The organism is Idiomarina sp. 017G, assembly GCF_004362265.1.
Taxonomy (GTDB): domain Bacteria; phylum Pseudomonadota; class Gammaproteobacteria; order Enterobacterales; family Alteromonadaceae; genus Idiomarina; species Idiomarina loihiensis.
Genome location: NZ_SNWT01000006.1, coordinates 1 through 115,343, shown reverse-complemented (window position 1 = coordinate 115,343; position 115,343 = coordinate 1). Strand labels below are relative to the sequence as shown.

The following is a 115,343-nucleotide window of genomic DNA, read 5'->3' as shown; positions in this document are numbered from 1 at the left end:
TTTCTCTTCTTCTGTTAAAGAATCCTGGAACGTTTTGCGTTCAAACAGGCGTACCATATATTGCTTTATTTCTTTTGCGCCCTGACCTTCTAAATCGATACCGTAAGCTGGCAAACGCCAAAGCAGAGGAGCCAAATAACAATCAACCAGACTAAATTCTTCGCTCATAAAATACGGTGTATCGGCAAAAATAGGAGCCAGGGAAAGAATACCTTCTTTCAGTTCCTGCCTTGCCTGAGCATCGTTCTTTTGGATCTTTTCAGCCAGGCTATACCAGTCGCGCTCAATTCGGTACATCATTAAACGACTGGTACCACGGGCAACCGGGTAAACAGGCATTAAAGGAGGATGCGGGAAACGCTCGTCCAAGTATTCCATAATGATTTGAGCGTTATAAAGCACAAGCTCACGGTCAACCAGAGTGGGTTTAGCCTCTGGGTACGGATTAAGCTGTAACAAATCCTCCGGCGTACTTTCGTCGGTCACATAGGTAATTTCGACCCCAACACCTTTCTCAGCTAACACCAGACGTACCTGATGACTCTTTAAGTCATCCTTTCCTGAATATAACGTCATTACTGAGCGTTTATTTGCTGCAACAGCCATTCCTTTCTCCAGATAATATCAACGGCAAAAGGGTGGCAAGCCACCCTTTCTTAAGCCGTTGTCTAACAGACTGATAAGCCCCGATTATTTCAGGTCTTTCCAAAACTCTTTTTTCAGTAACCATGCCAAAATGGTGAATACCAGCAGGAAACCAAAAACAAACCAACCAATGCGACGTTGTTCTAATAACATAGGTTCTCCGGTATAAACCAGAAAAGCGGTTAAATCCAACATGGCTTGATCATATTCACTTTCAGATAAGCGCCCGCCGCCATCGGTTTCAATACCGACGTACACGTCTTCCATTTCACCGTCTATTAGGCGTTCTTCATAAGTCTTCTCCGGAAGCCCTTGAAGTTCTTGCAATACATGGGGCATTCCGACATTTGGGAACACCGCATTATTGACGCCGAAAGGACGGCTGTCATCTTTATAGAATGAACGTAAATAAGTATAAATCCAGTCGGCTCCGCGTACACGGGCTACGTTCGTTAGATCGGGTACCGCGGTACCAAACCAGTTCGCTGCTGATTCAGGATTCATATTATTGGTAATTCTGTCACCGGCTTTGTCGCCGGTAAACTGCAAGTTCTTTTCGCCTAACTCTTGCGGAATACCAAGATCCTCAAAAGTACGGTTATAACGATGGTACTGCAGTTGGTGGCAACCCAGACAGTAGTTCATGTATAACTGCGCGCCGCGCTGCAGTGAGGCTTTATCGTGTAAGTCGACTTCGGCCTTGTCCAAGGGAACTTCAGGGCCCGCCGCAAATACAAGCGACGGAACCAAAGTTATAAGAGCGATTAACAATTTTTTCATTTCGACGTCACCCTTTCTGGTACCGGTTTAGTCTTCTCGCGCTTACTGTAGAACCAAAGCAGCCCGAAGAATGCAAAGTACAGGAACGTAAATATCTGTGCGAATATTGTTGCAACAGGAGTTGCCGGTTGCGTTCCCAGATAACCCAGCACAACGAAACTGATGGCAAATACGCCGAGGTTTAGCTTATGCAACAGGCTACGATAGCGAATAGAACGTACTCGCCCACGGTCTAGCCAAGGCAACAGGGCCAGGAAGACAATAGCAGCGAACATCAAAATAACACCAAACAGCTTGTCAGGCACCGCACGTAAAATTGCATAGAACGGCGTGAAATACCATACAGGAGCAATGTGTTCCGGTGTTTTCAAGGGGTTCGCCGGCTCAAAGTTAGGCGGCTCAAGGAAAAAGCCTCCCATTTCCGGGTTGAAGAAAATAACGTAACAGAACAAGAACAAGAACACGCCGAACCCGAACAAATCCTTAATAATGTAGTAAGGGAAAAACGGAATAGAATCGACAATGTCTTTCTTGTTAGTAAAGCGCTCGTGGAACTTAAACTTCGGCTTTTCTTCGTCTGGCACAGAGCCTTTCGGCTTCTTAGTATCGATACCGTCAGGGTTGTTCGAACCAACCTCATGCAGAGCGACAATGTGCAGGAACACCAAAATAACCAGTACTAGCGGCAAAGCAATAACGTGCAATGCGAAGAAGCGGTTTAGCGTCGCTCCGGAAATAACGTAATCACCACGTATCCATAAGGTTAAATCATCACCAATAACCGGTATGGCACCGAATAGTGAAATAATAACCTGTGCGCCCCAGTAAGACATTTGTCCCCAAGGCAGTAAATAGCCCATAAAGGCTTCGGCCATCAGTACCAGGAAGATGAACATACCAAACAGCCAAATAAGCTCACGAGGCTTCTGGTAAGAACCGTACATCATACCGCGGAACATATGCAGATAAACGACAACGAAGAACGCAGAGGCACCGGTGGAGTGCATATAACGCAACAACCAGCCGTATTCGACATCACGCATGATGTATTCAACCGAGGCAAAGGCACCGTCGGCGCTTGGCACATAGTTCATGGTTAACCAGACACCAGTCAGTATTTGGTTAATTAATACGATGGTTGCCAAAAAGCCAAAAACATACCACATGTTAAAGTTTTTTGGAGCTGGATACTGCGCCAGGTGGATGTTCCAGGTTTTGGTCATGGGGATGCGGGCATCCATCCACTCTACAAATCGCTTAAACATTATGCTTGCCCCTTATCTTCACCCACCAAAATGGTGTTATCGTCGATAAAATAATGTGGCGGCACGACCAGGTTCAGTGGTGCAGGAACACCTTGGAATACGCGCCCTGCGACATCAAATTTAGAACCGTGGCATGGGCAGAAAAAGCCAGACTCAACGCCCTCAACGTGCTCCCCCATTCCGCTCGCAAGATAAGATGGAGAGCAACCAAGGTGGGTACAAATACCAACCGCAACGAAGAATTCTTCTTTAATTGAGCGATATTGATTTGCCGCATAAGGTGGCTGCTGCGGCTCTTGAGAATTCGGATCGCGAAGCCTACCTTCTATTTCACCCAACTCTTCAAGCATGTCCGGTGTACGGCGAACCACCCACACAGGCTTGCCACGCCATTTAACACGGACTAGCTGGCCAGGCTCAGCTTTGCGTATATTTACTTCTACGGGCGCTCCCGCGTTTTTTGCTTTCGCACTTGGGTTCCACGATGCTATGAAAGGAACGGCTACTGCTACCGCTCCTGCACCACCTACCACTGAGGTTGCGACAGTCAAAAAACGACGGCGGCCTTTATCTACAGGCGCATTGCTCATCCATCTATTCTCCAGTTTTGGACGCTCCACGATGCGTTGTCGCGAAGTCGGGAATTAGCTGCTGCTTTGTCCGCTGATGCGGATTACAGAAAATGCTTTGAGATGATAATGAAAAGACACACTTTTTACAAGCTTAATAGCCGCCCTTATTGGTCTATTTCCATTTATTTTTGACATAAAAAAACCCAGCCGAAGCTGGGTTTTGCCACAAAAAACAAAGACGAATTAACGCTTTGAGAACTGTGGACGTTTACGTGCTTTATGCAAGCCGATTTTCTTACGTTCAACTTGACGAGCGTCACGGGTAACGTAACCTTCTTTACGTAATGGACCACGTAAAGCTTCGTCGTATTGCATTAATGCACGAGTAATACCGTGACGAATTGCACCCGCCTGACCGGTAGTACCACCACCACTTACAGTGATGTACATGTCAAACTTTTCAGTCATTTCAACTAATTCTAATGGTTGACGAACAACCATTTGAGCCGTTTCACGACCGAAGTATTCGTTCAGTTCACGGTTGTTAATTTTGATGTTGCCGCTACCAGGACGCAAAAATACGCGAGCCGTGGAGTTTTTGCGACGACCAGTACCGTAGTATTGATTATCTGCCATAGTGTTCTTGCTCCGTATTATATATCCAGTTGTTTAGGTTGTTGAGCAATATGGTTATGCTCAGTACCTGCGTACACTTTCAGTTTACGGAACATGGCACGACCCAATGGACCACGGGGTAACATACCTTTCACCGCTTTCTGAATGACCATCTCTGGTTTCTTAGCAATCAGTTTTTCAAAACTGATTGATTTGATACCACCCGGAAATCCAGTGTGCGAGTAGTACATCTTGCCCTGAGCTTTATTACCGGTAACAGTAATTTTCTCAGCGTTAATGACGACGATATAGTCGCCGGTATCAACGTGAGGAGTGTACTCAGGCTTATGCTTGCCGCGTAAACGACGAGCGATTTCAGTAGCTAAACGACCTAAAGTTTTGCCTTCAGCGTCTACTACGTACCAGTCGCGTTTTACCGTTTCTGGCTTGGCTACAAATGTTTTCATTGTATAAAACCTACATTTTAAAAGTTCACGGACAGTAATTCCGGGCTTCCCCGCGAATCACAACAATAAAAAAATGATAGAAATCATTTAGTTATCTGCTGCGACCGCTGCATTACGTTATGTAACACAACGGACTGTAACGTGGGCTGCGCGGATTATAGGAAAAATGCGGTTAAAGATCACGCATTTTCTGAAATTTATGCTTTATGAGCCATTGCCAGATATTCCTGACTTTGCATTTCCTGCAGTCGGCTGACACAACGGCGAAACTCGAAAGTTAACTGGCCTTCCGTATAGAGAGCTTCAATACTCACATCTGCTGACAAAATCAGTTTCACCCGACGCTCATAAAATTCATCAACTAACGCTATAAAGCGGCGAGCCGTATCATCTTTCCCAGCGCCCATTTGCTCAACATTACTAATCAATACCGCATGGTAAAGTCTGGCTATTTCCATGTAGTCATTTTGGCTACGGGCTGTCTTGCAAATAGAGGTAAAATCAAAAAATACCACATCGTCACACTCTGCCCGAACGTCAATATCCCGCCCTTCAATTTCAATACAGTCTGATTCGTACCGCTCTTTACATTCAGGCGCTAGCTCTTTGAAGTATTTCCATAAATTCTTATCGGCTTTTTCATCCAGTGGCGAATGAAAAATTTCCGCCCGGGTAAGCGTTCGAAGACGATAATCAATGCCGCTATCCACATTAACCACTTCGCAGTGCTGATTGATGAGTTTAATAGCAGGAATGAAACGTGCGCGTTGCAGTCCGTTTTTATAGAGTTCGTCAGGAACGATGTTTGAAGTCGCTACCAGCACCACCCCTTTCTCAAATAAGTACTCAAACAGCCTACCCAGTAACATGGCATCGGTAATATCCTGCACAAAAAACTCGTCAAAGCAGACAATTCGTGCTTCGGCGGCAATGTTATCAGCTACAATGCGTAACGGATCGCTCTGCTTATCCAGTTGTTTAAGTTCATTATGAACCCGGTGCATGAATCGGTGAAAGTGGATTCGCCATTTACGCTCAATTGGCAGACTTTCAAAGAAGGTATCAACCAGATAGGTTTTCCCACGGCCGACACCACCCCAAAAGTAGATGCCCTGAGGCTGACCCGGCTCTTTGTTAAACCACTTTTGCCAGCCTGGCAGAGTCTGATATTGATGCCACTCAATAAGCTCATCATGCAGTCTTTGCAAATGTTTAACAGCGTTTAGCTGCGCAGCATCTTTCGAGAAATCATTGTGTTCTATATCATACTGATAACGTTCTAGTGGAGACATTTGCTGTTTGGACACTACCACTTCACCTCAGTTGGGATTATCCTATAAGTTAATATGTTACCATGAAGGTGAAGCGCAGCAATCATTCGCCGCTGCGACAGCTTGTTCAGGAGTTAATTATGAGTTGGATTATTGGGGTTCTGTTGGTCGTTGCTGGTGCTATCATTGGCTTTTTTGCGGCTCGTTACAGCCAGTCGAAAGGCCAGTCAGGCGATCTCGAAGAGCAAGTACAGCAAAGTCAGCAGCGTTTAACCGACTACCAAAGAGAAGTTGCCGAACACTTCGCCACCGCAAACGCTATGGTCGAACAACTGGCAGATACCCAGCAACGTTTACAAAGCTACTTAAACCAAAGTGCTGAGCTGCTTGAGAAAAGCGATGTACAAAGTGACCTGCCTTTTTTCGCAGAAGACACAATTAAGCAACTGCGAGTGGCCAATTCATTAAATAAAGATCACCGTTCAGGCCGTGACAGCTATAGCGCCAACGATATTCCCCGCGATTACACAGAGGGCTCCAGCGGGCTCTTTTCAAGTAGTTACGAGCAAGATCAAGAAAAAGAGTCCTCAAAAACATCTTGAAACATTTTTAGAGTGAACTCATATAGCTGACAAGCGGTCTTAACTGGCGACCGTTTGTTAGTGCTTTATTAAGGAGTCACTCGAATCATGAAAAGAGTCTTAGCATTATTCAGTTTAATCTGTGTTGTTAGCTTCACCTCTATACCTTCTGCCCATGCTGGCATTCCTTTTTTTGGCAATGACGACGAACAGCCGACCTTAGCGCCGATGCTTGAGGAGGTAACACCCGCCGTCGTCAATATCTCAGTAAAAGGTAAGCGAGAAGTACGACAACGCCTGCCGGAAGCGCTTCGTTTCTTTTTTGGCCCGGATTCGCCACGTGAACAAGTCCGTGAGCGCCCGTTTAGAGGCTTAGGTTCCGGCGTGATTATTGATGCTGAAAAAGGCTATGTAGTAACCAATAACCATGTTGTAGACGACGCTACAGAAATTCTCGTCACCCTAAAAAATGGCCGTGAGTTTGATGCTAAAGTTATAGGCACTGATGAACGCAGCGACGTGGCTTTGCTAAAAATAGAGAACGGCGAAAACCTCACCGCCATAGAGCTTGGCAAGTCATCCGAGCTGCGAGTCGGTGATTTCGTGGTCGCTATTGGTAACCCTTTCGGGCTTGGCCAGACAGTAACCTCCGGTATCGTTAGCGCTCTAGGTCGAGCAGGTCTTGGCATTGAGGAACTGGAAAACTTCATCCAGACCGATGCCGCTATTAACAGCGGTAATTCGGGCGGTGCTCTGGTCACTTTAGACGGCAAACTCATTGGAATTAACACCGCGATACTAGGCCCTAACGGTGGCAATATCGGTATCGGTTTCGCTATTCCATCGGACATGATGAATAACTTAGTACAACAATTGATTGAATTTGGCGAAGTTCGCCGCGGTGTACTGGGAGTCCGGGGTAACGATTTAACTCACGACGTTGCTCAGGCATTGAATATTCCGGTCAACCGGGGGGCTTTTGTTTCACAGGTCGTACCGGGTAGTTCAGCAGATGAAGCTGGTATTGAATCGGGCGATGTCATTATCTCAGTCGATGGGCAGACAATCCGCTCATTTTCGGAGCTTGGTGCAATGGTCGGCTCTATAGGCTCAGGGAACTCATTAAAGCTTGGGGTGATTCGCGACGGTGAAGAGCAATCGATTAACGTCACCCTTGGTGCACAGGACATGTCTGTTACAGCTGAGTCAATTCACCCGGCTTTACAGGGCGCTACTCTTGCTGCAACGGATGGAAATGGAATTGAAGTAGAAGAGCTTGAAGAACGTTCTCCTGCTGCGCGAATTGGCCTAGAGGAAGGCGATATTATTCAGGGCGTTAACAGAAAGGCAGTGAGCTCAATATCGGAGTTGCGGGCAGCAATTGAAGATAAGAGCGGTGTTATAGCCCTTAATATAAAACGAGGCGACAGTTCACTCTTTATTGTGTTGCGTAACGCAAACTGACATTGTGACAGGCAGGTGGTATCAGTGCTATGCTGATACCACCTGATTTAACCGGAAGCTGGTATGCAACAACTTTCTTCAACTTTACGATTTTTACTTCAGTCAGTTGGCTTAGGCCTAGTTGTTGCGGCTATTGTTATTATCGCTAAACCTTTCTGGGCACAGTCCGAATCATTAAGACAAAACGGCAACGAAATTACCTCCTTTAATCAGGCCGTCCGAAAAGCCGCCCCCGCCGTTGTGAATATTTATAGTATGGGGGAAATTCAGGGGTCTTATTATCAACCTCAATCATCACGTGTCTGGCGTTTAGGTTCAGGCGTTATTATGGACTCTCAGGGATATATTCTGACCGCCCATCACGTTGTCGATAATGTTGATAAAATTGAAGTCGCGCTGCAGGACGGCAGACGCTATGCCGCTCAGTTAATTGGTAGTGACCGTTATACCGATTTAGCTGTGCTGAAAATTGATGCAGAGAACCTACCGGTAATTCCTGTACAGTCAACACGCCGCGTACGGGTTGGTGACATTGTCCTCGCCATAGGTAATCCATACAATATTGGCCAGACAATTACGCAAGGTATTGTCAGTGCCAGCGGCGGTCGGGTTGGTGTCAGCAATTCCTATTCCGATTTGATTCAAATGGACGCAGTGATCAACCAGGGTGCCTCAGGCGGAGCTTTGGTTAATACCGCCGGAGAACTTATCGGCATCAATAACGCCCGCTATAATTCGGCTTTTGGAGATGGCGGCGAAGGCATTTATTTTGCCGTACCCTATGAAAATGCACGCAAAGTAATGAAAACCCTTATTCAGGAAGGGAAAGTGGTACGCGGATACATTGGTATTAGCGTTAATCCAAACTTTAGTGAAGAACAATCATTGTCAGGCATATTAATAACCGGAGTTGAACGGGATAGTCCGGCAGCAAAAGCAGGATTACAACCGAACGATTTTCTGGTGGCTATTGGTGGTGACCCTGTTCGCTCTGCGCCGGAAGGGCTTGACCGGGTTGCAGGTAGTGAGCCCGGCACTAAATTAGAAGTGGAATTTTATCGTAATGAAAAACGAATGACGACCACCGTAACAGTGGCCGAATTACCCAGATAACGGCTGCTAAGCCGTTACTCGTTCAATATCAGCACCTAAGCCCTGAAGTTTTTTCTCAATCCCTTCATAGCCCCGGTCAATATGATAGATGCGCTCGACAACAGTTTCTCCGGTCGCAACCAGACCCGCTATAACAAGAGAGGCTGAAGCTCGTAAGTCGGTACACATAACCTCTGCGCCGGTCAGTTCATCAACTCCGTGACATAGTGCAGTATTGCCTTCCGACTCGACATTTGCGCCCATGCGTCGTAACTCAGGAATGTGCATAAAGCGGTTTTCAAATATCGTTTCACGAATACCGGCGGTACCTTCTGCAATGGCATTTAGCGCACAAAATTGAGCCTGCATATCGGTTGGAAAAGCCGGATGAGGAGCCGTAATAATATTGACTGCTTTAGGCCGGCCATGGCTCTGTATCGCTATCCAGTTATCACCTTTATCAATTGTCGCGCCAGCTTCTTCCAGCTTTTTCAACACCGCATCAAGGCTTGCCGGGTCAGTTTTTTCGCAACGCACCGAACCTCCAGTTGCCAAAGCTGCGACTAAAAACGTCCCCGTTTCGATACGGTCGGGCATGACACTATATTCACCACCATGCAGCTTATTAACACCTGTAATATGAATGGTGTCGCTGCCTGCGTCGCGGACATTCGCGCCCAGGCTGTTAAGAAAGTTTGCTAAATCAATGACTTCGGGTTCGCGAGCGGCATTTTCTATGACCGTTTCACCCTCAGCCAGTACCGCTGCCATCATTAAGTTTTCAGTGCCGGTCACGCTGACCGTGTCGAGCAAAATCTCTGCGCCCTGCAGACGCCCCTCTACTGACGCTTTAATGTAACCATTTTCAACGTCAATATGCGCGCCCATTTTACGCAGGCCTTCAATATGAAGGTTTACCGGCCGTGCGCCTATAGCGCAACCACCCGGCAGAGACACTTCCGCTTTACCGGTTTTAGCTAATAACGGGCCTAAAACCAAAATAGAAGCACGCATAGTTTTAACCAGATCATAAGGCGCTTTGAAGTGATTAAGCGTGGTCGGGTCAATGCAAACGCTATTATTATTCAGGTTGCTATGACTAATGCCCAGGCAATCGAGTAACTCCAGAGTTGTGTCGACATCGTGAAGGTCGGGAACATTAGACAGGGTTATTTTTTCAGACGGCAACAGCGAAGCCATTAAAATAGGCAGCGCGGCATTTTTTGCCCCTGAAATAGTGACCGAACCTGACAAAGGTTGGCCTCCACGTATTTTAAATTTATCCATCAACTAACCAACAACCTTATGGCATCATTAATTTTTTATCACGCGCCCAGTCTTCCGGCGTGTAAGCTTTTATCGATACGGCATGGATTGAACCGTCGGCAATCAACGGGTTTAGAGGACCATACACGGCTTGCTGACGCTTTACCCGACTCATATCTTTAAAGTCTTCGCTGACAGCAATAATTTCTACATTCGCGCCTTCAGCTTTAACCAGAAGCTCTTCCAGAGAAAGCGCATCGTTCAGCAAAGTTTTCAGTTCTTCAGTATTCATTGTTATCTGCCGTTGGCTTAAAAGTTAATAAGACCGCCTAGCTTAACGAAAGCAGCGACTCAACGCCACTAACGCGGGCAATTTGTTTCAGCTGTTCAGATGCTCCGATACAGGTTAACGGACCTTTCCCATCGCCAACCAATTTCAATATTTCAAGCAAAAAAGCCACCCCGGCAGTATCGATAACCTCTACATCGGTTAAATCAACCCGGGTTTCGCTTCCCACCGACCAGCTTTTGCGCTGTGACCACAGTTTAGCAACACTGTGACGAGTCAATGAACCGCTAAAAACCAGTGTCTTATCATCGCTAACCTTCACCGATGCTAACATTAGAGTCCCTCTGCCGGGCTTTCTACTTCGTCATCTGCCTTAATCGGCTCGGAAGCTTTCTTTTCAATCAGCTCGATTGTTTTATCAATGCCATTAGCCCGGATAACCGAAGAAATTTCACTTTGCTTACTGTTCAGCAGGCTAACGCCTTCAACAACTAAATCGTAAGCCTTCCAAATTTCTTCATCAGAATCGTAACGGATACGGAAATCCAGGCGAATTTCAGGACGCCCTTCTTCTTTTATTCGCGCCTTCACGACGGCCGAACGTGCATCATCAGAAATTTCCTGACTAGGTTCAAAAGTGACCTTATGCTTGTCCTCGTCATACTGAGTAAAAGCACGGGCATACGTCGCCACTAAGTAATCGTAGAAAGCCTGGTAAAAACGTTCACGCTGTTCTTTTGTCGTGTCGCGCAAGTAACGGCCTAATACTTTCTTCGACGCATACATATTGTCAACATAAGGCATCATCTCATCTTCAACGACTTCCTTTAGATAATTAGGATCTGCGTCAATTTTGTTTCTGTCCGATGCAATGCGATCAAAGGTTTTTTCAGCAACTGCTTTCAATAACTCTTGCGGATCATCGTTACGAATTAAATCGGCTGACGCGGATGCAACCAATACTAAGGTCGCCGCAACTGCCATTATCCATTGTTTTACTGCCATGGTGCTCTCCTTACCACTTAATCATTGCCCTGACTGAACAGGAATTGGCCTATCAGGTTCTCTAAAACCAATGCTGATTTAGTATCAGTAATGGTATCGCCGTCTTCTAACGTACCTACGCTGTCATCGATAAAGCCGGGTTCAAGCCCAAGATATTGCTCACCCAACAGGCCCGAAGTCAGCACCGATAATGTGCTGGTCTCAGAAAACTTGTCGTAATCTTTGCTAATACTCATTGCCACCCGTGGCTCATAGTAGTCGCCCGACAATGAAATATCGGTAACACGACCTACAACGACGCCACCGACTTTCACCGGCGAGCGGACTTTCAGACTACCAACATTATCGAACTTAGCGTACAGGGTGTAGCTATCTCCCGATGTTATCATAGTGCCGCTGGCTGCCCTTAATGCGATAAAGAACAAAGCCAAAATACCGACGACAACAAAAACGCCTACCCATAACTGTGTTTTTCTTGATTCCATGGTTATCCACCAAACATGATAGCTGTAAGAATAAAATCGAGTCCTAGAATTGCCAACGACGCAGTCACAACTGTTGACGTTGTCGCAGCACTGATTCCCGCAGAGGTTGGAACCGAACGATAACCTTTATACAAAGCTATCCAGGTAACAACAAAGGCAAATACAATAGACTTAATAATGCCGTTCAGAAGATCATCCTGCCAATCGACTGCCGATTGCATGACTGACCAAAAAGCCCCTTCATCAACACCCAGCCAGCCCGAGCCAACCAGGTAACCGCCGTAAATTCCAACGGCTGAGAACATTAATGCCAGCAGCGGCATACTAACCACACCAGCCCAGAACCTGGGAGCAATCACACGGCGTAAAGGATCAACCGCCATCATCTCCAGACTGGAGAGTTGCTCGGTGGCTTTCATAAGACCGATTTCAGCAGTTAATGCAGAACCGGCTCGCCCCGCAAATAACAGACCGGTAACGACAGGCCCCAACTCACGTAATAACGACAGCGCAACCATAGGTCCCAGACTTTGCTCAGCACCATAGTCAACTAAAATAGTGTAGCCCTGTAAGCCAAGCACCATACCAATGAATAAGCCACTGACGATAACGATGAGCATCGACAATACGCCCACTACGTACATTTGCTTGATAAAGAGCGGCCATGACTTAGCGGGTTGCGGCTTACCGATAATAGCTCCCATCAGCATAGCTAAGGCGTATCCGATACCCGCCAGGCTATCCAGCACTCGGCGACCGACAGACTGTATAAACTGGATCATCCTTCGCCCCTTAATAAGTCCGTTGTAAAATCGTCATCTGAGTAGTGAAATGCTACCGGACCATCTGGCGCACCATTCAAAAACTGTTGAATAATTGCGGTATCGTTATTGCGGAGTTCATCCGGGGTGCCCTGACCAACAACTTTTTTGTCGGCGATGACATATGCATAATCCGCAATCGATAACACTTCTTTTACGTCGTGCGATACAACAATAGAGGTCAAACCTAGTGACTCATTCAAAGATTTAATAAGCTTTACAATGACCGCCATAGAAATAGGATCCTGACCCGCAAACGGCTCATCGTATAAAATCAATTCAGGATCCAGAGCTATAGCCCTTGCCAGAGCAGCTCTACGAGCCATGCCACCCGACAGTTCTGACGGCATAAGGTGACGCGCACCACGCAGACCCACGGCCTCAAGCTTCATTAAAACCACGCTGCGAATAATTTCTTCGGGTAAATCGGTATGCTCGCGCAGTGGAAAGGCGACGTTCTCGTATACCGACATGTCGGTGAACAACGCACCACTTTGAAACAGCATGCTCATGCGCTTGCGTAATTGATACAAAGCGTCGCGTTTTAACTGAGGGACTTCCTCTCCGGCTACTTTGATACTGCCGCTGTCAGGCTTAAGCTGTCCACCGATAAGGCGCAACAGCGTCGTTTTACCAATGCCACTAGGCCCCATGACAGCAACCATTTTGCCTTTCGGAACATCTAACGACAGGCCGTCATAGACCCGATGGCTTCCATGCGCAAAAGTCAGATCTTTAAGTTCTACCAAGTTTGTCACGACAGTTTCCTGTTACGAGTTTATCAGCCTTTATTTTAACGACTGTCGGTATAGTCTGATACCGAAAAAGTGTTGCAAATTTTATCAGCGAATTGATTCTATTTCTGTCAATTCATCGACAAGCTTCAGTAAATATTGTGCAAAATCTTCACGTTCATGCACGCAGGCGTCACACAAGTTGAGTTGCTCAAACAAGCGAGCACCATGAACCGCGTAAAACAGAGTTTTCCCAACTTTGCTTCCGGCAATACGTTCCAACCGCTGTAAAGTCAGTGCTATATGTTCTTTTAAAGGGCCTAACAACTCCGGGTTAGTCGCAGAGGCAGCCAGCATTCCACTGCCTAGCCGAGAACATTCAGCGTCCGTATCAAGCGCTGCTAGTAAAATACTTTTTAATTCGCCTTTTGGGTCATCGGCAAACTGGTGATGATATTGCTCACGAAGTTTTTCATAACGTTCGACACGGCGTTTTAACATAGCCTGCAGCAAACAATCTTTGTTCTTGAAATGATAAAGCAAACCACCTTTGCTGATGCCCGTTGTCTGGCTCAAGGCGTCAAATGTAAGGTGCCCTGCACCCTCGGCAGCGACCAATTGATCTGCGGCATCCAGAATGACGTCTCTGTTGCTGGGTCGCCCTGCGCCTTTTTTCTCTACCATGGTGTATTCACTTTACCTACACTTACTTTATCAACCGTCTGGTTGGTATAGTAATTATTTTTGTAATAAAATACAAGATTTACCTGTGTACGGTAGGCAGAGTTGTACCGAATGACGTATTATACAGGGCAAAAGTACAACGCCAGAGGCATGACCATGAAACAAGTCACCCAGAACTTTCGGCTACTGGGCGAACAAGTACTGGATATCGAAAAGAAGGCGATTGAAGGCCTGTATCAATATTTGGATGATAATTTCGATGCCGCCTGCCAAACTCTGTTTAATTGCAAAGGCCGCGTTATTGTCACCGGCATGGGTAAATCCGGTCATATTGGCGGGAAAATAGCTGCCACACTTGCCTCAACCGGCACACCAGCGTTTTTTGTACATCCGGGCGAAGCCAGCCACGGAGATTTAGGCATGGTTGCGGCTCAGGATGTGGTCATTGCGATATCTAACAGTGGCGAAACGGCCGAAGTGCTGAATATTATTCCGGTCATTAAACGTCTGGGCGTGCCCTTAATTTCGATGACTGGCAAACCAGGCTCCACTCTTGCCCGACTGGCTGATACTCATGTTTGTATCGCAGTTGAACAAGAGGCCTGTCCGCTCGGGTTAGCCCCCACGGCTTCTACAACAGCAACTCTTGTCATGGGCGATGCGATGGCGGTTGCCCTGCTCAATGCCCGCGGCTTCACCGCCGACGACTTTGCACTATCACACCCCGGCGGTTCGCTGGGTAAACGCCTGCTATTACGGTTACATGATGTGATGCACACTGGCGAGCGTGTCCCGGTTATTCCAGCTGACGCTATTATTAGTGATGCGTTACTGGAAATGTCGCGTAAAGGCTTGGGTATGACCGCGATAGTTGATGAAAACCAACGTCTCGCCGGCATTTTTACAGACGGTGACTTACGTCGCATTCTGGATAACCGAATCGATGTCCATAAAACTCCGATAGCTGAAGTTATGACCCGCTCCTGTATTACTGCGAACGAGGACATGCTGGCCGCTGAGGCATTAAAACTCATGCAGGACCGAAAAATAAATGGGCTGATAATTACCAACGACGATGGACAGCCTTGTGGCGCAATGAACATGCATGACTTACTGCAGGCGGGAGTGCTTTGATGGAATGTATTAATACCTGGTACGGCGACATTGAAAAAAGCCTGTTTAAACGTTTTTCCGAAATAAAGCTACTGGTTCTGGATGTCGACGGGGTGTTTTCCGACGGTCGCATATACTTAGGCAATGATGGTGAGGAACTGAAAGCGTTTCACACCCGGGATGGCTTTGGCATGAAAGCACTGAAAAAATCAGGTGTTGAAACGGCAGTCATTACCGGACGAACGTCACGCATTGTTGAACACCGTATGGAACATTTAGATGTCGGCTTTATTTATCAGGGACAGAACGATAAAACAGCCGCTTTCGATGAGCTACTAACAAAGTTAGGCCTTAGCGCGGAGCAAGTTGCTTATGTTGGAGACGACACCCCCGATTTAGCTTTAATTAAAGCGGCGGGTCTGGGGATTGCAGTCCAGGACGCTCACGCATCGGTACAACAACAGGCCGATTATATTTCACGCTGCCATGGTGGACATGGTGCCGTGCGCGAAGTCTGTGATTTAATCATGCTCAGTCAAGGGCAACTGCACCTGGCTACAGGAGCCAGTGTGTGAGCCGACGCGTTACTGTCATTCTAATTTTATTATTCGGTGCCGGGCTATTGCTTGTCTGGCGCCCTTTTAGTGATGATGCTGATGGTAACAACGCGGCGACAACACGCACTATGCAGCCCGATTTTACCGCTTTTGGGCTGGAGACGCGTATTTTCGAAAGTGACGGTTTACTGGCTCACAAGATAAAATCTGAGAAAATGTCTCACTATAACCAAATTGGTCTGACCGAACTTAAGCGTCCGGTTTACACGGTCTTTTCTGAACAAGGCGAAGAGCTTTGGGAAGTCAGTGCCGCGCAAGGCACTTTCTACGACGATCAAACCCTGATTTTAGAGCATGATGTTGAAATACTTGCTTTAGAGCCGGATACTCACATCGAGCAAGTGTTAACCGAGTACCTGATTGTTGATTTAAAAAATGAGTCAATGAGCACAGAACATCCTGTAAGCATTCACGGACCACGACTATTAATTCGGGGTAACGGTATGACTGCGGATCTGAAAGCTGAACGAATGGAGCTAAAAAGACATGTTAAAACGATTTTCCAGCCTGCTGAGTAAACTGATCCTGGTTGCCTTAATACCCTCAGCGGTTATGGCTCAGGGCAAGTCTGACTTTAGTAAACCCATGGAAGTTGAGTCGAGTAAGGAAGAGCTTGATATTAAAAATAACCGCCTGGTTTTAACGGACAACGTTATTATTCGTCAGGGCACCTTATTAATCCGCGCCGATCGACTAGAAGCATCCGCCAGCGAAAGCGCCGAGCAAGCAGATATTTTTATTGCAGAAGGCACTCCTGCTACTTACAGCCAGACGCTGGACGACGGCAATGAAATTAACGCTGAAGCAAAAAAAATCACCTATTTTCAGTCGGAACAGCGACTGGAGCTTAGTGGCGACGCTCGCATCTCTCAAGGTAGCAGTAGCTCAAGCGGCAGTTTGATTACTTATGATTTGAATAAACAAACGGTAACGGCAAGCAGTTCAGGTGAAGAAGACAGCCGTGTTATCACTATTTTTACACCTAAACCAAAAACCGATACCGACGAAAAAAATAACGAGAACCCTTAATATGGCAACTTTACGAGTCAAACATTTAGCCAAAAGCTACAAAAGCCGACAAGTCGTTAAAGACGTTAGCTTGGAAGTAAGTCAGGGGCAGGTTATTGGTTTACTGGGCCCCAACGGTGCAGGTAAAACCACAACCTTCTATATGATAGTCGGTTTGGTTAATAGCGATAAAGGTCAAATTCTGCTGGATGACAATGACCTTACCTTACTGCCAATGCATGAACGGGCACGCCGGGGTATTGGGTATTTGCCACAAGAGGCGTCCATTTTTCGCAAATTGACCGTGCGCGATAATCTGATGGCTATTCTGGAAACTCGTAAAGAACTGTCAACCAACGAGCGTGAAGAACAGCTTGATGCTTTGCTCGAAGAGTTTCATATAGGCCACATAGCAAACAGTCAGGGCATGAGTCTGTCCGGCGGTGAACGTCGTCGGGTTGAAATTGCCCGAGCCTTAGCCGCAGAACCTACGTTTATTTTGCTGGACGAGCCTTTTGCCGGAGTTGACCCTATTTCGGTTATTGATATTAAAAAGATTGTTGAACATTTAAAGCAACGTGGTATTGGTGTACTTATTACTGATCACAACGTTCGCGAGACATTGTCTGTTTGTGAACACGCTTATATTGTCAGTCATGGTGAGCTTATTGCCAGTGGGGATGCAGAAAGTATATTATCGAATCAACAGGTTAGAGACGTTTACCTCGGTGAGCAGTTCACCCTATAACGTGATACCGGGACAGTCATTATGAAGCAAAGTCTGCAGCTAAAAATTGGTCAGCACCTGACCATGACGCCACAACTCCAACAGGCTATCCGCCTGCTGCAGCTTTCCTCGCTCGATCTTCAGTCAGAAATTCAGGATGCATTAGACAGCAACCCGCTGCTGGAGGTTGAAGGTGAAACGAGTAACGACGCGGACCAACCCGAAACTCGCAATATTGAAGAAAGAGACGACAGCCAACGGGAAACATCCGACGTTATAAAAACCCAGGAAATGCCTGACGAACTGCCGGTCGACAGCAGTTGGGACGACACCTACTCCAGTCATACCCCGGCCAACGGTGCAGCCTCTTCAGGTAAATCCTTTGACGGCGATTTTGAAGTCTATCAAGGCTCTACCAGCGAGTCTTTGCAGGATCACCTGCTTTGGCAAATGCAACTTTCTCATTTTTCGGAAGAAGACACCGCCATAGCTGAAGCCATTATTGAAGCCATAGACGACAATGGCTATCTAATGGTTGATGTTAATGAAATTATCGAAGCTGTGCGCCTACCCGAAGTTGAGGCAGAAGAAGTCTGCATGGTGCTTAAGCGTATTCAGCATTTCGACCCAATAGGTGTCGGCGCACGCAGCGTCAGTGAATGCCTTGCCATTCAATTACGTCAACTAAGCGACGACACTGAATACAAGCAGGTTGCTCTATGCTTAGTGACTGAACATATGGACTTACTTGGCAGTCGCGATTTTCGCACCATTCAGCGTAAACTGAAGCTATCGGAAGACGATTTACGTCAGACTATGCGATTAATTCAACAGTTGCACCCGCACCCGGGGGAGCAAGTTGCGCAGCAACCCGTTGAATATGTTATTCCCGATGTGGCCGTTACTAAAAAAAATGGTCGTTGGATGGTCGAATTAAACCCGGATAGCGTACCTAAACTAAAAGTGAACGAAGAATACGCGGCCTTGAGTAAAGCAACAAAGTCAGTAGCCGACAGCCAGTACATAAAAAACCATACGCAAGAAGCGCGCTGGTTCATAAAAAGCCTGGAGAGCAGAAACGATACGCTGCTGAAAGTGGCCAATTGCATAGTACAACGCCAACAGGGCTTTTTTGAGCATGGTGAAGAAGCTATGAAGCCAATGGTTCTGAACGATGTTGCAGAAGCCGTGGATATGCATGAAAGTACGATTTCACGCGTAACGACACAAAAATACTTACACTGCCCAAGTGGCGTATTTGAGTTGAAATATTTTTTCTCAAGTCATGTCAGTACAGAGGGCGGTGGCGAGTGTTCAAGCACGGCAATACGTGCTTTAATTAAGAAGATGGTCGCTGCTGAAAATCGCAGTAAACCGTTAAGTGACAGTAAGATTGCTGAACTGATAGCCGAACAAGGTATCCAAGTAGCAAGAAGGACAATTGCGAAGTATCGGGAATCGTTAAACATTCCATCATCGAGCCAACGCAAAAGTCTTTTGTAACTTTGTTAACTGCAGAAGGAAGACGTTATGCAAATTAATTTGACCGGTCATCACATCGATATTACCGAAGCTCTGCGTGACTACGTGGACACAAAATTTGCCAAGCTGGAAAGACATTTTGACCATATAACTAATGTTCACGTCATCCTAAATGTTGAAAAAACGATTCAAAAAGCGGAAGCTACGCTGCACGTGAATGGCGGTGAGCTTTTCGCCGACGCAAAACACGAAGATATGTACGCGGCCATCGACGGTTTAATTAATAAACTGGACCGTCAGGTGATTAAACACAAAGAGAAAATGAAACAACATTAATCCATGCAACTGAGTGAATTGTTAAGCCCCGACTGCACCAAGTGTGCAGTCGAGGGCGCAAGTAAAAAGCGACTACTTGAAACCATTAGTCAAATCGTAGCCCCTAAGCTGTCTGGCATTACCCGTCATGACATTTTTGAGAGCCTGTTAAACCGTGAGCGTTTAGGCAGTACGGGAATTGGCTTAGGTATCGCAATTCCTCATGGCCGCTTACCTAATGCGAATCATCCGGTAGCGGTATTACTGACCTTAGACGAACCTATCGAATTCGATTCTATTGACAACCAGCCTGTCGATATTATCTTCGCGCTTCTGGTGCCGGAGTCAGAGCACGAGAACCATCTACAAACATTGGCCACAGTGGCCAGAAGAATGAACGACAAAGACTGTACTCGCGCACTGCGCCACGCAGATTCTGATAAAGCGTTATATCAATTATTTGTGGGCGAAGGTGAGCAGTCGCCATGCAACTGATCATTGTTAGTGGTCGCTCCGGCTCAGGTAAGACAATTGCTCTGCGCGTACTGGAGGACTTAGGCTTTTATTGCGTTGATAATTTACCCATAAGCCTGCTACCAACTCTGGTGCATGCAGTCATAGAGCAGTATCAAAAAATAGCCATTAGCATTGATGTTCGCAACTTACCGGAGCACTCCGAAGAGCTACTGGACTCTCTGAGCTTTTTGCCAAAAGGCGTTGAACCGGAAATTCTGTTTATTGACTCTGACGACAACACCTTACTAAAGCGTTTTGGCGAGACTCGTCGCCTGCATCCGTTATCGCAAAAAGAACTGCCTCTGCTAGAAGCGCTTCAGGCCGAACATAAAATGCTTGAACCCATTATGGAACGCGCAACCTGGCGCCTGGACAGCAGTGATTTATCGCTGCACCAATTAAGCGAACAGGTCACTGAGCGGGTGCTGGGACGAGCGGATAAAAAGCTGATTATTGTGTTTCAGTCTTTTGGCTTTAAATATGGTTTACCCAAAGACGCTGACTTTGTCTTTGATGCGCGCATTTTACCTAATCCGCACTGGCAACCCGAGCTTAAGCTGCTTACCGGTCTGGATACCGACGTGCAGATTTTCTTTCGTCAGGAACCTTTGGTGACTAAATTTATTTATCAGCTAGAAAACTTTCTTGATACCTGGTTGCCACACTTCCAGCGCAGCAATCGAAGCTACCTGACCATAGCTACCGGTTGTACCGGTGGTCAGCACCGCTCGGTTTATATTTCTCAGCAGTTAGCCGAGCGTTTTGAACAGAAAGCTGTAAAAGTTCAGGTAAGACACCGGGAACTGAAAACCCATGGATAAAGTTTGCAGAAAGCTAATTATTCGCAATAAACTAGGCTTGCACGCACGTGCGGCAACAAAGTTAGCGCAATTAACGCAGGAATTTGAGTCAGACATTACTGTCACTCAGGGTGAGCAATGCGTTAACGCTGCCAGCGTTATGTGCCTGATGCTACTGGCCAGTCAACAGGGAAAAACTGTTGAAGTCTGTGCCGAAGGAAAAGACGCACAAGCAGCACTGGATGCCGTTAGTGCTTTGTTTGAAGATCGCTTCGAGGAAGACGAGTAAGCATGATTGCAGAGCTTTCCGACAAAGAATATGCCATGCAGCGCATTCAGGAGGTTAACTCCGCGCTATCCGATGGCATGTTCGTTGCTGCACGCCGTATGCTGCATAATATGCCGGCATGCGACGTGGCGTTGCTGTTGGAATCCTCACCCCCCAAAAGCCGTTCCATTGTTTGGAAACTGGTTGACGTAGATGAACACGGCGAGATTCTTGAAGAACTGAACGAAGAGGTTCAGAAAGACATTATTCGTCAAATGGCGCCGGAGAATCTTGCGGCGGCCACCGAAGGCATGGACACCGATGACCTTGCCTACGTTTTGCGGGGCTTACCTGAGCCAGTCTATCAGCAAGTTCTGAAGTCCATGGACGAAAGCGACCGGGAACGTGCGGAAACCGCGCTCTCATATGCCGAAGACAGCGCCGGTGGTATCATGAACACCGATACCATCACCTTGCGCTCGGACGTCACTATTGATGTTGTGTTGCGTTATTTACGCCTTAAAGGTGAGCTGCCCGAAGCCACCGATAAACTCTACGTCGTGGATCGCCATGAAAAACTCATTGGCGAAATTACTTTAACCCAGTTGTTAACTATTGATCCCAGCCGTCGCATTGACGAAATTATGTCGGCCGACATTACCACCATCCCCGTGACTATGGATGAAACGGAAGTCGCAAAACTGTTCGAGCGTCATGACTGGGTATCTGCGCCGGTCGTCGACAATGAGCAGCAGCTGGTAGGTCGTATTACCATCGATGACGTGGTCGATATTATCCGCGAAGAAGCCCAACACTCCATGTTGAGTATGGCGGGTCTGGAAGATGACGAAGATACCTTCGCTCCGGTATTAAAAAGTACCCGCCGCCGTACCGTATGGTTGGCGGTAAACCTGGTTACTGCCTTACTGGCCGCCATGGTCAGCTCATTATTTGAAGACATACTGGCACAAATGGCTGTACTGGCTATTTTAAACACCATTGTACCCAGTATGGGCGGCATAGCCGGTAGCCAGACATTAACTCTGGTCATACGAGGTATGGCTCTGGGACACATAGGCACCAGTAACTCCCGATGGCTTATCGGTAAAGAGCTGGCTATTGGTTTCTTAAACGGCATTATCTGGTCGGTACTGATTGCGGCAGTCGTCGCACTGTGGAAGCAAGACTGGCTGGTTGGCGGTATTATTGCCTTTGCCATGATGATGAACCTAGTCGCAGCCGCTTTAGCCGGTGCGACCATTCCGCTGGTTCTTAAGCGCTTTAATATTGACCCCGCGCTGGCTGGCGGGGTCATTCTGACGACTGTCACTGACGTGGTCGGTATCTTTGCCTTCCTTGGCTCAGCAACCTTGTTACTGTCTTAGAGACCTGGCTTTTTAATTGCCGGCAATACTCATTTGCTCTAATAACACTGAGCCGGTATGCAGCGCATGGCGTTCGTCGGTGTCATTCCCTATGGCAACAATGTTCGCCAGCATGTCTTTTAAGTTACCGGCAATGGTCACTTCTTCTACCGGATACTGAATTTCACCGTTCTCAACCCAGAAGCCGGCAGCGCCACGTGAGTAATCACCGTTGACCATATTTACGCCCTGCCCCATCAATTCGGTTACCAGCAAGCCCGTACCCATTTTTTTGCATAACTGCGCTAACGAGTTGTCCTGCTGTGTCACTCGCCAGTTGTGGATACCACCTGCGTGACCCGTAGGCTGCATATCCAGTTTGCGTGCAGCATAGCTGGTTAACAGATAGGTTTGCAGCACCCCGTCGGTAATAATTTCCCTATCCTTTGTCGCCAAACCTTCTGCATCGAACGGCGAGCTCGCCAGGCCACCGATAATATGTGGTTTTTCCTGAATGCTCAGCCATTCTGGCAGCACCGGCTTGCCTAAATGGTCGAGCAGAAAACTGGATTTGCGGTACAAATTGCCACCGCTTATAGCACTGACCATATGACCAAACAAACTCCCTGCCACATCAGCCCGGAAAATAACCGGTACTTTAGCTGTTGGTACTTTGCGTGCACCCAAGCGCGACAAGGTTTCTGCGGCGGCCTCTTCGGCAACACTCTCGGCAGATTTTAATTCGTGCATTTTGCGGGCAACAGAATAACTCATGTCGCGCTGCATTTTGTCGCCCTCTTTGGCTATCAGAACGCAACTAAGGTTATGTCGCGACTGTAAGTAACCGCCAATAAAACCGTGACTATTCCCATAAACACGAAAACCCGTGTGGCTGCCGTAATGCGCGCCGTCTGAGTTAACAATGCGCTCATCCAGGTTCAGGGCGTGTTTCTCACAAGCCAGTGCCTGCTTTATGGCATACTCTGCGCTCTGGTCACCGGGATGACACAAGTCTAAATCCGGTACATCGGTCGCCATTAATTCGGCCGGAGCCAAACCATTGTATGGATCCGGAGAGGTAAAACGGGCAATATCACAAGCCTTGTCGACGGCAGCGCTAATGGCCTGTTCCGACAGGTCTGTAGTCGATGCCGAACCTTTCTGGTTGCCTCTATACACGCTAATGCCCAGCGCCCCATCCTGATTAAACTCGACGGTTTCGACTTCGCCCAGGCGGGTCCCGACCGAAATACCGGCGCTGTGACTGATTGAGCATTCAGCAGAACTGACGCCTTTTGCTTCAGCCAGTCGCAGTGCTTCTTTAACAGCACTTTCTACCTGCTTCATTTGAACCTGTAAGTCACTCAGTTGTACTATCAAAAAACTCTCCTCACTGCTAAACTGACGGCTTTGTAGCGCTAATGAATCGAACTTATGCCGAAACGCCCAGCCGAAAATCCTGAACAATCTGACGACTTCGTCAGCAAGTCCCAAAAAAAACGCGAAATGGCTGAACGCCAGGAGCTAGGGACTCAACTTGTCAATTTAACTGACAGCCAGTTAGCAAAAATGCCACTGGATGATGAGCTGCGCGATGCCGTTTTACTTGCCCGTAAAATTCGTAACAAGCACGAAGGCTACCGACGCCAGCTTCAATTTATTGGCAAGCTCATGCGCTTACGTGATATCGCGCCTATTGAGCAAGCCTTAAATAACTTAAAAAATGCGCATCAGCAGCAAACATCCATTTTTCACGAGATTGAAACAACTCGCGATAAACTGCTGCATGAAGGCGACGATGCTCTACAAGAATTCATTGAAGAGCACCCTCATGCTGACCGCCAAAAATTGCGTCAGCTTATTCGTCTTGCCGAAAAACAGCGGGCTGAACAAAAACCGCCTGTCGCTGCCCGTCAGCTGTTTGTTTATTTACGTGAACTGCTCGGTTAATACCGGGCAACTCACTTATTCGGTACCGCCAACCGTCATTGAATCCAGTTTCAGCGTCGGTTGCCCAACACCTACGGGTAGACTCTGCCCGTCTTTGCCGCAAACACCAACACCTTCGTCCAGCGACAGGTCGTTACCCACCATAGACACCTGAGCCATAGCTTCTGGTCCGTTACCAATAAGTGTTGCACCCTTTATCGGTGTGGTAATTTTACCGTCTTCAATTAAATAAGCTTCAGATGCTGAGAACACAAACTGTCCGGAAGTAATATCGACCTGACCACCGGCAAATTGCGGTGCGTAAATACCCTTTTTCACGCTGCCAATGATGTCTTCCGGACTACTTTCTCCGGCGAGCATATACGTATTGGTCATTCGCGGCATAGGTAAGTGAGCGAAACTTTCACGGCGACCGTTTCCGGTGGTTGCCTGACCCATTAGACGCGCATTCATTTTGTCCTGCATGTAACCACGCAATACGCCATTTTCTATCAATACGTTATAGCCACTGGGTGTGCCTTCGTCATCAATACTCATTGAGCCACGGCGATCATTCAGAGTTCCGTCATCGACGATAGTACAAAGCGGTGAAGCCACCTGTTGGCCAATTTTGCCGGAATAGGCAGACGAGCCTTTACGGTTAAAGTCGCCCTCCAGCCCATGTCCAACCGCCTCATGCAGCAGCACGCCCGGCCAACCAGAGCCCAGTACCACAGGCATATTGCCTGCAGGTGCAGGTTTCGCTTCTAAGTTCACGAGTCCTTGACGTACGGCTTCTTCCGCAAAACGCTGCCAGCGGGCATTGCCGGACGCTTCATCAAGGAAAAACTCGTATCCTACACGCGCTCCACCACCGGCACTGCCGCGCTCGCGGCGACCGTTTTGCTCGGTAATAACAGAACAGTTCAGACGAATTAGAGGTCGCTTATCAGTAGCCAACGTGCCGTCTGTCGCAGCAACTAAAACTTCGTCGTAACTGCCGCTCAAACTAACCACCACCTGGCTTACACGTGAGTCCTGTGCCCGCGCGTGCGCATCAACTTTTTTCAGCAATTCAATTTTTTCGTCTTCAGACAAAGTATCCAGCGGATTCAGCGCTTCATAGCGCGACTTAGCCTGCACCGACTTCAGGGCTTCAACCTTTTTGCTTTGCCCCTGACGCGCTATGCCGCGGGCCGCTTCGCTAGTGCGCTGTAACGCTTTTAATGTAATCTCATCGGCATAAGCAAAGCCAGTTTTCTCGCCCTGTACAGCGCGCACACCCATACCCGTTTCAATATGAAACGCGCCGTCTTTAATAATGCCATCTTCCAGCACCCACGACTCGTTGACACTGTGTTGTAAATAGATATCGGCAAAGTCAATATCACCGCTGTATAGCGTGGATAAGGCCTTGCTTATGTCGTCTTGTGACAATTCGTAGTCAGTTAGTGTCATGTCTTTTGTACAACCTCAAATTGATTTTGTTGCGCCACCGGCATTTGTTTTCGTATGGATTCAATATCCGCTACGTCAACGCTGACAGAAACAACACCTTCATCCAGTTCCTGTTCTGCCAGTATTTCACCCCAGGGGCTGACAATAATTGAATGGCCAAACGTTTCACGACCATTTGCGTGCTCCCCCACCTGACCCGGTGCCACGATAAAAACCTGTTGCTCAATGGCGCGGGCGCGAACCAACGCATGCCAGTGAGCTTTTCCGGTAACCTGAGTAAATGCAGAGGGTAAAACAATGATTTGGGAGCCAGCCTGACGCAATGCTCTGAATAACTCTGGAAAGCGCAGATCATAACATACTGCCATGCCAACCACACCAAAGTCCGTTTCTGTGGTTACCACATTACTGCCCGGCTGAGTCCACTTTGACTCGCGGTATTCCTTAGTATTATCAGCCACATCAACATCAAACAAATGAATTTTGTCGTAGCGATTGAGAATAGCGCCATCGGGGCCAAAAAGAATAGATGCCGCGGAGAATCGCTCACCGGCATCTACCGGCAGTGTACCGCCGACCAGATAAACCTCGTGCTTTTTCGCTAAGGCAGCCAGCTGTTTCTGCACCTCACCATCCTTGTAAGGTTCAGCCATCGCTAACTGCGCACGGTCACCGGCACCGAAGCAACTAAAGGCTTCAGGCAGCACCACCAGTTGCGGACGTGCGGCAGGAAGTTGTTCCAGCAGTTTAGCAACAATGGCTAAATTATCTTGCGGATCCGGGCGACTGCTCATTTGCAGCGCCGTCAGTTGCACTTGTGTCATCGTCTGCCTCTGAATCGGTTGAGTTCTCTTCCAATTCTGGCAAATCAACCGGGCGGCTGTCACGTTCTATTTCTTCAACCACCGGTTCATCAATAGTACCGGTGACCTGATAACGCAGACGCGAAATCACTTTCGCATCGTGCAGTACTTTGTCGATGAACAACGCAGCCAGGCCGCTGGGCGGGTTTACCATCCAGGCAAGAATAATCGGTAGGCTGGAAGTGACCTTCGGCGCATAGGTCAGGTTATAATTTAGCTCACCAGTTTTCATATTGGTCCAGCCACGAATATCCATATCTCCTGCGGATCCCAGTAATCTTGCATCTTCGGTGGTCGCAACACCGTTTTCGATCTGAACACTGCCAGTTAGGTCAGTAAAAAACATTCCCTGCGAAAAAATATCACGAAAATCTAAAGTCAGCTTTCGGAGAATACTGTCCAGGCTCAATAACGAAAAAATACGCGCGCCGCCGTCACTCACTTCGGCCAGATAGCCTTTTTCTAAATCCCAGACCACTTCCCCGCTCAGCGAACTCCAGTCTGGTTGATACAAGTGGTCACGCCAGTTTAAGTTAAAGTCAATAACGGCAGCACTGTCTCTTACTGCCGTTTCCAGACCATAGTCACGTAATAAATCACCAAGGTCTCCAGCCTCCAAACGTCCCGAAAGCGCACTTAAAGCCTGCTCGTCTGTGTAGCGCCAATAACCTGTTACAGCCAACTCATCACTACCCTTTTTAAGAGCCATTTTTTCTATACTGAAGCCGTCTTCAAGCGGAGCAAGTACTAACTCAACTTCGCCTAACTCATGCTCGTCAATACGACAACTGCGACAGAAAAAGTTAAGTGCGGGTACTTTCTCGAGCCAATTCCAGTCTGTCTTCTCGGTGGCTTCCGGAAGCTCAACATTGCTGCTTAACGCCAAATAATCCGCTCTTACGGTTATCCCTTGCTGTACAAAGCTTTCCGGAATGGTCGCGCTTAGCACCGCATTCTTAGCATCCACCCGGGCCTGCCAGACTGAGTTTTCTGGCCACACCTGGATATCCGCCTGAGCAAATTTCTGCTGTCCCCACTGTAACTGAGGCGTCTCAATACGAATGGAATCGGGCAACCACCCTTCCCCACTACCACTTTCAGTATCAACGTTTGAATCCCCGGCCAACGCATAAAGTACTGAGTACCACCGTCCGATATCTGCATGCGGAAGCTGTGCGTTTATCGCAAAGCCGTTAACCAGTTCATTCGCAGAGTTCACTTCACCAATATCCAGTCTGGCCATTTGCCAGCCTCCACTGCCCGGCTGCCAGCGACTATCCCAGTTAAGGCGCTGGTCAATACTTGCTCGTAAACGCAGTTCTTCTCCAGTCCCATTGAGCTGAACCGACAGTTGCCAGTTATCTCCAAAATCTTTTTGCAACGGCGCTGGAAGCGATGTCTCAAGACCGGTCAAATCAAACTGAGACTCCAACGCAACGCCGACATCGTCTGCGTTAAAAGTTAACTGGAGATTAGCTTCACCATTTACCGCTCCGTAGAAAAACGGTTTCCACTGTGGATAAGGCAATTGCTTAAATAAGGGTTCGCTTTGCCAGTCCAGAGTTGTATTCACATTCAGTAAGTAATCCGCCCCGTTTAGCTCTCCCGATACTTTCGTTGGTATAGGCATACCGTACCAGTTAAGGCGCAACCCTTCGGTACTAACCTTGCTGTTGTCGATCTTCAGAATACCTTCAGAAACCGTAAAATCTTGTTGTATGGCGTCAATATTAAAAGACAACCCGGCCAACGGAGCATCAACAGCGACATCGACATCTCGCGAGCTATTTAAGGGGATATCCAACTGAAAAGAACCAGAAACCTCTCCGCTCGGGTCAATTTGAATGAGCGTTTCGGTTACGCTGTCCAGCGGCGACTGCTCAAAAACAGGTAACAACGATTCACCCTTTCCACTAACACTAGCCTGAACCTGCAGGCCCTGCGAAGCATCTGCTAAGTCCTTAATTTGCGCGTCAACCCGGGTTACCTGCACATCTTCTATATGCCCTGCATCGGTCGACATGAACAAGCTTCTGTTATAAAAGTCGAGCTTTACCGGAGCATCGGCTAGCGGAAGCCAGTCTGGCTGAAACCGGTAGGTTAAATCATCGAACTCCACCCGCGCATTGAAGACACCTTGATTGGTCGCCGCCGGAAACTGAGTGACAGGGCCTCGCCAAAGTAATTCCATGCCACGAGCCCGACCGGATACTAAGGCTGCGGAAAGATAGTCTTTGACTCCCTGACCCATAATTGATGGCAGCAACTTGCGGGCCGTGTCGACAGAAAAGCCCTGTGCGGTAGAAAGCAATAAGTCAATTTGTGGTGTTGTTTCACTGTCGCCGGACAAACCGCCACTGCCGGTAAGCTGAAAGTCGTCTCGCCGAAGTTGGAGCTGCTCTAAATTTACCCGCCAGTTATCAGCTTGTAACAACCAGGAGCCGGACAAATTAAAAGTATCAATATCCCACGCTTGCTTACCGGAAAGACTGTTTCCCGTAAGGCTAACGTTGTCACCTTCTACTTGCCACAAACCGTGATTCGACAAGCTGCTTATACTGACATCAAGGCCATTAAAACCAGGCCAGCGCTCATTTCCGTCGGCCGACAGGTTGTGGCTTTTTACAGACCATTGCTGGCCGGAGACAGGATGCAGGCGATAGCGCACACTGGCCTTACCCTTTAACCCCAGGCTCATGACCGATTCCGCTGATATATTAAAAGGCAGCAGAGGTAGTAACCCGGTAACCTCATCAATTGCGATATTATCTACACTGATATCGTGGATCTCATCCAGTTGCTGCCAGGCTATACGCGGTAATTCAAGATGACCTACCGAGGTATTTACTGTCATTGGCATACTGTTGAGTAGCCAGCCATTTTCTTCCGGCCGCAGCACAATTTCTCCCTCGGGTAACTGCAACCAGTTAAGTTCTTCGGAATTATTGTCTAACCAGGTAATACGGTTGTCTCTTAACTTAACTAATCCTTCAAATAATTGACCATTACGAACATCGAGCCAACCGGTAAAGTTTACGTTTGAAGCTTGTACGTCAATGTCGCCCAGTTGCTCTTCAAGCCAGGGACTGATATCAACGTTCTGTGAATTAACATAGAACTGACCATTAAACTCCGACCAGCGATCACCGCGCAAATCAATAATGAAATCCAGGCTATTAGTCGCAAAGTCTTCCATCCGGAATTGGCCAATCCCCTGGTGCTTTTTGCCTTCATTGGTCCAGGACAGTCGGTCAATATCAATTTCTCGCGTTACGCCCCGCAAGTTTGTCAGTAGCAACTCACCATTATTCAGTGAAAACTTCTCTAATTGCTGCAGGAATAAGCGGTTAACGTAGTCTAAATCTAATTTCTCAGCTTCGTTAGCTGCCGAGAATTTGCGTATATCTACCGCTATGCGGGCGTCATTAAGAATAAACTGCTGCGCAATGAGCTGTTGATCCAGTAAAGTTTTCCAGAAATCGAGTACCACATGAACCTTACCAACACGAACTTGCACAGGCGACTGCTCGCGTTCCAGCAAAACTAAATTATCCAGCACAATGGAAGGGCCTTCCCGGGTCCAGGCCATAGATAAGTCACTAATGCTCACGGGTTGCTGGAAACGGGCTTCCAGTTGCTCTTCAAGGGGTTCGGTCAAATCGGGCAGGTATGGCAGGCTGTAACGCAATAAACTCAGGCCGACAGCAACCAGCACCAGCACAATAGCCAGCGTTAGCCAGAGTTTGTTCAAAATCCACGACAGTGTCCGCATGCGCCTTACATCATTACTACGTCGAATTGTTCCTGATTATACAGAGGTTCGGTTTGTATTTTTATTTGACGCGAAACAAACAGCTCAAGTTCAGCCAGCGCATGAGATTCTTCGTTAAGTAAGGCTTCACTTACCTGTGCAGAGGCATAAACAACGAACTTATCGGCTTCATAAGCTTTATGAACCCGGACAATTTCACGCATAATTTCATAACAGACGGTTTCAACCGTCTTCATGCTGCCGCGCCCCAGACAAACCGGACACTCCGAGCACAAAACGTGCTCCAGGCTTTCTCTGGTGCGTTTCCGGGTCATTTCCACTAACCCAAGCGAGGTAAAACCATTAATGGTTGTTTTTGCACGATCTTTGCCTAACGCCTGTTCAAGGCTGTGCAATACCCGTCGCTTATGCTCCTCGTCCTGCATATCGATAAAATCAATAATGATAATGCCGCCAAGGTTCCGTAGCCGCAATTGACGAGCTATCGACTGCGTGGCTTCGATATTGGTATTAAATATGGTTTCTTCCAAATTACGGTGACCAACAAACGCACCTGTATTGATATCGACCGTGGTCATTGCTTCAGTCTGATCAATGATCAGAGAGCCCCCCGATTTCAAATCAACCCGACGATCGAGCGCTCGCTGCATTTCATTTTCGACGTCAAATAAGTCGAAAATAGGCCGGTCACCGGTGTAATACTCAAGTACTTTCGTTAGTTCGGGAATAAAATCCTGAGTAAACACTTTGAGCGTATCGAAGGTGACTTTGGAGTCGACCCGAATGCGCTCTATTTCTTCGCCGACAAAGTCACGCAATACACGACAGGAAAGATTCAGATCTTCGTACAGCATGCCCACTTTGCGTTGAGACTTTTTCCGCGCCTTTATTTTCTCCCACAACCGGAACAGAAAGTCAGCATCGCCCCGCAGCGACTGATCTGAGGCACCTTCTGCCGCTGTACGAACAATGAATTTTCCGTCGCTTTTACTGACCTCTTCTGCCAACTGCCGCAAACGTTCCCGCTCCTCGCCTTCTTCAATGCGCTGAGAGACGCCTACATGGTCACTCTTAGGCATAAAGACCAGGTACCGTGACGGTAGGGTGATGTCGGTGGTTAAACGCGCTCCTTTGGTTCCCAAAGGGTCTTTAACCACCTGCACCATAATATGTTGCCCCTGATGCACTAGTTCAGTGATGCTTTGTTGCGGCTTTTCGTCAGGTCGGGGTAAATCATCACCATCCACCTGAACGACAATGTCCGAGGCATGTAAAAAGGCCGCTTTGTCGAGGCCAATATCAATAAACGCCGCCTGCATTCCCGGCAACACCCGTGATACCTTCCCCATGTAGATGTTACCAACTAAGCCACGCTTTGCCTGACGTTCAATATGGACTTCCTGTAGGATGCCATTTTCAACAAGCACTACACGAGTCTCTGTGGGGGTCACATTCATTAGGACTTCAACGCTCATCGACTTCACCTGTCATTTCAAACATCCGCAATAACTGTTCAGTTTCATATAAAGGTAAGCCAACAACAGCAAAGTAGCTACCTTCAATACGTTTTACAAATTTTCCGCCATAGCCCTGAATACCATAGCCAGCCGCTTTATCATGAGGTTCACCGGTTTCCCAGTAGGCATCTATTTCTTCCTGGCTCAGCGCAGCGAACTCCACCTGAGTTGTAACTAGCGCTGTTTCGCTGGCAACCACGCTGTGACCATTCCAGCGACAAACACTCACTGATGTCAGAACTTGATGTGTCTGACCAGAAAGTTGTTTCATCATTTGACTGAAATGTTCATAACTCTCTGGTTTTTCCATCACCTGCCCCTGAAAGCTTATCAGGGTATCAGAGCCTATCACCAGACAGGGAGTTTGCTGTCGTTGTGCCACAGCCTGAGCTTTTTCTTCAGCCAGACGGACCACATAATCAACGGCATTCTCACTAGCCCCTCTTAGCTCCTCAATTTCGGGAACTTCACAATCGAAGGGCCGGTGCAATAGTGTCAGCAACTCTCGCCGACGGGGAGAAGAAGAAGCTAGCAGCAGGCGCATTAAACCACTCCGAATTGACGACGAACTTTTCGCAGTAAGGGAAACACCCACAACCAGAAAACAGCGGAGGTGAGCACTGGCCAGAAGTAAGAGAAAGTAAACTCAGCGTCGTGTAGAAAAACATTGGCTTCAAACACAACAAAGCGCTTAATAAAAATCAGCACGGCAATAACCAGTGCTTGCTGTATTAGCGCAAAATTGCGAATGCGCTGAAAATGACGTGCCGCAAAATAAGTGACAACGACCATACCTAAAGCATGAACACCGACAATAGAACCCAGCAATATATCGCTCAGCACGCCGAGCACCAAAGCGGTTCCCATATTTACCCGGTGCGGCAAGGCTATTATCCAGTACAGCATAACCAAAGTTGGCCAGTCAGGCCGAAAGGTATCGAACGCGGCAGGCATTGGCATAACCATAAGAGTCAGCGCAATGATGTAGGTGATCAACAACGTAATGAAGCCGGGTTTTATCACGATCATTCCTCGTCCTCATCAAAAATAGGTTGCTGCTCGCCGTCGCTTGGCCACAACAATAGAACATTACGAACGCGGTCAAGCGCACTGACGGGATCCGCTATCACTTTAGCAAAAGGGAGAGATTCATCTCTGACAATCTGTCGAATTGTTGCCACCGGATACCCCTCAGGAAATATGCCCCCTAACCCCGAAGACATTAGGAGATCCCCTTCTTTTAGCTCAGTACTGTGAGGAATAAACATCAACTCCAGCCGTCCGATATCGCCGGTTCCCTGCGCCAGTACACGAATATCATTGCGCTCTGAACGCAAAGATATCGCATGACTCTGGTCTGAGAGTAGCAATACACGAGCGGTATTACCGCCTACATCCTGCACTTGTCCAATAATGCCATTGCTGTCTAGTACGGGCTGGCCTTCATACACTCCGCTCAGCGTGCCTTTATTAATAACCAGTTGCTGTGAAAACGGCTCTGAGGCAACGGCGATGACCTCGGCAACCATACGCCGGACTGAGTCGCGGGCGTCTGAACCAAGAAGTTCCCGTAGCCGTTTATTCTCATTCTGAAGAAAGCGAAGTTGCTGTTGCTCACCCTGTAATTCAAGAATAGCCCGCTTTAGCCGCCTATTTTCATCGCTTAACTGCGACGTGGTTTTTAATGATTCGGAGACACCATCCAGCAGTTGTTCCGGCAAAATAGCCAAATACTGAACCGGAGCCACCAGGGAATTCAGAAATAACCGAACCGGCTTCATGGCCTGAAGACGGTGGTCAATAAAGATCAGCAGAAACGAACAGGCTAGTGCGAGCACTAGCCTGGAGAGTAAGGATGGACCGCGGGCAAACAGCGCCTTCATGAATTACTCATAACTGAATAAATCACCACCATGCATATCAATCATTTCCAGAGCTTTACCGCCGCCTCGTGCAACACAAGTTAACGGATCATCAGCAATAATAACCGGAATACCGGTTTCTTCCAGGAGCAAACGATCGATGTCTTTCAGTAACGCACCACCACCAGTTAATACCATACCGCGCTCGGAGATGTCTGATGCGAGCTCAGGTGGAGACTGCTCAAGCGCAACCATAACGGCACTGACAATACCCATTAAAGGTTCCTGCAAAGCTTCCAGAATTTCATTACTGTTAAGAGTAAATGAACGCGGAACACCTTCAGCAAGATTACGGCCACGAACTTCAATTTCTTTCAGTTCTTCGCCGGGGAATGCAGAACCAATTTCGTGCTTAATACGTTCAGCAGTTGCATCACCAATAAGTGCACCGAAGTTACGGCGAACATAGTTAATAATGGCTTCGTCAAATTTATCACCACCAATACGAACCGATGATGAATAAACCACACCGTTTAATGAAATAATGGCGACTTCGGTTGTACCACCACCAATATCGACCACCATAGAGCCTGTAGCTTCAGACACAGGTAAACCTGAACCGATAGCAGCAGCCATTGGCTCATCAATTAAATAAACCTCACGAGCGCCAGCGCCCAATGCAGACTCACGAATAGCACGACGCTCTACCTGGGTTGAACCGCATGGAACACAAACCAAAACACGAGGGCTAGGACGAAAATAATGGCTGTCGTGCACTTGTTTGATGAAAAACTGGAGCATTTTTTCGCACACATAGAAGTCTGCGATAACACCGTCTTTCATAGGTCGAATGGCACGAATGTTTCCTGGTGTACGACCCAGCATTTGTTTTGCTGCTGCACCAACGGCGGCGATAGATTTTGGCCCGCCTGAGCGTTCCTGACGAATGGCAACAACAGACGGCTCGTTCAGAACGATACCCTCATCTTTGACGTAGATAAGCGTATTCGCTGTTCCCAGGTCAATAGAAAGGTCGTTTGAAAAAAGGCCGCGAATTTTTTTAAACATGAAGCGGTATATCCCTACTTATAAGCTAACAGAGTGACAGCAAAGAGCGCAGTAAGTACTTACTGAGCTCTTACAACACGGAATCCAATGTAGTTGGAGTTAAAATCTGACGGAAGTTCCATTTTTGTCGAAACTCTTGCCAAACTTGGTGTAAAGTTCCAGGCTCCGCCTTTAACTACAACACCCTCATCGGTTTCAGCCCACTCCCAGACGTTACCGACAGTATCGTATAATCCCCAAGGGTTACGATGAAAGCTAGCTACCGGAGCTGGACGTGTATTTGACCAATCTGTTCCACAGTTACGGCAGTTTGCTTTGCCATAACCAACATCATTTCCCCACCAGAAATCGGTTTCCGACCCGGCGCGTGCAGCGTATTCCCATTCCGCTTCAGTGGGAATGCTGTATTTAAAACCACTTTTTTGAGTTAACCATTCAGCATAAGCCTGTGCGTCGTTATAACTGACGCAAACCACCGGAGAGCTTTCAGACTGTTTGAATCCAGGATTTTTCCAGCTCAGCTTTTCATTAAACTGAGGGCGACCATTACTTAGGCTTGCGCAAGTACCGTTTTTTTCAGCCTCGGTGACATAAGCGGTATCTTCTACAAAGTTGCCAAACTGCTCAACCGTAATTTCAGTATCAGAAATACCCAATGCGGTTGGAATTTCACGCGTCTCTGCCGGACGTTCGTTTGGTAAACCATTGCCGACCAGGTCACCCATTTTAAATTTACCCGCAGGAACGACAACCAATTCAGGACCACGAACATCGCGATACAGAATATCCTGAATTTTTTCGCCGCGAGTAAAAGAGTAATCCGACTTCTCTAATTCAGCCCGAATAGCGGTAGCGTCTTTTAGTAAGATTTTCTCCGCATAGGCAGAGTAACCATACTTAAGAATTTCAATCTGATGTTCACCACCCGGGAGCATAACCTCCAGCGGGGTAGAACCATAGCTAACACCATCGATAACAACTTCATCGTCATACACGTTAGAGCGTATGGTTAACGGGTGCATGACGGAGCTATCAACCGTTTCCTCATCACCCGCTTGCAGCTCCCCCGGCCGTTGCTCCGACGCACAATAGCGCATGTCAACGTTCAATAACGTACAAGCCTGGCTTTGAGGTAACTGTCCACGCAGTTCAACCGCCAATTTAACCCCATAGTTACCCGCGCCACTAAAACCGTTACTAATTGTTTTAGAGCCCAGAATTTGTACATTCGGGCTGGCTTTTTCAATGTTTTCACGAGCGAGTGAAGCCTCACTTAAACCATCCAAAATGGTATTAAGGTACTGCTTAGACGCTTTTTGTTTAGCCATGAGTTTGCCGCGATTTTCACACTGTCCCAGTGTTTCCTGGCGGTCACAGCTAATTGACTGACTCACTTCGAGTTCGCCAGTACGATTAAATTCATTTTCTAAGCGATCGACACGAGCTAAATTACGTTGCTCTTTTAGCGTCTCAATTTCATTAATCAGGCTGTGTTTGCTCACACGCGCTTCTTCTACTTCGCGCGCTTTCTCATTAACCAGGCTCACTTGCTGCTTAATGTCTGCTTTATTCTGTTGGTGAGCCATAACGGCTTGCTTGTACGCTTCTTGAGCGCCAGCAATATCAATCGTTGGGTCTTCCACCAAACGTTGGTAGCGGTCATTCATTTCCGCCAATGCTGATTCGCGTTTCGTTTCCAGTTCGCTGTTGCGCTCACGCAAGTTTTGTAGCTTTTCCCGCAGGTCCCGCTCTTCTTGCTGAAGCGTGTTTACGGTGCCAGAAAAGTTTTCAAAATCGCTCTCTAGAGTCGAAATTTGGTTAGCAATTTCTTCGACAGTCATCTCCTGCTGAGCAAGAGCCGTCGAGGCGAATGTCAATGTAGAGGCCATTACCAGGGCCAGTCGAGCCAATCGCATCATGTTTCCATTCCAAGCTTGAAAAAATAACAAAGCGGCGTAAAAGCCAAAGCTGTAGTCGCACTATCGTTATTGTAATAATTATGAACGTTCGTCAACGTCCGCATTTTTCGTTTAAACTCTGCTTTATGCTATTTGCTTGTTAACAAAAGAGCAAGAGGCATTGTCATCGAATTGTCGATTAATCGTTATAATTCGTTCTACCAACCCACTTCCTGCCAGTAAATTTGACGATCGCTCCCCCGGTAAATGCCGAATGTGCCTTCGGCTGTGGGGTTGTCTTGGTATTTATTCTCATCATTTTTATCGTTATCCCACTCGTACTGTAAATAAGGAGGGACGACGAGTTCGAAAGTAAAGCTTCCGGTTGAATCAGAATCCTTTAGCGACTCCGGCGCTAACCAAGCGAACTGCTCAGTTATAATTGTACTCGAATCTAGCAGCTCCCCTTTAACTAAAGTTGTCCCTGCACCTGATTCAAGCTGTGGAGTAACATCAAGATCATCATTTTCAATATCGTCATTAAAATCATCGCCTGTAAACACCGTGCAACTATCATCTGTGTTGATTACAAATTTACTACCATTCCAATATTCAGCCTTACCTTCTATCGCTAGTGGGTCGACAGAAGCACCAAAAATATTATTAAGTACGAAGCGACCCCAAATCAATTTGGCGTTTCCATAATCATAATAAGGCCTCGGTGCGCCACTGCTCAAGTCGGAATCGGCCAATATTGATAGATAACGGCCATTTTCGCCGTCATTAATTTGTATTCCCAAATGATAATCTTTATAAGGCCCCTCCTCTGACAAACAGGACGCCTCATCTTGAGGGCACGTTTTGCGCTCATATCGTACAAAGGGTTCAGATGATTCAAACGAGCCTACACCGTCATTCCAAACTAAGCTTGTAGAATCTTTTGTGTCCTCTGGATCTCTCATTTTTAATTGACTGTTATCGGGCGTTGGAGCATCACCCGCAGAATCTTGGTTGAATGCATAAAATTCCAGCGCAAAATCATCTTGTACATAAGGTAAGGAGCTATCGTAATGTTTTGTCACTTCGCCCATTGCATTAACTGCTTCAAAGCGAGTAATAGTTTTTAATTTCTGCGCCTGATCTATGTAGAAAAAGTTATTCGTTCCTTCGTCGCACCTATTAGTGAAGCCGGTGGAACTGATCTTGAATCGGTCAGGAATGTACCGGCCTGGAGAAAAAGAATTAACAACAGGCTCTGGAGCATGCACGCCGGATAAATAGTCGCTATCGCCGTCGCCGCTAGTAATTTCTGCTTTTAAAATCGGTATTCCAACCTCTTTGTAAGTAACATTATAATCACGCTCAGCAGATGGTGGCACTCCAGGCTCCGAAGAATCAAAAACAATTAGCTCTCCAGCTTCTTCATCTACTAGACCTATGGTTGCATTCGGGGCTAATCTCAGGCTTTCAGGGTCTTGTTCTTTTCCAAAGTTAGGTGTTATTGAACCATACGCATTTAAGGGAGTTAATGTCACCGATATTGGGGTTCCTGCTCTTGCTATAATTTCACTGTCTGAAAAACTTTCCTGTACATTGGAATACTGAACACCAATTTGAGGCTGCCAGACAAAAGATTCAGATACTCCCGTCAGCTCTTTACCATTTGGTAAAGTAGCCTTAGCTTCTAACTGCACTTCTCCTACGTCACCGTATTCAACCTTTATTATTTTTTCCTGACTATTACTGAAACTGGTCGCTAACGGCGCAAAGTCTGGGTTTACCGGAACATCGACATTACCCAGGTCTGTCGCTAAGTTCATAACCGCCTGAGGATACTCCGTTGTATCACTACAAGAATTTGGGTTCAGACAGCGTCGACTGATCTGAACTTGTGAAAGATCAGACGTCGCTGACTGACAGGCTAATGTATTCGGATTAAGCTCTACGACTTGCAAATAAAGGTCATTATACGGAACACCTGCGGTTTGCTTAGGTATATTTCTGTTACTCCATTCCGGACCATCTGTAAAAATAAAGCCCGTATCATTAAATTGAATGGAGCAGGCAGCTTCTGTACCGTTAATAAAACACTGTGGTGGATTAATCGCGGCCGGGGTTGAGCTGCTTATCGATACTGGATATGGATCGTTACCGGCCTGATACTTTTGTAGCCTAGTAGAACCCTCTCCGGTAAAGGTTAAAGGGTTGCTGCTCCAACTGTTGGCGGCAGGGGTAAGTGATAAGCCAACTGAGGTAGTATCACTAAACAAGGAATTACAACTCACATCAGCGCATGCTTTTACTGTGATCTCTGCTCCAGTGCAGGTTAAAGCCTGCTTATTAAACTCAAGTCTGTAGTGATCAACACTCTCTTCGACCGTACACTGCTCCCTCTGGTCCTCCAGATCCCGTATTTGAGAGTCTGTCAGCGCCTTGTCAAAAATAGAGAGTTCGTCTAAAAAGCCGTTAAAATAACGCCCACCTAGAAACTGATCCGCACCTAGCTGGAGATTTTTCTGGTTTGTCATTAATGTGCCGCTATACGTCGCAGTTCCAGCAACGTCACCGCCAATGAACATGGTTTGCTGACCATTTCTGTAACGGATAGCTACATAACTCCACTTATTTAAGGGAACAGTCTGAGTACTATTAAATTGATGTATAGTACCGTTTGAATCGACCCACCACCAATTAATAGTCCCGTCTGACCTTAAATGAAACTCATAGTTGTCATCTTTTGACAAAATACTCATCAAGTCATTGTTTGGGTACGAAGAAGGTTTAACCCAGAGGCCGATCGTAAACTCATTAGAGAAATCCAGTTTAGTGTTATCAGCCACTTCAATGTAACTTTGCTGACTATTTTCGAAGAAACCGTATCCGCAAGTCCCCATATTGGCGCTGTTCGTGGTTAATGCAGAACCTGAATCTGCACTAAACCAAGTCGCATTTCTATAAGCTCTGCCATTTAAATCATTACCTGAAGCATCAATGACTTCGCCGGAAGTTCCATCCCAGGGGCCATTATTCATCCGCCATTTTAAGATAGGAGCCTCTGGCTGAGCAGGCTCGGCAGAACAAAACTGGCCCCCTTCAATTGGCGTGGAGGGAGGTACATAAGTCACTTCCGGGCCCCTTCCTGAACCTCCGAGATTAATAGTTCCCCCACCAACACTCAAGCCCCCCGTAACTTCTGTCACACGCCAAGGGAAAAAGCTAGGTTCGAAATAAAGGTTACCGGCAACGTAAATATAGCCATTAATTTCTACATCCTGCTCTAACGTAAGATCTCCCGTTACAATGAGAATGAACTCATCAGCACTGCCACCGGAATTAATCCTACGACCATCTTGTATGGTCAAGTCACCATCAATATAAACGCGTGAAGTTTGTCCATTAGTGTTGTAATTAAACCCCACATCATCAAAATTACCAGTACGTAAGTAATCATCCGGCTGCAACTGCGCGGGAAGCTGCGTATTGTAGGAGCGATCAGGTAAATCAAAAGGTTTGGAAACGTTATTAGGCACTTCAAAAGCAACAGGCCAGACATCTTCACAAAGTGGCCGTTGATCATTGCAAGGTCGCGTAATGCTTTTTAATGTTGTCACGTCACTTTGGGTGAGAACCTTGTCATCAATAAAAACCTCATCAATTTCGCCGTAGAAACTGTTTTCCCCGGTTCCTTGTCCGCCAATATACAAACGGGGGGCAACAGCGTTCAAATTAGATGACCCATTAAATGAGGTTTGATCTGCCTGTTGCCCGTCAATATACAGAGTTAAACGACGTGCATTACGGTCATAGGAAGCCGCCAGATGATGCCAGTTATCGTCCAGCAAATTTGTTTGCCCTTGTCGCGTGTTACCTGCCTCGACATTAACAATTTCGCCGTTATTTCGGCGTATTTCAAAATACAGTCCGCCACCATCGCGGGTGTCCTGCCGGTAAACTTCGAAACGTCCGGAAGCCCCCTCAGTAGGTCCGTTACCTATCACTAAAAGACTCTGGTAACGATCCGACTGATTTTGCCCAGTAGCACTGCCTTTAAACCAAAACGCAACACTTACAGATTCAGCATTAGCAATTGACTGAGCGTTATCTACGCGCACTGCGTTATCACCATTAAATTTGCCATAACGGCAGGTGCCTGGGCTGCCTGCAATTGCCGGATTAAACCCTGAAGTATTTGCACCTCTTAATGCTTGCCCGTGCAGCCCGTTGCCGGAAATATCCAGAACTTCACCAAACTGCCCTCTCCACTCGACTTGATCAAAAGCCCAGTAACCAAGCCCGTCTAACGGCTGGTCGGGCGGTTCACTCCCGCAAGGCCCTTCGTTGTTGTTGATGTCACAGGTTTCTCCCTGAACATTACTTTCGTCAATAATCTGCGGGGCATTGACATAGCCTGTTACCGTGCTCGAGTTAGGAATGGTGACCCTGTCAGTAGCGTTAATATTTCCATCAACAATATTCGCTCCATCCAGCGTTACGCTACCATCTGCATCAATATCACCATTTACATCGGAGCCGTATCTAAGTGTTACGTCGTCGCCGGCAATAATATTGCCATTAACGGTGTTTTCGCCCTCTAACACAACGCGACCGTTACTGGTGATCGCCCCCTCTACGTCTGAACGAAAACGTAAAATGGTATCACCGCCACTGAAAATAGCACCGGAGACATCGTTTTGTCCTTCGAGTACGACATTCCCGTTTGTAGCGTTAAGGTTGCCATTTACCTCAGTTAAGAAGCGCACAATGACATTATCTCTGGCATCAACATTACCCGTAATACTGTTTTCACCCTGTAAAATAACGCTGCCGCTGGTCGAGCGAATGGAGCCATCAATATTTGTTCGAAACCCCACTGATACGTCGTTTGCCGCAACTAAAGAACCTGAAAAAATGTTTTCATTGGCCAGGGTAATGTTTTGCTGGCTGCTAATATTCGCGTTAATAACGCTTTGAAAGCCGCCGTTATATGAGCCCGTAGTAGTGATTGTTAACTGCTGAGCGCCGCCATTCTCGTTAATGCGCATTTCAGAACCAAGATTAAAATTACCATTCACATTAATCACAACCAAATTGTTGCCGGAAATTTGGATTCGGTCGCGGAAATTCAGATTTAACCCGTTAGGACAGGTATAGGTATTACCAGATTTAGAACACCCGGGCAGATCGTTATTTGGTAAGTTGTAAGTCGCAGCCACAGCAGAGAACGAAGTAAATACCACTAAAGCGACGACGAAAACCTTAAGCACTTTCGACATAACCGTCACTCCTTAACAATTCGGTTTCTGTGGCTTGCGAACCTGAGGGCGGAGGAACTATAACTTTCATTGCATCGACCTTGCCTCTGCAGCCAGCACACGGCTCGCACTCTGATTTCCAACGTCGCACCGACCTGTTGACTCGATGCGGTAATGAGTTTCGCCAGCAGCAGGATAAAAATAATCAGTGCACTCGACAGTGTACTCGCAGCGCTTGAGTCCACCGCGACTGAGTGTAATGGTGGTTCGAGTCACCTCCTCACAAGATTGTATCGTGGAATTTAGCGGAAACAGCTCAGTCATCGCATTTTGCAGGCCTGTCTCGGCGGCAAAAAAAGCCCGATTTCCAAGCACTTCAACCACAACACTTTCGGAACTCGTACGCACTAGACGGCCAAGAACACTGACTAAAAGACCCAACACAACGATCACAAAAATAGCCACAACCAGGGCACTGCCGCGCTGACTTCCAGAGAATTTTATTGGATTAAAGGTTTCACGGTGCATTGGGTATCCGAATATCGTGATTGTAATATAAACGTTCTTGTTGACGACTACGGTATTCTAAAAATACATGAATAACATTACTGCGTCTTAAAACTGAGCGCTCCACCTGAAAAGCTGACGTTTTGTTACTATCAGGCGCATTTATTAAGTTAACGAGGTTCGAACTTATTTGCGACTTTTTATGATTGAGAGGCAAAAAATCATTGGGTTCAGGTTGTTCCGCAAGCCAGCCATACTTTTCATATCGAAACAGTTTATCCCCTTCAATACAGAAACTGACCGGAGTGTTGCCGACATAGAGTCGTTGACGCGGCGACCGCTGCGCGAATAAGCTATCATCGTTTAGTGTTATGGGGGTATGTTCGTCTACCCTAACTGTGTTTTGCTCTACAGTGGCGAATCGATTTTCGTTTCTGTATATCCATGTGGGTAAAGTCGCGTAGATAAATAGCCTATCTTCGGTAGTAATGTCATCCCAATCATCTGCTGTACTGACAAAGTCTAAGCTTTTTTCATCCGTTTTCCGGAAAGGCGCATTATAATAAGTACCCGCAACTTTTATAGGAACAAACTCCAGGCACTGAAAAGTGGTATTTACTGGTTGAGAAGGTGTGACCCGTACGCTGTTAGGTACTGCATTACGAATCTCCCTGGTCATTCTTTCTATAGCAAAACGACTTTGCTCAAGCTGTTTCAGTCTTTCTGCACCGATTGCATACATCTCAGCGCCTATGCCTACAAACCTAAAGGTAAAGGTCGAAACAATTGCCAATAACACGATGACAATAATGAGCTCAATTAAGGTAAAGCCTTTTACCCTCATCACCAATTGCCCCGCTGCGCTGAAAACTCAATACGCTCATTCTGCGGAGTCACAATAACAACATCAATCTGCTTGATAACATTAACATTAACATTATCGTTATCGTTATCGTTATCGTTATTAGGGATACTATAAACCCGAATTTCGGCACTAAAACCTCGATAAAAATCCGGTTCGATATTATTGCCAAAAATATTAGTTAAACCTGTTTCAGTTATACCGAGACAATTAAAATCGTCGACATCATCAAATTCGCTACGCGTTTCTCCGCTATCAATATTAGGAAGAGTGTTACCGGTAGCAGGACAGGATTCATTTTCTGAAGGGTTGGTACAATCAGCTGTACTCTCGAAGCAGCGCAAAGTGCCTGTGTTATTTTCATCAAACTTTCGCGACATAATCTCATTCATCAAACTTTGACCTAACTCAGCCGCGCGAACTTGTTGCCATGGATCCACTGTTTGACGAAACAACGTACCCATACCCGTCGTAACCACTAAGGTTACGATGGCAATAACGACTAAGCCAACAACAATTTCAATAAGCGTAAAGCCTTTTGACTGCTTAACACTCATAGATATAACCTTCTCGATTTATACAGATATTTCGATTGGCTCCTGAAATCTCTGTTAGTTGGAGAATGCATGGCTCTGACTCATTTAGGCAAACACGCCTTTCTTCAGCTGTCGTATCACCTGCTTTTATGAAAATCACAGGGCGCCCAAGGCCATCAAAACCAATATGATCATTATCCGGACTTGCTCCTGATAATGAAAACTCTACTCCTCTCGAGTCACGAATTTGGTGATTAGTTTCGTCTGTAGAAGGGAGTTGATTAGCACTAGCTAATTTAGGGTTCGAACAATTATTATCAGTAGTAAGCGGTTGACCTAAGGTATTCTGTGATACCGCTGCCACGTAGCAGTTTTGAGTATCCTGCATAGCCTGTAACTGAATGCCGCGCAAAATACTCATTGCTTGTTGCCGTAAGACCTGGCTTTTTGTGCCGGAGTTATCAAAAAAGACCGGACCGACCGTTACCGCGAGTATACCGATAATTACCAGTATGATGATGAGTTCTATGAGGGTGAAACCCCGGAGTTTCATTGGAAGCTCCTAATTTACAGGCACATGCCATAGCACGCGCCTGTAAACAGACAATTTAACAACCAGAGGTATCAATAGTGATTGCGGGAGGGGTATTAGCATCAGCCGCGTTAGCGTAGTTTACCTGGCAATCTCCATCACTACTCAGAGCTGTACTAGTATCATCTACTGATTCCGCAGGTGCTATGTAGATAGTTGTGCCGACAACCGTATAGACCCAGTCTTCACTTGAAAAGGGAACTGCTGGATCGCTACTGGAACCGGCTGTATCATATGCACCTAAACTAGCTGCTTTAACGATACCGTCAGCTGATGCAGCAGGGTAACCGTTCACGGTAGCTACACCATTAACCGGCACGGGAGTAGCCGAAGTACCATCCAAGTCGTCATCGATGGCAGCTTTTGCATAAACTGTTTGAGCAGCGCCCTGTAAAGCACCTTTTAAGCCTTTAACAGTAGATGTGCGTGCATCAGTGGAAAAATTAATAAACTGAGGCGCAGCCGTTACTGCTAAAATCCCCAAAACTACAATAACGATGATCAGTTCGATCAGGGTAAAACCTTTTTGATTGCGCATAATTAAAACTCTCAATTGTTGTAAAAAAACTTACTGGTTGTTGCTATGAATACTCACGCCGCCGTTGCGTGGATTATAAACGAAAGCATTGCCCACTGTCAGATAATCATCACCCGACGGAGCTTCTGTTTCATTTTTTATGGTGTTCGCTAAATAGTAAACACACATATCGTTACCTGCTGCGCTATCTTGTGTCACGTAAGTAAAATAGCGTGTTTCGTTCAGGTTATTAAAATTGGTTGTCACCGTTGGTGCGCCCTGCAAAATAGACTGCATAACACTGACGCAGTCCGTTGCTGCTAAATTTTCGTCGTGCGCATTTGCATTGTCACCACTCACCGGATACCCCGTGCTACCGTCTACGTAAAGCTGAATTTGGTCCATAGACACCTCAGCCCCGGCTCCCGTGCCACTGGCCCCTTTCGGACGACCGCTCAGTTCCCATTCGCCGCGAACAATGCCAACCGCACTGGCAAAACCACCGGCAACACCTTCTAGGGCGGCGTCTTCAGCATCCGATGATACATCGGTGAAGCGAGGAATGGCAGCGGCTGCCAACAGGCCGAGAATGACTACGACAATAATCAGCTCGATGATGGTAAAACCCTGCTGTTTTTTACTCATTTTAGCTCTCATACTAAAACTCCAATAGAATCCATTTTATTACATTCCTTTAACACTTAACACCGGGTTCCCGGGTTATTTCCGAACAACCTGACCCCGGTCACTTTTATAGGAAAACCAAGGTTTTTGGTTAATTCTGTAATGACAATTCCCGTTCTCTAATTCCGTATCTAAAGCGCTGCCGGGCACGTTACTGCCCAGATGCTGCCATAACTGCAAACATCCCGGCTCAACCGACGGCCACCCTTGTTCATTCATTACTACCGTGGTTTGCTGCGCTTTATTCTCGTACAACAAAGCAATTTCTTTTGGCTTACCACGTCGCATCCACTCGGTTCTGGCCAGCCAAAGCGAGTCTATAAAACGCGAAACCGCAATATCTAACTCGGTCTGACGCCATTTTTGCGGCTCTTCAACCAGAACCATTCTGGCCGCCACTGCAGCCAATACCAACAACAGCAAAACCACCAGAATATTCTGCAGCCGCTGAATACCCTTGCGCTCATCCGTTGCGGTTCTGGTCATTATCGTCCCTGATACGCACTCATCATATCCCACATTGGGGTAAATATGCCCAGCGCGAGAATCAATACCATAACGGCTACAACGGCTATCATTAATGGCTCAATACGCGCTGTTAAGGTTTTGAGATCGTAGTCGGTTTCACGTTCGTAATATTCAGCGACCTCTAACAGCAAAACATCAACCCGGCCGGTTTCTTCACCAACCGATATCATTTGCAAAATTAATGGCGTAAACAGGCCTGACTGTCGGGCAACCCGCGACAGGTTTTCGCCTCGTTCAATGCCGCGGCGCATCTCAATAATGCGCTTTTCCATCCAGGCGTTATCCACCGCTTCAGCAACTAAAGATAAAGCCTGTGTCAGCGGAACGCCGGCACCTATCATGACCGAAAAACTGCGGGCAAAACGACCTAACATGGAACGCATTAAAATGGAGCCAATAATGGGTACTTTTAACTTCAGGCTGTCCCATTTCAGTCTTCCGTTGTCTGTCGCTATGTAATACCTGAGGCCGAAAAAAACACCGACCATTGCAATCAACAACACATGCCAATAGCCGACAAAAAATTCAGACGAGCCCAACAGGGCGCGGGTTGCCCATGGCAGTTCGACATTAAACCGACTGAACATAGAAGCGAACGTTGGGATCACAAAAATGTTCAATACAAACATGGCAATGACGAGCGCGATAAGAACAAAACTTGGGTAGCGGGTGGCTGCTTTTATTCGCTTTCTGGTGTCTTGCTCTTTTTCTAAATAAACCGACAGCTGCTGAAAGGACTCTTCCAGCTGCCCGGTATTTTCACCCACATGCACAATAGCAATAACCAGCCGTGGAAAAACGCCCCGGTGATGTGACATGGCTGACGACAGGTTGCGCCCCCGCTCCAATTGCTCATGCACATCCTGCAAGGTTTTACGTAAGCGCTTGTTCTGGGTGGTATCTGCCAGCCCTTCAATAGCCCGCAACATAGGGATACCGGCTTGGGTCAGTGAATACATTTGACGACAAAATATAATCAGCTCGTCCAGCGACACTTTTTGCTGAAACGCAGACTTTAAACTTTCCCCAAAGCCACTATTCAAGAAGGAAAAGCTCTGACTTTTTACAGAATTAATCGATAACGGTACCAAGCCGCGACGCATCAGTACATCGGCAGCATTGCGCTCATCACTCGCATCCAGTGAACCTTGCTGCAGTTGCCCTGCTTTGTCCCGTGCACGATACCGAAACTGCATCAGATACTGTCCTCAACACTTTCAGCCAGAAACAAGACTTCGTCGACGCTGGTAATACCTTCACGGGCATAATCCAGTGCAACCGTGGCCATAGACTGATAACCCGGATGCGCTTTCGCAGCTATTGCAAACTCTCGCGTATTACCATCACGCAAGGCATCCATCATTGGCGTATTCATTTCCAGCAGTTCAAACACACCTATGCGCCCACGGTAGCCGGTATGGTTACATGTCTGGCAACCAACTCCGCGTTTAAAAGAATAGCCCGAGCTACCCTCACGTAAATGCTCCAGCCACTGACTTTCGGCTTCATCCGGCTGGTAACTCTCTGCACATTTATCGCATACCCGGCGCACCAAACGCTGAGCTAATATGCCTCGCAACGCAGCAGCGACCAAATACGGCGGTGCGCCCATGTCAATTAGACGCATGGCACTGGTAATGGCGTCGTTGGTATGCAGTGTGGATAAAACTAAATGACCGGTAATAGAGCCGCGCAAACCAATTTCAACGGTTTCGTGGTCGCGCATCTCACCAACCATAATAATGTCCGGATCCTGACGTAAGGTGGTGCGCAGAACCCGTGAGAAATCCAATCCAATTTTACTGTTCACCTGCACTTGCGAAATACGCGGCAAGCGGTACTCAACCGGGTCTTCAACCGTAATCACCTTTTTGCCTTCGGTATTCAGCTCACTAAGTGCACCATAAAGCGTTGTGGTTTTACCCGAACCGGTAGGCCCGGTTACCAGCAACATGCCATGCGGACGTTTAATTAAAGCCCGTATACGCTTAACAATAGAAGCAGGCATACCGGTTTGTTCCAGCGACAACAGCCCGGCAGATTGGTCCAGCAGACGCAACACGCAGGACTCGCCGTATTGCACCGGCATGGTTGATACCCGCACGTCGATACTGTGTTTGCGAATTTTAATATTAAACCGGCCGTCCTGCGGCAGGCGTCGTTCAGAAATATCCAGCCCGGCCATCAGCTTCAGACGTAACACCAGCGCATTGGCAATGTTGGTTTCTTCCAGCACATTTTCCTGCAATACACCGTCCACACGTTGGCGAATCCGTAATTTACGGTCGTCCGGCTCAATGTGAATGTCTGAGGCTCGAACTTGCACTGCATCCTCAAAAATGGACTGCAGTAATTTAGCCACCGTGGCTTCATCAGTGTCGTCATCGAGGCTTAACTGCCCCAGCTCAAACTCACTGGTATCTTCGTATTCGTCCTGCAACTGACTGGCGAAGGTTTCAATTTCTTTGGTGCGTCGATAGAGGTTATCAAAGGCCTGCATCAACTCGCCTTCGGGAACCACGGCAAGTTCAACCTGGCGCGGAGCCAATAATTGATTAATGGCGTCAATTGAGGACAGGTCAGCCGGGTCACTCATACCCACTAATGCCTGCTCTTCGCTGGCTTCTATAACCAAAGCCCGATGCCGACGCGCCTGAACTTCGGGTAGCAATTTAAAGGCTTCAGCCGGAATTTTACGTTCAGAAATACTGATAAGCGGCAGTTTAAGTTGCTGCGCCAGGAATTCGAGTAACTGCTGTTCGGAAATATAGCCAAGATCGGTTAACGTCGCGCCCAGCTTACGTCCGCTAATACGCTGTTGCTCTAGTGCTTTTTGCAGCTGCTCTTCACTGATGATTTGCTCGTGAACAAGCAAATCGCCTAATCGCATTTTAAGACGAGGACGCTTCATTGCTCACCTGCTTCAGTTACCTGTAAAGACGTAATTTGCTGCTCAATAAAATCCAGGGTCGGCTGATGTTTTATCCGTTTAAACGCTTCCTGATATGAGGCAACAGCGACTTCTGGCGCGAACTCCTGTTGCGCAACGGCTTTACCTAAATACCAGCGGCCTTGTTCCGGTTCAGACTCGACAAGGCGCTGATATGCGTCAGCAGCAGTCTTATAATCACCCTGAGACTGGGCCAACAACGCCTGTTTCTGGACATATTCCGGATAGGCACCGGCGTCTGGTGTCGCTTGCTTCAATAAACTCAGTGCTGCGGCAGGCCGCGCTTCTTTTTCAAGAATACGGGCACTTAACAGACGAAACTCAAAGTCGTCCGGGTTCAGCTTAAAGCCGGCTTCTAGCGTTGTTAATGCCTGCGATACCTTATTCCGGCCAAACTGCAAAGCAGCCAGCTTTTTCCTCACCTCTTTATTTTCAGGTGTAACAGCAAGCGCCTTACGCCAATGGTCTTCCGCCGCAGTTAAACGACCCTGTTGCTGAGCTTTTTGTGCCTTCTCAATATGTTGTGCGGAAATTTCTGCTGGCGAGAGCTGCACGGGTTGCTTGCTAAATTCACCGCCTTTTTGCGTCTCGTTTTCGGTGTCTTCAGCGTTAACAACAGGCTCTTCTGGCATGGACTCTGCTTTTTCGGCCTTTTCCGGTTCCGTTTCCGGAATCACAACCGAAGCCAAGTCTTGTGATACTATCTCACTAGATTGCCGTGAATCACTTTCAGAGCGAGGGGTGCGCTCAGCTGGCACTTCTATCACTGCAGTATCAATGAATGGCTCGACCCGCTCTTGCAGTTTTGGCATTTCAGCCGGCTCGCTCTCCGTTACCGTCATTGTGTTTTCTGAACGCGACTGCCACCAAAAAACCACTAAGGCCAGAACAATCAATAGCATCAGCGCCAGCAACCATAACCCTAAACGATGACTACTGCGGCGCTCAACGGCGCTACTCGCCGCCCTTTTCGAGAAGGGCTGCTGCCCCCGACGGTCTAAATCTTTTAAAACTTTATTAATAACGCTCATAGCGAACCACCCATTTGCCAATAACTGAGCGCGGCTGCCGCCAGAAAAAATACGCACACAGACACCGTTACGGGAAGCCATACAGAACGAGTCAATTCCGCGTCTTCGGTGTCATTAACCGCGAGCTTTAAGTCCCGCGTCGACAGCTGATGACGTCCTTCACCATAAGCCAGCAACAGCATTTTATGGCACAGCATATTAATCAGACGGGGCACGCCACGGCTGCAACGGTGTAATCGCCGGACTAACTTCCAGTCAAATATCGGAGTCCCCTGATAACCGGCGACATCCATCCGGTGCGCTATATATTCGGCTGTTTCATCCGCATTCATGGCGGTTAATTTATGCGAAAAACTGATTCGCTGACGAAGTTGCCTAAAGGCTTTTTGTGACAAACGCTCATCCAGTTCCGGCTGACCCAGTAAAATAATATGCACCAATTTACGCCGTTCAGTTTCCAGGTTGGATAATAAACGCAAAGCTTCCAGACTTTCTTCCGGCAGCGCCTGTGCCTCATCAATGAGTATCACCACGGCCTGGCCGTTTTTATTAATATCCAGCAAGCGCTGTTGCAATGCCCGCGCCAGCTGCTGCTGATTGGTCATTTGTCCGGTTTCCAGGTCCAGTTCCTGAGCAATGGCCAGCCTCAGTTCAGCCGGGTCAAGGTATGAGTCTGGAATGTAAGCGGTTTTAAAAAAGTCAGGGATATCATTTAATAACCGTCGGCACAGAAGAGTTTTACCGGTTCCAACCTCTCCGGTAATTTTAATAAAGCCTTCACCGGTTTTTAACGCCGTTAAAACCACCTCGAAAGCTTCGTGGTGGCTTTTCAAGTCGTAGTAGAACTGCGTGTTCGGCGTTATAGTAAAGGGCAGTTCGCGTAAGCCGTAATGGTATAAGTACATACTACCTTAGTTATTGCTCTATATCCGGGAACCATTCTTGCAGCAGTTCGCGAGATCGTTTCAGTTCATCGCGCCAGGTATCAACACCCACCACAGTCGGTTTCAGTAATATAACCAGTTCTTTCTTTTCCTGGCGGTTGCGACGGTTAGTAAATAACTCGCCCAACAAAGGAATATCACCTAATAGCGGTACTTTACTGACTTCTTCGGAGTTAGTCGTCTGCATCAAACCACCGAGAACCACTATTTCGCCGTTGCGAGCTTTAACTATGGTGTCTGACTCACGAATATTGCTACGAGCCAGAGGTAACACCAGCTCACCGTCGGTTAAGGTAATGACTTTTTGTTGCTCCTCCGTTTCGACAACTGACGGATGTACATGAAGAATGACCTCACCATCGTCGCTAATTTGGGGGGTAACATCTAAAGATATACCTGAGAAGAACGGTGTTAAATCGACATTTGAGTTCGATACAGGTGTACTACCTCCACTTCCAAAATTAGTTGTCGAATCTACGTTGGTTACGAAATAAGAATCTTCACCAATTTTAATAACCGCTTTCTGATTGTTCGACGCACTAACACGAGGATTAGAAAGTACTTGTACAGTGCCCTGGGTTTGCAGCATTTCAATCATGCCGGAAAAGTTATTGCTTTCATCACTATATGTTAACCCAAATAGACCACCTATAGTTGAAGCTGCAGGAAGCGGATTTGTTCCAGCAAAATCTACACCGACCCCTACTCCCCAACCAGCTTTACCATTGTATAAGTCACTCCAGTTTATCCCTTGTTGATAGCCATCGTTCAGAGTTACTTCAATAATACGAGCTTCCAGAATAACCTGACGCTGCAGACGAGATTCCAGAACCGTGATGAAATCACCAACAGCGCGCAGCTTACTTGGTGAAGCAGTAACACTAACAATACCCGCCTGCGGCGACAGCACCACATTGCCGTCAACAATAATGCCTTCAATAACGTCTTTTAAACCGCCCCATAAGTCGGTCTCTGACTGGGTATTTATGCTGGAACCGTTGCCTTGCAACTGATTCTGCTGGCTGTCCCGGCGATACTCCCCATCGTTATTACCAAGCAGAGGAGTTCCTTCTGAACGGGTATTGCTGTTCCTACTTCCTGAATTGTTACCCAAGTCTCGATTATTGCGTTCCTCGCTCACACCTCCGCCTGAAATTTCAGTCTGTGAAATACCAAAACGGCGAAGCGAAAGATAATCCAGTGAGAACGTCTGAGTTCTTACCCCGGCAGGGTATATCTGAATAGTCCGCCCGGTACGACGAACTTCAAAACCATACATGTCCTGCACAGCATCCAGCGTTTCGTCTAAGGTAACGTCTTTCAGGCTTAGCGAGATTTCGCCACTGACATTGGGGTGTACCAAAATGTTGTAAGGAGAATCTGCCGCTAGCCCATAAAAGAAAGCTTTCGCGTCAACATCATCGGCCTGCAGCACAAACCGGGGCTCTTCCAGTAAAGCGAGTCCATCTTCCTGTTCTTTATTTGCCGTCTGATTTAAGAAGTTACTGACTTCTGCCGGCAGTTCTTTCTTCGCCTCTGTTTTTTTCTTTTCAGAAGCTTCCGGTTTCATTGCTTTATTGGCTTCATCCGGAGAATAGCTCGGTTGATAAGCACAGCCGCTTAGTGCCAACAATAACGCTCCTGCTGCAACTTTTTTCATTGTACCGCCCCCGGATTACCTTTCTCGTTCTGTTTTATCGGCTTAAACAAAGTAATCTCTACTCTTTCGTTGTTCTTCTCTAAAATAACGCTGTTCGGATTAACTGAATTAACCCGAAACCCATCAATATTTTCACCAGGCTTAACCCATTCACCGTTAATACGCGCTGACTGACTCTGCTCTGAATAAAAAATTTGAGACAGTTTTATATTCTGTCCCCAACTATCCATTTCCACTGTGGGCTGACTTACTGTAAACGGCGGCTGGGTAGGATCCCGCTCTTGCGAAAAAGCCGAGACCGCGACCATAAGTAATAACAACGCAATTCCTTTAAGCACTGATAAACTCCTTATCCGTACTTAGCAGATACCAGACTATCGTCACCTTCGCTGTCGGGTAGTCGCCTACCTGATAATCAAAGCGGGCCCACTGGACATTGGGGTACTCTTTTTGCAGCGTATCCACAAAGTCGGATACCGCGAAAAAACGCCCGGTAAATTCCGCCTGCACAGCATGCTGATAGAGTTTAATAGACCCGGTTTCAAATACGACGGTCGGCTCTTTAGCTTCTAAACTATCCATTCCCAGTTCCGAGGCATGACGTAACACGCTGTTGAGAAACTGCTTTCGTTGTTGTGCGGGCAATAAAACCTCGCTTTCCGAAAAATCGCCTTTTGCCTGCGTTAACCGCTGCTTCAACTGCTTAATTTCAGCCCTGACCGGAGCATCAATGTCGTTAGCTAACTGCGCCTGCAAGTCCTGCTCTAATTGCTCAGACTGTTCTATTTGAGTAGCAATACGGTGGTTATCCGCTGAAAGAACTTTATTTTGTTCCAGCGTTGGAAAAATAACGTAACTCATAATTGGCAGGGTAATAATTAAAAAACCGGCCAACGACAAAAGCGCTCGCTGTCTTCCGGGCATAGAATTAAAAGTTTCTTGTGCGCGTAACCACCAGTTATTCATTGTTTGATTCGCCCTCGCTGCTTCTGACGCTTTGCAGCAAAAACTGCTGATAACCCTGCTCACTGCGCTTAAGTTCTACAACCGCAAAACGTTTATTTGCCAGTAAGCTCGACTGACCAAATTTATCCATCCACAGCACTAAGGCTTCACTGTTTAGAGCTTGCCCGTGTAAACGGATATTTTCACCAGACATTGAAAAATCGGTTAACCAAATGTCTTCCGGGGTGATATCTGCAAGTTCCTGTAAAAACTCACTAACGGATGAAGACCGGTTTTGCCGAAACTCTGCAATTTGCTGACTGAAACTTCTGGCGTCCTGCAATTCTTGTTGCAACTGCTCTTTTTCTGCCTGCAGTTGCGGGCTTGGCTGCCGCCGGGACATTCTCTCGCGACTGCTCTCCAGGTCATTATTGAGCTTAGTCAGGGTAGCTGACAATTGTTCATTCTTTTGCACAACTGTTGCCTTTTGCCACTGAGTAACACCTACCACAATGAGCAACAGCGCCAGCCAAACACCCAAAACAGAGCTTACCTTTGTTAGTGTGAGCCTCTGCTTTACCGGCTTCAGCTCACTGCGGTACAGATTTACCCATTGCTTCATAAATCGCCCTCAACTAACGCACCTAAACCGGCAAGATCGGAGTAGTCGCCCTCGCGTAAGTCAGCGGACCATTGCGGGTACTGATACATAGTGCACTCTACTGCTAACAGCTCAGCCAGGCTCTTTTCAAGGGACGCCGGCGTCATATGTTCTACGGCAATAATAATTCGGCTAATGGGGGCCTGTCGCAAATGGCTTTCGAAATAATCAACCGAGCGCTGTAGCTCTGTTGCCAAAGGTTCTAAAGCACCAGCTGCTATTTCACTCTCTGTGTATTTAGACACATCGGTCACACCGCGCAGCAAGCGAGTAAACATAAGCCCTTTGGGGGTATTAATTTGTGCAAGGTAATTACCAGCAGGATTTTGGTATAAAGTGAGTTCAGCGTGGTTCTGAGTTTCAGCTAACCGCGGTAACGTCAGTTCAGTAATGGCGATATCCGTTAAGCTCAGGTCATGTTCACTGAATAGCTCAACCCAGGGCATTAAATCGTTTTTATTCGCCGCAACCGCAACCACTTTATCCTGACCGGATGGTTGCTCCGGAAACTCATAATAGTCGGCAATGATTTCATCAGCCGCAAAGGACACTAAGTCGCTTAAACTGTATTTTAAGCTTTCCGAAATTTCTTCCGGATCCAGCATGGGCCTATCCACCTGAACCGACTCGTATAAATCCGTTCCCAACACCAGGGTGACTTGCGCATGCTTTAACGACAAGCGGGAATATTTACCCAAAAGGGTATCCGCGTGCTTAAGTAACGAACCTCGCTGCACTGGCTCGTAGTCATTAACGATCAATTCGGGGGCGTTAGCAGAGCCTTTAGCAACGAGAAGACGGACGCTGTTTTGCGTTATTTGAAAGCAAATACGGTGATCATTTTGTTTTTGCTTTGAAAATCCTAGCACTCAACAACATCCTTTATTTTATTTTCAACCATGTTAACAGAAACTTTGCAAAGCTCATCAGAAAAAGCGCGGGTTCGCTACAGTTTATGATCTTCGTCATAACCCATTTTTCGCACTACAACTTTAATGGCTAGCCGCGCAGTTTCCATTGCAAATCAGACCCTGCCCAATAAGGCACCATAGGCCCTGTTGCCGTGTCTACCGTTTCAGCAACAGTCCATGGTTGTTGAACCAGTTCAATGGTCTCAGTGTTGCGGGGTAACTGATAAAAATCAGCTCCAAAAACACTGGCAAAATTTGCCAATTTATCCAGCGCGTTATGCTGACTAAAAAACTCGGCATAAAGCTCAATTGCTGCTGGAGCTGAATAACAACCAGCGCAACCACAGGCAGTCTCTTTACTTGCCTGCACATGCGGAGCTGAGTCAGTTCCGAGGAAAAACTTAGGGTTACCGGACAAGGCCGCCTGCTGCAAAGCCTGCTGGTGTGACTGGCGTTTTAAAATTGGCAAACAATAGTTGTGTGGACGAATACCACCGACCAGCAAGTCGTTGCGGTTCATCAGTAAGTGTTGCGGGGTCATTGTTGCTGCGACATTACTGTTGGCATTTTCGACAAACTTAACCGCGTCGGCGGTGGTAATGTGCTCCAGCACCAGCTTTAATTGCGGGAAGCGCTCGGTTATCGGAATTAAATGCCGCTCAATAAAGACTCTTTCGCGGTCAAAGATATCAACGTCGCTGTCGGTTACTTCACCATGCACCAGCAAAGGCACCTGATGCTCCTGCATAGCAGCCAGCACCGGAGCAAGAGCTTCTACCGATTTTACACCAGCGGCAGAATTTGTGGTGGCTCCTGACGGGTATAGCTTGAAGCCAATAACATGCTCGTTCGCAGCAGCTTCAGCAATTTCTTCTGGAGTCGTGTCTGCCGTGAGATACAGAGCCATAAGCGGGTGAAAACTCATACCAGCGGGAATTTCGGCCAAAATTCTCTCGCGATACTCCATAGCGGCCGCTACGGTTGTTACCGGGGGTACCAGGTTTGGCATAACCACAGCACGATGAAACACTGCTGCGGTTGCAGGTACGGTAGTTTGTAACATTGCACCATCGCGTAAATGCAGGTGCCAGTCATCAGGTCTTGGAATTGTTAAGCTTTGCATAGTCACTTCTGGCTAAAAAATGAGAAACTCAGTATACCATCAAGTGCCTTCGCTAAAACCCATATTCCGTACTCTATTTGACCGTTTTAGCGCAGCCCCATGGCTTCTTTCCAGTGTTTACGACAACAGGAAACGTAACGATCATTGCCACCAATAGCTATTTGCTGCCCCATGCGTATCGCATTGCCCTGTTCGTCAACCCGCAATGACATGGTCGCTTTGCGACCGCAGTGGCAGATGGTTTTCATTTCCACCAGTTTGTCGGCTATAGCCAACAACACCGCACTACCCGGAAAGGCGTTGCCAAAAGCGTCGGTGCGGATGCCGTAACACATTACCGGAATATTGTCGGTGTCAGCCAGACTGGACAGTTGCCACACCTGCTCTTCACTTAAAAACTGCGCCTCATCAATTAACACACAGTCAATTGCCTGTTGCATGTAGCGAGCCCGGACTACGGCAGCTAAATCTGTCCGGTGGGTGAAAGACACCGCATCGCGACCAATTCCTAATCGGGAAGCAATACGTCCTTTACCTGCCCGATCATCTAAAGCCGGCGTCATTAGCAGGACATGTTGTTGGCGCTCTTCGTAATTGTGCGCCACTTGCAATAACGACGTACTTTTGCCTGCATTCATTGCCGAGTAAGTGAAATATAAAGAAGCCATTTTGTTCTATTTTTTTTAAGTTAATGTGGTCAGATCCTGGCAGAGATTAGCACGATTTTATGGCATTATGGGACAAAGCAACCTTAAGGCAGGAGTTCTCTATGCAATATTCCCCCGAATTTATCAAAGCCATTCCTAAAGCTGACTTGCACTTGCACCTTGATGGCAGCCTTCGTGCCAGCAGCTTAATTGATATGGCTAAGCGCGCTGATATCGAACTTCCAAGCTATACTGAAGAAGGCCTGTTTGATCTGGTATTTAAATCGCATTACAACAATTTGGGTGAATACCTCAATGGGTTTCAGTACACCTGTGCCGCTTTGCGCGATTTAGAAAACCTGGAGCAAGCCTCTTATGAATTAGCCGTCGATAATCAAAACGAAGGGGTTAATTACATTGAGGTACGTTTTGCTCCTCAGCTACTCATGGACCCAGGTAAAGGTGTTACTTTTGACACCATAATGCACGTAGTAAACGACGGCCTTTTGCGCGCAAAGAAAGAGTACAACAACCGCGCAGACGTTAAAAACGGCGATAAGCCACCATTTGACTACGGCATTATCAACTGCGCCATGCGGATGTTTGGTAAAAAAGGGTTTTCCCCTTATTACACACAAATGTTTCAGTTAATGCGCGACTTTGAACCTATGCAGGTTATTAAAACGGCCGCAATGGACTTAGTTCGCGCCAGCGTTCGTATGCGTGACGAAGAAGGCATGCCAATTGTCGGGCTGGATATTGCCGGTCAGGAAATTGGTTACCCGGCGGGTGAGTTCAAAGAAGTATACGAATACGCGCACGAGAACTTTCTGCTGAAAACCGTACATGCCGGAGAAGCTTACGGCGCTGAGAGCATTTTTGAGGCGTTAACCAAGTGCCATGCCGACCGCTTAGGTCATGGTTATTCCTTATTCTCTCCTGAAATGACTCAGGACCCGTCTATTGAAGACCCGAAAGCTTATGGTGAAAGCCTGGCCTCTTATATTGCTGACCGTCGTATTGCCGTTGAAGTTTGCCTGACCAGTAACCTGCAAACTAACCCCGATATTGGCGACATTAAAAACCACAACTTCCAGCACATGCTGGATAACCGCCTGGCGACCATTATTTGTACTGATAACCGTCTGGTTTCTCGTACCACGGTAAGTAACGAATATCAGTTAGCTGTGGATAATTTTGATATTTCGCTGAAGCGCCTGAAAGACATTGTCGCCTACGGCTTTAAGAAAAACTTCTTCCCGGGTCGCTATGTAGAAAAACGCGATTACGCTAAGCAAAACCTGGAGTATTTTGACAAAGTGGTTAAACAGTTTGGGTTAAACGACGCAAGCTAAGTAAAAAACCGTTCGAGTTTAGATATTTTAGACAAGCATGCAGCTGATTAAGTGGCTGCATGCTCTTCCAGCTACTATCGGTGTCAATTTTAAGTAGCGCCAAATCGCGTTCCCGCAAACTGATTCAAGAGTTTGTGCACCAAATAGCACACCATCATAGCCGCAATAATTGCTACAAAAGTACTGCTCAGACGGTAAAGCCCGGAATACACCAAGTCTTGTGCTGGCGATAAATACTGACCGAAAAGAATGCCCATAGTGGTCATTGCCCCAAAACCCACTCCGGCTCCCGAAGCTTCAAGTACATGAATGCGGGCAAACAACATCACCCCAAGCCAGAACAACGGCACAATCAACCACAGTATGTCATACCAACCGTACAGCAGAAGCTGCACACCTAGACCAAACATAACACCAATTAGAGTCCCTGCCGCTCGCTTGCGCGCGTAAGTTAATGCCCCGTTCCAGTTCATGGGGAATAGCACCAAAATGGTCGTGGCCTGCGCAGAAATGGAATCCTGCAAATCAAACAGCTGAAACACCAAAAACGACAGGGTTGTCACCGTAGCGCCCAAAATAGCTTCGTGGCGCACACGGTTAGGTGACTTATCTGGTAAGGCCGGTGGTGACGCATTCTGTTCTTTATTGGGTATCATCGCATGCATAACAAAGGCAATGGCTATTGCCAGTATCGATGCAAAGAAGTTACTGGCTATTAAGTTATTAACGTCGGTGCCCGGATAACTGGCGTAATGCAGCATAATGCTCAGCATCAGCACACCATTTGCGCCGAACAGGAACGCCGTGCCGCGCGCCATAAAAGCAAACCGATACAGAAATAAGACAAAGGCGGCCATTGTCATTAATACTGAATGCCCGCCCAGTATCTGCGCCAGAATACCTACTTCCAATCCGCACATAACCGACGCCGCAAGTATTTGCCGGGCGACTTGTCGGTTTATCATTGGCACTAAGCCCAGTAGCAGCATTGGTAAGACGGTAAAAAACACGCCATAAGACAAGTCAAATAGCGCCGTGAACAAAAAGCCGATGGAGCCACCAAAGGCTATTCGTAAGCATTGCCGTAGGCCGTTTTCACTCAAGGCAGAAGTCGCCATAGTCCCTTCCTGATCAATAAATGTAGTGCAACCAGCCCAGCAACCGAATTTGCGCTTTCGCGATAGCGGCTTTAAAGCTTCCTTCAGGAACTATCTGCACCGTGGCCTTCGCTCCGGCCGGGCGCTCTGAATCCGGTTGTTCTGCTAAACTCAGGTGAACCCGAAGTCGCTGCGCGTCACGTACCCACCGGTTTGAGTTAACCGGTGCTGCTAAGGCTCCGTCGGCACTTAACTGACCCGCGTTAACACCGGCATCAATGCTTTCCACTTTAGCCTCATAAAGCGTGCCAGGTTCGGCATCAAATACCACGAGAGCCTGTTGGCCAGATTCTATGCTCCGTAAATTCTTCTCCCGAAAATCCGCAATAATGTCGGCATTGGGTGAGACTAGAGCCATTAGCGGCGTGCCTTGACGGGCATAAGCGCCTTCGCTGAGCTTTAGATTGCCGACTCGTCCGGCATGTTTGGCACGCACGGTGGTGTAACTCAAGTTAAGCCTCGCCGTTTCTATCGCGTTTTCGGCTTGTTGAATAAGCAAATTGTTTGCATCGTCCTCAGCACCTCGTTGCACTTTTAGGCTCTGCAGTTGTGACTGGGCGGCTTCAACATTTGCCAGGGCCTCTAGCTTACTGCTCTGCGCACGGTCGTATGCCTGTTGCGACGAACTACCGTCCTCCACCAGATCTTTAATGCGGCGGGCCTCACGGCTAAGCTCTTGAGCTGTTGCCTGTGCTGATTTTATCTTTGCCTGGGCAGTTCGAATTTGGGCATCAAATTGCTGGTTTGACTGTTGCGCCTGAGCCATTGCCAGCTCTGCTTGCTGTAATTGCAGTTGATAAGGTCGCGGGTCAATTTCAAATAGTGGCTCGCCCTCTTCAACATACTGGTTATTATTAACCAAGACTTTCTCTACCGTACCATTCACCTGCGGTGCGACCTGAGTCACCACCCGGGTTACCATTGCCTGTGGAGTCAACGGCAGGCTCAAGTCAGCCCACAGAAAATAGGCAAATATGAGCACAAATAGCACCAATGCCCGCTTAACCCAACGGGCAAATTTCTCGTCTGCGGTCATACCTCTTCCTCATTATTTTGGTCAAGTTTCTGAGCTTCAGACATGTGATTCGCATTGTATGAAATCATCGCCAGAACCTTCTTAACCGTTTCAATTTCTTCATCTTCGATATTGGCCAGCAACGCCCTTCTTACTTTTAGAATTTTCGCTTCCATTTTTTTAACCAGAGCATGACCTGAATTCGTTAAAAACACCTGCTTAGCACGGCCGTCGTCCGGGCTTGCCTTGCGCGTAATCAGCTCTTGCTCCTCCAACTGCGCCAGCGTGCGCATAAGTGAACCAAGTTCTAATTCAAGCGCTTCGGCAAGCTGCTTTTGACTGACACCATCACCAATACGTGCCAGTTTCCACATAGCACTCCAGCGCGGGTAGGTTAACCCCAGCGGCGCCAGTTCCTTATCCGCAATAGCCTGCCACTGACGCGCAACGCGACCGAGTCGTTCAGGTACAGATAACTGTCTGAGCTGTTCTTGTGTTAATGTCATAACAACCTCTTTAGTTAGCACGCTAAGTATAATAACAAACTTAGCGTGCTAACTAAAATGAAAATAGCGATAGGTTTGAACTAAAAATTAGATACAAAAAAAGCCCCTGCAAAAGGGGCTGTAGAAACAATATTTACAATACCACCCTGAGGTGTACTCTAGAACGGAATATCGTCATCAAAATCATTGTCAGGTGAAAACGGCGCGGGTTCTGCCGGTTTTTGTTGTGACTGTTGATTTTGCTGCTGCGCTGGCTGAGGCGCAGGACGCTGTTGTTGCTGTGATTGCTGTTGTGGTTGACCACCACCGTAACCACCGCCTTGCTGCTGACCGCCACCAAAACCCTGGCCTTGTTGTGGAGCACCACCCTGCGGGCCGCCACGAGAATCCAGCATTTGCATTTCGTTAATGACCACTTCTGTCGTGTAACGCTCTACGTTGTCCTGGCCTGTCCATTTGCGGGTTTGCAAACGCCCTTCAACATAAACTTTAGAGCCCTTTTTCAGGTACTCGCCGGCAATTTCTGCTAAGCGACGATAAGCCACACAACGGTGCCATTCGGTTTGTTCGCGCGGTTCGCCTGTTTGCTTATCTTTCCAGGTTTCGCTGGTAGCAATCGACAGGTTGGCTATCGCTGTGCTGTTTTGGGTATAACGAACCTCTGGGTCAGCGCCCAAATTACCAATTAAAATTACTTTATTTACACCGCGACTGGCCATTAGATTCTCCTGTTCCTTGTACGCGTTACAACTGCTTTAAATTATTTAAGCGACCGATGCTTCTTTAAGCAACTGATTAACCGCCTTTTCATCGTAATGTTTTTTATCAACTTTTAAGTAAGTGGCCTGATCTTCTTCAACCCATCTTGCTTCCGTAACGCCGGTTACGGTAAGTAACTGCTCACTTAGCTTGGTAGCCTTGCTTTCAGTTAACCCGGGCAATGATAACGAGACACTGGTGACACCTGCGGGGTTAACCATGACTAAACTGATTAGCAACCAACATACTAGCAAGATCAGGCAGAAAACAACAACGCCAGATATCCCAAAAAACTGTAAGACTGAGCCGCCTACGACCCCACCGACAAAAGAGCCTAAAAACTGACCTGTTGAATAAATGCCGCTGGCACTACCTTTGCTTCCCGCTGGCGCAATTCGGGTGAGTAACGAAGGTAAACTGGCCTCAATAAAGTTAAAGCCAGTGAAAAATATAACCAGAGCAGCAACCAGCAGCCAGGGGTTTTGCCCCGCTATGGCAATAATTAGCAGCGCAACAATTAAAGTGATAATAGAAAACCGCAGCCACTGCACAGAATTATTATTACGCGAACTGCTGATAATCATTGGCACCATGAACAAAATGGACGCGGCCAGCGTGGGTAAGTAAAACCAGGCATGAGTCTGACTTTCAAAACCTGCGTTTTGCAGTTGCATGGGTAAAGTCACAAACCAGGCCGTTAAAATAGCGTGTAACACAAAAATACCGCTGTTCAGGCACCACAGTTGTTTGTGTCTAAGCAAATGCCCCAGTTCTGACAACACTGGTAAGGATTCACGCCTCGCAGAAGTTGTCACCACTTTGGGGACGCTCAGCAACAACACCAGAATACCCAGAGCGCCACTGGCGGCGGTAAACCAGAACAAACCCGAGAGTCCAATAATATTACCCAATAAAGGTCCGGCTACCAGCGAAATAGCGAACGCCAGGCCAATGCACATACCAATAGTAGCCATCACTTTCGGCCGTTGTTCGTCACGCGATAAATCAGCTGCCAACGCCAGAATAGCAGCCGCAATAGCGCCCAGCCCCTGTAGCGCCCGGCCAATGGATACACCGAATAGAGTATCAGCCTGAGCTGCCACCACACTGCCAAGAATAAAGACCAGCAAACCACCGACAATAACCGGCTTTCGGCCAAGGCGGTCAGACAGCATACCTAACGGAATTTGCAACAGTGCCTGTGTCAGGCCGTAGGCACCCAGAGCAATACCGACCCAAAGCGGGGAATAGTCAGGGTAGTCTTGTGCATAAACCGCTAAAACTGGCATGATCAAAAACAGCCCTAACATCCGTATACCAAAGACGGAAGCTAGTGCTAAAGCGGCTTTTTTCTCTGTTTTATTTAATTTTTGCGGCGTCATTTCACTGCTTTTATATCAGTAACATGATAAATGATGCCGTTATTGTACCAGATGCCTAACACTGTGCGATAATAGCGTTTTGTCGTCAGTCATTTACTGAACAACAGACGGGAATTATGGATACTATCGAAGTACGCGGTGCGCGCACGCACAACTTAAAAAATTTCAATCTGACCATCCCCCGCAATAAGCTGATTGTGATAACCGGCTTATCCGGTTCGGGTAAGTCATCACTTGCTTTCGATACCCTATATGCAGAGGGACAGAGACGCTATGTTGAGTCGCTCTCTGCCTATGCTCGTCAGTTTTTGTCACTGATGGAAAAGCCTGATGTTGACAGTATCGAGGGTCTATCACCGGCTATATCAATAGAGCAGAAGTCAACATCGCATAATCCGCGTTCGACGGTCGGTACTATTACGGAAATTTACGACTATTTACGTCTGATGTTTGCCCGGGTGGGCGAGCCTCGTTGCCCGACTCACGACGTGCCGCTGGCGGCACAGACCGTATCGCAAATGGTCGATAACGTATTGGCAGCTCCTGAAGGCGAAAAGCGCATGTTGCTTGCGCCAATTATTCAGAACCGTAAAGGCGAACACTTAAAAGTGCTAGAAAACCTCGCCTTACAGGGTTATATCCGCGCCCGTATAGACGGTGAAATTTGCGATTTAAGCGATCCGCCCACGTTAGAGCTGCAGAAAAAGCACACCATTGAAGTGGTCGTTGACCGCTTTAAAGTTCGCGACGGCATGGAGCAGCGCCTGGCGGAATCTTTTGAGACCGCACTGGAACTCAGTGGCGGAACGGCTTTAGTCGTACCGATGGACGGCGACGGTGATGCCGAAGTGTACTCGGCTAACTTTGCCTGCCCACATTGTGGTTACAGTATGCAGGAACTGGAGCCACGATTGTTTTCATTCAACAATCCGGCCGGTGCCTGCACTACTTGTGACGGTCTGGGTGTTGAGCAGTTTTTTGATCCGGCCAAAGTTGTTGTTAATGCAGAGCTGTCGCTAACGGGCGGTGCAATTCGCGGCTGGGACAAACGTAACTTCTATTACTACCAGATGCTGCAGTCACTGGCTAAGCACTACGACTTTAAATTGTCGCAGCCTTTCAACGAATTGCCCGATGACATTCGCGAAAAAATTCTGTTTGGTAGCGGTAAAGAAGAAATAAAGTTCACTTACATGAACGACCGCGGCGACAAAGTGGTCAGAGCGCATCCGTTTGAAGGGATTATTCCTAACATGCAGCGCCGTTACCGCGAGACTGAATCACAGGCTGTGCGCGACGAGTTGTCCAAATACGTAGCGACGCAACCCTGTAAAAGCTGCAGTGGTACGCGCCTGCGTACAGAAGCTCGTCATGTGTTTATTCAGGGCACAACCCTGCCGGAAGTTGTTGAGCAATCCATTGGCGACGCACTTGAGTTCTTCCAGCAACTGAGTCTGGAAGGTCAGCGCGCGCAAATTGCGGAAAAAATTCTGAAAGAGATTAATGACCGTCTACGCTTTTTAGTTAACGTGGGACTTAACTATTTAAGTTTGTCCCGCAGCGCAGAGACCTTGTCTGGTGGTGAGGCGCAGCGTATTCGTCTGGCCAGCCAAATTGGTGCGGGTCTGGTTGGTGTTATGTACGTACTGGATGAGCCCAGTATTGGCTTACACCAGCGCGACAACGAACGCCTGTTAAACACTCTGACTCACCTGCGTGACCTCGGTAACACCGTGATTGTGGTTGAACACGACGAAGACGCTATTCGTCAGGCCGATCACGTTATTGATATTGGCCCTGGTGCCGGCGTACATGGTGGTGAAATTATTGCTCAGGGTCAGGTTGAAGATATTGTCGGAAGTGAAGATTCACTAACCGGCGACTATCTGTCCGGCAGAAAAGAAATAGAAGTTCCTAAGCAACGCCACAAACCGGATAAACGCCGGTTAACCATTCACGGAGCCAGCGGGAACAATCTGAAGAATGTCGATTTCAATTTGCCATTAGGTATTATGACCTGTGTGACTGGAGTATCCGGTTCAGGTAAGTCAACGCTGGTCAACAATACGCTGTTCCATATCGCGCATCGTGAACTTAATGGCGCGACAACGGGCGAACCGGCTCCGTACAAAAGTGTCGATGGCATGCAGCTGCTGGATAAAGTGGTGGATATTGACCAGAGCCCAATAGGCCGTACACCGCGCTCCAACCCAGCCACTTACACCGGTATTTTCACGCCCATTCGCGAACTGTTCGCAGGTGTTCCTGAATCACGAGCCCGCGGTTACAAACCCGGTCGCTTTAGCTTTAACGTACGCGGCGGTCGTTGTGAAGCTTGTCAGGGCGACGGAGTTATTAAAGTTGAGATGCACTTCTTGCCGGACGTTTATGTTCCTTGCGATATTTGTAAAGGTCAGCGCTATAATCGCGAAACGCTGGAAGTACAGTACAAAGGCAAGAATATTCACGAAGTGCTGGATATGACCATTGAAGACGCTCGTGAATTCTTCGACCCGGTTCCGGCTATTGCACGCAAGTTGCAAACCTTAATGGATGTGGGCTTGTCTTACGTCCGGTTAGGCCAGTCAGCGACAACACTCTCTGGTGGTGAAGCGCAACGGGTCAAATTGTCACGTGAGTTGTCCAAGCGTGATACTGGCAAAACCTTATACATTCTGGATGAACCGACAACCGGTCTGCATTTCCACGACATTAAGCAATTGCTGGCGGTGATTCATCGTCTGCGTGACCACGGCAACACGGTAGTGGTTATTGAGCACAACTTAGACGTGATAAAAACCGCTGACTGGATCATCGACTTAGGTCCTGAAGGTGGTTCCGGCGGTGGTGAAATCCTCTGCGAAGGTACCCCAGAAGATATCTGTGAAAATGAGCGCTCACACACGGCTCGTTTCTTAAAACCTATGCTTAAACAATCTTAAAAGGACGCAGTATGTTAACGGAAGACTTTAAAGTAAGATTTTATGAGACCGATGCCCTGGGCCACGTCAATAACACGGTTATACCGGGGTGGATAGAAACCGGACGTTTGCCTATTTTTGAGTTCTTTGGAGAAATGTCGCCGAAGACACAAAGCTTAATTGTCGCGCGACTGGAAGTCGATTACCTCTTACCTATTTATTTTGGCGGTCATGTCACGGTGAATACCTACGTTAGCCGTTTAGGTGGCAGCTCGTTTGATATCACTACCGAAATTTGGCAGAAAGATAAAATGTGCGCTAAAGGTAAAACAGTATTGGTGTACTTTGATTTTCAACAGGAACGTTCTGTGAAGCTATCTGACGAATTAAAAGATCGTCTGTCTACCATCACGCATCCGGAGCAGCCTCTTGACGCGTGATCTGGTCAGTGGCGGGCAGCAAATACATGCCCCGGATGATCTCAAAAGCTTGCTGGAGGAAATACACCAGCAGGCAATGAAGATCACCGAAGGGCATGTTGCTGATTACATCCCTGCGTTAGCAGAGGTCGACCCCGAGCTCTGCGGACTCACTCTGGCCACACTCGATGGCGAGGTGTTTAACGTCGGTGATACTCAGGAGCAATTCTCCATTCAGTCCATTTCGAAGATTTTTGGTCTTATGCTGGCAATGGAGCGCCTTGGAGAAGATTTGTGGGACAGAGTTAAAATGGAGCCTTCAGGCCAGGCCTTTAATTCTATAGTCCAGCTAGAGTGGGAAAAAGGCATTCCCCGTAACCCAATGATAAATGCCGGGGCTATTGTTGTTAGTGACGTGCTCGTTAGCCGCTACTCTGCCAGTAAAAATGCGGTTTTGAGTTTGGTGCGCACCTTATGCGGCAACGACAACGTTTACGCCGATAACATTGTTCACCAGTCAGAAAAAGAGCATGGCCATCGCAATGCGGCCCTTGCTCACCTAATGAAAAGCTTCGGTAATATTGATGCTGAAGTTGATGAACTATTAGATCATTATTTTTGGCAGTGTGCGTTGACCATGTCCTGCGAAAATCTCGCTCGCTCTTTTACGTTTCTTGCAAATGACGGAATTTGTCCTTTTTCTAAAAAGAAAATTATGTCGAAACGAGACTCTCAACGCATTAATGCGTTGCTATCAACCAGCGGTATGTACGACCAAAGCGGCGAATTTGCTTTTACCGTAGGTGTTCCCGCTAAAAGTGGTGTTGGTGGTGGGATGATTGCCGTCGTTCCTGACTTTGGCGTTATTTGCTCATGGAGCCCAAGATTAAACAGCTACGGTAACAGCGCCCGTGGAATGTACATGGTACGCGAGCTAGCTAACCGTTTGGGGCTTAGTGTCTATTAACGTGTTGTTGTCGGCCGATATATCTGAAACCGCTCCATATTAAATCGTCTAAATAATATTTCAAACTCGCCCTGTCGGCCAAGCTCCCGCAGCAACCTTTGTAAGGTATCTGCGCTGATATTCTTATTATCGCCAACAAGTAAGTGCAGCTTGTATTCCAGACTAACCTTTTCCGACAACAATAAACTGTCCACATTAATCTGATTTGAGCCTTTTAAAGCAGCCAGAAGTTCATCATTGATAATAGTAAGATCTATCCGACCTCCTAGTACCATCTGCAAATTTGTCATTCTGGAGTCTGCCAAATACGTCGTATACTTTTCCTCGACTTCATCTGAAGCCAATAGCTCGCCCCCTAACAGATAATGATAGCCCTTGACCCCACCTAAAGTTTTGCCATCGTATGTATCGAAAAACGTCTGGTCTCTGTCTGCTTTTTGTAAGGCGACCAGCCGCTCTTGTCCTCTGACTAAAGGCATTGTTTGCTGAAACCCTACTCCACTTTTTTCCCAACCCCAAAGGGGCGATTCGAAGAATATAACATCACAGCACCCTTTCACACTCAGGGCTTTATGACGATTTGCAGGGGGAATCACCTGAATGCGGAATTCGTAGCTGTCCTGATGCTCATTCAACAAACTTATCAGTTCACGGGTAAGATCCGTTTGCAGTACATCGGAAAAATAAGGAGGGTAATCGTAGGCAGCAACATAGACCGGTACCTGTGCTGTAGCAGAACAGCTTAGTCCCATAAAAACGAACACAGAAAAGTATCTGAGTAATTTCAATTGATTGGCTGACTATAAGTTGAGTATCTATCTCAATAGTTCATTTTTTAGTCTTGAATGTCAATACTTGAGCGAGCCTTCGCTTACTTTTGATAAGCTATTTTGATGAAAAATTATGAGCAGGCATAAAAAAGCCCGGCCAAAGCCGGGCTCTTAAAATCAACAGGACTGCTTAGTCCATGATTTTTGATACAACGCCTGCACCTACGGTACGGCCACCCTCACGGATAGCGAAACGCAGACCTTCGTCCATTGCGATTGGAGCAATCAAATCTACAACAAACTTCAGGTTATCACCAGGCATGACCATTTCTACGCCTTCTGGCAATTCTACTGCACCAGTGACGTCCGTTGTACGGAAGTAGAACTGTGGACGGTAGCCTTTAAAGAATGGCGTATGACGGCCACCTTCGTCTTTGCTCAGTACATAAACTTCCGCTTCGAACTTAGTATGCGGAGTAATTGTACCTGGCTTCGCCAGTACCTGACCGCGCTCTACGTCGTCACGCTTAGTACCACGTAACAAGGCACCGATGTTCTCACCTGCACGACCTTCGTCAAGCAGTTTACGGAACATTTCAACACCCGTAACGGTGGTCTTCGTCGTATCTTTCATACCAACGATTTCACACTCGTCGCCTGTACGCACGATACCGCGCTCTACACGACCAGTAACAACTGTACCACGACCTGAAATCGAGAATACGTCTTCGATTGGCATGATGAATGGCTTATCGATGTCACGCTCTGGCTCTGGGATGTAGTTATCCAGTGCGTCGGCTAATTCAACAATTTTCTTAGCGTAGTCTTCGTCGCCTTCCAGCGCTTTCAGTGCTGAGCCCTGAATTACTGGTAAATCGTCGCCCGGGAAGTCATATTCTGACAACAGTTCACGAACTTCCATTTCTACCAGCTCTAACAGCTCTTCGTCGTCGACCATGTCACATTTGTTCATGAATACAACGATGAATGGTACGCCTACCTGACGTGAAAGCAGGATGTGCTCACGAGTCTGTGGCATTGGACCGTCTGTTGCTGCTACTACCAGAATAGCGCCGTCCATCTGCGCCGCACCGGTGATCATGTTTTTAACATAGTCAGCGTGCCCTGGGCAGTCTACGTGTGCGTAGTGACGAGTTGGTGTGTCATATTCAACGTGTGACGTTGAAATAGTAATACCACGCTCTTTCTCTTCTGGCGCGTTATCGATGGCTGCGAAGTCTTTCGCCGCACCACCATAAACTTTTGCCAAAACAGTTGTGATAGCAGCAGTTAGTGTTGTTTTACCGTGGTCAACGTGACCGATGGTGCCGACGTTTACGTGCGGCTTCGAACGTTCAAATTTTTCTTTAGACATGATATATCCTCAAACTTAAGTTAAAAGCCCGGCCTCGAAAGAACCGGACCAGACCTTACTTATTTAGCGTTACGCTCAGCCATTACTTTTTCAGCAATGTTGTTTGGTGCTTCAGAGTATTTCAGGAACTCCATAGAGTAGGATGCACGACCCTGCGTTTGTGAACGCAAGTCTGTCGCATAACCGAACATCTCAGACAGTGGTACTTGAGCATTAACTGCTTTCAAACCACCCGGAGCTTCTTCCATACCATCAATAAGACCGCGACGACGGTTTAAGTCACCCACGACATCACCCATAGATTCTTCAGGAGTGATAACTTCAACTTTCATGGTTGGCTCTAACAGAGCTGGGTTAGCTTTTAATGCACCTTTCTTGAAGGCCATGCTACCAGCAATTTTAAATGCCATTTCAGAAGAGTCGACATCGTGGTATGAACCATCATATAGAGTCGCTTTAACACCCAATACAGGATAGCCAGCCAAGACGCCTTGTTGCATCTGTTCTTGGATACCCTTGTCTACTGCCGGGATGTATTCTTTCGGTACAACACCACCTACAATTTCGTTTACGAATTTGTAAATAATGTCATCACCGTTATCGTCTTCTTCGATAGTCATTGGTTCAAGTTTAATCCAAACGTGACCAAACTGACCACGACCACCTGATTGACGTACGAATTTACCTTCGACTTCGACAGACTCACGAATTGCTTCACGGTAAGCAACCTGCGGCTGACCTACGTTACATTCAACTTTGAATTCACGCTTCATACGGTCAACGAGGATATCCAGGTGAAGTTCACCCATACCAGAGATGATTGTCTGGCCAGATTCTTCGTCAGTCTTAACACGGAACGATGGATCTTCTGCAGCCAATTTACCTAAAGCAATACCCATTTTTTCCTGGTCAGCTTTAGTTTTCGGCTCTACTGCAACCGAGATAACCGGTTCAGGGAATTCCATACGCTCAAGTGTGATTTTATGAGCTGGATCACACAGCGTGTCACCTGTAGTAACGTCTTTAAGACCAATCAGTGCCGCGATGTCACCAGCGCGAACTTCTTTGATCTCTTCACGGCTGTTTGAGTGCATTTGTACCATACGGCCAACGCGTTCTTTTTTGTTCTTAACTGGGTTAACAACACCGTCGCCCTGGTTCAATACACCAGAGTAAACGCGAACGAACGTCAAGGTACCAACAAATGGGTCAGTCGCAATTTTAAATGCCAGAGCTGAGAATGGCTCTTCGTCAGACGACTTACGTACGCCTTCAGATTCATCATCCAAAATACCAGTGATAGGCTTAACTTCTGTTGGTGATGGCAAGTATTCAATAACAGCGTCAAGCACTGCCTGAACACCTTTGTTTTTGAACGCAGAACCACAAGCAACCAAACAAAGATCATTAGCCAGAGTACGCATACGCAGGCCTTGCTTGATTTCCGCTTCAGTTAACTCACCTTCTTCCAGGTATTTAGTCATCAATTCTTCGTTAGCTTCAGCCGCAGCTTCTACCAACTCAGCGTGATATTTTTCACACTCATCAACCATGTCAGCAGGGATTTCTTCATAAGTGAATGAAGTACCCATGTCTTCTTCGCTCCAGTTGATGAACTTCATTTTAACTAAGTCCACAACGCCGCGGAAATTATCTTCTGCGCCTACTGGTAGCTGCATTGGAACAGCCTGAGCTGCCAAACGCGTTTTCATTTGGTGTACAACAGATAAGAAGTCTGCGCCTGCACGGTCCATCTTGTTGACGAATACCATGCGAGGAACTTCATATTTGTTTGCCTGACGCCAAACAGTTTCAGTCTGAGGCTGAACACCAGATGATGCACAAAGTACAACAACAGCACCGTCAAGAACACGCAAAGAACGTTCAACTTCGATGGTGAAGTCAACGTGTCCAGGAGTATCGATGATGTTTACACGATGCTCAGGGAATTGCTTGTCCATACCCTGCCAGAAACAGGTGGTAGCTGCTGACGTGATAGTGATACCACGCTCTTGTTCTTGTTCCATCCAATCCATGGTGGCTGCACCATCGTGCACCTCACCAATTTTGTGAGACAAACCAGTATAAAACAACACACGTTCAGTTGTGGTTGTTTTACCGGCGTCTACGTGAGCACAAATACCGATATTACGATAGCGCTCTATGGAAGTTTTACGAGCCACAATAAACTCCTTCTAGGTTAACTGCGAATTACCAGCGATAGTGAGCAAACGCTTTGTTTGCTTCAGCCATGCGGTGAACGTCTTCACGTTTCTTCACAGCAGACCCTTTGTTCTCTGATGCATCTAGCATTTCAGCTGCCAGACGCTGCGACATTGATTTTTCACCACGGGTGCGCGCTGCATCAACTAACCAGCGCATAGCCAGTGCGTTACGGCGTACCGGACGAACTTCAACCGGAACCTGATACGTTGAACCACCAACACGACGAGATTTAACCTCAACCATTGGGCGGATGTTGTCTAAAATTGTATCAAAGACTTCCAGGCGATCTTTACCTGACTTCTCTGCCAGGATGTCCAATGCACCATAAATAATTTTTTCAGCGACTGCTTTTTTGCCGTCAACCATGACGACATTGATAAATTTGGCCAACAATTCTGATCCGAACTTAGGATCTGGAAGGATTTTACGTTGACCTATGACGCGTCTTCTTGGCATCTCAATATTCTCCGATTAATTCAGGGTTTTACCCAAAACGTACGACAGTTTGGCCTTACTAACGGAGAACCGTTAAGATTTAGGCCGTTTTGCGCCGTACTTAGAACGACCTTGTCTACGGTCATTAACACCTGAGCAGTCAAGTGCTCCGCGTACTGTGTGATAACGCACACCTGGCAAGTCTTTTACACGACCGCCACGAATTAGTACGACTGAGTGTTCTTGTAAGTTGTGACCTTCGCCACCGATGTACGAAGAAACTTCGTAACCGTTAGTTAAACGAACACGGCAAACTTTACGCATTGCAGAGTTCGGTTTCTTTGGCGTAGTTGTGTAAACACGGGTACATACACCGCGTTTTTGAGGGCACGCTTCAAGAGCCGGAACGTTGCTTTTCACAACGGGCTTTTGACGGCCTTTACGCACCAGCTGGTTAACTGTTGCCATTCATTACTCCTAGTTTAGTTGATGTCGCTTTTTACCACGTGTATAGAGCGTGAAAAATCGCTTTTTTCTGACCACTGAAAGTCAGATCCCGAAATTCGGGAGCGGAAATTCTAATGGTCATATTTTCGCCTGTCAAGGCTATACAAAAGAAGCCGGCACTTTTACAGTACCGGCTTCTGTACACGAACGTTAAAAACGTTCGCTAATTATTCTGCAGAATCATCACCTGCAGAACTATTTCCAGCATTTAAGGCATCCGCAAGTTGTTGCTCAGCCTGCTCTGCAGTCATAGTTGGCTCGATATCAACATTCAGTTCATCCAGTCGACGCTGCATGCGCTCTTTGTGATATGAGTAACCTGTACCTGCAGGAATCAGACGACCAACAATTACGTTTTCTTTCAGTCCACGTAAGCTGTCTTTCTTACCACCAACGGCTGCTTCGGTAAGAACTCGCGTTGTTTCCTGGAACGAAGCCGCTGAAATAAAGGATTCAGTCGACAACGATGCCTTAGTAATACCCAGCAACTGACGTTCAAATATTGCTGGTTTCTTACCATCCGCTTCCGCTTTTGCGTTAGCTGCTAACACTTCTGACATTTCAACCATCTCGCCTTCCAGCAAGTTCGTATCACCGGCGCGTAAAATAAGTGCCTTACGCAACATCTGGCGAACGATAGTTTCAATGTGCTTATCGTTAATTTTAACACCCTGCAGACGGTAAACTTCCTGCACTTCGTTAACGATATAGTTAGCAACTGCACTAACGCCACGTAAGCGTAAAATGTCGTGCGGTGCTTCTGGACCATCGGCAATAACTTCACCTTTAGTCACTTGTTCACCTTCAAACACGTTCAGCTGACGCCACTTCGGAATCATCTCTTCGTGCTGATCACCACCATCTGTTGGGGTAATCAATAGGCGACGTTTACCTTTGGTTTCTTTACCGAAGGAAACCGTACCGGTTTTCTCTGCAAGAATCGCTGGTTCTTTTGGCTTACGCGCTTCGAACAAGTCAGCAACACGTGGCAGACCACCGGTAATATCACGAGTCTTAGAGCCTTCCTGAGGAATACGCGCTAAGGTGTCACCAATTTTAACCTCAGAATTATCTTCCAGGTTAATTATAGCGTTACCTGGCAAGAAGTATTGCGCAGGGATATCAGTACCGGCGATATTAACGTCGTTACCTTTACCATCAACCAATTTCACCATTGGACGCATGTCTTTACCGGCACTGGTGCGCTGACCTGTTTCCAGTACAACAATGCTTGAAAGGCCTGTGAGTTCATCGGTTTGACGAGTCATGGTGACACCATCAATTAAATCAACAAACTTGATACGACCTTCTACCTCGGTAATGATTGGGTGAGTGTGCGGGTCCCAGTTAGCAACGGTTTCGCCGCCATCTACTGAGTCGCCTTCACCTTTTTTCAAGACCGCACCATAAGGTACTTTGTAACGCTCGCGCTCACGACCGTATTCATCCGTCAGAGTTAACTCTGTAGAACGTGACGTAATAACGTGTGCTTTATCGCTGTTCACAACCCATTTAGCGTTATGCAGCTTGATTGTACCCGGGTTTTTCACCTGGATATTGTTTTCAGCTGTTGCACGAGATGCCGCACCACCGATGTGGAAGGTACGCATGGTTAACTGTGTACCCGGTTCACCGATTGACTGTGCTGCTATAACACCAACCGCTTCCCCCTGATTAACCATATGTCCGCGAGCCAGGTCACGACCATAACAGTGTGCACAAACACCAAAGTCTGTATCACAAGTAATAACCGAGCGAACTTTAACTTCGTCGATAGAATTCTCTTCCAATACGTCACACATTTTTTCATCAAGCAATGTATTGCGCGGAAGTAACTCTTCTTCGCTGCCAGGCTTCATTACCGGCTCACAAAGAACACGACCCAGTACACGTTCACGCAACGGCTCTACAACGTCACCACCTTCAATCAGCGGTTTCATGTAAAGACCTTCGTATGTGCCACAGTCTTCTTCCATGATCACAACGTCTTGTGAAACGTCTACCAGACGACGAGTCAGGTAACCTGAGTTCGCTGTCTTCAATGCGGTATCGGCCAAACCTTTACGAGCACCGTGCGTCGAGATGAAGTACTGAAGTACGTTCAGACCTTCACGGAAGTTAGCAACGATTGGCGTTTCGATGATTGAGCCATCTGGCTTAGCCATCAAACCACGCATACCGGCTAACTGACGAATCTGCGCGGGGCTACCACGAGCACCTGAGTCAGCCATCATAAAGACTGAGTTAAATGATGCTTGCTCTTCGTCTTCACCGTCTTTGTTTTTAACAATCTCTTTCGACAAGTTATCCATCATCGCTTTCGAGACTTTCTCGTTAGCGGTTGACCAAATATCGATAACTTTATTGTATTTCTCACCGGCAGTTACCAAGCCTGATTCGAACTGTTCCTGAATTTCAGCCACTTCTTCTTCTGCTGCAGAAACAATCTCTTTCTTAGCTTCAGGGATAACCATGTCGTTTATACCAACCGACGCACCCGATACCATTGCGTAATGGAAACCGGTATACATGATTTGGTCAGCGAAAACGACTGTATCTTTCAAACCAAGGTCGCGATAAGCCTTGTTCAACATACGGCCAATCGGTTTTTTACCCATAGCCTGGTTAATCAGTTCAAAAGGCAGACCTTCCGGCATAATCAGTGACAAAATTGCGCGACCACAAGTGGTGTCACGCAGTTCGGTTTTCGTTGTACGATTGCCGTCGTCATCAATGGTGGTATCGGTGATACGTACCCGGACGCGACTATGCAACTCAACCTGACCCGTACGGTAAGCCTTTTCGGCTTCGTTCGGATCTTTGAAAACCATGCCTTCGCCTTTGCCGTTGATTTTCTCTTTAGTCATGTAATACAGACCAAGTACAACGTCCTGCGAAGGAACGATAATAGGATCACCACTGGCCGGCGACAGTACGTTGTTGGTAGACATCATCAACGCACGTGCTTCCAACTGAGCTTCTAAAGTCAGTGGTAAGTGCACAGCCATTTGGTCACCATCAAAGTCGGCGTTATAAGCCGCACAGACCAACGGATGCAGTTGAATCGCTTTACCTTCAATCAGTACCGGTTCAAACGCCTGGATACCTAAACGGTGAAGTGTCGGCGCACGGTTAAGCAGTACTGGGTGCTCTTTGATAACTTCATCAAGTACGTCCCAAACTTCTGCTGTTTCGCGCTCAACCATTTTCTTCGCTGCTTTAATGGTTGTTGCTAAACCACGACGCTCTAATTTGCCATAGATAAATGGTTTGAATAATTCCAACGCCATTTTCTTAGGCAGACCACACTGGTGCAGGCGCAATTTAGGACCAACGGTAATAACCGAACGGCCTGAATAGTCAACACGTTTACCCAGCAGGTTCTGACGGAAACGACCCTGTTTACCTTTGATCATGTCAGCCAAAGATTTCAGAGGACGTTTGTTAGAGCCTGTAATTGCACGACCACGACGACCGTTATCTAACAACGCATCAACCGCTTCCTGCAGCATACGTTTTTCGTTGCGCACGATAATATCTGGTGCAGCAAGGTCTAACAGACGCTTCAAACGGTTGTTACGGTTGATTACGCGACGATACAAGTCGTTAAGATCAGACGTAGCAAAACGACCGCCATCAAGCGGTACCAACGGACGTAAGTCTGGTGGCAGAATTGGAAGTACTTTTAAGATCATCCACTCAGGCTTGTTGTTTGATACCTGGAATGCTTCAAGTAACTTCAGTCGTTTGCTAATTTTCTTACGTTTGGTTTCTGAGTTTGTCTCAGGTAACTCTTCACGTAATTTTTGAACATCACCGTCGATATCAACAGCGCGTAACAGATCCAGAACTGCTTCTGCACCCATTTTTGCGTCGAATTCGTCGCCGTGCTCTTCAAGTGCGTCTAAGTATTCGTCTTCAGTCAGGATTTGACCCTGCTCAAGAGAGGTTAAACCACCCTCTGTAACAACGTAAGATTCGAAATACAGTACACGTTCGATATCACGCAGAGTCATATCCAGCATTAAACCAATGCGCGACGGCAATGATTTAAGGAACCAGATGTGCGCAACCGGGCTGGCCAGTTCAATGTGACCCATACGCTCACGGCGCACTTTAGTCAGTGTAACTTCAACGCCACACTTCTCACAGATGACACCACGGTGCTTAAGGCGCTTGTATTTACCACACAAGCACTCATAGTCTTTTACCGGACCAAAAATACGGGCACAGAACAAACCATCACGTTCCGGCTTAAAGGTACGGTAATTAATAGTTTCAGGTTTTTTCACCTCACCATATGACCAACTACGGATCATATCTGGAGACGAAAGAGCGATGCGAATACCATCAAACTCTTCTGCCTGATTCGTCGGCTTTAAAAGCTTCAGCAAGTCTTTCACGATTTATCTCCTGTCGGAGTTCAACCTACGGGGAGCGCAAGCACTCCCCCAATTTATTCCAGCAACAGCGTCTTAGTTCTGTTCTAGCTCGATATTGATGCCCAGCGAGCGGATTTCTTTCAACAATACGTTGAAGGATTCCGGCATGCCCGCTTCCATCTGCAAGTTGTTGTCGACAATGTTTTTGTACATCTTCGTACGACCGTTCACGTCGTCCGACTTAACTGTCAACATTTCTTGCAAGGTATAAGCCGCACCATATGCTTCCAATGCCCAGACTTCCATCTCACCGAAGCGCTGACCACCAAACTGAGCTTTACCACCCAGTGGTTGTTGAGTAACCAAGCTGTACGAGCCAGTTGAACGTGCGTGCATTTTATCGTCGACCAAGTGGTTCAGTTTGAGCATGTACATGTAACCAACGGTTACGTCACGTTCAAATTTATCACCCGTACGGCCGTCGAATAACCGAATCTGACCAGATTCAGGTAAGTCTGCAAGCTTCAACAGTGCCTTAATTTCTTCTTCAACTGCACCATCAAATACAGGTGTAGCTGTTGGCAGACCGGCTTTCAAGTTACCGGCTAAGCGCATCACTTCATCATCAGTAAACTCAGTAATGTCTACTTTCTGACGGCTTTCGCCCAAGTCGTACACCTGCTGTAAAAAGTCGCGTAATTCAGAGATAGCACGTTGCTGTTTCAGCATTTTTTCGATCTTGCTACCAATACCGCGAGCCGCCATACCTAAGTGTGTTTCCAGGATCTGACCGATGTTCATCCGCGAAGGTACACCCAGCGGGTTCAATACGATATCGACCGGGTTCCCTTCATCATCGTGTGGCATATCTTCCACAGGAATGATGGTTGAGATAACACCTTTGTTACCGTGACGGCCAGCCAGTTTATCACCAGGCTGGATACTACGGCGTACGGCTAAGTAAACCTTAACGATTTTCAGAACACCCGGCGCTAAATCATCGCCTTGAGTGATCTTACGACGCTTAGTCTCAAACTTAGTGTCGAAGTCGTCACGAATTTGCTGGTACTGCTCAGCAATTTGCTCTAATTGAGCTTGTGCGTCTTCGTTGCCTAAGTCCTGAGTCAACCAGCTTGAGCGATCGACGCTCGCCAGTTTTGCTTCATCAAAGCCATTACTTAACAACAAGTTGCGAGCTCGGTTGTAAATACCTTCTTCAAGAATCTTGAATTCTTCTGTCAGGTCTTTCTTAACCTTAGCCAGCTGCATTTCTTCAATCGCTACCGCGCGCTTATCTTTTTCAACGCCATCACGAGTGAATACTTGTACGTCAATAACCGTACCGTTAACACCGTTTGGTACTCGCAGAGAGCTGTCTTTTACATCAGACGCTTTCTCACCGAAGATAGCTCGCAAGAGTTTCTCTTCCGGCGTTAACTGCGTTTCACCTTTAGGGGTGACTTTACCGACCAGAATATCGCCGCCGTTAACTTCTGCACCGACATAAACAACACCGGATTCATCCAGCTTGCCTAATGCAGATTCACCAACGTTTGGTATATCAGAGGTAATCTCTTCAGCACCCAACTTGGTATCACGAGCAACACAGTTTAATTCTTGAATATGGATGGTTGTCATCCGATCTTCTTGCGCTACGCGCTCAGAAATCAGAATCGAATCCTCGAAGTTATAACCATTCCAAGGCATGAAGGCCACACGCATGTTCTGACCCAGTGCTAATTCACCTAAGTCAGTTGACGGACCATCAGCTAAAACGTCACCGCGTGTTACAGGTTCACCTGGGTTCACGGTTGGTTTTTGGTTAATACAGGTGTTCTGGTTAGAACGCGTGTATTTAGTCAGGTTATAAATGTCGATGCCCGCTTCACCCGGGACCATCTCTTCTTCGTTAACCTTAACCACGATACGACTGGCGTCTACGTAATCGACAACACCACCACGCTTAGCAACAACGGTAACACCGGAGTCAACTGCGATAGTGCGTTCGATACCGGTTCCGACCAGCGGCTTATCAGCGCGCAATGTAGGAACGGCCTGACGTTGCATGTTCGAGCCCATCAAGGCTCGGTTAGCATCATCGTGTTCAAGGAACGGGATCATACTTGCTGCGATAGAAACGATTTGCTGAGGTGCAACGTCCATGTACTGGACTTGCTCTTTACTCATCAGCGTAAATTCGTTTTTATGGCGGCAAGGTACCAAATCTTCAGTCAACTCGCCTTTATCGTTAAGACCTACGTTCGCCTGGGCGATAACGTAGTTGCCTTCTTCGATTGCGGACAAATAGTCAACGTCGTCTGTAACAGAGCCGTTCTCAATACGACGATAAGGCGTTTCCAAGAAGCCATATTCATTCGTACGTGAGAAAGTCGACAGCGAGTTGATTAGACCGATGTTCGGGCCTTCTGGAGTTTCAATCGGACACAAACGACCATAGTGCGTTGGATGTACGTCACGAACTTCGAAACCGGCACGTTCACGAGTCAAACCACCCGGACCTAAAGCAGAGATACGACGCTTATGCGTCACTTCTGACAATGGGTTGTTCTGGTCCATAAATTGCGACAGCTGGCTTGAACCAAAGAACTCTTTAACCGCAGCACTAATTGGCTTCGCGTTAATCAGGTCTTGAGGCATGGTGTTGTCTAAGTCACCCAGCGACAAGCGTTCTTTTACTGCGCGTTCTACACGTACCAAACCGACACGGAATTGGTTTTCTGCCATTTCGCCGACTGAACGTATACGACGGTTACCCAGGTGGTCAATGTCATCAACTTCATCTAAACCGTTACGGATTTCGATAAGTTTTTTCATGACTTCGACGATGTCTTCTCTGGACAACGTGTTATCACCGCTTAAGTCTTCACGACCCAAACGACGGTTGAACTTCATGCGGCCAACAGTTGATAAGTCATAACGTTCTTCGCTGAAGAACAGGTTATCAAATAGAGTTTCGGCGGCTTCGCGTGTTGGCGGCTCGCCCGGACGCATCATGCGATAGATTTCAACCAAAGCTTCTAAGCGGTTGTTGCTTGAATCAACGCGTAAGGTTTCGCTCATGTATGGACCGTGATCCAAATCGTTAACGAACAGCGTTTCAATTTTCTTAATACCCGCTTCGCTAAGCTCGGCGATAAGCTCAAGTGTCAGCACGTCATTCGCGTGACCGACCACTTCGCCAGTTTTCTTATTCGCGTAGTCTTTCGCTAATACTTTTCCGACCATGTATTCTGCCGGCACTTCCATCTCTTTAATGTCCAGTTGCTCCAACTGGCGGATGTGACGTGCGGTAATACGACGGCCTTTTTCGACCAGTACTTCGCCTTCAGCACCTTTGATGTCGAACTTGGCGGTTTCGCCACGCAGACGTTCAGGCACCAACTGCATTTTCACCTTAGTTTTAAGGATTTCAAAGTACGTTGTGTCGAAGAACATATCGAGAATTTCTTCAGTGCTGTATTCCAGAGCACGAAGAATAATTGACGCCGGTAATTTACGACGACGATCGATACGTACAAAAACGTTGTCTTTAGGATCAAATTCAAAATCCAACCAAGAGCCACGGTAAGGAATAACACGCGCGTTATACAGGACTTTACCTGACGAGTGTGATTTACCTTTGTCGTGATCAAAGAACACACCAGGTGAACGGTGGAGCTGAGAAACGATAACTCGCTCTGTGCCATTGATCACGAAGGTTCCGTTTTCTGTCATTAACGGAATTTCGCCCATGTACACTTCTTGTTCTTTAATGTCTTTAACTGTACCGGCAGCTGCTTCTTTATCAAACAGCACCAGACGCAGTTTCACACGCAATGGTGCTGAGTAGGTAATGCCCCGGATCTGACATTCTTCAACGTCAAACGCCGGCTCACCCATGTGATAACTGACGTACTGTAGTTCCGCAGTACCAGAATAACTGGCAATAGGAAAGACCGAACGAAAAGCCGCTTCCAGACCATTATTGGCTTCTGGATCGACTTCAATAAATTTCTTAAATGAATCAAGCTGCATAGACAGCAAATAAGGAACTTCTAAGACCTGAGGTCGTTTACCGAAATCCTTACGAATACGTTTTTTTTCAGAGTAGGAGTACGCCATGGGGTTCCTCAGCTAGCTGATTGATGACCCTAACCAACGAGTGGTTCGATGGTTAAAAACAGATTAATCTTTTATCTGTCGATCCCGTTGTTATTTTTTCGCTTATCTGTATCCAACCTCGGGCAAAATGATACAAGCGATACAGCGCAAAAGGGCTGGTGGTTAATTAACCACCAGCCCAAGGCCTAAAAGGCCATATGTCGTACAAAAGTTAAATTACTTAACTTCAACTTCCGCACCAGCTTCTTCAAGCTGCTTTTTCAGCTCTTCAGCTTCGTCTTTGCTTACACCTTCTTTAACTGCTACTGGTGCAGACTCAACCATAGCTTTAGCTTCTTTCAAACCAAGGCCAGTTGCGCCGCGAACAGCTTTGATAGCGGAAACTTTGTTTGCGCCAGCTGCTTTCAGTACTACGTCAAATTCAGTTTTCTCTTCAGCTGCTGCTTCGCCGCCTGCTGCTGGAGCAGCTACTGCTACTGCTGCAGATGCGTCAACGCCGAATTTTTCTTCAGCTGCTTCGATCAGTTCAACCAGTTCCATTACTGGCATTTCAGCGATCGCGTTTAAGATGTCGTCTTTAGTCAGAGCCATTACTCTAAACTCCTGGGTTTATAATTACAAAAAATGGTTAAAAAACCAACGTATTATTTAGCGTCTTTAATTGCTGCCAACGTTCTAACGAACTTGCTAGGTACTTCGTTAACTGTTTTAACGAATTTGCTAACCGGTTCTTTGAAGGTGGCGAGCAATTTAGCCAATGCTTCGTCACGAGTCGGAAGTGAAGCAACTGCGTCCAATTTTTCTGGACCCATGATGCCATTACCGATTGACAGAGCTGTCACTTGCAAGTTCTTGTTTTCTTTTGAGAAGTCTTTGAACAGACGAGCTGAAGCGCCCGGTGCGTCCATAGAAAACCCATAAACAAGAGGTCCTTTAAGTGCATCGCCCATGTCGTCAAACTGTGTGCCTTCAAAAGCGCGTTTTGCCAGTGTATTTCGTACAACTTTAACGAAAATACCCTGCTCGCGAGCTTTCTTACGCAGCGCAGTCATATCGGCTACTTCGATGCCTCGATATTCAGCAACGGTGACGGCTAGCGCATTTGAAGCAACGTCGTTAACTTCCTTAACGATGGCTTTCTTTCCGGCTAAACCAATTGCCACTGATATCACCTCGTTTTCAATTTGGGACCGAAGTCCCTCGTTACAATTAGGTGGGATAAAACCCACCGCGTTGTCACGGTGATTCTCTACCCAGAGAGCCTGAGTCGGATATCACCATCTGCGTAGGAAATTAAGTGCCACTACTCGATATTCTGAGATTCTCGCGGTACACCTACGGTCTTGGACGGGAGCCTTGTTTTGTTGCGCCTTAGCAACGCCACGGCAGCTCCAACCCATAAACCATTACACTAACCTAACTGAAGCGAATTAAACCGCTGCTACAGTTGCTTGGTCAATGCTCACACCAGCACCCATTGTTGTGGACAGGCTGACGCGTTTTACATAGACACCCTTAGCTGAAGAAGGCTTCGCTTTCTTAAGAGCCGCCAACAGAGCTTCAAGGTTTTCTTTCAATTTGTCATTATCGAAGTCAACACGGCCGATTGTTGCGTGAACAATACCGTTTTTGTCGTTGCGATAGCGAACCTGACCAGCTTTAGCGTTTTTAACTGCTGTTGCTACGTCTGGAGTTACAGTACCAGTTTTCGGGTTAGGCATCAGGCCACGTGGACCTAAGATTTGACCTAATTGACCAACAACACGCATTGCGTCAGGTGATGCTACGACTACGTCGAAGTTCATTTCACCTTTCTTAACTTGTGCCGCTAAGTCTTCCATACCAACGATGTCCGCACCGGCTGCTTTCGCTTTTTCTGCATTGTCACCTGAAGTGAATACAGCAACGCGAACGTCACGGCCAGTACCGTTTGGCAGTACAGTAGCACCACGAACGTTTTGGTCAGATTTACGAGCATCGATGCCTAAGTTTACTGCGACATCAACACTTTCAGTGAATTTTGCTGTTGCTAACTCTTTTAACAGAGTAATCGCTTCATTCACATCGTAATCACGGGCTTCAACTTTCTCTGCGATCATACGAGCGCGTTTTGTTAATTTAGCCATTGATTAGCCCTCCACGTTCAAGCCCATCGCGCGAGCAGAGCCGGCGATAGTGCGTACAGCTGCGTCCATGTCGGCAGCAGTCAGGTCTGGTTCTTTAGTTTTCGCAATTTCTTCTAATTGCTCGCGAGTTACCGTACCAACTTTCTTGGTATTTGGCTCGCCTGAACCACTCTTGATACCAGCCGCTTTCTTCAATAAGAAAGACGCAGGAGGCGTTTTAGTAATAAATGTGAATGAACGGTCTTCGAATACTGTAATTTCGACAGGAACCGGTGCGCCTTTTTCCAGGCTGTCGGTCTGTGCGTTGAACGCTTTACAGAATTCCATGATGTTCACACCGTGCTGACCCAATGCTGGACCAACTGGCGGTGACGGGTTAGCTGAACCAGCAGCTACCTGTAATTTGATAATGGCCGATACTTTCTTCGCCATGGTAATTACCTCTGTTGTGGGTTTAACGCCTCGTAACTTTTCAGAGGAAAGTTACTCCAACGGCTTCCCGTTAAAAAAGGACGCGAATTATAAGTGACTTCGCGCCATAGATCAATCTTTGTCTTGCTGCTTTTTTGATCAGGCTTTTTCTATCTGACCAAATTCAAGCTCAACTGGTGTCGCCCGGCCGAAGATCGAAACCGATACCGTAACACGGCTCTTCTCGTAATCAACTTCTTCAACCGTACCGTTAAAGTCAGCGAAAGGACCGTCGTTAACACGTACAACTTCGCCCGGCTCAAATAAGGTCTTAGGTTTAGGCTTGTCTGCAGAATCTTGTAAGCGGTCGAGGATAGCATCAGCTTCTTTCTTTGAAATTGGTGTAGGACGATCGCTACTACCACCGATAAAGCCAAGTACGCGAGGCACGCTCTTAATCAAGTGCCAGGCATCTTCGTCCATATCCATTTCGACTAAAACATAGCCCGGAAAGAATTTGCGTTCACTTTTGCGACGAACGCCGCCGCGCATTTCCACAACTTCTTCTTTAGGTACCAGAATCTCACCGAATTTATCTTCCATACCGTGCATTTTGATATGTTCTTTCAGAGATTCAGAAACCCGCGCCTCGTAACCGGAAAAAGCCTGTACTACGTACCAACGTTTCTTATCGCTCATGGTTAAATCTCCAATCCGGTTAAGAAGCCAACGACACGTACCAGGATACCGTCAAGGCCCCAGAGAATAAGTGCTACTACAACGGTCGCAACAACAACGATAAGCGTTGTTTGAGTCGCTTCCTGACGCGATGGCCAGACAACCTTTCGAACTTCGGTACGACTTTCTTTCGCAAACGACAAAAAGGTTCTTCCTTTCGTTGTCGTGCTGGCAAAGAAACCTGCTAAGGCAACTAAAACAACCACAGCAATAGCACGGTATAAAACCGACACTTCTTCTGTGTAATAATGATTACCGCCAATAGCAACAACTAAAAGGGCGATTGTGATTATCCATTTCAAACTGTTCAACGAACTGCTTTGCGTCTCGTTATTTGCGCTCATTCTTTAATCCTAGTTGCGACCGGTCTTCGCTTTGAATCAATAAAATCTGGCAGGGGCGGAGGGATTCGAACCCCCAACCATCGGTTTTGGAGACCGCTGTTCTACCAATTGGAACTACGCCCCTAAATTTGCCTACCCTACAATTGGTGCAGGATTGGACGCGGTATTATACCTATTATGGTTTTTGACGCAAGCCCAGCCGCGCCCTTCTCCGCCCTAGCAGGCATAAAAAAGCCCGGCCAAAGCCGGGCTCTTAAAATCAACCGGACTGCTTAGTCCATGATTTTTGATACAACGCCTGCACCTACGGTACGGCCACCCTCACGGATAGCGAAACGCAGACCTTCGTCCATTGCGATTGGAGCAATCAAATCTACAACAAACTTCAGGTTATCACCAGGCATGACCATTTCTACGCCTTCTGGCAATTCTACAGCACCTGTTACGTCCGTTGTACGGAAGTAGAACTGTGGACGGTAGCCTTTAAAGAATGGCGTGTGACGGCCACCTTCGTCTTTGCTCAGTACGTAAACTTCCGCTTCGAACTTAGTATGCGGAGTAATTGTACCTGGCTTCGCCAGGACCTGACCACGCTCTACGTCGTCACGCTTAGTACCACGCAACAAGGCACCGATGTTCTCGCCTGCACGACCTTCGTCAAGCAGCTTACGGAACATTTCAACACCCGTAACGGTGGTCTTCGTCGTATCTTTCATACCAACGATTTCACACTCGTCGCCTGTACGCACGATACCGCGCTCTACACGACCCGTTACTACCGTACCACGACCTGAAATCGAGAATACGTCTTCGATTGGCATGATGAATGGCTTATCGATGTCACGCTCTGGCTCTGGGATGTAGTTATCCAGTGCGTCGGCTAATTCAACAATTTTCTTAGCGTAGTCTTCGTCGCCTTCCAGCGCTTTCAGTGCAGAGCCTTGAATTACTGGCAGGTCGTCGCCCGGGAAGTCATATTCTGACAACAGTTCACGAACTTCCATTTCTACCAGCTCTAACAGCTCTTCGTCGTCGACCATGTCACATTTGTTCATGAATACAACGATGAATGGTACGCCTACCTGACGTGAAAGCAGGATGTGCTCACGAGTCTGTGGCATTGGGCCGTCTGTTGCCGCTACAACTAAGATTGCGCCGTCCATCTGCGCCGCACCGGTGATCATGTTTTTAACATAGTCAGCGTGCCCTGGGCAGTCTACGTGTGCGTAGTGACGAGTTGGTGTGTCATATTCAACGTGTGACGTTGAAATGGTAATACCACGCTCTTTCTCTTCTGGCGCGTTATCGATGGCTGCGAAGTCTTTCGCCGCACCACCATAAACTTTTGCCAAAACAGTTGTGATAGCAGCAGTTAGTGTTGTTTTACCGTGGTCAACGTGACCGATGGTGCCGACGTTTACGTGCGGCTTCGAACGTTCAAATTTTTCTTTAGACATTGCAGCCTCTCTAACAAAATTCTTCGGTGTGTTACCTAAGCTAAAAAGCATTACCGAGGTTTATTAGGGGCCTAAATTGAAATGGTGCTGATAGGCGGATTCGAACCGCCGACCTCACCCTTACCAAGGGTGCGCTCTACCAACTGAGCTATATCAGCACTGACGGAATGTGGAGCGGGTGGCGGGAATCGAACCCGCGTCATCAGCTTGGAAGGCTGAGGTAATAGCCACTATACGACACCCGCAAATTCACAATTTTATGAGGCCACTTCAAAACCAAGGAAATTGCGTGGTGGAGGGGGCAGGATTCGAACCTGCGAAGGCTGAGCCGTCAGATTTACAGTCTGATCCCTTTGGCCACTCGGGAACCCCTCCCGTGTCTTGCAATTTAAATTGGTGCCGGCACCAAGAGTCGAACTCGGGACCTACTGATTACAAGTCAGTTGCTCTACCAACTGAGCTATGCCGGCACCACCGGTTAGGTGGAGCGCATTCTATGGTACTAGATTTGATAGTGCAATAGGTGCGCGTAATTTTTTTAAGTTTTTTGTTCTGACTGGTCAGTTTTTATCTACATCGGATGAAAACTGACCGTCTTTTAGTAACATACACTACTTTTTCTTACTGCCCAAACGGGTGCCGTAAGACAATGGTTTCTTTACGATCTGGACCAGTTGAAATGATATCTACCGGTACACCGGTTAACGCTTCGATACGGGCAATATAAGCTAAAGCTTCTGGCGGTAACTCTTTATGTTCAGTTATGCCAACAGTGCTTTGCTGCCAGCCCGGCATTGTTTCGTAAATGGGCTCTACCACTTCATAGTCTTCTGCAGACAGCGGAGGATGCTCTGTCACACTGCCATCGGAGAGCTGATAACCAATACAAATCTTTAACTCTTCAAGGCCGTCCAGTACATCTAACTTAGTTAAGCAGAAGCCACTGATAGAGTTAATTTGTACTGCCCGCCGCATCGCTACAGCGTCTATCCAACCGGTACGGCGTTTGCGCCCGGTGGTTGCACCAAACTCATGACCTTTCTCACCTAAGTGCAGGCCTACTTCACAGTCAAGTTCAGTCGGGAAGGGTCCACTACCCACGCGAGTAGTGTAGGCTTTGACAATACCCAACACGTAATCAATATAACGAGGACCAAAACCGGCTCCGGTTGCAACACCACCAGCCGTTGTATTGGAAGAGGTCACATAAGGGTATGTACCGTGGTCGATATCCAGCAAAGTACCCTGCGCACCTTCAAACATGATTGATTCACCGTTTTTACGCGCTTTATCGAGTAAAGCAGGTACATCAATCACCATAGGTTTTAATACTTCCGCGAACTCTTCACATTGCTTAAGTACGGTATCGAAATCAATAGCGTCAGCTTTGTAGTATTCCACTAAAGAGAAGTTGTGATAATCCACCAACTCTTTCAGCTTCTCACCAAAGCGTTTCATATCAAATAAGTCACCAACACGCAGACCACGACGTGCAACTTTGTCTTCATACGCAGGGCCAATACCACGCCCCGTTGTGCCAATAGCCTCGCTGCCACGCGCGCGTTCACGTGCCTGATCAAGAGCTACATGGAACGGCAGGATTAATGGACAAGCTTTGCTGATACGCAAACGGTCAGCAACTGGAACATTTCGTTCTTTCAGCATTGCCATTTCTTCCATCAGTGCTTCGGGTGATAAAACCACACCGTTGCCAATAACGCATTGAACATTTTTGCGCAAAATACCTGAAGGAATTAAATGCAGAACGGTTTTTTCACCGTCAATAACCAATGTGTGCCCAGCGTTATGTCCGCCCTGATACCGCACAACCATAGTGGCCTTATCGGTTAACAGGTCAACAATTTTACCTTTGCCTTCGTCACCCCATTGGGTGCCTAGAATTACAACGTTCTGACTCATGATTGCCCCGCGTAAAAAAAATCGGAGCGATCTTACCTTTAATCGGAGGGTTTGTACATCGGAGGTGAGCGCCTGATGGTCACATCAGACGCTCGGTCATGATTACTCTTCGGTTTTTCCCATCATATTTTGTAAATAACGGAAAAAGTCACTGTTCGCATCAAGCACTAACATATCATTGCCAGAGCCAAAGGAACTGCCATAAGCTTCCATGCTGCGAATAAATGCAAAGAACTCTGCATCTTTCTGATAAGCATCAGCGTAGATTTTCGCTGCCTGCGCATCACCTTCACCACGTAATTCACGTGACTGACGTTTTGCATCAGCAAGCATTACCGTTACACGCGCGTCAACATCGGCACGGATAAACTCTGCCTGCTCTTTACCTTCAGAACGATGTTCTGTGGCCACAGCTTTACGCTCTGCACGCATACGTTGATAAATGGACTGACTCACTTCAGTTGGCAAGTTAATTTGCATAACACGAACATCCAGCACTTCAACACCTAAATCTGAAGCACTTTCTGAACCTTGTATTAAAGCTTCACGCATTAACTCATCACGCTCACCAGAAACAATGTCAGAAATGGTACGGTTACCAAATTCACTACGCAAACCGCTGTTAATACGACGAGTTAACAGAGCTTCAGCCTGGAGGTAGTTACCGCCATTAGTACTCAGATAGAAAGTAGAGAAGTCATTAATACGCCACATAACGTAGGTATCAACAATCAAATCCTTTTTCTCACTGGTGACAAAGCGGTCAGGATCTCCGTCTAATGTTTGCAGGCGGGCATCCAGTCTTTTCACTTGTTCAATGAAAGGGATTTTAAAGTGTAAACCGGGTTCGAAAACCATAGCTTCACCAGTTTCTGCATTACGCTCGACCTTACCGAACTGAATTAAGATGGCGCGTTCGCCTTCCTTAACTACATAAACGGAGGAAAGACCCAGAACGACCAGGACCACAACAATAATTGCGATTAGGTTTTTCATTAGTTTCGACCTCCGCTGCGGTTACTGCTGCGCGTATTTTGTGTCTCTGTTCCAGTACTTGAGGAACCACCTGAAACATCTTCAGGAATACGCGTCGGAGAGAATGAATTTGTATTACGACCTTGCTTTTCGAGAAGTTTTTCTAGTGGTAAGTACATCATGTTGTTACCACCTTCAACGTCAACCAGTACCTTAGGCGTTTTCGCATAAAGCTCCTGCAGAGTATCAAGGTAGATACGCTGACGCGTAACTTCAGGTGCGTTTTGATATTGAGGCAGCAACTCTTCAAAGCGAGCAACTTCACCCTGAGCCTCAAGAATAATTTGCTCACGATAAGCTTGCGCTTCCTGCAACATACGACGTACCTGGCCTCGTGCCAAGGGTTCTACTTCGCGGGCATAAGCTTCAGCTTCTCTAATGAAGCGCTCTTCATCTTCCTGAGCCGATATAGCATCATCAAAGGCGTCTTTAACCGCCTCCGGTGGCCGTGCTGGCAGCAAGTTAATATCAACTACCTGCAAACCAACCGTGTATGGATTCATGGTTTTTTCGAGCATATCCAGAGTATTCGCTCTGACTTCCTCACGACCACGAGTCAGCACTTCATCCATGGTGGTGTGACCCACTACAAAACGTAAAGCGCTGTCAGTCGCTCGTGATAAAACACCGTCGGCATTTTCTACGTTAAATAAATACGCACGCGGATCAACAACGCGATACTGAACATCCAGCTCAACACGAACCACGTTTTCATCCTGAGTCAGCATGTAGCCGTCGGTTTTGTCCGAACGGATATTGTTTACGTCGACATGTTCTACCGAGTCGATAAATACCGGGCGCCAATGCAACCCCGACTCAACCAAAGTATGAAACTGACCAAAACGCAGTACAACGCCGCGGTCTGCTTCTTTTACTGTGTAGAAACCGGCAATAAACCAAACAATTAATGCGATAATTGCGATGATACCGACGCCTTTTGCCGGGATACCTGAACTGCCGCCCGAGCCGCCGCCTTTTTTCCCACCAAAACCGAATTTGGAAAACAGTTTGCGAACTGCTTCGTCGAGATCAGGCGGGCCTTGATCTTTGCCACCTTGATTTTTCCATGGGTCACGGTCATTGTTATTACCGTTCCCCGGTTGATTCCAAGCCATTGAGTGCTCCAAGTTTTTTAAGAAAACTGTTGCTATAAAAAATTCTATTGCTGCACGACTAAGTCGTCCAGTTGATCGCCATAGGCCTTGTGTAAACGCTGCCAGTCTACCGATGACATGCGCACTTGCAACGCAAGTTCACCATTTTCGTTAACATCTTCCGATGTCACGCTATTCCAACGGTATAATGTACCACGTAATTTACCCATTGAGTGGGGGATTTTCAGAGTCAGCTCGACCATCTGTGGGCCAAGTATCTGCCGTAAAGCCTCCAGTACTTCCTCAATGCCAAGGTCTTGCTGCGCTGAAACCCAGACCCTTATTGGCCTTTGATTGTCATCGTAATCAATTCGGGGTTCCGCCCCTTCCACTTGATCTATTTTATTACAAATAATTAACTGTGGTACATCGCCAGCATCAATTTCTTCCAAAACCTCAGCAACCTGATCAATATTATTTTGCTGTTGTTCGTCACTGACATCAACCACATGTAACAATAAGTCGGCCTCTTGAGTCTCCTGAAGCGTCGCTTTAAAAGCTGCGACCAGGTCATGAGGTAAGTGACGAATAAAACCAACGGTATCGGCCAGAATCACTTCACCAATATCTTCTACTGCAAGTTTTCTAAGGGTTGGGTCAAGTGTTGCGAATAGCTGATCCGCGGCATAAACGCCGGCTTCAGTCAGGCGATTAAATAGCGTCGATTTACCTGCGTTGGTATAACCCACCAGCGATACGGTAGGAATATCCGCCTTTTTACGAGCCCGACGCCCCTGCTCCCGCTGTTTCTGGACTTTCTCCAGGCGCTTTAAAATATTTTTAATACGTCCGCGAATTAAGCGTCTGTCGGTCTCAAGCTGGGTTTCACCTGGCCCACGTAAACCAATACCACCTTTTTGTCTCTCAAGGTGAGTCCAGCCTCGCACCAGTCGTGTCGATATATGACGCAGTTGCGCTAATTCAACCTGCAACTTACCTTCGTGGGTTCGTGCCCGCTGCGCAAAAATATCTAGAATAAGACCCGTACGATCTAACACCCGACATTTGCAAATGGCTTCCAGATTTCGCTCTTGCGTTGGTGATAACGCGTGATTAAAGATAACAATGTTAGCGTCCAGCAGCTTTACCTGCTCGGCAATTTCTTCTGCCTTACCACTACCAACAAAGTATCTGGGGGTTGGGGAGTTACGACTTGTAGTCATCACTCCCATAGTTTTCACGCCCGAAGAATCAGCTAAAAGTTGTAATTCGGAGAGATCTTCTCGGTCAACTTCCGCGGGTAAATCCACATGAACCAATATTGCGTAGTCGCCACCTTCATACCTATCGAACAAGTTGTTCAGACCTCTCTTTCACCATTAATCTTCTATTTCAGCCATATCTTCGCCAGCTTGTTGCGGCAAATAATTTTGAGGAATACGCGCAGGTACAACTGTTGAAATTGCATGCTTATACACCATTTGGCTAACCGTATTCTTTAATAAGACAACGAATTGATCAAAAGACTCAATTTGTCCCTGCAGTTTAATGCCATTAACTAAGTAAATAGATACTGGTATGCGCTCACGACGTAACGCATTTAAGAATGGGTCTTGTAAAGTTTGCCCCTTAGCCATCTTGGATTCCTTTTTATCGTTATTAATATCCAATGTGTAAATAGTAAGCTACAGCACTGCCAATTTGCAGTTCCCTGTATAGACACACTAGACCAGTAAAGAATTTTTGCAATAAGAAAAACGTTAAGAATTACTCATTTAGTCCAGAATTGGATCTGCGGCCTTGGTCGTCTAATTTCAATCCTTACTATTAAAAATCTCTGCGGGCTGCTGCATTGCTGTCATGACTTTCGCCTGCATATTGAGGTCGCCGGTTTCCAGCCAGTGCACTCCCGGCCAGCCCCGCAGCCAGGTCATTTGTCTTTTCGCCAACTGTCGGGTAGCAATAATTCCGCGTTCGCGCATTTCATCATAGCTTAGCTCTCCGGCCAGGTGCTGCCACATTTGCCGATAGCCAACACTGCGTAAGGACGGAAGGTCCGGATGCAAATCGGATCTGGCAAACAAAGTTGCAACTTCCTCTTTAAAAGGTTGCGCCAACATATGGTCGAAACGCTGTTCTATACGCTGATGTAAAACTTTCCGGTCAACTGGCGCCACCGCAAACTGATAAATGGGTTTAGTTAACTGACCATGACGCTCCCTGGTAAGTTCTGTCAGGGGTTTGCCCGCAATTTCATAAACCTCCAAAGCTCGCAGAATTCGCTGAGGATCGTTAGGGTGAATGCGTTTCGCACTTGTGGGATCAACCTTTTGCAGCCGACTGTGCAGTTCGGCTAAACCTTTCTCATGCAGTTCGGCGGTCAGTTTCTCACGCACGCTGGTATCGGACTCGGGCAAATGGGAAAGCCCTTCCAGCAACGCCTTAAAGTACAACATGGTTCCGCCAACCAACAAAGGCACCTTGCCACGTTGCTGAATATCATCAATTAAAGCCAAAGCGTCTTTTTGGAAGTCGGCCGCCGAATAAGTTTCGGCAGGGTCGCGAATATCCAGCAAGTGATGAGGAACTAAGTTTTGCTCTTCGGCGCTGGGTTTCGCGGTACCAATATCCATTCCCCGATAAATCAACGCAGAATCGACAGAAATAATCTCACAGTCCAGTTGCTCACAAAGCGCCAGCGATAACGCGGTTTTCCCTGAAGCTGTAGGCCCATAAATGGCAATAACGGCGTCCTTGCTATGCATTATTCTCTCCGGGTAACGGCAACTTTTGCAACACATCCGCGCTTTCAGCCAATTGCGAACGCCACTGAATAAGCCAGTGCTCTGCCTGAGTCAGACTGTACGACTCAAGACCAGCAAACTGTGCCAACCAATGAGCCAGTTGATCAGCTTCAGCGCCTTCGGTCAGTAATGTCAGTAATTGGGAGAAACCGCTCACTACATTACCCTGACGTAACATTTCCGGCATTTGCTCGATAATTGCCTGCTCACGCTGAATTTTATACACCACACCGCACTGGTTTAATTGCTGCTGCGGCCACTGACTTGCAGGACCGGGCAGATTCGCCAAACTGATTGCCACAGGAACCAGTAAAGGCTGCCCGTTCAGTCCGTCCTGCAATTGCTGAGTAAGTTTTCTGCTAACACACTCAATGTGAACTTTAGCCAGATTAAGCCAGGCCAGACTGTACTCATTGCGAATAAGAGCATAAACACCATTAAACACCGACAGCACACGCCAGTTTTGTGCCGCTTTAAACTCTGCCTCTGACTCCGTGTTTAGCTGCGTGCCAGCATTGCTTTGATGGGCCCGTGCGGCATTTGGCAACAACGACCCGGATGCTTTTCTCTCACCCAGAAAACTCGCACCTGACGCGCCCCGACAGGAGTTCGACTGGGTCCCTGATGACCGTTCATGCGAGCTGTAAGAATGCTGATGACTCATCGCAGGTTGTTCATTTTCTATGGCAACCAGCTGATTTAAAGCCTGTTCAATGCGAGTCAGAATAAAGTCATGCACTTGTCGCTGGCGGTGAAAGCGGACTTCATGCTTTGCCGGATGCACATTCACATCGACTTCTTCTGCAGGCAGTTCAAAGTAAAGTACAAAGGTCGGTACCCGCTCGTTCGGCAAATATTTTTCGTAGGCCTGACGTACCGCATGCGATAACAATTTATCGCGCATCATTCGGCCGTTGACAAAAAAATGCTGAATATCCCCCTGATGCCGACAATGCTCCGGCGGGACTAACCAGCCACTTAAGTGGAAGTCACCATCAACAGCGTCAATTGCTGCAGCCTGCTCAGCAAATCCACCGCCGCAAATTTTCGCCAACCGTTGTAACTGCTGTTTTTCAGTCTGAGCAGAAGGAAACGCTCTTACCGATTTGCCGTTATGATTAAGCTGGAATCCAACTTCAAAACGGCTAAGCGCAATCCGTTTTATAACTTCATCTATGTGGCTGAATTCAGTTTTTTCTGTGCGTAAAAACTTACGTCTGGCTGGCGTATTAAAGAATAGATCCTGTATATCGACGGTTGTGCCGTCCGGATGCGCAGCTGGTTCAACAGTCACTTGCATATCCCTACCTTCGGCCCACGCCTGCCAGGCTTCTTCCTGCTCTGGCGGCTTGGATATTAAGCGCAATCGCGACACCGAACTGATACTGGCCAGAGCTTCTCCCCGAAATCCCAGGCTACCAATATGCTCTAAGTCGTCCAGACTCTGAATTTTACTGGTGGCGTGACGGCTCAGTGCCAGTGTCAGCTCCTGCTTAACAATACCACCGCCGTTATCGCGAATTCGAATGCGTTTGCTACCGCCCTGCTCAATATCCAGAATTAATTGCGTAGCCCCGGCATCCAATGCATTTTCTACCAGTTCTTTAACTACCGACGAAGGGCGCTCAACCACTTCGCCCGCAGCAATTTGGTTCGCGAGCTCTATCGGTAATTGTTGAATGGCCATCAGCGACTCGGAATTGTCAGTTTCTGACCAATTTTCAAGCTACTGGTGGTCAGGTTATTCTCGGTTTTAATGGCTTTGACGGTAGTATTATACTTCTGTGCCAGCACCGATAAGGAATCTCCGGACTTAACGGTATAAGTAAAACTGCTTTGGTTAGCTAAGTAGGTATTGTCTATTGGGTTGCTAACAAAATAACGGCGAATCCCGTTGTAAAGAGCCCGCGCCAGCTTTTGCTGATGAGCATTACTGGTTAACAACTGCTCTTCACGCGGATTTGAAATGAATCCAGTTTCCACCAGCAATGACGGTTTATCCGGTGACTTCAAAACCGCGAAACTCGCTGCCTGAGGGGTCTTTTTATGCATTTTGGTTACCGTCGACATTTCATCGATTATATGTTTCGCGGCACTGTAGGCCCCGGCAATGGAACTGTCCATTGACATATCCAACAGAGTCTCGGCCAAATAGGGTTCGTGCCCGTTCTTCCGCAAAATATCAGTAACGCCACCCAATAACTCAGATTGCTGCTCCCGATTTTCTAACCAGCGACCAACTTCGGATTCTGCCCGGCGTTTGGACAACACCCAGACCGAGCCACCGCTGGGCTGTGGTGTTCGAAAAGCGTCTGCATGAATCGAAACAAAAAAATCCGCTTTTACATCCCAGGCTTTTTGCGGTCGCTCGTTAAGGCCAACATAGTAGTCCCCGGTTCGAATCAAATAAGCCTGCATACCAGGGTCATCATTAATGAGTTTGGCCAATGCACGGGCAATACGAATAACGACGTGTTTTTCGTAAGTTCCGCGTGGACCAATAGAGCCGGGGTCATCACCACCATGCCCGGCATCAATTGCTATGGTTACGCGCCTGTCTTTCAGCTCTGAAACCGATTTTGCCGGCCCGCTCAGCTCTTTGGATTTACCGGGTAAATCAACCACCAACCGATCTTTATAGGACTCATTAGCTGGCAAGGTAAAAAGGTTAGCGTCGCTTTTAGAGTCCAGCTCAATAACAATACGGGTACTGTTAGCGTTTTTAGGTGAGCTTGTACGAATTTTATCGACCAGCAGCGATTCTTCGCCCAAGTTCGCCAAACCCGCTTTTAACGAAGTATTGTTAAAATCAATAACCAGCCGGTAAGGCTTTTGCTGATACAACGTAAAGTAAGAATAGTCGGGAGTGTCCGACAAGTCGAAAACCACCCGCGTTTTATCCGGAGATGGCCACACACGCACACTGTCTATACTGTTGTCGGCCCAGGCCCACAAAGGAACACAAGCAAACAAAAACACCCAAAATCGCTTCATCATAATGTTTTAATTATTTGTTGTCCGGCTTCAGTTAGCGCACTGAAAGTAAGTTTACGACCCGTGCCAGCATACTCGATTCTTATCTCAATGTCCGCACCGGGAAGCCAACCATAGCCTTTATCGGGCCACTCTATAAAGTTTAACGTATCTTCAGAAAAATAATCTCGAATTCCCATATATTCGAGCTCTTCCGGATCTGCCAGTCGATATAAATCGAAATGATGAATACGCCAGCCTTGCAGCTGGTAGGGCTCAACAAGAGTATAGGTCGGACTTTTCACCGCCCCTGAATGCCCCATAGCCTGAATAACACCGCGACAAAACGCCGTTTTTCCGGCACCTAACTCGCCTCTCAGATAAACCACTAAAGGGGTCTGTAAAACTTGTGAAAATTTCTTCGCAAGTGCTAACGTCCCCTCTTCATCAGCCAACTCACATTGGTGTACCTCAGTCATCATCCCTTCCATATCCATTCACCAACTGTCGTATATAAGGCAACAGATCCGAAGCTAAGGTTCCCCTCTCACCATCGTTTCCTGCCTCTTCGCCCGCTATAGCATGCCATAGGCTACCTGCAATCAGCGCTTGTGCCGGAGCCATTCTTTGCGCTAATAAGCCCGCGATTAATCCGGTTAACAGGTCGCCCATGCCACCGGAGGCCATTGCTGGTGAACCGCGGTCAATCAAACACCTACCTCTGTCGGTTACCAGCAAAGACCCCGCACCTTTCAGTAGTACCTGCGCACCGTATTTTTCACGTAGTTTTGTTGCCGCAGCAAAACGATCCGACGCTATTTCATCTGTCGTAATTTGCAGTAACCGCGCAGCTTCACCAGGGTGCGGTGTTAGTAATAATTTGGGTGAATGAACGGGGTTACTGGCTAATAGATTTAAACCATCGGCATCAATAACTTTCAGCACATCGGTTGCCATCACCTGCGAAAAAACCTCCTGACTCCAGGAGCCTTGCCCCAGCCCGGGTCCCAGAGCAACAGCAGAAGCTTCTCGCAGCAGCGGCTTAAGAGCATCGGTTTCTTTTATGCCATGCACCATAGCTTCAGGCTGAGCTGCCGCAACAATTGCCTGCACCTGCGGATGACACGCCACGGACACTTTGCCCGCCCCCGCACGCAGCGCCGACTGCATTGCCAATATCACAGCTCCGGACATGCCCGGCTGACCACCGACAATTAGCACGTGTCCTTGCTCACCTTTGTGAGTGCAGCGTGAACGAGGCGCTAGCCAGCCGCCAACCCGGCCTGCATTAACCCTGAACCAGTCGGCTTCATTTTGCTGTCTAAACGTGCTGCCAACACCTAAGTCTTCAAGTTTTAACTCACCGGTGTGCTCTTGAGCCTTTCCGGTAAGCAAGCCACGCTTTAACGCCACCAGACAGACGGTAAGATGAGCGCGAATCGCCGCACCGGGCACATGACCCGTATCAGCATTTAACCCCGACGGCACGTCCACTGAAACCACCGGCGTCGTGCTACCATTCACCCGCTGAACCCAGCTTACCGGGTCGCCCTCAAGCGCACGATTCAAACCCACACCAAATAAGGCATCCACCAACACATCAAACTGCTCGGGCGAGCAATCCAGCAAGGGCTTTTCACTTCCGCCTTGTTCACGCCAAGCAGCACGGGCTTTGTGCGCGTCAGACTCCAATGGCTCCGGCAATTCAACATTGGGTTTAAGCGCAAAAACTTGCACCTGATAACCGGCCTTCTGAGCCAGTCGGGCGACAATATAGCCATCACCACCGTTATTCCCTTCACCACAACAGACCGCCATGCGTGCCGGTGCCGGAAAGTAAGATTGTAGCTGATGAAAAACCGCTTTCCCGGCCGCCGACATCAGTTGCGTCATGTTCATCGAGCAAGCTTCAGCGGCTTTTTGTTCGCCCTGCTGTACTTGCTCAACGCGATAAAGACAGTTGATAAAACGGCTGCCGTCGGTGTCTGTCATAATGGCTCCCTACAATTTGTTTAGTCTGGCTTAAATACCCCAATGACCTGATCAAACTGACGCTGGCTACCACCACCCTGCTCTTTAGGTTCACTAAACCGGTGCTTACATTGCACGCACTCAACTTGTTCGGTATCGTTTTCGATGAAGAGCATGAGTGTGTCCATGGCATCGCATTTGGGGCAAACGGCCCCGGCAATAAATCGCTTCTTTTCTCTAGCCACAACAGCTCCTGTGTTAGAATTGTGAGCAGAACACGTCTATGATACCGCAGCTGAACAGCTGTACAAAATGAAGAGTAGTTTATGATCCGTGCTGAAGCTATCACCTTATTGCGTGGCGGTGATGTTTTATTTGAAGACAGTGACTTACAAGTATTCCCGGGACATCGCGTTGGCTTAGTAGGCCGTAATGGCTGCGGCAAGTCCTCGTTGTTTGCCATGCTGCGTGGTGAACTCAGTGCCGACAGCGGTAATATTCACCTGCCAGCGGAGTGGCGAATTGCCAGCGTAGCCCAGGACACTCCCGCACTGGATAAATCCGCTATCGATTACGTAATGGACGGTGACGCCGAGTTTCGGCAGTTGGAAGCGCAACTCGCGCAGGCCGAAAGCGATAACAACGGCGAAGCCATTGCGCACTGTCACGACAAGTTGGCTTCCATCGGAGCTTATGATATTCAGCCCAGAACCGCCAGTTTAATGGCTGGCCTTGGCTTTACTCAGGAACAATTGCAACAGCCGGTAAAAGCATTTTCCGGTGGTTGGCGTATGCGCCTTAATTTGGCACAGGTACTCATAGCCCGCGCCGACTTAATGCTGCTGGATGAGCCCACTAACCATCTGGATGTTGACGCCATTTTCTGGCTGGAAAGCTGGCTGAAACAGTACGACGGAACCCTGCTATTGATATCGCACGACCGTGACTTTCTCGACTCGGTCACTACCGACATTACGCATATTGAGCATAAAAAACTGAACAGCTACCGCGGTAACTACTCTCTGTTTGAGCGGCAGCGCGCCGAGCACATGGCTCAGCAACAAAGCGAGTACGAAAAAGCTCAGGTTATGCGTCAGCACTTACAAGCTTACGTTGACCGTTTTCGTTATAAAGCCAGCAAAGCCAAACAAGCACAGAGCCGTTTAAAAGCTATTGAGAAGCTGCCTAGCCAGGCACCACTACGCGCCGAAAGTGGTATCGACTTTCACTTTTTAACACCAGAGAAGCTGCCTAATCCGCTGCTAACGCTGCGCGACGCCAAAGCCGGCTATGGCGACACCACCATTCTTGAGCAGATTAAGCTAAATTTGGTGCCGGGAACTAGGTTAGGCTTGCTTGGCCGAAACGGCGCCGGTAAATCAACGCTGATTAAACTGCTGGCGGGTGAATTGGAGCCGATGGCTGGTGAGCGGTTGGTTAACCCAGGTCTCAGCATTGGTTATTTTGCTCAGCATCAGCTGGAAACTCTGGACTTGGCAGCCTCAGCTCTGCTGCACTTGCAGCGCATTGATAAACAAGCGACTGAACAAAAGCTGCGTGACTTTCTAGGCAACTTTGGATTTTCCGGTGATCAGGCCACACGGTCGGTCGAACCCATGTCCGGTGGGGAAAAAGCACGATTGGCGTTAGCCCTCATTATTTACCAGCGTCCTAACTTGTTACTGCTAGATGAGCCAACTAACCACCTGGATCTCGGCTTACGGGACGCACTGGTTGCGGCTTTGCAGGAATACGAAGGCGCGTTAATTGTCGTTTCGCACGACAGACATTTGCTACGTACTACGGTAGATGAATTTTGTCTGGTTGCCGACGGCAAAGCAGAAACTTTCGACGGCGATTTAGATGCCTATCACGATTGGTTACAGCAACAGGCGGCTAATGACAAACGTAGCGAGCAACCCGCTACTCGCCAACGCGATGACCGCAAACAGCAAAAACGTAAGGAAGCCGAGGCGCGACAAAAAACTAAGCCTTTACGCCAACAAATAGAGAAGGCAGAAAAGAATATTCATTCGCTGGAGCTGACGCTAGCCGATATTCACGAGCAACTGAGTGACAGCACCTTGTATGACGATGCCAATAAAGCCAAATTGCAAAAGCTGTTAGACCAGCAGGCACAGGCGCAAAAAGATCTGCAACAACAGGAAAACCTCTGGATGACAGCAGAAGAAGAACTGGCAGAATTAACAGAAGAGTTGCAGCAAGCGGAGGATAAATGATCATTCCCTGGCAGGAAATTGATCAGGAAACCCTGAACAATTTAATGGAATCTATTGTACTGCGCGAAGGAACCGATTACGGCAGTCAGGAGCTCAGCTTTGAAACGAAAGTGGAGCAACTGAAGCAACGCCTGAAGTCCGGCGAAGCCGTCATTGTTTACTCTGAGCTGCATGAAAGTGTCGATGTAGTCAACAAAGACAGTGTTACCGGAAACGAGCCTGACGGGCAATAAATATTTCTTCCCAGGGCACGTTCTGGTCACCCAGAACTAAGAAGTTCGGGTTCAGCAGACTAACCGTACGGTTGTAGGTAATGGGCTCAAAGTTCTCATTCACTATGCGACCGCCAGCTTCTCCTACAATAACTTGCGATGCAGCGGTATCCCATTCTCCCGTAGGCCCCAGACGTAAAAAACAATCGGCTTTGCCCTCGGCAATAAAACAGGCTTTTAGTGAACAGCTACCCGTTGGTAAAGGCTGAATATCACGTTTTGTCTGCAAACGATTAAACACAGGCTCTCGTGCCTGTTGGCGGCTTATTGCAATAATAATAGGGTCAGCCTGAGGGTCACTAAACTTGCGCACGCTTATGGACTGCTTTTCGTTCTCTTTTTGTTTAAAGGCGCCAGCACCTTTGCGAGCATAGTAAAGCGTTTCCCCGACCGGCCAGAAAATAACGCCAATGACAGGCTCGTTGTTTTCTACGTAAGCAATGTTGACAGCAAAGTCTCCGGAGCGGGAAATAAACTCCTGAGTACCATCTATCGGGTCGATAATAAAATAGGCCTTCCATTGACGACGCTCATTATAGTCCTGATGTTCGCTTTCTTCAGAAATAACCGGAATATCAGGGAATGACTGCTTGAGTCGATCTTCTATTAGTTCGCTGGCAACAAGATCTGCGGTAGTCACTGGAGAATCGTCTTTTTTCTCGGCCGTTTTATAGTCACGCAGCTCGTACATTGACAGAATAACGCCACCTGCTTCGAATGCTATTTCCTTCAGTTTCTCCAGCATTGTTTCTGCCACTACTGTGCCTCACTCAGATTACGCAAAAGCATTAACAGCGCCGCAACACTTCGCGCTTCAGAAAAATCGGGTTGAGCCAGCAGGTTGTCAATATCGTTTAATGGCCAGGTCACTTTTTCCAACGGCTCAGGTTCGTCGCCCGGCAATCTTTCGGGGTATAAATCGCGAGCTACGAAAACACTCATTTTGGCGGAGAAAAACTGAGGCGCGAGAGACACTTCCATTAAGAATTCAAGTTGACGGCTGCCGTAACCAACTTCTTCTTTTAGCTCACGCTGAGCAGCCTCTTCCGGGGTTTCGCCCGGGTCAATCAGGCCTTTGGGGAAACCGAGTTGATAGTCGTGAAGGCCTGCAGCGTATTCCCGAATCAGTAACAAAGTTTCTTCATCCAGGCAGGGAACAATCATAACCGCGCCGCGACCGCTGCCTTTCATGCGCTCAAACTGACGCTGCTCACCATTGCTAAATTTAAGATCGACGGCCTCAATACGCATTAAGCGGCTTTGCGCTACAACACGACGAGCCAGAATTTGCGGGACTTGTTTTTCTTTACTCATACAACGGTTCCAAGTCATTGTCTCTCTTTACTATAACGACTCTGCGCACAGAAAACAGTGTCAATTTACGCTTTTCTTATACAGTGCTACTATCTAAAGCCCGTACACCGGTAGTGAAGCGAGTAATATGACTGCAATAAAGCCTGAAACCGAAACAGAATTCGATGTCGTTGTCATCGGTACTGGTCCCGGCGGCGAAGGCGCTGCCATGCAATTGGCCAAAAGCGGCTACAACGTTGCCATAGTAGAAAAACATAAAGCCCTTGGCGGCGGTTGCACGCATTGGGGAACCATTCCATCCAAAGCTTTGCGACACTCCGTCAGTCGTCTAATTGAATACAATAATAATCCATTGTTTTCCGGCCCTGGCTGGCAGAGCGGTATGACTTTCAGTCACATACTGCACTATGCAGAATCGGTTATTCGTAAACAGGTGAAATTACGCAGTTCGTTTTACGACCGTAACGACGTTACTGTGGTGCACGGTACAGCTTCTTTTTTAGACAAGAACCGCATTCGGGTCACCAAACTGGACGGCTCTGTCGATGACTTGATCACAAAACATGTCGTTATCGCTACAGGGTCACGCCCATACAACCCGAAAGACGTCGACTTTTCGCATCCGCGCATTTACGACTCAGATAAAGTGTTGTCGTTGTCTCATGAACCTAAAACCATTCTGATATACGGTGCAGGTGTGGTGGGCAGTGAATACGCCAGTATTTTCCGGGGTATGGGCGTTAAAGTTGACTTAATAAACCAGCGTGAACGCCTGCTTTCTTTTCTGGATGCTGAAATTTCAGATGCGCTGAGTTATCACTTGCGCAACAGTGGCGTTGTCATTCGCCACAATGAAGAATACGAAAGCATTACCGGGCACGATGACAAAGTGGTGCTGAAAACTAAGTCTGGTAAGACCATGGCTGCCGACTGTCTGCTTTTTGCTAATGGCCGTTCCGGTAACATTGAACAGCTTGACTGCCAGGCGGTGGGGCTTGAACCCAACTATCGCGGCCAATTGGAGGTAAATGAAAACTACCAGACCAGTGTCGATAATATTTATGCAGTTGGCGACATTATTGGTTACCCCAGTTTAGCCAGCGCAGCATACGATCAGGGACGGATCTGTGCTTCCGCTATTATTAACGGTAATTGCGACAAAGCACTTATCAGCGATATCCCTACCGGTATTTACACCATCCCGGAAATCAGCTCGGTTGGTAAAACTGAAGAAGAACTGACTGAAATGAAAGTACCTTATGAGGTCGGCCGTGCGCAGTTTAAGCACCTTGCACGGGCGCAAATCTCCGGTGCCGACGTGGGTTGTCTGAAATTATTATTCCACCGTGAAACGCGAGAACTGCTGGGGCTTCACTGTTTTGGCGAGCGAGCTTCAGAAATTATCCACATTGGTCAGGCTATTATGGAGCAGAAAAACGGTGGTAACACCATCGACTACTTCGTCAACACCACCTTTAACTATCCGACCATGGCGGAAGCCTACCGGGTTGCGGCTCTTAACGGTATTAACCGCCTGTTGCTGTAATCAAGATTACTGCCGTTGCTGATTCAGCGGCAGTTCAATCCGCACGCACAAGCCGCCTTCCGGGCGGTTTTGCAGTTTTATACTGCCGTCGTGCCGGTCGACAATGCGCTTAATAATAGCCAGCCCCAGACCGGACCCAACGCCACCACGCGCTTTATCCCCCTGAGTAAAAGGCTCAAATAATGTGGCCTGCTGCTCTTCGGGAATGCCCGGGCCGTCATCCGTTACTCTAAACCAAACACGTTTTTGCTTTTTATCATGCCCGGAGCTGACCACCACTTGATGTTTCCCGTAACGTTCGGCATTTTCCAGCAAATTAATAATGACTCGCTTCATAGACAAGGGCCGTAACCAGACTCTGGGCAACTTGCCTAAATCCAGCTCAAACTGCTTTTGCCAGTTATCCGGAACATTCGCCACAGTTTGCTCTATCAGCTCATTCAGCGACTCTCTGCTGCTCGACTCCTGCTGATCAAGACGTACATAATCGATAAACTGATCAATAATGTCGTTCATGTCGTCTATATCTTCAATAATGCCCTGAGCCAGGCAGTCTTCGCCCTGCGGCATCATTTCCGCAGCCAGACGAATGCGAGTAAGAGGGGTTCTTAAGTCGTGAGAAACACCGGCCATTAAAAGGTTGCGGTCATTTTCCAACTCGCGAATACCGCGCGACATTTGATTAAAAGCGCGAGTCACCGCCACAATTTCGGTCGCCCCTTTTTCAGACAGCTGCTCAGGGAACTCTCCCCGTCCAACTCTTCGGGCGGAGTCCTCCAGAGCTTTTAACGGTCGGTTTAACCAGTTGGCAAATAGCATACCGCCGAACACGCTCAGCAAACCAATGAGTACCAGGTACATCACCAATGGCGAGAAGCGGCCCTGCTGCATACTATCCAGGGGCACGCGTATCCAGAAGTCAGGCGCACGCGGAGGTTTTACCCACAAATAGAATTTATTGCCCTGAGCTACCCGTACTTGCGCTTCACCACCCAGCATATCACTCATGTCATCCGATAAATAACCATAATAGGTTGAGTTACCTAAGCCCTGCTTTTCAGCGGCTTCATCATTAAAGACTTCAATGCCGGTCGCTTCAGTATAACTGGTCATGAGCTCGCGCTCGGTTTCAGCTAAATGCTGACGGGGGATAAACATGGTGCGGATGTGTTTAGCAACCAGCTCATTAATTTGTTCTATAGAGGGTCTGACAACATAATTGCTTACCATCACGTAAGAAACGAGCTGGTTAATAAGCAACACCAGAGCCAGCAGCGCAACCGTGCGGGCAAACGCTGACTTAGGAAAAAGTTTCATCAGGACTTCAGTTGACCATCCGGCACAAACACGTAGCCCAGACCCCACACCGTCTGAATATATCGGGGCTTAGTCGGATCGACTTCCAGCATACGTCTTAAACGAGACACCTGCACGTCAATCGAGCGCTCCAGCGCACTGTAGTCACGACCACGAGCCAGATGCATTAACTTGTCGCGCGAAAGTGGCTGCCGTGCATTATTAACAAGAGCTTTGAGTACCGCAAATTCACCACTGGTCAGCGGCATAGGTGTGTCGCCGCGAAACATTTCGCGAGTACCCAGATTCAGCCGAAATTCACCGAAGGTTATTTCCTGATCTTCCTGCGAGGGAGCACCAGGAGCTTCGGTACCCCGCCGGCGCAGTACCGCTCTGACGCGAGCTAACAGCTCTCTAGGGTTAAAAGGCTTAGCCAGATAGTCATCAGCACCGAGTTCCAGGCCAATAATACGGTCCACTTCGTCGCCCTTTGCGGTTAGCATAATGACCGGCAGATTGTTTCCCTGGCTACGCAAACGCTTGCAAATGGAGAGTCCGTCTTCGCCCGGCAGCATTAAATCCAGTACGAGTAAATTAAAGTTTTCCCGGGTCAGCAAGCGGTCCATTTGCTCAGAGTCCTGCGCCACCCGTACCTGAAAGTTTTGCTCAGTAAGATAACGCTCCAGCAAGCTTCGCAGCCGTGCGTCATCATCTACCACTAAAATTTTTAATGTTTCCTGCATCATCAGTTTTGTTTTCCAAGCTGGTATGCCTCAGCCATAAAGATACACCGCCTGACAGCTTTATAGAAGCAGGCTTCTGTTAGCAAATGTTTCAGTTAACGGTGCCAGTAACGCTGCATTTCAACGTATAGAAACGAAGCCGTCCAGGTAATTAAAACTAAACCAGTTAAACTCTCCACACCAGTTAAAAAGCGGAGTGCTCCCGAAGGCTCTATATCGCCAAAACCAACCGTACTAAAAACCGTGAAAGAAAAGTATAAAGCATCCAAAAAACTTCCATCAAAATTACCGACTAAGGTGCCAAAACCTTCTTCGTGATGCATAAAGTAATAAGCAAGCGCAAAAATAGAAACCTCTACGGTATGCGCTATGATTGCGAGCATGACCCCAAACATCAGTCGAATTTGACTGAACATTCTCATGTGAGTGATCAGCCAGCCTATTCGGTTAAGTGCTTCGTAGTGAAAAATAACCGCTAAGCCGACAATAATCGAGTTACAGATAAAGGAAATTAGCATTGCTTAAACTCGCTCATCAGACATCCAGAAGTGGCTTGGTTCTGGCCTGGCAAAATAGTACCCCTGAAAACAAAAACACCCCATTTCCTGTAGTTTATGCAAGTGCTCCTCCGTTTCGACGCCTTCGGCGATAATGGCTAAATCAAGACTTTTGCCCAGTGCTATCACCGTTCTTACTATAGCTTCATCACTGTTACCGTTTTTCATGTCTCGCACAAAAGATTGATCTATCTTTAACGAATTTAAGGGCAAACGTTTCAGATAGCCCAAAGAGGCGTAACCGGTTCCAAAATCATCCAACGCAAAGGTCACTCCCAGGCGTTTTAGCCTTTCCATATTCGCAGCCGTGTTTTCAATATCATCAATGAGTAAACTCTCGGTTACTTCCAGCTCAAGCAACTCTCCGGGAATACCAGCCGCCGTTAAACGGGCTTCAATATCTTCTACAAATCCGGGGTATTTAAACTGGCTGGCACTGACGTTTATCGCAACACGTCCGCCTTTATCACTTATAGCGTGTTGCAATTTGGGAATGGCTGCCAGTACCTGATTCAGCACCAACCGATGCAGGTCGGGCATGAGTCCCTGACTTTCGGCTAACGGAATAAACTCTGCGGGAGACACCCAGCCAAGTTCTTCGTCGTACCAACGGAGTAACGCTTCAAAGCCCAAACAACGCTGGCTGGCCTCATCCGTTAGCTGTTGGTACTGCGGCTGAAAATACACTTCCAGTGACTCTGTCGTTATTGCCTGTCGTAACCCAGTTATCATCTTTTGCCGATAATTAAATTCGCGCTGTATGCCCGTATTAAAAAATTGCAGCTTTGATGCATTGGTCTCTTTTGCCTGCGACAGCGCCAGGTCGGCTCCCTGAAGTAGATCTCCGGTGTTTTGCGCATCGGAAAACAAAGTGACGCCCATACTGACTGATATCGACTCCGTTTTTTCGCCTAATTGGTAAGGCTCACTTAAACGCTCTACCAACACCTGCAGGCGCTGACGCAGATTCTTATCGTCCAGCAGATTAATACCGCTTTTACTCTTTAACAGCACCATAAATTCATCGGCCCCCAGACGTCCGGCAGTTTCAGTCTGAAGCAGCTCAGACTCCAGTCTCTGGCCAAACAGAACCAAAAGCTCGTCTCCCGCGTCATGGCTTACGCTGTCATTCACTTTCTTGAACTGGTCGATATCCAACATTGCCAGCACACCATCATCGCCGCCATTCTGGTAACGATAAAACTCGTCTTTCAAACGCTCCAGCATGAAACGTCTATTCGCCAGGCCGGTTAAAGGGTCGAAGTACGCAAGAGACTGAATTTCTTCTTTCATGCTCTGGTATTCTGAAATGTCAGTACAAATTCCGCACAAGCCAATAACCTTCTTATTGGCATCATATAACGGCACTTTTACAGACCAAAAATGAAGCGGCTTTTTTTTGTCAGGCAGAAAGCTAATTTCTTCCTGAGCCGCCCGTTTACCGCTTTTTATTACTTTGTTGTCAAAAACTTTAAGCGTATCGGCGGTGCTTTTATCAAACAAATCGGCATCGGTTTTTCCGATGAAATCACCCAGTTTTAACTGAAACAGTTTTAAAACCTGCTGGTTCGCATACTGATACTTCAGGTCTTTATCTTTGATAAAAATATAAGCTTCAACACTGTCTAAAATGGTATTCAAACGATACTTACTTTCAGCCAGCGCTTGTGTTTTTTCGGTAACCTTGCGACGCAAAAGCAGATTAAACCCAACAACAGTCAAGAATAGTAAGACCAATGCCGTCATTAACCACCAAACGTAAACAGAAATTGTTAAGTGACTTTGCCCTGAACTCCAGCGTTCAATAATTTCATAGTAATCGGAGTTTTCATCGGCTTTTAAGCGCTTTAGCTCTCTGTCCAGAGTTGACAGAATATCTGCATGAGAACCTTTAGGAACGGCAAAGAAAACCTCATTAGGAAGAAACATGATGGGGGTCATTTCAATGGCATATTCTGTCACCTGCTTATCGCCAAAAAGCTGATCCGCCGAAGTGGCGTTGACCTTTCCCGCAACAACCGCATCAAACCCTTCGGCAAGGCTCTGCACCGGATAAAGCTCACTGTTTAGATCAAAATTCTCAATTAATTGTTTTAGATACTCTTCCTGAACAGAGTCCCGCAGTACCGCCACACGTTTGTTGTTCAAATCTAAAAGGTTGGTAATTTTTTCTTCTTTCGGCGCATAAAGCTGTGACCAACTCAATAAAGCAGGCTCATTATGAAAACTAGCCCAAGTCTCTCTTTCATCGTTTTTCACTACATCCGGGAAAATATCAATTCGACCTTCGCGCAAGAGCTTTAAGCATTGATCCCATTCACATTCTACCGGCACCAGTTGCCAATTATGACGCTGTGCAATAGTCATAAGAAGCTGGCCATGAATACCGCTCAACTGGCCGTATTCATCGAACATGATTTTGGGCGGGTTGTCATAAACACCCACTTTCAATGTTACATCCTGAGCCACTGACCCCGAAGCAAGTAGCAATAAAGCAATAGCAATAAGGTTTCGCAAGAACGGTGGCACCTGATGTTAGTGAGTTGTATAACCCTAGAATAGGCTCATTTGAGTCATGAGAAAAGACCTAAAATAAAAGGCCCTCCAACAGGAGGGCCGCGCAACTTATAGAAAGCTTCACTTAGAAGCGTTACATGTCTTTATTTCTATCACTTACTTCTTACGAAGATCCTGCAGAGCTTCGTTCATTTTAAACAGAACAATAAGAAGCTCACACCAAATTCTGGCACCAACGCCTCCGGCCAGAGCGTAAAATATCCCTTTAAGGAAGTTACCAAAGGTAAAACCTTCATATCCCATAAACATAGTGCTTACCCCACCAACAACGGCGGCCAAAAGCAAAATCCAATACACAAAGGTAATGATCTTCGGTGTCAGCATATTGTTAAAAAATAGAACGTCTTTCATTTTTTATCTCCTTGTTATATAGGCGTAAACAGTTTTTATAGTAAGAAAAGAATAAGCCGACAGAGTTTACGCAATGTCCGACATCCTTTTCAGAACAGCAACTATCTGTTTGATATTAATCGACTTAGATACAGTTCACAATATCCGGCAACTAGTGTTTACAAAAGAATGTGATAAATCTCACAGCATTGGCCTTTCATTAAGTAACCTGAGTAGCCATATATGGCTTACATACAACCTAATAAAGAGGGAACTCTATGACGACTTATAAAGCGATTAAACTGGTTAAGCGCCCTGAGCCGGGCCCAGTCTCAGCGGACATTTTTGAAGTAACGGAAAAGGAGCTCCCGAAAGCCGGTTCCGGTGAAATATTAATAAAACAGCGGCAAATGTCGCTTGATCCTGCGATGTTTGGCTGGATGAGCCCCGATACAGAGAGCTACATACCACCAGTTGAATTAAACACGGTAATGCGCAGTTCGGGTGTTGGAGAGGTTGTCGAGAGTAACCATCCTGAGTTTGAAGTCGGCGACCGGGTTATGGGCATGATGGGCTGGCAGGAATATGCACTGAGCGACGGAAAAGGTATTAACAAGGTTCAGGCCGACGTACCTGACGAAACTGTACTCTCAGTATTCGCCTTACCCGGGTTAACTGCTACGCAAGGGTTACTTAATGTAGGTAAACCTAAAAATGGAGAAACCATCGTAGTAACAGGCGCTGCAGGTTCAGTCGGCTCAATTGTCGGTCAGATAGCAAAAGCCGAAGGCCTTAAAGTGATAGGTGTTGTCGGGAGTGACGAAAAAGCCAACTGGATAGTCAACGAACTTGGTTTCGACGGCGCGATTAATTATAAAACTGATGATTTGCGCGACCAACTGACTAAGCTGACTCCTGATGGTGTAGATTTATACTTTGAAAATACCGGCGGTCCCATTCAAAACCTGGTGGTTGAACGTATGAACGCGCACGGTCGTGTGGTGGTTTGCGGCATGATAGCCGACTACGATAAAGAAGTGCCCAGCCCCGGACCAAGCTGGGTGCCTGTTATTAAAAAGCGCCTGACAATTCAGGGCTTTACCATGCCAGATCACTTCGACCAAATTCCAAGCTTGCTGCAACAACTGACGCCTTACGTTATGTCCGGCAAAATAAAACACCGTTCGCATATTCTTGAAGGGCTGGAATCAGCCATTGAGGGACTGAACATGTTCTTTACCGGCGACAATAAAGGTAAGTTGATTGTGAAGCTTTAAGCCATTTTATATGCGGCTTTTCAGTGAGGCTATATTACAGCCCTGAAAAGCCGCCTTTCTAATGAACTCGATAAATACTCATCATTAAAGCTCAACATCCAATTCAAAATCTACTGATTCAGTTTCACCCTTATACCAAATTTCAAAGCTTTCCGGATGACCATAAAAATAATAGACATCTACTGGCTTGCCATCTTGGCGCGGTAAACTTAGTGTACTTATCTCAGCTAAGTAACCCTGAGAGTCTTTGGCAAAAACGTGATTGCGCCGTTGCACCAACCGCGACTCAACGTCCTCAATTTCTCTTGGCGTAAACTCCGCATAATCAACAATTAGCTTGTTTCCTTCGATATTCACGCCTGTCGGGAGGTCATTTTTTGCGTAGTTCTCTTTAATGATATTGGGCGCGGTTAACACCGATATATTTGCTTTCACGCGCGTTGGTGGCACACTGAAAAGTTCAGGATCATATTCCAGCCGACTAACGGTGAAGCGAAAAGCGCTGTTCTTGTCATCAATTTCCGTTACCGGTTCACCGTCGGCGTCAAAAAACTGCACGTCGCTACTGTACGCTATATCGTAACGATCAAAAATATGAATAAATAAGTCACTTTGCACTGTCGGATAATGCAAAAACACTTGCTTCGGATGCTTTATTCCCGGGTCATATGTAATATTTCGCTGACGAATTTCAATTTCGTCGTGCATTGCTTCTGCGCTCAAATCCACATAGCTGGCATTCACCTCTGAATCGCCGTTGTATATCGGTAATGTTGTCTTAACCGTCGGTAATTCATCGAAATCAATCTGCTTCGCTGGAGCTTTTTGTGCAAACGAATATACGGGTAATTCAAGTATCTGCTTAACTTCTTTTCGTGACTCGCCACCGGCTAATATCGTTACTTCGGCAGTCTCAACCGGACCATGAAACGCAAACGCACTATAAAGCGTCGAGCTCTCATCTTCGGCCATACTCTCATTTAAATCATTAAGAGCTTTCTTTGCCTCGGATTTATTGAGGTTACCGTTTGCGGCCTTATCAATTAGTTCTCCTAACAGAGACTCCACGCGCTCATAGTTTTTCATCGGAACCCTGTCAGTAATACGATTCCGGATATATCGTCCGTTCTTAGCTTTCGCTTCGCCAATAATATCCAGCTTACTCAAAGTCGTTTGAGGGTTCGTTTTAACATGGACTTCAATGACATAAGAATAGTCATTCATTTCAACTAGGGTGACTCTGTAACCATCTTTATCTTGAGCTTTCCCAACATCATCTGCGGTTAACTCAAACTGAATTAGCTTCTCCGGTAAGTCAGTAGAGAACTCTCCCTTAATCGCTGTTGGCTGCGGCGCGCTCTTATTTTCCAGAGCTGGCACACAATAAACTTCACCCCGGCGGACAATATCTCTAGTTTCCATTTCCCCTTTTGTAAAGTCCGGAATACGGAGCTTTTCGCCATTATCCAGTAGCAACGCATCAAGCTTCAGTTCGTTAGCAAAAGGAAAGGAAAAGCCTTTGCGCAAAGCAAAACCGTGCCCGTCTGAGTATCTCCTACACTCCATGAAATTCGTACGTTTCACTGCCAGGAGACTACTCACAAAGGCATCACTCATTGCCTGGTAATCATTATAGTCGCTCAGACGCACCAGCACAGAAGTCGAATACTCAATTTCGTAAGGCTTCATATCTAATGAGAGTGATTCCATCACTTCATAATAATTAGACTCTTCTTCCATCCATAAGAACTTAGCCAATGCTTTGTCATCAAGAGTACGGAGTTGCTTATAGCGTGCGTTATTGAGTTGTTTTCGCTGCTCTATCTGTTGCTGCATAGAGGTATTTTCCTTTGGTTCAGCGTCTACTTGCCAAAGCAATGTTGCTAACATTACGGCGATACCGACTCCCTTCATGCCTATGCTTTTCATCCGCTTATTGTTCCCTAACCACCAACGTTTTTTAAAGTGTACCGAAATATATGAAGCCTCATCTATTTTTACAGAACTTTAACGCTGCCAAGTAAGTGCCTTAACCCGCCAAAAACCGTAATACACTCATTACTGCGCTGTACGCTATTGAAGCTATAGATTTGGCGCGTCGAGGCCGGAGTAGCTCAGAAATAACAATGTTCCCGCCCTGCTCCAGCTTTGCGCGCCAGAAAATAAAAGAAGTCACCTTTAAAGAATAGGTGCTGCTGGAAATAACGATATTTGAGCGGATAAATGGCAACAGCAGCAGAGAGCGGCTGTATATCACATCGTTTCCATCAGAAATTTTAAACCGGCTGGTCAGACGATCATAAGATACCAATATTCGCGTATCGCCCACCTGATGGCTTTGCTGCTGAATCCTTTTGAACACGCTGTTCCATTAAGTAATATTAACAAACTCCCCGCTCACCATAGTTTTTAAATCCTCGGGATTCAACTCCATATCTAAGCCCCGGCGCCCGGCGCTTATAAATACGGTGGGGTTATAAGTTGCAGAGGTATCAATTATGGTTCTGAGCTGCTTTTTCTGGCCAAGCGGACTAACGCCTCCCAGAACATAACCCGTAGCACGTTCGACATCACGTTTAGTCGCCATTGCAGCCTTCTTTGCCCCCAAAGCTTTTGCTATCAACTTAAGGCTTAACCGTGATGAAACCGGAATGATGCCGACAGCCAGTTCTTTACCATCAAGGCTTACAACCAAGGTTTTGAATACTTGTTCCTGCGGAACGCCCAACTTCTCGGCAGCTTCGTCACCATAAGACTCACTGGCCGGGTCATGGGAATACTCATGTACCTTAAAAGAAACCTTATTCTTTCTGGCAACATCAATTGCGGGAGTCATTGCATCCTCTTATTGGGGTTCTAGGGATTTTCCCCTCTAAAGTAACATAAATCGCCATACTCACCATATTTAAAGGCATACAAAGGTGGGTTACTTCTCCAAAGTATGGCAAATTATGAGGTTAACAACCCCTTAAACTTAATTTAATTCCTATGGCTATAAAAAACGAACTATCAATTCTTACCAAAGCTGAGCAGCTTGATCTATATTCTCCGCCGCTATTATCACTTGAACAACAACGATTGTATTTTACGCCAAACGAGATCGAGTTAACAGAGTTGAAAAGTATTCGCCTAAGGAACCACCGATGCTATTTCATTGCGTTATTAGGGTATTTTAAGTCTAAGCCTGTGATTCTTTCACCTAGCTTTAACCTCATCTTTGACGATATGCAGTTTATTTCAACGCAAGTTCAAGGAGGCAAAGGGATCAGGCCTTTCAGCATTAATAAGATGCAGCGTGACCGTATATATCAAAGAATACTGAGGTTATTAAACTATCAGAAATGGGACGAAAGTCTGCACTTTGCGCCGCTGTACGAACATCTTGTTATGGTCGGCAAAGCTTGGCTTGAGCCTCGTTATCTATTCGATGCAGCCGCTGAATATCTAGCAACGCATAGAATTGCCATCCCTAAATATACTGTCTTACAAAAGCTTATCAGTCGTGTTATCCAACAGGTCAAGAAGGCGTTAAATAATAAGCTTCGTATTCATGTTTCATCTGAACTACACGGATTTCTAAATACTATTATCGATGACAAAGATGGGCTCTCCTTAAGCCAGCTTCGAGCCGGTGCAAAAAGCGTTATGGTGACAGAGCTAAAAAAAGAACTGACGGTGTATCATCAGTTACAGCCTTATACAAGACAGATTGATAATGCTGTTAAGGGCTTAGCCTTATCGTCTAAAAACCAACAACACTTCGGTGAAATGGTGGATTATTATGGCAGTAAACTAAAACGCTTTAAGCGTCCACAGCAACACCTATGGTTGCTGTGTTTTCTGACTCAACGCATACGGCAAAGCCTAGAGCGATTGGCTGATGGGTTTATTCATCATATCCGTAAACAACAAGAAGCTGCGCATGCGTTTGCCCAACAGGCAGTGTTTGACTCATGGAGGTCAGCTGCAGACAATGTCACCAAAGCCGCAGAATTACTGCATCTGTTTGTTGATGACAGTATCGACGATAATCAACCATTTGCAACGGTTAGGCAACAAGCATTAAGTGTAATGAATAACCAAGATATAGAAACGCTATGCCTGTACTTAAAAAAGCAAAAACGCACGGTAGAAGAATATCAATGGCAATATTATGATGATCAAAACGGGTTAATTGAGCAGTTATTAAGGCCCGTGTTTCTATGTCTTGAATGCCAAGCAGGTAAAGGCTCAGAAGCATTAGTGACCCAGCTCAAAACCACAAAAACAGAACTATTAGCAGGTAATACATTGCAAACAATGGATAGTACACTTATCCAACAAAAACATCGTCCATGGTTAATTAACAAGGATGTTGTTCATCCACAGCGATACGAATGGTTGCTTTACCGTCAACTGGCTTCTCGGCTTAATGGTCGAATTTACTTATCAAACGTCACTAAATATCGTGCGCTAGAAGACGACTTAATTGCATCGTCAATACAGCCTGATCTATTGGCATCATCAACATTGGAAAAGCTAAAGCAGCCGATTCAGAAGCTACTGCAAGTAAAACAAATACGCTTAACAACATCCCTAGAAGATGTTGCTCGTCACATTGATAATGGTGATAACCGCAATGTGATCATGAAGAGCCGAAGTGGCACACGATGGCGACTGCCAGTTAAAGGCTCCCAATCACTTGTCAACAACCCTTTCTTTAAACAAATGATCCCCGTCAGTATTGCTGATGTGTTGCGTTATGTTGAACAAGAAACCAACTTTATGCAATGCTTCGCACACGTGCTGCCAATACAAAAACAAGTAGGCGCCAATCAGGATGATTTATTGGGTATACGGATTTAATGGTTGATGGGGCACCTTCACCCCATCAATCTGATACCACCCTCAGATGGTTGATAGATCGACTCCGTAGTTGAGTTCCTCTGCGAAGTCCGGCAGTCCGTAACCGATGGTTTTCTCGTAGAAAGGAGAGACCTTCGCAGTCGGTGCCTTCTTCTTGTGCTTCGTGGTGTAGAGCATTCGTGCCCGCATCACCTCGAAGGAGTAACCGCGCC

The 115,343-nt window shown here is 47.1% G+C and carries 107 protein-coding genes, 5 tRNA genes and 2 pseudogenes (1 of these 114 running past the window's edge); 24 read left to right on the top strand and 90 right to left on the bottom strand.

Annotated features, from left to right (window positions below; all coding sequences use genetic code 11):
- The 7 genes from sspA to zapE form a co-directional block, all read right to left on the bottom strand.
- Positions 1-606, bottom strand: partial view of a stringent starvation protein SspA gene (gene sspA, locus DEU30_RS09335; RefSeq protein WP_011233680.1) — the 5' portion only. 18 nt of this gene lie to the left of the window's left edge; the window shows 606 of its 624 coding nt (coding positions 1-606); it begins with the start codon at positions 604-606; the stop codon falls past the left edge of the window.
- 84 nt (positions 607-690) lie between these two features.
- Complete coding sequence (locus tag DEU30_RS09330) at positions 691-1,425, bottom strand: cytochrome c1 (RefSeq protein WP_011233679.1); 735 nt, start codon at positions 1,423-1,425, stop codon at positions 691-693.
- Positions 1,422-2,690 carry a cytochrome bc complex cytochrome b subunit gene (locus DEU30_RS09325; RefSeq protein ID WP_034818647.1) on the bottom strand — a complete coding sequence of 423 codons (1,269 nt, stop codon included), beginning with the start codon at positions 2,688-2,690 and terminating at the stop codon, positions 1,422-1,424. The genes DEU30_RS09330 and DEU30_RS09325 overlap by 4 nt, the downstream gene beginning before the upstream one ends.
- Positions 2,690-3,280: a ubiquinol-cytochrome c reductase iron-sulfur subunit gene (gene petA / locus DEU30_RS09320; protein ID WP_011233677.1), complete on the bottom strand. Its 591-nt coding sequence runs from the start codon at positions 3,278-3,280 to the stop codon at positions 2,690-2,692. Before petA ends, DEU30_RS09325 begins: the two co-directional genes overlap by 1 nt.
- Positions 3,281-3,505: 225 nt before the next feature.
- Positions 3,506-3,898, bottom strand: coding sequence for a 30S ribosomal protein S9 (gene rpsI, locus DEU30_RS09315; RefSeq protein WP_011233676.1), 393 nt, complete (start codon positions 3,896-3,898; stop codon positions 3,506-3,508).
- Positions 3,899-3,915: 17 nt separating this feature from the next.
- Positions 3,916-4,344, bottom strand: a complete 429-nt coding sequence (rplM, locus tag DEU30_RS09310; RefSeq protein WP_034818651.1) for a 50S ribosomal protein L13 — start codon at positions 4,342-4,344, stop codon at positions 3,916-3,918.
- A 197-nt stretch (positions 4,345-4,541) separates the two neighbouring features.
- Positions 4,542-5,636 (bottom strand): cell division protein ZapE, encoded by a 1,095-nt coding sequence (gene zapE, locus DEU30_RS09305; protein ID WP_114982080.1) that lies wholly within the window; start codon positions 5,634-5,636, stop codon positions 4,542-4,544.
- A 119-nt stretch (positions 5,637-5,755) separates the two neighbouring features.
- On the opposite strand from zapE, the gene DEU30_RS09300 reads away from it, so the two are divergent.
- The 3 genes from DEU30_RS09300 (at position 5,756) to DEU30_RS09290 (ending at position 8,773) form a co-directional block, all read left to right on the top strand.
- Complete coding sequence (locus DEU30_RS09300) at positions 5,756-6,217, top strand: YhcB family protein (protein ID WP_011233673.1); 462 nt, start codon at positions 5,756-5,758, stop codon at positions 6,215-6,217.
- A gap of 87 nt (positions 6,218-6,304) precedes the next feature.
- Positions 6,305-7,660 carry a DegQ family serine endoprotease gene (locus tag DEU30_RS09295; RefSeq protein ID WP_011233672.1) on the top strand — a complete coding sequence of 452 codons (1,356 nt, stop codon included), beginning with the start codon at positions 6,305-6,307 and terminating at the stop codon, positions 7,658-7,660.
- 63 nt (positions 7,661-7,723) lie between these two features.
- The gene (locus DEU30_RS09290) at positions 7,724-8,773 is read left to right on the top strand and encodes a trypsin-like peptidase domain-containing protein (protein ID WP_114982061.1); all 1,050 of its coding nucleotides are present in this window, start codon (positions 7,724-7,726) and stop codon (positions 8,771-8,773) included.
- 6 nt (positions 8,774-8,779) lie between these two features.
- Here DEU30_RS09290 and murA read toward each other — a convergent pair whose 3' ends face one another.
- From murA to DEU30_RS09250, 8 genes are all read right to left on the bottom strand, one after another.
- A complete protein-coding gene (gene murA / locus DEU30_RS09285) occupies positions 8,780-10,039 on the bottom strand; it encodes a UDP-N-acetylglucosamine 1-carboxyvinyltransferase (protein WP_011233670.1) in 1,260 nt (419 codons plus the stop codon).
- Between the two features lie 16 nt (positions 10,040-10,055).
- A complete protein-coding gene (locus DEU30_RS09280; RefSeq protein WP_011233669.1) occupies positions 10,056-10,310 on the bottom strand; it encodes a BolA family protein in 255 nt (84 codons plus the stop codon).
- A gap of 37 nt (positions 10,311-10,347) precedes the next feature.
- Positions 10,348-10,641: an STAS domain-containing protein gene (locus DEU30_RS09275; protein ID WP_011233668.1), complete on the bottom strand. Its 294-nt coding sequence runs from the start codon at positions 10,639-10,641 to the stop codon at positions 10,348-10,350.
- Complete coding sequence (locus DEU30_RS09270; protein WP_114982060.1) at positions 10,641-11,312, bottom strand: ABC transporter substrate-binding protein; 672 nt, start codon at positions 11,310-11,312, stop codon at positions 10,641-10,643. Before DEU30_RS09270 ends, DEU30_RS09275 begins: the two co-directional genes overlap by 1 nt.
- A 17-nt stretch (positions 11,313-11,329) precedes the next feature.
- Entirely contained in the window at positions 11,330-11,797 is a 468-nt protein-coding gene (gene mlaD, locus DEU30_RS09265) for an outer membrane lipid asymmetry maintenance protein MlaD (protein WP_114982059.1), read from the bottom strand.
- A gap of 2 nt (positions 11,798-11,799) precedes the next feature.
- Positions 11,800-12,576, bottom strand: a complete 777-nt coding sequence (gene mlaE / locus DEU30_RS09260; protein ID WP_034818750.1) for a lipid asymmetry maintenance ABC transporter permease subunit MlaE — start codon at positions 12,574-12,576, stop codon at positions 11,800-11,802.
- The gene (locus DEU30_RS09255; protein ID WP_034818661.1) at positions 12,576-13,376 is read right to left on the bottom strand and encodes an ATP-binding cassette domain-containing protein; all 801 of its coding nucleotides are present in this window, start codon (positions 13,374-13,376) and stop codon (positions 12,576-12,578) included. The genes mlaE and DEU30_RS09255 overlap by 1 nt, the downstream gene beginning before the upstream one ends.
- A gap of 84 nt (positions 13,377-13,460) precedes the next feature.
- Positions 13,461-14,036: a TetR/AcrR family transcriptional regulator gene (locus tag DEU30_RS09250; protein WP_114982058.1), complete on the bottom strand. Its 576-nt coding sequence runs from the start codon at positions 14,034-14,036 to the stop codon at positions 13,461-13,463.
- A gap of 156 nt (positions 14,037-14,192) precedes the next feature.
- Here DEU30_RS09250 and DEU30_RS09245 point away from each other — a divergent pair, with 156 nt between their 5' ends.
- The 11 genes from DEU30_RS09245 to mgtE are packed head-to-tail and all read left to right on the top strand — an operon-like array spanning position 14,193 to position 22,267.
- Entirely contained in the window at positions 14,193-15,170 is a 978-nt protein-coding gene (locus tag DEU30_RS09245; protein WP_011233662.1) for a KpsF/GutQ family sugar-phosphate isomerase, read from the top strand.
- On the top strand, positions 15,170-15,724 hold the full coding sequence (kdsC, locus tag DEU30_RS09240; protein ID WP_011233661.1) for a 3-deoxy-manno-octulosonate-8-phosphatase KdsC: 555 nt from the start codon (positions 15,170-15,172) through the stop codon (positions 15,722-15,724). The genes DEU30_RS09245 and kdsC overlap by 1 nt, the downstream gene beginning before the upstream one ends.
- Entirely contained in the window at positions 15,721-16,284 is a 564-nt protein-coding gene (gene lptC, locus DEU30_RS09235) for an LPS export ABC transporter periplasmic protein LptC (protein ID WP_011233660.1), read from the top strand. The genes kdsC and lptC overlap by 4 nt, the downstream gene beginning before the upstream one ends.
- Complete coding sequence (gene lptA / locus DEU30_RS09230) at positions 16,253-16,795, top strand: lipopolysaccharide transport periplasmic protein LptA (protein WP_011233659.1); 543 nt, start codon at positions 16,253-16,255, stop codon at positions 16,793-16,795. The genes lptC and lptA overlap by 32 nt, the downstream gene beginning before the upstream one ends.
- 1 nt (position 16,796) lies before the next feature.
- The gene (gene lptB, locus DEU30_RS09225; protein ID WP_011233658.1) at positions 16,797-17,522 is read left to right on the top strand and encodes an LPS export ABC transporter ATP-binding protein; all 726 of its coding nucleotides are present in this window, start codon (positions 16,797-16,799) and stop codon (positions 17,520-17,522) included.
- Positions 17,523-17,543: 21 nt separating this feature from the next.
- Positions 17,544-19,004, top strand: a complete 1,461-nt coding sequence (locus DEU30_RS09220; RefSeq protein ID WP_110013569.1) for an RNA polymerase factor sigma-54 — start codon at positions 17,544-17,546, stop codon at positions 19,002-19,004.
- Between the two features lie 27 nt (positions 19,005-19,031).
- The gene (hpf, locus tag DEU30_RS09215; RefSeq protein WP_011233656.1) at positions 19,032-19,319 is read left to right on the top strand and encodes a ribosome hibernation promoting factor; all 288 of its coding nucleotides are present in this window, start codon (positions 19,032-19,034) and stop codon (positions 19,317-19,319) included.
- Positions 19,320-19,322: 3 nt separating this feature from the next.
- The gene (gene ptsN / locus DEU30_RS09210; RefSeq protein ID WP_011233655.1) at positions 19,323-19,793 is read left to right on the top strand and encodes a PTS IIA-like nitrogen regulatory protein PtsN; all 471 of its coding nucleotides are present in this window, start codon (positions 19,323-19,325) and stop codon (positions 19,791-19,793) included.
- Positions 19,784-20,635, top strand: a complete 852-nt coding sequence (gene rapZ, locus DEU30_RS09205) for an RNase adapter RapZ (RefSeq protein ID WP_011233654.1) — start codon at positions 19,784-19,786, stop codon at positions 20,633-20,635. Before ptsN ends, rapZ begins: the two co-directional genes overlap by 10 nt.
- Positions 20,628-20,903 (top strand): HPr family phosphocarrier protein, encoded by a 276-nt coding sequence (locus tag DEU30_RS09200; RefSeq protein ID WP_011233653.1) that lies wholly within the window; start codon positions 20,628-20,630, stop codon positions 20,901-20,903. Before rapZ ends, DEU30_RS09200 begins: the two co-directional genes overlap by 8 nt.
- Before the next feature lie 2 nt (positions 20,904-20,905).
- Entirely contained in the window at positions 20,906-22,267 is a 1,362-nt protein-coding gene (gene mgtE, locus DEU30_RS09195) for a magnesium transporter (protein WP_011233652.1), read from the top strand.
- A 12-nt stretch (positions 22,268-22,279) separates the two neighbouring features.
- Here the strand turns inward: mgtE and pmbA are convergent, their stop codons facing one another.
- Positions 22,280-23,626 carry a metalloprotease PmbA gene (gene pmbA, locus DEU30_RS09190; protein ID WP_114982057.1) on the bottom strand — a complete coding sequence of 449 codons (1,347 nt, stop codon included), beginning with the start codon at positions 23,624-23,626 and terminating at the stop codon, positions 22,280-22,282.
- A gap of 54 nt (positions 23,627-23,680) precedes the next feature.
- Here pmbA and yjgA point away from each other — a divergent pair, with 54 nt between their 5' ends.
- Positions 23,681-24,196 (top strand): ribosome biogenesis factor YjgA, encoded by a 516-nt coding sequence (gene yjgA, locus DEU30_RS09185; RefSeq protein WP_011233650.1) that lies wholly within the window; start codon positions 23,681-23,683, stop codon positions 24,194-24,196.
- Between the two features lie 15 nt (positions 24,197-24,211).
- Here the strand turns inward: yjgA and tldD are convergent, their stop codons facing one another.
- The 28 genes from tldD to DEU30_RS09045 form a co-directional block, all read right to left on the bottom strand.
- Positions 24,212-25,633, bottom strand: coding sequence for a metalloprotease TldD (gene tldD, locus DEU30_RS09180; protein ID WP_114982056.1), 1,422 nt, complete (start codon positions 25,631-25,633; stop codon positions 24,212-24,214).
- Entirely contained in the window at positions 25,630-26,457 is an 828-nt protein-coding gene (locus DEU30_RS09175; protein WP_227016355.1) for a carbon-nitrogen hydrolase family protein, read from the bottom strand. The genes tldD and DEU30_RS09175 overlap by 4 nt, the downstream gene beginning before the upstream one ends.
- Positions 26,399-30,268: a YhdP family protein gene (locus DEU30_RS09170; RefSeq protein WP_114982055.1), complete on the bottom strand. Its 3,870-nt coding sequence runs from the start codon at positions 30,266-30,268 to the stop codon at positions 26,399-26,401. The genes DEU30_RS09175 and DEU30_RS09170 overlap by 59 nt, the downstream gene beginning before the upstream one ends.
- A gap of 5 nt (positions 30,269-30,273) precedes the next feature.
- Entirely contained in the window at positions 30,274-31,743 is a 1,470-nt protein-coding gene (rng, locus tag DEU30_RS09165) for a ribonuclease G (protein WP_011233646.1), read from the bottom strand.
- Positions 31,733-32,329: a Maf family protein gene (locus DEU30_RS09160; protein WP_034818673.1), complete on the bottom strand. Its 597-nt coding sequence runs from the start codon at positions 32,327-32,329 to the stop codon at positions 31,733-31,735. The genes rng and DEU30_RS09160 overlap by 11 nt, the downstream gene beginning before the upstream one ends.
- A complete protein-coding gene (mreD, locus tag DEU30_RS09155; RefSeq protein ID WP_011233644.1) occupies positions 32,329-32,814 on the bottom strand; it encodes a rod shape-determining protein MreD in 486 nt (161 codons plus the stop codon). Before mreD ends, DEU30_RS09160 begins: the two co-directional genes overlap by 1 nt.
- Entirely contained in the window at positions 32,811-33,668 is an 858-nt protein-coding gene (gene mreC / locus DEU30_RS09150; protein WP_114982054.1) for a rod shape-determining protein MreC, read from the bottom strand. Before mreC ends, mreD begins: the two co-directional genes overlap by 4 nt.
- Positions 33,669-33,671: 3 nt before the next feature.
- The gene (locus DEU30_RS09145) at positions 33,672-34,715 is read right to left on the bottom strand and encodes a rod shape-determining protein (protein ID WP_114982053.1); all 1,044 of its coding nucleotides are present in this window, start codon (positions 34,713-34,715) and stop codon (positions 33,672-33,674) included.
- 59 nt (positions 34,716-34,774) lie between these two features.
- On the bottom strand, positions 34,775-36,634 hold the full coding sequence (locus DEU30_RS09140) for a formylglycine-generating enzyme family protein (RefSeq protein WP_114982052.1): 1,860 nt from the start codon (positions 36,632-36,634) through the stop codon (positions 34,775-34,777).
- Between the two features lie 197 nt (positions 36,635-36,831).
- Positions 36,832-41,886: a DUF6701 domain-containing protein gene (locus tag DEU30_RS13590; protein ID WP_166649035.1), complete on the bottom strand. Its 5,055-nt coding sequence runs from the start codon at positions 41,884-41,886 to the stop codon at positions 36,832-36,834.
- A 66-nt stretch (positions 41,887-41,952) separates the two neighbouring features.
- Positions 41,953-42,393: a Type II secretory pathway component gene (locus DEU30_RS09130; RefSeq protein ID WP_114982051.1), complete on the bottom strand. Its 441-nt coding sequence runs from the start codon at positions 42,391-42,393 to the stop codon at positions 41,953-41,955.
- Positions 42,383-43,216, bottom strand: coding sequence for a prepilin-type N-terminal cleavage/methylation domain-containing protein (locus tag DEU30_RS09125; protein ID WP_227016360.1), 834 nt, complete (start codon positions 43,214-43,216; stop codon positions 42,383-42,385). The genes DEU30_RS09130 and DEU30_RS09125 overlap by 11 nt, the downstream gene beginning before the upstream one ends.
- Positions 43,216-43,791: a type II secretion system protein gene (locus DEU30_RS09120; RefSeq protein WP_114982049.1), complete on the bottom strand. Its 576-nt coding sequence runs from the start codon at positions 43,789-43,791 to the stop codon at positions 43,216-43,218. Before DEU30_RS09120 ends, DEU30_RS09125 begins: the two co-directional genes overlap by 1 nt.
- A complete protein-coding gene (locus DEU30_RS09115; RefSeq protein WP_114982048.1) occupies positions 43,781-44,323 on the bottom strand; it encodes a prepilin-type N-terminal cleavage/methylation domain-containing protein in 543 nt (180 codons plus the stop codon). The genes DEU30_RS09120 and DEU30_RS09115 overlap by 11 nt, the downstream gene beginning before the upstream one ends.
- A gap of 55 nt (positions 44,324-44,378) precedes the next feature.
- Positions 44,379-44,900 carry a prepilin-type N-terminal cleavage/methylation domain-containing protein gene (locus DEU30_RS13735; protein ID WP_114982047.1) on the bottom strand — a complete coding sequence of 174 codons (522 nt, stop codon included), beginning with the start codon at positions 44,898-44,900 and terminating at the stop codon, positions 44,379-44,381.
- A 30-nt stretch (positions 44,901-44,930) separates the two neighbouring features.
- Positions 44,931-45,524: a prepilin-type N-terminal cleavage/methylation domain-containing protein gene (locus tag DEU30_RS09105; RefSeq protein ID WP_227016354.1), complete on the bottom strand. Its 594-nt coding sequence runs from the start codon at positions 45,522-45,524 to the stop codon at positions 44,931-44,933.
- A gap of 75 nt (positions 45,525-45,599) precedes the next feature.
- Positions 45,600-46,049, bottom strand: a complete 450-nt coding sequence (locus DEU30_RS09100) for a hypothetical protein (RefSeq protein ID WP_034818696.1) — start codon at positions 46,047-46,049, stop codon at positions 45,600-45,602.
- The gene (locus DEU30_RS09095; protein WP_034818698.1) at positions 46,049-47,287 is read right to left on the bottom strand and encodes a type II secretion system F family protein; all 1,239 of its coding nucleotides are present in this window, start codon (positions 47,285-47,287) and stop codon (positions 46,049-46,051) included. The genes DEU30_RS09100 and DEU30_RS09095 overlap by 1 nt, the downstream gene beginning before the upstream one ends.
- Complete coding sequence (locus tag DEU30_RS09090) at positions 47,287-49,002, bottom strand: GspE/PulE family protein (protein WP_114982046.1); 1,716 nt, start codon at positions 49,000-49,002, stop codon at positions 47,287-47,289. The genes DEU30_RS09095 and DEU30_RS09090 overlap by 1 nt, the downstream gene beginning before the upstream one ends.
- The gene (locus DEU30_RS09085) at positions 48,999-50,072 is read right to left on the bottom strand and encodes a tetratricopeptide repeat protein (protein WP_114982045.1); all 1,074 of its coding nucleotides are present in this window, start codon (positions 50,070-50,072) and stop codon (positions 48,999-49,001) included. Before DEU30_RS09085 ends, DEU30_RS09090 begins: the two co-directional genes overlap by 4 nt.
- Positions 50,069-50,977 carry an AAA family ATPase gene (locus DEU30_RS09080; RefSeq protein WP_114982044.1) on the bottom strand — a complete coding sequence of 303 codons (909 nt, stop codon included), beginning with the start codon at positions 50,975-50,977 and terminating at the stop codon, positions 50,069-50,071. The genes DEU30_RS09085 and DEU30_RS09080 overlap by 4 nt, the downstream gene beginning before the upstream one ends.
- A gap of 10 nt (positions 50,978-50,987) precedes the next feature.
- Entirely contained in the window at positions 50,988-52,676 is a 1,689-nt protein-coding gene (gene mshL, locus DEU30_RS09075; protein WP_114982043.1) for a pilus (MSHA type) biogenesis protein MshL, read from the bottom strand.
- Complete coding sequence (locus DEU30_RS09070; RefSeq protein WP_114982042.1) at positions 52,673-53,014, bottom strand: general secretion pathway protein GspB; 342 nt, start codon at positions 53,012-53,014, stop codon at positions 52,673-52,675. The genes mshL and DEU30_RS09070 overlap by 4 nt, the downstream gene beginning before the upstream one ends.
- Positions 53,007-53,642, bottom strand: coding sequence for a Type II secretory pathway component (locus tag DEU30_RS09065; RefSeq protein WP_114982041.1), 636 nt, complete (start codon positions 53,640-53,642; stop codon positions 53,007-53,009). Before DEU30_RS09065 ends, DEU30_RS09070 begins: the two co-directional genes overlap by 8 nt.
- Positions 53,635-54,243: a PilN domain-containing protein gene (locus tag DEU30_RS09060; RefSeq protein ID WP_114982040.1), complete on the bottom strand. Its 609-nt coding sequence runs from the start codon at positions 54,241-54,243 to the stop codon at positions 53,635-53,637. The genes DEU30_RS09065 and DEU30_RS09060 overlap by 8 nt, the downstream gene beginning before the upstream one ends.
- The gene (locus DEU30_RS09055) at positions 54,240-55,151 is read right to left on the bottom strand and encodes a Type II secretory pathway component (RefSeq protein ID WP_114982039.1); all 912 of its coding nucleotides are present in this window, start codon (positions 55,149-55,151) and stop codon (positions 54,240-54,242) included. Before DEU30_RS09055 ends, DEU30_RS09060 begins: the two co-directional genes overlap by 4 nt.
- A gap of 130 nt (positions 55,152-55,281) precedes the next feature.
- Positions 55,282-56,316 carry a dihydroorotase gene (pyrC, locus tag DEU30_RS09050; RefSeq protein WP_034818719.1) on the bottom strand — a complete coding sequence of 345 codons (1,035 nt, stop codon included), beginning with the start codon at positions 56,314-56,316 and terminating at the stop codon, positions 55,282-55,284.
- A gap of 86 nt (positions 56,317-56,402) precedes the next feature.
- Positions 56,403-56,984 (bottom strand): thymidine kinase, encoded by a 582-nt coding sequence (locus DEU30_RS09045; protein WP_011233622.1) that lies wholly within the window; start codon positions 56,982-56,984, stop codon positions 56,403-56,405.
- A 101-nt stretch (positions 56,985-57,085) separates the two neighbouring features.
- On the opposite strand from DEU30_RS09045, the gene DEU30_RS09040 reads away from it, so the two are divergent.
- Positions 57,086-58,318: an adenosine deaminase family protein gene (locus DEU30_RS09040; protein ID WP_034818721.1), complete on the top strand. Its 1,233-nt coding sequence runs from the start codon at positions 57,086-57,088 to the stop codon at positions 58,316-58,318.
- 89 nt (positions 58,319-58,407) lie between these two features.
- Here the strand turns inward: DEU30_RS09040 and DEU30_RS09035 are convergent, their stop codons facing one another.
- From DEU30_RS09035 to DEU30_RS09015, 5 genes are all read right to left on the bottom strand, one after another.
- On the bottom strand, positions 58,408-59,436 hold the full coding sequence (locus DEU30_RS09035; protein WP_114982038.1) for a DUF2955 domain-containing protein: 1,029 nt from the start codon (positions 59,434-59,436) through the stop codon (positions 58,408-58,410).
- Positions 59,437-59,449: 13 nt separating this feature from the next.
- On the bottom strand, positions 59,450-60,511 hold the full coding sequence (locus DEU30_RS09030; RefSeq protein WP_114982037.1) for an HlyD family secretion protein: 1,062 nt from the start codon (positions 60,509-60,511) through the stop codon (positions 59,450-59,452).
- On the bottom strand, positions 60,508-60,996 hold the full coding sequence (locus tag DEU30_RS09025) for a MarR family transcriptional regulator (protein ID WP_011233618.1): 489 nt from the start codon (positions 60,994-60,996) through the stop codon (positions 60,508-60,510). The genes DEU30_RS09030 and DEU30_RS09025 overlap by 4 nt, the downstream gene beginning before the upstream one ends.
- 158 nt (positions 60,997-61,154) lie before the next feature.
- Positions 61,155-61,715: a single-stranded DNA-binding protein gene (gene ssb / locus DEU30_RS09020; RefSeq protein ID WP_011233617.1), complete on the bottom strand. Its 561-nt coding sequence runs from the start codon at positions 61,713-61,715 to the stop codon at positions 61,155-61,157.
- A 45-nt stretch (positions 61,716-61,760) separates the two neighbouring features.
- On the bottom strand, positions 61,761-63,137 hold the full coding sequence (locus DEU30_RS09015) for an MFS transporter (protein ID WP_114982036.1): 1,377 nt from the start codon (positions 63,135-63,137) through the stop codon (positions 61,761-61,763).
- A gap of 116 nt (positions 63,138-63,253) precedes the next feature.
- Here DEU30_RS09015 and uvrA point away from each other — a divergent pair, with 116 nt between their 5' ends.
- Genes uvrA through glsA form a run of 3 tightly spaced genes read left to right on the top strand, consistent with a single transcriptional unit; the run spans position 63,254 to position 67,444 of the window.
- Positions 63,254-66,079 carry an excinuclease ABC subunit UvrA gene (gene uvrA / locus DEU30_RS09010; protein WP_114982035.1) on the top strand — a complete coding sequence of 942 codons (2,826 nt, stop codon included), beginning with the start codon at positions 63,254-63,256 and terminating at the stop codon, positions 66,077-66,079.
- Positions 66,080-66,090: 11 nt separating this feature from the next.
- A complete protein-coding gene (locus tag DEU30_RS09005) occupies positions 66,091-66,498 on the top strand; it encodes a thioesterase family protein (RefSeq protein WP_114982034.1) in 408 nt (135 codons plus the stop codon).
- Positions 66,488-67,444, top strand: a complete 957-nt coding sequence (gene glsA / locus DEU30_RS09000) for a glutaminase A (RefSeq protein ID WP_011233613.1) — start codon at positions 66,488-66,490, stop codon at positions 67,442-67,444. Before DEU30_RS09005 ends, glsA begins: the two co-directional genes overlap by 11 nt.
- Here the strand turns inward: glsA and DEU30_RS08995 are convergent.
- The 30 genes from DEU30_RS08995 to DEU30_RS08850 all read right to left on the bottom strand — a co-directional run bounded on the left by DEU30_RS08995 (position 67,441) and on the right by DEU30_RS08850 (position 98,379).
- Entirely contained in the window at positions 67,441-68,196 is a 756-nt protein-coding gene (locus tag DEU30_RS08995) for an amino acid ABC transporter substrate-binding protein (protein ID WP_227016353.1), read from the bottom strand. The genes glsA and DEU30_RS08995 overlap by 4 nt on opposite strands.
- 208 nt (positions 68,197-68,404) lie before the next feature.
- Positions 68,405-69,589 (bottom strand): elongation factor Tu, encoded by a 1,185-nt coding sequence (tuf, locus tag DEU30_RS08990; RefSeq protein WP_114982032.1) that lies wholly within the window; start codon positions 69,587-69,589, stop codon positions 68,405-68,407.
- A 59-nt stretch (positions 69,590-69,648) separates the two neighbouring features.
- Positions 69,649-71,772, bottom strand: coding sequence for an elongation factor G (gene fusA, locus DEU30_RS08985; RefSeq protein ID WP_034818772.1), 2,124 nt, complete (start codon positions 71,770-71,772; stop codon positions 69,649-69,651).
- A 28-nt stretch (positions 71,773-71,800) separates the two neighbouring features.
- Complete coding sequence (gene rpsG, locus DEU30_RS08980; protein ID WP_011233610.1) at positions 71,801-72,271, bottom strand: 30S ribosomal protein S7; 471 nt, start codon at positions 72,269-72,271, stop codon at positions 71,801-71,803.
- 72 nt (positions 72,272-72,343) lie between these two features.
- Positions 72,344-72,718 carry a 30S ribosomal protein S12 gene (gene rpsL / locus DEU30_RS08975; protein WP_011233609.1) on the bottom strand — a complete coding sequence of 125 codons (375 nt, stop codon included), beginning with the start codon at positions 72,716-72,718 and terminating at the stop codon, positions 72,344-72,346.
- A gap of 206 nt (positions 72,719-72,924) precedes the next feature.
- Complete coding sequence (gene rpoC / locus DEU30_RS08970; RefSeq protein ID WP_011233608.1) at positions 72,925-77,160, bottom strand: DNA-directed RNA polymerase subunit beta'; 4,236 nt, start codon at positions 77,158-77,160, stop codon at positions 72,925-72,927.
- Positions 77,161-77,232: 72 nt separating this feature from the next.
- Positions 77,233-81,261: a DNA-directed RNA polymerase subunit beta gene (rpoB, locus tag DEU30_RS08965; protein ID WP_011233607.1), complete on the bottom strand. Its 4,029-nt coding sequence runs from the start codon at positions 81,259-81,261 to the stop codon at positions 77,233-77,235.
- Positions 81,262-81,477: 216 nt separating this feature from the next.
- Positions 81,478-81,852, bottom strand: coding sequence for a 50S ribosomal protein L7/L12 (rplL, locus tag DEU30_RS08960; RefSeq protein ID WP_011233606.1), 375 nt, complete (start codon positions 81,850-81,852; stop codon positions 81,478-81,480).
- A 53-nt stretch (positions 81,853-81,905) separates the two neighbouring features.
- On the bottom strand, positions 81,906-82,424 hold the full coding sequence (gene rplJ / locus DEU30_RS08955; RefSeq protein WP_011233605.1) for a 50S ribosomal protein L10: 519 nt from the start codon (positions 82,422-82,424) through the stop codon (positions 81,906-81,908).
- A gap of 267 nt (positions 82,425-82,691) precedes the next feature.
- Positions 82,692-83,387, bottom strand: a complete 696-nt coding sequence (gene rplA, locus DEU30_RS08950; protein ID WP_034818776.1) for a 50S ribosomal protein L1 — start codon at positions 83,385-83,387, stop codon at positions 82,692-82,694.
- A gap of 3 nt (positions 83,388-83,390) precedes the next feature.
- Entirely contained in the window at positions 83,391-83,819 is a 429-nt protein-coding gene (gene rplK, locus DEU30_RS08945) for a 50S ribosomal protein L11 (RefSeq protein ID WP_034818779.1), read from the bottom strand.
- A 138-nt stretch (positions 83,820-83,957) separates the two neighbouring features.
- Positions 83,958-84,497 (bottom strand): transcription termination/antitermination protein NusG, encoded by a 540-nt coding sequence (gene nusG / locus DEU30_RS08940; protein WP_011233602.1) that lies wholly within the window; start codon positions 84,495-84,497, stop codon positions 83,958-83,960.
- Positions 84,498-84,499: 2 nt separating this feature from the next.
- The gene (gene secE, locus DEU30_RS08935) at positions 84,500-84,880 is read right to left on the bottom strand and encodes a preprotein translocase subunit SecE (protein ID WP_110014408.1); all 381 of its coding nucleotides are present in this window, start codon (positions 84,878-84,880) and stop codon (positions 84,500-84,502) included.
- A gap of 47 nt (positions 84,881-84,927) precedes the next feature.
- Positions 84,928-85,004 (bottom strand) — tRNA-Trp (locus DEU30_RS08930).
- A gap of 148 nt (positions 85,005-85,152) precedes the next feature.
- On the bottom strand, positions 85,153-86,337 hold the full coding sequence (gene tuf, locus DEU30_RS08925; RefSeq protein WP_114982032.1) for an elongation factor Tu: 1,185 nt from the start codon (positions 86,335-86,337) through the stop codon (positions 85,153-85,155).
- 82 nt (positions 86,338-86,419) lie between these two features.
- A tRNA-Thr gene (locus tag DEU30_RS08920) sits at positions 86,420-86,495 on the bottom strand.
- A gap of 12 nt (positions 86,496-86,507) precedes the next feature.
- Positions 86,508-86,582, bottom strand: a tRNA-Gly gene (locus DEU30_RS08915).
- Between the two features lie 45 nt (positions 86,583-86,627).
- Positions 86,628-86,712 (bottom strand) — tRNA-Tyr (locus tag DEU30_RS08910).
- A 19-nt stretch (positions 86,713-86,731) separates the two neighbouring features.
- Positions 86,732-86,807, bottom strand: a tRNA-Thr gene (locus DEU30_RS08905).
- Positions 86,808-86,958: 151 nt separating this feature from the next.
- The gene (locus DEU30_RS08900) at positions 86,959-88,257 is read right to left on the bottom strand and encodes an adenylosuccinate synthase (protein WP_114982031.1); all 1,299 of its coding nucleotides are present in this window, start codon (positions 88,255-88,257) and stop codon (positions 86,959-86,961) included.
- 102 nt (positions 88,258-88,359) lie between these two features.
- Positions 88,360-89,253 carry a protease modulator HflC gene (gene hflC / locus DEU30_RS08895; protein ID WP_034818788.1) on the bottom strand — a complete coding sequence of 298 codons (894 nt, stop codon included), beginning with the start codon at positions 89,251-89,253 and terminating at the stop codon, positions 88,360-88,362.
- The gene (gene hflK, locus DEU30_RS08890) at positions 89,253-90,407 is read right to left on the bottom strand and encodes an FtsH protease activity modulator HflK (RefSeq protein WP_110014153.1); all 1,155 of its coding nucleotides are present in this window, start codon (positions 90,405-90,407) and stop codon (positions 89,253-89,255) included. Before hflK ends, hflC begins: the two co-directional genes overlap by 1 nt.
- 44 nt (positions 90,408-90,451) lie before the next feature.
- Entirely contained in the window at positions 90,452-91,741 is a 1,290-nt protein-coding gene (hflX, locus tag DEU30_RS08885) for a ribosome rescue GTPase HflX (RefSeq protein WP_034818792.1), read from the bottom strand.
- Positions 91,742-91,765: 24 nt separating this feature from the next.
- Positions 91,766-92,023 carry an RNA chaperone Hfq gene (gene hfq / locus DEU30_RS08880; protein ID WP_011233595.1) on the bottom strand — a complete coding sequence of 86 codons (258 nt, stop codon included), beginning with the start codon at positions 92,021-92,023 and terminating at the stop codon, positions 91,766-91,768.
- A 177-nt stretch (positions 92,024-92,200) separates the two neighbouring features.
- The gene (gene miaA, locus DEU30_RS08875) at positions 92,201-93,151 is read right to left on the bottom strand and encodes a tRNA (adenosine(37)-N6)-dimethylallyltransferase MiaA (RefSeq protein WP_034818795.1); all 951 of its coding nucleotides are present in this window, start codon (positions 93,149-93,151) and stop codon (positions 92,201-92,203) included.
- Complete coding sequence (gene mutL, locus DEU30_RS08870; RefSeq protein WP_114982030.1) at positions 93,144-94,877, bottom strand: DNA mismatch repair endonuclease MutL; 1,734 nt, start codon at positions 94,875-94,877, stop codon at positions 93,144-93,146. The genes miaA and mutL overlap by 8 nt, the downstream gene beginning before the upstream one ends.
- The gene (locus tag DEU30_RS08865) at positions 94,877-96,187 is read right to left on the bottom strand and encodes an N-acetylmuramoyl-L-alanine amidase (protein ID WP_110014155.1); all 1,311 of its coding nucleotides are present in this window, start codon (positions 96,185-96,187) and stop codon (positions 94,877-94,879) included. The genes mutL and DEU30_RS08865 overlap by 1 nt, the downstream gene beginning before the upstream one ends.
- Entirely contained in the window at positions 96,184-96,642 is a 459-nt protein-coding gene (gene tsaE / locus DEU30_RS08860; protein WP_110014156.1) for a tRNA (adenosine(37)-N6)-threonylcarbamoyltransferase complex ATPase subunit type 1 TsaE, read from the bottom strand. The genes DEU30_RS08865 and tsaE overlap by 4 nt, the downstream gene beginning before the upstream one ends.
- Complete coding sequence (locus DEU30_RS08855; protein WP_114982029.1) at positions 96,635-98,155, bottom strand: NAD(P)H-hydrate dehydratase; 1,521 nt, start codon at positions 98,153-98,155, stop codon at positions 96,635-96,637. Before DEU30_RS08855 ends, tsaE begins: the two co-directional genes overlap by 8 nt.
- A 20-nt stretch (positions 98,156-98,175) precedes the next feature.
- Positions 98,176-98,379 (bottom strand): YheV family putative zinc ribbon protein, encoded by a 204-nt coding sequence (locus DEU30_RS08850; RefSeq protein ID WP_011233589.1) that lies wholly within the window; start codon positions 98,377-98,379, stop codon positions 98,176-98,178.
- Between the two features lie 81 nt (positions 98,380-98,460).
- Between DEU30_RS08850 and DEU30_RS08845 the strand changes: the two genes are divergently transcribed.
- Complete coding sequence (locus DEU30_RS08845; protein ID WP_114982028.1) at positions 98,461-100,374, top strand: ATP-binding cassette domain-containing protein; 1,914 nt, start codon at positions 98,461-98,463, stop codon at positions 100,372-100,374.
- Positions 100,371-100,607, top strand: coding sequence for a YheU family protein (locus DEU30_RS08840; protein ID WP_011233587.1), 237 nt, complete (start codon positions 100,371-100,373; stop codon positions 100,605-100,607). Before DEU30_RS08845 ends, DEU30_RS08840 begins: the two co-directional genes overlap by 4 nt.
- On the opposite strand, the gene cysQ is transcribed toward DEU30_RS08840, so the two are convergent.
- Both cysQ and nudE read right to left on the bottom strand, forming a co-directional pair.
- Positions 100,579-101,391 (bottom strand): 3'(2'),5'-bisphosphate nucleotidase CysQ, encoded by an 813-nt coding sequence (gene cysQ / locus DEU30_RS08835; RefSeq protein ID WP_181813911.1) that lies wholly within the window; start codon positions 101,389-101,391, stop codon positions 100,579-100,581. The genes DEU30_RS08840 and cysQ overlap by 29 nt on opposite strands.
- Before the next feature lie 11 nt (positions 101,392-101,402).
- Entirely contained in the window at positions 101,403-101,960 is a 558-nt protein-coding gene (gene nudE, locus DEU30_RS08830) for an ADP compounds hydrolase NudE (RefSeq protein ID WP_034818853.1), read from the bottom strand.
- Positions 101,961-102,087: 127 nt separating this feature from the next.
- On the opposite strand from nudE, the gene sthA reads away from it, so the two are divergent.
- The gene (sthA, locus tag DEU30_RS08825) at positions 102,088-103,506 is read left to right on the top strand and encodes a Si-specific NAD(P)(+) transhydrogenase (RefSeq protein WP_011233584.1); all 1,419 of its coding nucleotides are present in this window, start codon (positions 102,088-102,090) and stop codon (positions 103,504-103,506) included.
- A gap of 6 nt (positions 103,507-103,512) precedes the next feature.
- Here sthA and envZ read toward each other — a convergent pair whose 3' ends face one another.
- From envZ to DEU30_RS08800, 5 genes are all read right to left on the bottom strand, one after another.
- The gene (gene envZ, locus DEU30_RS08820; RefSeq protein ID WP_011233583.1) at positions 103,513-104,823 is read right to left on the bottom strand and encodes a two-component system sensor histidine kinase EnvZ; all 1,311 of its coding nucleotides are present in this window, start codon (positions 104,821-104,823) and stop codon (positions 103,513-103,515) included.
- Positions 104,823-105,548, bottom strand: coding sequence for a two-component system response regulator OmpR (ompR, locus tag DEU30_RS08815; protein ID WP_011233582.1), 726 nt, complete (start codon positions 105,546-105,548; stop codon positions 104,823-104,825). Before ompR ends, envZ begins: the two co-directional genes overlap by 1 nt.
- A gap of 92 nt (positions 105,549-105,640) precedes the next feature.
- Entirely contained in the window at positions 105,641-106,063 is a 423-nt protein-coding gene (locus DEU30_RS08810; RefSeq protein ID WP_011233581.1) for a potassium channel family protein, read from the bottom strand.
- A gap of 3 nt (positions 106,064-106,066) precedes the next feature.
- Positions 106,067-108,619: an EAL domain-containing protein gene (locus DEU30_RS08805; protein WP_114982027.1), complete on the bottom strand. Its 2,553-nt coding sequence runs from the start codon at positions 108,617-108,619 to the stop codon at positions 106,067-106,069.
- Positions 108,620-108,775: 156 nt separating this feature from the next.
- A complete protein-coding gene (locus tag DEU30_RS08800; RefSeq protein ID WP_011233579.1) occupies positions 108,776-109,030 on the bottom strand; it encodes a DUF4282 domain-containing protein in 255 nt (84 codons plus the stop codon).
- A 257-nt stretch (positions 109,031-109,287) separates the two neighbouring features.
- Here DEU30_RS08800 and DEU30_RS08795 point away from each other — a divergent pair, with 257 nt between their 5' ends.
- Positions 109,288-110,286: an NADP-dependent oxidoreductase gene (locus tag DEU30_RS08795; RefSeq protein ID WP_034818807.1), complete on the top strand. Its 999-nt coding sequence runs from the start codon at positions 109,288-109,290 to the stop codon at positions 110,284-110,286.
- Positions 110,287-110,370: 84 nt separating this feature from the next.
- Here DEU30_RS08795 and DEU30_RS08790 read toward each other — a convergent pair whose 3' ends face one another.
- The 3 genes from DEU30_RS08790 to ybaK form a co-directional block, all read right to left on the bottom strand.
- Positions 110,371-112,176, bottom strand: coding sequence for a hypothetical protein (locus tag DEU30_RS08790; protein ID WP_133493657.1), 1,806 nt, complete (start codon positions 112,174-112,176; stop codon positions 110,371-110,373).
- A gap of 139 nt (positions 112,177-112,315) precedes the next feature.
- Complete coding sequence (locus DEU30_RS08785; RefSeq protein WP_114982025.1) at positions 112,316-112,648, bottom strand: hypothetical protein; 333 nt, start codon at positions 112,646-112,648, stop codon at positions 112,316-112,318.
- A 9-nt stretch (positions 112,649-112,657) separates the two neighbouring features.
- A complete protein-coding gene (ybaK, locus tag DEU30_RS08780; protein WP_114982024.1) occupies positions 112,658-113,122 on the bottom strand; it encodes a Cys-tRNA(Pro) deacylase in 465 nt (154 codons plus the stop codon).
- Positions 113,123-113,274: 152 nt separating this feature from the next.
- On the opposite strand from ybaK, the pseudogene DEU30_RS08775 reads away from it, so the two are divergent.
- A pseudogene (locus tag DEU30_RS08775) lies at positions 113,275-115,116 on the top strand (Tn3-like element ISKox2 family transposase); the annotation flags it as partial.
- 57 nt (positions 115,117-115,173) lie between these two features.
- On the opposite strand, the pseudogene DEU30_RS08765 reads toward DEU30_RS08775, so the two are convergent.
- A pseudogene (locus DEU30_RS08765) lies at positions 115,174-115,343 on the bottom strand (ISL3 family transposase); the annotation flags it as partial.

What these genes read in the sequence shown, in the direction of transcription:
- DEU30_RS09330 (WP_011233679.1), bottom strand. Translation starts at nt 1,425, where the DNA reads ATGAAAAAATTGTTAATCGCTCTTATAACTTTGGTTCCGTCGCTTGTA.
- DEU30_RS09325 (WP_034818647.1), bottom strand. Translation starts at nt 2,690, where the DNA reads ATGTTTAAGCGATTTGTAGAGTGGATGGATGCCCGCATCCCCATGACC.
- petA (WP_011233677.1), bottom strand. Translation starts at nt 3,280, where the DNA reads ATGAGCAATGCGCCTGTAGATAAAGGCCGCCGTCGTTTTTTGACTGTC.
- rpsI (WP_011233676.1), bottom strand. Translation starts at nt 3,898, where the DNA reads ATGGCAGATAATCAATACTACGGTACTGGTCGTCGCAAAAACTCCACG.
- rplM (WP_034818651.1), bottom strand. Translation starts at nt 4,344, where the DNA reads ATGAAAACATTTGTAGCCAAGCCAGAAACGGTAAAACGCGACTGGTAC.
- zapE (WP_114982080.1), bottom strand. Translation starts at nt 5,636, where the DNA reads ATGTCTCCACTAGAACGTTATCAGTATGATATAGAACACAATGATTTC.
- DEU30_RS09300 (WP_011233673.1), top strand. Translation starts at nt 5,756, where the DNA reads ATGAGTTGGATTATTGGGGTTCTGTTGGTCGTTGCTGGTGCTATCATT.
- DEU30_RS09295 (WP_011233672.1), top strand. Translation starts at nt 6,305, where the DNA reads ATGAAAAGAGTCTTAGCATTATTCAGTTTAATCTGTGTTGTTAGCTTC.
- DEU30_RS09290 (WP_114982061.1), top strand. Translation starts at nt 7,724, where the DNA reads ATGCAACAACTTTCTTCAACTTTACGATTTTTACTTCAGTCAGTTGGC.
- murA (WP_011233670.1), bottom strand. Translation starts at nt 10,039, where the DNA reads ATGGATAAATTTAAAATACGTGGAGGCCAACCTTTGTCAGGTTCGGTC.
- DEU30_RS09280 (WP_011233669.1), bottom strand. Translation starts at nt 10,310, where the DNA reads ATGAATACTGAAGAACTGAAAACTTTGCTGAACGATGCGCTTTCTCTG.
- DEU30_RS09275 (WP_011233668.1), bottom strand. Translation starts at nt 10,641, where the DNA reads ATGTTAGCATCGGTGAAGGTTAGCGATGATAAGACACTGGTTTTTAGC.
- DEU30_RS09270 (WP_114982060.1), bottom strand. Translation starts at nt 11,312, where the DNA reads ATGGCAGTAAAACAATGGATAATGGCAGTTGCGGCGACCTTAGTATTG.
- mlaD (WP_114982059.1), bottom strand. Translation starts at nt 11,797, where the DNA reads ATGGAATCAAGAAAAACACAGTTATGGGTAGGCGTTTTTGTTGTCGTC.
- DEU30_RS09250 (WP_114982058.1), bottom strand. Translation starts at nt 14,036, where the DNA reads ATGGTAGAGAAAAAAGGCGCAGGGCGACCCAGCAACAGAGACGTCATT.
- DEU30_RS09245 (WP_011233662.1), top strand. Translation starts at nt 14,193, where the DNA reads ATGAAACAAGTCACCCAGAACTTTCGGCTACTGGGCGAACAAGTACTG.
- kdsC (WP_011233661.1), top strand. Translation starts at nt 15,170, where the DNA reads ATGGAATGTATTAATACCTGGTACGGCGACATTGAAAAAAGCCTGTTT.
- lptA (WP_011233659.1), top strand. Translation starts at nt 16,253, where the DNA reads ATGTTAAAACGATTTTCCAGCCTGCTGAGTAAACTGATCCTGGTTGCC.
- lptB (WP_011233658.1), top strand. Translation starts at nt 16,797, where the DNA reads ATGGCAACTTTACGAGTCAAACATTTAGCCAAAAGCTACAAAAGCCGA.
- DEU30_RS09220 (WP_110013569.1), top strand. Translation starts at nt 17,544, where the DNA reads ATGAAGCAAAGTCTGCAGCTAAAAATTGGTCAGCACCTGACCATGACG.
- hpf (WP_011233656.1), top strand. Translation starts at nt 19,032, where the DNA reads ATGCAAATTAATTTGACCGGTCATCACATCGATATTACCGAAGCTCTG.
- ptsN (WP_011233655.1), top strand. Translation starts at nt 19,323, where the DNA reads ATGCAACTGAGTGAATTGTTAAGCCCCGACTGCACCAAGTGTGCAGTC.
- rapZ (WP_011233654.1), top strand. Translation starts at nt 19,784, where the DNA reads ATGCAACTGATCATTGTTAGTGGTCGCTCCGGCTCAGGTAAGACAATT.
- DEU30_RS09200 (WP_011233653.1), top strand. Translation starts at nt 20,628, where the DNA reads ATGGATAAAGTTTGCAGAAAGCTAATTATTCGCAATAAACTAGGCTTG.
- mgtE (WP_011233652.1), top strand. Translation starts at nt 20,906, where the DNA reads ATGATTGCAGAGCTTTCCGACAAAGAATATGCCATGCAGCGCATTCAG.
- yjgA (WP_011233650.1), top strand. Translation starts at nt 23,681, where the DNA reads ATGCCGAAACGCCCAGCCGAAAATCCTGAACAATCTGACGACTTCGTC.
- tldD (WP_114982056.1), bottom strand. Translation starts at nt 25,633, where the DNA reads ATGACACTAACTGACTACGAATTGTCACAAGACGACATAAGCAAGGCC.
- DEU30_RS09175 (WP_227016355.1), bottom strand. Translation starts at nt 26,457, where the DNA reads ATGACACAAGTGCAACTGACGGCGCTGCAAATGAGCAGTCGCCCGGAT.
- DEU30_RS09170 (WP_114982055.1), bottom strand. Translation starts at nt 30,268, where the DNA reads ATGCGGACACTGTCGTGGATTTTGAACAAACTCTGGCTAACGCTGGCT.
- rng (WP_011233646.1), bottom strand. Translation starts at nt 31,743, where the DNA reads ATGAGCGTTGAAGTCCTAATGAATGTGACCCCCACAGAGACTCGTGTA.
- DEU30_RS09160 (WP_034818673.1), bottom strand. Translation starts at nt 32,329, where the DNA reads ATGCGCCTGCTGCTAGCTTCTTCTTCTCCCCGTCGGCGAGAGTTGCTG.
- mreD (WP_011233644.1), bottom strand. Translation starts at nt 32,814, where the DNA reads ATGATCGTGATAAAACCCGGCTTCATTACGTTGTTGATCACCTACATC.
- mreC (WP_114982054.1), bottom strand. Translation starts at nt 33,668, where the DNA reads ATGAAGGCGCTGTTTGCCCGCGGTCCATCCTTACTCTCCAGGCTAGTG.
- DEU30_RS09145 (WP_114982053.1), bottom strand. Translation starts at nt 34,715, where the DNA reads ATGTTTAAAAAAATTCGCGGCCTTTTTTCAAACGACCTTTCTATTGAC.
- DEU30_RS09140 (WP_114982052.1), bottom strand. Translation starts at nt 36,634, where the DNA reads ATGATGCGATTGGCTCGACTGGCCCTGGTAATGGCCTCTACATTGACA.
- DEU30_RS13590 (WP_166649035.1), bottom strand. Translation starts at nt 41,886, where the DNA reads ATGTCGAAAGTGCTTAAGGTTTTCGTCGTCGCTTTAGTGGTATTTACT.
- DEU30_RS09130 (WP_114982051.1), bottom strand. Translation starts at nt 42,393, where the DNA reads ATGCACCGTGAAACCTTTAATCCAATAAAATTCTCTGGAAGTCAGCGC.
- DEU30_RS09125 (WP_227016360.1), bottom strand. Translation starts at nt 43,216, where the DNA reads ATGAGGGTAAAAGGCTTTACCTTAATTGAGCTCATTATTGTCATCGTG.
- DEU30_RS09120 (WP_114982049.1), bottom strand. Translation starts at nt 43,791, where the DNA reads ATGAGTGTTAAGCAGTCAAAAGGCTTTACGCTTATTGAAATTGTTGTT.
- DEU30_RS09115 (WP_114982048.1), bottom strand. Translation starts at nt 44,323, where the DNA reads ATGAAACTCCGGGGTTTCACCCTCATAGAACTCATCATCATACTGGTA.
- DEU30_RS13735 (WP_114982047.1), bottom strand. Translation starts at nt 44,900, where the DNA reads ATGCGCAATCAAAAAGGTTTTACCCTGATCGAACTGATCATCGTTATT.
- DEU30_RS09105 (WP_227016354.1), bottom strand. Translation starts at nt 45,524, where the DNA reads ATGAGTAAAAAACAGCAGGGTTTTACCATCATCGAGCTGATTATTGTC.
- DEU30_RS09100 (WP_034818696.1), bottom strand. Translation starts at nt 46,049, where the DNA reads ATGACCAGAACCGCAACGGATGAGCGCAAGGGTATTCAGCGGCTGCAG.
- DEU30_RS09095 (WP_034818698.1), bottom strand. Translation starts at nt 47,287, where the DNA reads ATGCAGTTTCGGTATCGTGCACGGGACAAAGCAGGGCAACTGCAGCAA.
- DEU30_RS09090 (WP_114982046.1), bottom strand. Translation starts at nt 49,002, where the DNA reads ATGAAGCGTCCTCGTCTTAAAATGCGATTAGGCGATTTGCTTGTTCAC.
- DEU30_RS09085 (WP_114982045.1), bottom strand. Translation starts at nt 50,072, where the DNA reads ATGAGCGTTATTAATAAAGTTTTAAAAGATTTAGACCGTCGGGGGCAG.
- DEU30_RS09080 (WP_114982044.1), bottom strand. Translation starts at nt 50,977, where the DNA reads ATGTACTTATACCATTACGGCTTACGCGAACTGCCCTTTACTATAACG.
- mshL (WP_114982043.1), bottom strand. Translation starts at nt 52,676, where the DNA reads ATGAAAAAAGTTGCAGCAGGAGCGTTATTGTTGGCACTAAGCGGCTGT.
- DEU30_RS09065 (WP_114982041.1), bottom strand. Translation starts at nt 53,642, where the DNA reads ATGAATAACTGGTGGTTACGCGCACAAGAAACTTTTAATTCTATGCCC.
- DEU30_RS09060 (WP_114982040.1), bottom strand. Translation starts at nt 54,243, where the DNA reads ATGAAGCAATGGGTAAATCTGTACCGCAGTGAGCTGAAGCCGGTAAAG.
- pyrC (WP_034818719.1), bottom strand. Translation starts at nt 56,316, where the DNA reads ATGCAAAGCTTAACAATTCCAAGACCTGATGACTGGCACCTGCATTTA.
- DEU30_RS09045 (WP_011233622.1), bottom strand. Translation starts at nt 56,984, where the DNA reads ATGGCTTCTTTATATTTCACTTACTCGGCAATGAATGCAGGCAAAAGT.
- DEU30_RS09040 (WP_034818721.1), top strand. Translation starts at nt 57,086, where the DNA reads ATGCAATATTCCCCCGAATTTATCAAAGCCATTCCTAAAGCTGACTTG.
- DEU30_RS09035 (WP_114982038.1), bottom strand. Translation starts at nt 59,436, where the DNA reads ATGGCGACTTCTGCCTTGAGTGAAAACGGCCTACGGCAATGCTTACGA.
- DEU30_RS09030 (WP_114982037.1), bottom strand. Translation starts at nt 60,511, where the DNA reads ATGACCGCAGACGAGAAATTTGCCCGTTGGGTTAAGCGGGCATTGGTG.
- DEU30_RS09025 (WP_011233618.1), bottom strand. Translation starts at nt 60,996, where the DNA reads ATGACATTAACACAAGAACAGCTCAGACAGTTATCTGTACCTGAACGA.
- ssb (WP_011233617.1), bottom strand. Translation starts at nt 61,715, where the DNA reads ATGGCCAGTCGCGGTGTAAATAAAGTAATTTTAATTGGTAATTTGGGC.
- DEU30_RS09015 (WP_114982036.1), bottom strand. Translation starts at nt 63,137, where the DNA reads ATGACGCCGCAAAAATTAAATAAAACAGAGAAAAAAGCCGCTTTAGCA.
- uvrA (WP_114982035.1), top strand. Translation starts at nt 63,254, where the DNA reads ATGGATACTATCGAAGTACGCGGTGCGCGCACGCACAACTTAAAAAAT.
- DEU30_RS09005 (WP_114982034.1), top strand. Translation starts at nt 66,091, where the DNA reads ATGTTAACGGAAGACTTTAAAGTAAGATTTTATGAGACCGATGCCCTG.
- DEU30_RS08995 (WP_227016353.1), bottom strand. Translation starts at nt 68,196, where the DNA reads ATGGGACTAAGCTGTTCTGCTACAGCACAGGTACCGGTCTATGTTGCT.
- tuf (WP_114982032.1), bottom strand. Translation starts at nt 69,589, where the DNA reads ATGTCTAAAGAAAAATTTGAACGTTCGAAGCCGCACGTAAACGTCGGC.
- rpsG (WP_011233610.1), bottom strand. Translation starts at nt 72,271, where the DNA reads ATGCCAAGAAGACGCGTCATAGGTCAACGTAAAATCCTTCCAGATCCT.
- rpsL (WP_011233609.1), bottom strand. Translation starts at nt 72,718, where the DNA reads ATGGCAACAGTTAACCAGCTGGTGCGTAAAGGCCGTCAAAAGCCCGTT.
- rpoB (WP_011233607.1), bottom strand. Translation starts at nt 81,261, where the DNA reads ATGGCGTACTCCTACTCTGAAAAAAAACGTATTCGTAAGGATTTCGGT.
- rplL (WP_011233606.1), bottom strand. Translation starts at nt 81,852, where the DNA reads ATGGCTCTGACTAAAGACGACATCTTAAACGCGATCGCTGAAATGCCA.
- rplA (WP_034818776.1), bottom strand. Translation starts at nt 83,387, where the DNA reads ATGGCTAAATTAACAAAACGCGCTCGTATGATCGCAGAGAAAGTTGAA.
- rplK (WP_034818779.1), bottom strand. Translation starts at nt 83,819, where the DNA reads ATGGCGAAGAAAGTATCGGCCATTATCAAATTACAGGTAGCTGCTGGT.
- nusG (WP_011233602.1), bottom strand. Translation starts at nt 84,497, where the DNA reads ATGAGCGATAAGAAACGTTGGTACGTAGTACAGGCTTTTTCCGGTTAC.
- secE (WP_110014408.1), bottom strand. Translation starts at nt 84,880, where the DNA reads ATGAGCGCAAATAACGAGACGCAAAGCAGTTCGTTGAACAGTTTGAAA.
- tuf (WP_114982032.1), bottom strand. Translation starts at nt 86,337, where the DNA reads ATGTCTAAAGAAAAATTTGAACGTTCGAAGCCGCACGTAAACGTCGGC.
- DEU30_RS08900 (WP_114982031.1), bottom strand. Translation starts at nt 88,257, where the DNA reads ATGAGTCAGAACGTTGTAATTCTAGGCACCCAATGGGGTGACGAAGGC.
- hflC (WP_034818788.1), bottom strand. Translation starts at nt 89,253, where the DNA reads ATGAAAAACCTAATCGCAATTATTGTTGTGGTCCTGGTCGTTCTGGGT.
- hflK (WP_110014153.1), bottom strand. Translation starts at nt 90,407, where the DNA reads ATGGCTTGGAATCAACCGGGGAACGGTAATAACAATGACCGTGACCCA.
- hfq (WP_011233595.1), bottom strand. Translation starts at nt 92,023, where the DNA reads ATGGCTAAGGGGCAAACTTTACAAGACCCATTCTTAAATGCGTTACGT.
- miaA (WP_034818795.1), bottom strand. Translation starts at nt 93,151, where the DNA reads ATGCATAGCAAGGACGCCGTTATTGCCATTTATGGGCCTACAGCTTCA.
- mutL (WP_114982030.1), bottom strand. Translation starts at nt 94,877, where the DNA reads ATGGCCATTCAACAATTACCGATAGAGCTCGCGAACCAAATTGCTGCG.
- DEU30_RS08865 (WP_110014155.1), bottom strand. Translation starts at nt 96,187, where the DNA reads ATGATGAAGCGATTTTGGGTGTTTTTGTTTGCTTGTGTTCCTTTGTGG.
- tsaE (WP_110014156.1), bottom strand. Translation starts at nt 96,642, where the DNA reads ATGACTGAGGTACACCAATGTGAGTTGGCTGATGAAGAGGGGACGTTA.
- DEU30_RS08855 (WP_114982029.1), bottom strand. Translation starts at nt 98,155, where the DNA reads ATGACAGACACCGACGGCAGCCGTTTTATCAACTGTCTTTATCGCGTT.
- DEU30_RS08845 (WP_114982028.1), top strand. Translation starts at nt 98,461, where the DNA reads ATGATCCGTGCTGAAGCTATCACCTTATTGCGTGGCGGTGATGTTTTA.
- DEU30_RS08840 (WP_011233587.1), top strand. Translation starts at nt 100,371, where the DNA reads ATGATCATTCCCTGGCAGGAAATTGATCAGGAAACCCTGAACAATTTA.
- cysQ (WP_181813911.1), bottom strand. Translation starts at nt 101,391, where the DNA reads ATGCTGGAGAAACTGAAGGAAATAGCATTCGAAGCAGGTGGCGTTATT.
- nudE (WP_034818853.1), bottom strand. Translation starts at nt 101,960, where the DNA reads ATGAGTAAAGAAAAACAAGTCCCGCAAATTCTGGCTCGTCGTGTTGTA.
- sthA (WP_011233584.1), top strand. Translation starts at nt 102,088, where the DNA reads ATGACTGCAATAAAGCCTGAAACCGAAACAGAATTCGATGTCGTTGTC.
- envZ (WP_011233583.1), bottom strand. Translation starts at nt 104,823, where the DNA reads ATGAAACTTTTTCCTAAGTCAGCGTTTGCCCGCACGGTTGCGCTGCTG.
- ompR (WP_011233582.1), bottom strand. Translation starts at nt 105,548, where the DNA reads ATGATGCAGGAAACATTAAAAATTTTAGTGGTAGATGATGACGCACGG.
- DEU30_RS08810 (WP_011233581.1), bottom strand. Translation starts at nt 106,063, where the DNA reads ATGCTAATTTCCTTTATCTGTAACTCGATTATTGTCGGCTTAGCGGTT.
- DEU30_RS08800 (WP_011233579.1), bottom strand. Translation starts at nt 109,030, where the DNA reads ATGAAAGACGTTCTATTTTTTAACAATATGCTGACACCGAAGATCATT.
- DEU30_RS08795 (WP_034818807.1), top strand. Translation starts at nt 109,288, where the DNA reads ATGACGACTTATAAAGCGATTAAACTGGTTAAGCGCCCTGAGCCGGGC.
- DEU30_RS08790 (WP_133493657.1), bottom strand. Translation starts at nt 112,176, where the DNA reads ATGTTAGCAACATTGCTTTGGCAAGTAGACGCTGAACCAAAGGAAAAT.
- ybaK (WP_114982024.1), bottom strand. Translation starts at nt 113,122, where the DNA reads ATGACTCCCGCAATTGATGTTGCCAGAAAGAATAAGGTTTCTTTTAAG.